Source organism: Bradyrhizobium sp. SPXBL-02 (assembly GCF_051853065.1).
Classification (GTDB): Bacteria; Pseudomonadota; Alphaproteobacteria; order Rhizobiales; family Xanthobacteraceae; genus Bradyrhizobium.
Genome location: NZ_CP182474.1, coordinates 3662358 through 3775326, shown reverse-complemented (window position 1 = coordinate 3775326; position 112969 = coordinate 3662358). Strand labels below are relative to the sequence as shown.

The following is a 112969-nucleotide window of genomic DNA, read 5'->3' as shown; positions in this document are numbered from 1 at the left end:
GAGCCGAGCGCGAGGCCAACCGCAACGCGCTGATCGTGATCGCCGGACGCGCCTATGATTCGCTCCAGGGCTCGCTGCGCGAGCTCGCGGTGCTGCGCGAGACCGCGATCCCCAAGGCCGTCGAAGCGTCCGAGGCGATCTCGCAAGGCTACGGCCAGGGCCGCTTCACCCTGCTCGAAGTGCTGGACGCCCAGGCCAGCGTGACCCAGGCGCGGCTGCACGAGCAGGAGGCGCTGCAGAATTTCCACGCGGGCGTCGCGACCATCGAAGGACTCGTCGGCAATCCCTTCACGCTGGCGCGGGAGAGCGCACGATGAAAACGTCCTCGACCATCCTGATAGCCATCGTTGCCGCCGCGCTCGGCGCTTACGGCTATTCCCTGCTCGCCCCCGGCAAGGTCGCGCCCGCCGAGCACGCTGCGCATTCCGAGCCGAAGAAGCCGAACGACCATGTCGAGCAGGACGAGCACGGCGCCGACCGCATCCGCATCTCCGACGTGAAGCTGGCCGCCGCGGGCGTCACCCTGGCGGAAGCCGCGAGCGCCACACTGACCGACACGCTCGCCTTCAACGGCATCCTGCGCGCCAACCAGGAAACCGTGGTGCAGGTGACGCCGCGCTTTCCGGGCCTCGCCAAATCCATCCAGAAGCGGATCGGCGACAAGGTCGGCAAGGACGATCTGCTCGCCGCGATCGAAAGCAACCAGAGCCTCACCGTCTATGAACTGAAGGCGCCGATTGCCGGCACCATCATCGAGCGGCAGATCTCGCTCGGCGAATACGCCTCCGAGCAGAAGCCGGCCTTCGTCGTCGCCGATCTCTCCACCATCTGGGTCGACCTGTCGATCTACCGCCAGGACTTAAGGCGCGTCCGCATCAATGACGAGGTGCTGATCGATCCCGACGACGGCCGCGGCGAGATCAAGGGCACGATCTCCTACATGGCGCCGATCGGCAGTAGCGAGACCCAGACCGCGCTGGCGCGCGTGGTGCTGCCCAATCCGGACGGGCGCCTGCGGCCCGGCCTGTTCGTCACGGCACGGCTGATCCTCGCGGCGCGCAATGTCGCGGTCGCGGTGCGCCGGAGCGCGATCCAGACGCTGGAGAACAGGACCATCGTGTTCGTGCGCGAGGACGGCGACAAGATCGAAGCCCGCCCGGTCGAGCTTGGCGATTCCGATCCGCGCCACGTCGAGATCAAGGCGGGCCTTTCGCCCGGCGAGCATTACGTGGCCGAGAACAGCTTCGTCGTGAAGGCGGAGATGGGCAAGGGCGAGGCCGAGCATGATTGAGCGCCTCATCGCCGTCTCGCTTGCCCAGCGCTGGCTGGTCCTCCTGCTCGCACTCGGCGCCGTCGCCTTCGGGGTTTGGAATTTCCAGCGCCTGCCGATCGACGCGGTGCCTGACATCACCAACGTCCAGGTCCAGATCAACACCCGCGCGCCCGGCTATTCGCCGCTCGAGACCGAGCAGCGCATCACCTTCCCGGTCGAGACCGCGATGGGCGGCCTGCCCAAGCTCGACTACACCCGCTCGCTGTCGCGTTACGGCCTCAGCCAGGTGACAATCGTGTTCAAGGATGGCACCGACATCTACTTCGCCCGGCAGCTCGTCGGGGAACGCATCCAGCAGGTGAAGGACCAGCTGCCGGCGGGCGTCGAGGTCGCGATGGGTCCGGTCTCGACCGGCCTCGGCGAGATCTTCATGTACACCGTGGAGACCAAGGCAGGCGCAAAGACGCAGGGCGGCCGCGACTATTCGCTGACCGATCTACGCACGGTGCAGGACTGGATCATCCGGCCGCAGCTTCGCAACGTGCCTGGTGTGATCGAGGTCAACACCATCGGCGGCTTCGAGCGGCAATTCCACGTGCTGCCCGACCCCGGCAAGCTGATGGCCTACCGGCTCGGCTTTCGCGACGTGATGACGGCGCTCGCCGCCAACAACGCCAATGTCGGGGCCGGCTATATCGAACGCAACGGCGAGCAATATCTGGTTCGCTCGCCGGGCCAGGTCGGCAATATCGGCGAGATCCAGGACATCGTGATCGGCTCGCGCGGCGGCAATCCCGTCAGGATCAGGGATGTCGCGACCGTTACCGAGGGTCGCGATCTGCGCACTGGAGCCGCGACACGCAACGGCGAGGAGACCGTGCTCGGCACCGCCATGCTGCTGATCGGCGAGAACAGCCGCAGCGTCGCCCGCCGCGTCGGGGCCCGTCTCGAGGAGATCGCAAAATCGCTGCCCGAGGGCGTCGTGACGCGGACCGTCTACGACCGCACCGACCTGGTCGAAGCCACCATCGGCACCGTCAAGAACAACCTGCTTGAAGGCGCGGCGCTGGTGGTGGCCGTGCTGTTCCTGATCCTCGGCAACATCCGCGCCGCGCTGGTCACGGCCTGCGTCATTCCGCTGTCGATGGCGATGACGATCACCGGCATGGTCGAGACCAAGGTCAGCGGCAACCTGATGTCACTGGGTGCGATCGACTTCGGCATCATCGTCGATGGTGCCGTCATCATCGTCGAAAATTGCCTGCGCATGCTGGCGGCGGCCCAGCGCGAGAAAGGCGGCCTGCTCACGACCGCCGAACGGCTGCGCGCGATTCTGCGCGGGTCGAGCGAGGTCATCAAGCCGAGCCTGTTCGGAACGCTGATCATCGCCGTGGTCTACCTGCCCGTGCTGACGCTGACCGGCGTCGAGGGCAAGATGTTCACGCCGATGGCGCTGACGGTGCTGATGGCGCTCGGCGCGGCCGTGCTGTTCTCCATCACCTTCGTGCCGGCAGCCGTTGCCATCTTCGTCACCGGCAAGGTGTCCGAACATGAGAACCTGTTCATGCGGGCGGCAAAGCGCGGCTATCTCCCCCTGCTCCGTTTTGCCATCGACAATCGGGCCGCGGTCGCGATCATGGCCGTGGTCATCGTGGTCGCGAGCGGCATCGCCGCTTCGCGGATGGGTGGCGAGTTCATTCCGAGCCTCGACGAAGGCGACGTCGCGCTGGCTTCGATCCGGATTCCCGGCACCAGCCTCACCCAGTCGCTGGACCTTCAGAAGGCGCTGGAAAAACGCATCAAGCAGGTTCCGGAGGTGAAGGAGTTCTTCACCCGCATCGGCACGGCGGAGATCGCCACCGATCCAATGTCGCCGGCGCAGACCGATGGCTACGTCATGCTGAAGCCGCGTGCCGAATGGCCCGACCCGGGCAAGTCGAAATCGGAGGTGGTCGAGGCCATCGAGCACGCTGCCGACGAGATTCCCGGCAGCGCCTATGAAATCTCCCAGCCGATCCAGTTCCGCGTCAACGAGCTGATCTCCGGCGTGCGCACCGACGTCGGCGTCAAGATCTTCGGCGACGATCTCGACATCTTACAAGGCACCGCCAGGCAGGTGGAGGCCGCGATCCGCGGCATCCGCGGCGCCAGCGACGTCAAGATCGAGCAGGTCGCGGGCCTGCCGATCCTCACCGTCCGCCTCGATCGCCAGGCGCTCGCCCGCTATGGCCTCAGCGTCGCCGAAGTGCAGGGCATCGTCGAGATCGCAGTCGGCGGCAAGTCGGCGGGCAAGCTGTTCGAAGGCGATCGGCGCTTCGACATCGTGGTGCGCCTGCCCGAGCATTTGCGCGGCAATCTCGAGGCGATCCGCGCGATCCCGATTCCGCTGCCGCCCGCCGAGGACGCCGGCTCCGGCACGGCCGTTCGTACCGCGCTGGCCAGCTCTTCCCTCGCCCAGATGCGCTACGTGCCGCTCTCGTCGGTTGCCACCGTCGATGCGACGCCGGGGCCGAACCAGATCAGCCGCGAGAACGGCAAGCGGCGGATCGTCGTCACCGCCAATGTCCGCGCGCGCGACCTCGGCTCCTTCGTGGCCGAGGCCGAGGCGGCAGTGGCGGAGAAGGTCAAGCTGCCGGCGGGTTACTTCATCGGCTGGGGCGGCCAGTTCGAGCAGCTTGTCTCGGCCACCAAGCGGCTGACGATCGTGGTGCCGGTAGCGCTGCTGCTGGTGTTCCTGCTGCTGTTCATGGGCATGGGATCGGCGGCCGATGCGGCGCTGGTGTTTTCGGGCGTGCCGCTGGCGCTGACCGGTGGCGTCGCCGCGCTGCTGCTGCGCGACATTCCCTTGTCGATCAGCGCCGGCGTCGGCTTCATCGCACTGTCGGGCGTCGCCGTTCTCAATGGCCTCGTCATCATCGCCTTCATCGAGCGTCTGCGCAGCGAGGGGCGCTCGGTCGCGGAGGCCGTGCGCGAAGGTGCGCTGACGCGGCTGCGCCCGGTGCTGATGACCGCGCTCGTCGCCTCGCTCGGCTTCGTGCCGATGGCGCTCGCCACCGGCGCCGGCGCCGAGGTGCAGCGGCCGCTCGCGACCGTGGTGATCGGGGGCATCATCTCCTCGACCATCCTGACGCTGCTGGTGCTGCCGGCGCTCTACGTGCTGTTCCGCCGTGACGTGGCAAATGAAAGGCCTACAATGGCGTCTGATTTGGCGGCGTAGGCGGAGCGCTAGAATTGGGCAGCCACGACCACCACGGTCATCACCACCATGATCATGCGGGCCACTCGCATGCGCATGGCCACGATCACGGTCACGGGCACGGCCATGTCCATGCGCCGGCCAATTTCGGCAAGGCGTTCGCGCTCGGCATTACGCTCAACACCGCGCTCGTCGTGGCTGAGGCGATTTACGGCTATGTCGGCAACTCCACCGCCCTGCTCGCCGATGCCGGCCATAACCTGTCCGACGTGCTCGGCCTCGTCATTGCCTGGGGCGCCTCGATCGCAGCCCGCCGCGCGCCCAGCGGCCGCTTCACCTACGGTTTTCGCGCCTCCACCATCCTGGCGGCGCTGGCCAATGCGGTGTTCCTGCTGGTCGCAACCGGCGCCATCGGCTGGGAGGCGATCCTGCGCCTGCGCGAGCCGGAGCCGGTCGCAGGTCTCACCGTGATGGTGGTTGCGGGCATCGGCATCCTCATCAACGGTTTTACCGCCCTGCTGTTCGCGAGCGGCCGCAAGGACGACATCAACATCGAAGGCGCCTATCTGCACATGGTCGCCGACGCCGCGGTCTCGCTCGGCGTCGTCGTCTCGGCGGCGCTGATCATCTGGACCGGCTGGCTCTGGCTCGACCCCATCACCAGCCTCGTCATCTGCGCCACCATCCTCTGGAGCACGACCAGCCTCTTGCGCGGCTCCATCGACATGTCGATGGCGGCCGCGCCCAAGGGAACCGACCTCGCCGCAATCAGGGCGTTCCTGCTGGCGCGGCCGGGCGTCTCAGGGATTCACGATCTCCACGTCTGGCCGATCTCGACCACCGAGACGGCGCTGACCTGCCATCTCGTGATGCCGGCCGGCAGCGACGACGCATTCCTGATGCAGACGACGCAGCTGCTCAAGACATCCTTCCGCATCGGCCACACCACGCTTCAGGTCGAGACGCATCCCGACAATGGCTGCGCGCTCGCGCCGGATGATGTGGTGTAGGAGTCCCCCGCACCATCCGCGTCATTGCGAGCGCAGCGAAGCAATCCAGACTTCCTCCGCAGAGACAGTCTGGATTGCTTCGTCGCCAGCGCAAAATTGCTTCGCAATTTTGTCGCGGGCTCCTCGCAATGAGGGCGGAGGAACGGCGCCTACGCAGCCTTCGCCGTCACGATCCAGATCGCGCCCTGCAACTTCACGCTCTGTCCCTTCAAGAACGGCGCGAGCATTTCGCGGATCGAGGCCTTGGCGGCCTCGTAGGTCTCCGGCGGATGGCCCTGCAGCGCGCGGCTGGCCGGGCCGATCTGCAGCGCGCCGTCCACGGCTGCATCGAGCCCGCCGCCGATCGCGATATCCATCGCAAGATTGTGCGGCTGCATTGCCACATCGACGAAGCCCGCGCCTTTCAGGATGCGCGTCACGCGCTCTTCCGAAGCGAAGGCGAACGGGCCCGGCTCTTCGGGACCAACCGGCGGCATTTTCGGCACGTACTTGTAGACCGCCATCAGCGGCGCCATCATCCACGGGTTTTCCTTCGGCTCGCGCCAGCAGGTGAAGGCGAGCCGGCCGGTCGGCTTCAGCGCGCGCCGCAGATTGGCGAAGGACGCGATCGGGTCGGCGAAGAACATCACGCCGAAGCGCGAGGCCAAGAGATCGAAGCTCGCCTGCTCGAGCGGATAAATGGTCGCATCCGCCAGCACGAAATCGAGCGGCAGCCCCTGCGGCGCGAGCGCGCGCGCCTGCGACAGCATCGGCTCGGAGACGTCGAGGCCGAGCGCAAAGCCATCAGGCGCCACCGCCTTCGCGAAGGCGAACGTCGTCGCGCCGGAGCCGCAGCCGACATCGAGGACGCGCTCGCCCGGTCGGGGCTTGACACGCTCGATCAGCACGTCGGCGATGGGGCCGAGCAGTTTCTCCTGCGCCGCGTGACGATCGGCCCAGCGCTGCCCGCTCGGCCCGTTCCAATAGGCGATCTGGTCGGCGTTTTGCTCGTGCCCAGGCTGTTGCATCACATTTTCCTTCCGACCTCGCCGACTGTCCCCCCCAGCGAAGACGCTTATCCGCATGCAGCTCCCGGACACAAGAGCGATTCAGGCGAGACCATCTGACGGCAGTCGCAGTCGCGCATCAGTCGCAAGCAGAATCGCACAGCATCGACGTGCGCAAGGGGCTCCAGAGTTGACACAATGGGAAGCCACTGTTCTAACTCCAGAAACGCGAGGAAACGTTTTGAAATCCGAACGATCAGTCGGTATCGATTGCCTGCGCGCCATCTCCATCATCTGGGTGCTGCTGTACCACTTCGTCCCGCTTCAGGCTTTCAACCGGGGCACGTTCGGCGTCCTGCTGTTTTTCATCATCAGCGGCTATTGTATCGCATTCAGTGCCGAGACGTCGCAAACCGCCTGGCACTTCTATGCCAAGCGGCTCGGCCGCCTGCTTCCCGCCCTGATCGTCTGCGGCTTCCTGACCACGCTGTTCAAGATTCTCGCGCCCGAATTGGTCGAGCCTGGCCGCGGGCTGAAATGGGTCCACTACGTCTATACGCTGTTCGCGCTTCCGACGCTCAACGTCCTGCAGGTGAACTATAACCTGCCCGACGGTGCCTATTGGTCGTTACAGATCGAGTTTCAATTCTACGTCTTCTGCTTCCTGACGATGGTGCTGGGCCTCAAGCAACGGCTGCTGGCATTGCTGTGCGCCGTGACCATCTTCCGGACGGTGACCACGAGCACGGATTATTACACCTCCAACGATTTCTTTCCGTTCTTCATCGCCGGCATGAGCGTGGCTTCCCTCGTCAGGGGGCGCACCAGGGAGGCGATCGTCGGAATCATCGTCGCGTTCTCCGTCGAGCTCTATCATCTGAAGATGGGCGTCAAGCAGCCCTCGGTCCCGATCGAGATGTACCGGTCGCTGCTGCTGTGGTTTGGCACGGCGGCCGTCTATCTTGCCGCGCGGTATGACCACCTCCTGCCGCGCTGGTCGAGCGCCCTCGCCTTCATCGGCGTCATCAGCTATCCGCTCTATTTGATTCATCAGGACGTCGGCATGATGATCCTGCACTGGGCCCATGTGGGGCGTGACTCGGCGGGCGACATGCTGATCCGCGCATTCGTCCTTCCCGCATTCCTTGGTGCCGTCGCCTGGCTGGTCTACGTCCTGGTCGAAAAACCCACCATCAAGCCGCTGACCGGCTTTTTGGCCAATCCGCTCGCCTGGCTAGGGCAGCGGCAGCCGGCAATGGCGCGACGCGAGTACCCCGCCACCGAGCGCAGTGGCGACGTCGCACGCCAGGACTTGCCGATTGGGTGACCCGACGCGCCAGGTGCAGGCTGGTGGGCGGTCACGGATTCGAACCGCGGACCCTCTCGGTGTAAACGAGATGCTCTAACCAGCTGAGCTAACCGCCCTCGCCGCCTCTTTAGCCCTACGGGCCCCGGACGGGCAAGACCCCAGCCTAACGACTTCGACCGACTTGGACCGACTTGGGCCTCAATCCTGCGGCCGCCCCGGCAGCAGCGGCACGGCGTCGATCCACACCGCCGCCGACTGGCACCAGATCTGTCGCGTGGGCCTCAGCGCATCGCGCTGGCGGATCGAACCCCAGCGGATGCCCCAATCGTCGGCCTGGTCGCCCTCGCCGCTGGTGAACAGCGGGGAACCGCAGTCGGCGCAGAAATGCTGGAAACGCATCCGGCCGTTGTCGCCGCGCTTGCCGTAGATTTTGGGCGTACCGAGGGTCAGGCGGACATCAGCCTTGGTGCAGATGGCTGTCACACGGAACGGCGAGCCTGTCAGCGACTGGCAATCGGTGCAGTGACAGACCGAGATTGCCTCAGGATCGATCTCGGCCTCGAAGGTGATCGCCCCGCAATGGCATTGCCCATCGATGTGCATTGCCTCCTCCCTATCCCCCCAAACAAAAACGGCGCCCGAAGGCGCCGTTTTATCATCATTCCGAGCCGCACACTCAGTGAGCGGTCAGGCCGCCGGCGGCTTCGTCGCCGTCCGGCTTTACCGTCACCTTGGTGTCCTCTTCCCAGACGATCGGCACCGGCTTCTTCACCAACGCCTTGGCGACGACGTCGTCGAGGCGGGAAACCGGGATGATCTCCATGCCGCCCTTGATCGCATCGGAAATCTCCGTGAGATCCTTGGCGTTGTCCTCGGGGATCAGCACCGTCTTGATGCCGCCGCGGGCCGCAGCCAGCAGCTTCTCCTTCAGGCCGCCGATCGGCAGCACGCGGCCGCGTAGCGTGATCTCGCCGGTCATCGCGACATCATGGCGGACCGGAATGCCGGTCATGACCGAGATGATCGCGGTGGCCATGGCAACGCCTGCGGACGGACCATCCTTCGGCGTCGCGCCCTCCGGCACGTGCACGTGGATGTCGCGCTTGTCGAACAGCGGCGGCTCGACGCCGTAGTTGATCGCGCGCGAGCGGACGTAGGACGCCGCCGCGGAGATCGACTCCTTCATGACGTCGCGCAGATTGCCCGTGACCGTCATCTTGCCCTTGCCGGGCATCATGACGCCTTCGATCGTCAGCAGCTCGCCGCCGACATCGGTCCAGGCAAGGCCGGTGACGATGCCGACCTGCGGCTCGCTCTCGATCTCGCCGAAGCGGTACTTCGGCACGCCGAGCAGCTCTTCCAGAGTCTTCTCGGTGACCTTGACCGACTTCTTCTTGGAGATCATCAGCTCCTTCACTGCCTTGCGGGCAAGTGTAGAGAGCTCACGCTCCAAATTGCGCACGCCGGCTTCGCGGGTGTAGCGGCGGATCAGAAGCAGCAGCGCCTCGTCGTCGATCGAGAACTCCTTGGAGTCCAGGCCGTGCTTGGACACCGCGTTCGGGATCAGGTGCTTGCGCGAAATCTCGACCTTCTCGTTCTCGGTGTAGCCTGCGATCCGGATGATCTCCATGCGGTCCATCAACGGCCCCGGAATATTGAGCGTATTCGCGGTGGTGATGAACATCACGTTGGACAGATCGTAGTCGACCTCGAGATAGTGGTCGTTGAAGGTCCCGTTCTGCTCGGGGTCGAGCACCTCGAGCAAGGCCGAGGACGGATCGCCGCGGAAATCGGCGCCCATCTTGTCGATCTCGTCCAGGAGGAACAGCGGATTGGACGACTTGGCCTTGCGCATCGACTGGATGATCTTGCCGGGCATCGAGCCGATATAGGTGCGGCGGTGACCGCGGATCTCGGCCTCGTCGCGCACGCCGCCCAGCGAGACGCGCACGAATTCGCGCCCCGTCGCCTTCGCGATCGACTTGCCGAGCGAGGTCTTGCCGACGCCGGGAGGCCCGACGAGGCACAGGATCGGCCCGGTCAGCTTGTTGGCGCGCGACTGCACCGCGAGGTACTCGACGATGCGTTCCTTGACCTTCTCAAGCCCATAGTGATCGGAGTCCAGGATGGCTTGCGCCTGCTCCAGGTCCTTCTTCACCTTGGACTTCTTGTTCCACGGGATCGACAGCAGCCAATCCAGATAGTTGCGCACGACGGTCGCTTCCGCGGACATCGGCGACATCTGGCGCAGCTTCTTCAATTCATGCTGCGCCTTCTCGCGCGCTTCCTTGGAGAGCTTGGTCTTGGAGATCTTCTCTTCGAGGTCGGCGAGCTCGTCGCGACCATCGTCGTCGCCGAGTTCCTTCTGGATCGCCTTCATCTGCTCGTTGAGGTAATACTCGCGCTGGGTCTTCTCCATCTGGCGCTTGACGCGCGAGCGGATGCGCTTCTCGACCTGCAGCACCGAGATCTCGCTCTCCATCAGGCCCAGCACCTTCTCCAGGCGCGTGGTGACGGACAGCGTCTCCAGGATACCCTGGCGATCGGCGATCTTGACTGCGAGATGCGAAGCAACGGTGTCGGCGAGCTTGGCGAAATCGGTTATCGCCTGCACGACGCCGACGACCTCGGCCGAGATCTTCTTGTTGAGCTTCACATAGCTCTCGAAGTCGGACACGACCGAGCGCGCCAGGGCTTCCGCCTCGACCGATTTCGCATCGGTGTCGGCGAGCGCGACGGCGGTCGCCTCGTAATAGTCGGCGCGATCGGTGTACTTCGCCACGCGCGCACGCTCGAGCCCTTCGACCAGCACCTTCACGGTGCCGTCGGGGAGCTTCAAGAGCTGGAGCACGCTGGCGAGCGTCCCGGTCTCGTAAATGGCATCGGGCGCCGGATCATCGTCGGACGCGTTCTTCTGCGTCGCGAGCATGATCAGCGCGTCGTTCTTCATCACCTCTTCGAGCGCGCGGATCGACTTCTCGCGACCGACGAAGAGCGGAACGATCATGTGCGGGAAGACGACGATGTCGCGCAGCGGCAGCACGGGATAAGCGTGCGCTTCGCCATGGACGATGGTTGGCCGGGGTTTGGGATTGGTCATGGCCTTTTCCTTTTGCTTTGCCCCCTTGCACGCAGCCCGCTGATCATGCGCAACCGCCACAAGGTGCCGAGGTGATCCGCAGAACCGGTCGGTCCTCTACAAGGTGGACCGGCTCGCCGGAACGGAACAGAGGCGAATCTTGAAGAGAATTTTCGCTCGCCGCCGACATTAGGTGGCTATCGACCCGGGGGGTGTCAAGTCATTGAAAGACGCGCGCCATCAGGCGCTTACGCACGCAATAAGCGACGCAACACCGGCTGCGGAAATATCAGTTCCGCAGCCCACTTTGAGAAGACGATTGGAGCGTTCCAGCGCCGTCAGATCAGGCGCTGGCGTTCTCGACGGCGCGATCAGACCGATCAGCGTAGATGTAGAGCGGACGCGCCGTTCCTTCCACGACCTCGCGGGAAATCACGACCTCTTCCACACCTTCCAGACCCGGCAGGTCGAACATGGTCTCGAGCAGGATCGCCTCGAGGATCGAACGCAGGCCCCGCGCGCCGGTCTTGCGCTCGATCGCCTTGCGGGCGACCGCGCCAAGCGCCTCGTCGGCGAAGGTCAGCTCGATGTTCTCCATCTCGAACAGCCGCTGGTACTGTTTCACCAGCGCGTTCTTCGGCTCGGTCAGGATCTTCTTCAGCGAGGTCTCGTCGAGGTCCTCGAGCGTCGCCACGACCGGCAGACGGCCGACGAACTCGGGGATGAGGCCGTACTTCAGGAGGTCCTCAGGCTCGACGTGACGGAAGATCTCGCCGGTCCGGCGATCCTCCGGCGCGAGCACCTGGGCGCCGAAGCCGATCGAGGTCGACCGACCGCGTGCCGAGATGATCTTCTCGAGGCCGGCGAACGCGCCGCCGCAGATGAACAGGATGTTGGTGGTATCCACCTGCAGGAACTCTTGCTGCGGATGCTTGCGGCCGCCCTGCGGCGGGACCGAAGCCACCGTGCCTTCCATGATCTTGAGCAGCGCCTGCTGCACGCCCTCACCCGACACATCACGCGTGATCGAGGGGTTGTCGGACTTGCGGCTGATCTTGTCGATTTCGTCGATGTAGACGATGCCGCGCTGGGCGCGCTCGACGTTGTAATCGGCGGCCTGGAGCAGCTTCAGGATGATGTTCTCGACGTCCTCACCGACATAGCCGGCTTCGGTCAGCGTCGTTGCATCGGCCATCGTGAACGGCACGTCCAGAATGCGGGCGAGCGTCTGCGCGAGCAGCGTCTTGCCCGAGCCGGTCGGACCGATCAGCAGGATGTTCGACTTCGCGAGCTCGACGTCGTTGTGCTTGGTCTGATGGTTGAGGCGCTTGTAGTGATTGTGCACCGCGACCGACAGGACCTTCTTCGCATGGCTCTGGCCGATGACGTAATCGTCCAGCACCTTGCAGATTTCCTTCGGCGTCGGAATACCGTCGCGCGACTTGACCAGCGAGGACTTGTTCTCCTCGCGGATGATGTCCATGCAGAGCTCGACGCACTCGTCGCAGATGAAGACCGTGGGACCCGCGATCAGTTTGCGGACTTCGTGCTGGCTCTTGCCGCAGAACGAGCAATATAGCGTGTTCTTGGAGTCGCTCGTGCCGACCTTACTCATTCATGTCTCCGTCCGCGGTTCGATCCCGTTCCGCTCGATCGCTCCATTCCGACACGGTGGTCGGTATGAAGCTTAAGTAGAGCAAATTCCGTACCAAAAAAGACCCTACGCTTTACTACATCCCGTGCGAATCACGGTCACTCGATTCCCCCGCGATCATAGCCGATCAATCGTAGCCAACCATGCTGTCACCCGACTATCAAGAATTCGCTAATCGGGGGTCGCCGGCTACCCGTGACAATACCGTGATTTCCGGTCTTGGCACGAGCGAAGTGATCGAAAACACCCCGGCGTTGCTGGATTGCCACGAAAAACAAGCACGAAAGCGGAACTTTCTGCTTGCCGCAGGGCGCAAAACCGCGTTTTGCGCCGCGCGCACGCGCACCTAACGTGAACGCCGCCCTGACGGGTCCACGGCAAACTGAGGGTTCGTCTTGACGCCCCAGTAGTGCTACGGGGCCTTCGCCGGCGCCGGCTCCTCGGCGCGCTTGTCGATCACCTTGTCGACCAGGCCGAACTCCTTGGCGTCGTTCGCGGTCAGGAACTTGTCGCGTTCCAACGCATCCTCGATCGACTTGTAGGTCTGGCCGGTGTGCTTGACGTAGATCTCGTTGAGCCGCTTCTTCAGGTTCAGGATTTCCTGGGCGTGCAGCATGATGTCGGTGGCCTGGCCCTGGAAGCCGCCGGAGGGCTGGTGCACCATGATGCGTGCGTTCGGCAGCGAGAAGCGCATGTCCTTCTCGCCGGCGGCGAGCAGCAGCGAGCCCATCGAAGCCGCCTGGCCGGTGCACAGTGTCGACACCGGCGGGCGGATGAACTGCATGGTGTCGTAGATCGCAAGGCCCGACGTCACCACGCCGCCCGGCGAGTTGATGTACATCGAGATTTCCTTCTTCGGATTTTCCGCCTCGAGGAACAACAGCTGCGCGACGATCAGCGTTGACATGCCGTCCTCGACCGGGCCGGTCACGAAGATGATGCGCTCCTTCAAGAGGCGCGAGAAAATGTCGTAGGCGCGCTCGCCACGGTTGGTCTGCTCGACCACCATGGGCACGAGGTTCATGTAGGTTTCAACCGGATCGCGCATGAGTCACCTAGTGTTTCGGAGACGGACATCGCCGGGCAGGCTTGCCAGTTTGGCTGGATTTGCCGGGAGGCGAATGGACGTCCTGTGATGCAGGAACTTGGGTAAGAAGTAGAGGGCGTAGCGACAGATATAGCCCAATTCGCTTCTGACAAGTGCGGAGCGCATTAAGGCTTAACCCGAGGGGCAGTTGAAGCTGATTCGCGCAAAGAGGCCCAGCCGGCCATCTGGCTAGCTGGGCCTCTTCGCTGATCATCATTAATAGATGGCTGCCTCAAACCCTTCAGGCTGCGGTCTTTTCCGCCTCGTCGTCCTTGTAGAGGTCCTCGCGCGAGACCTTCTTCTCGGTCACGTTGGCGAGCTCGAGGATGAAGTCGACCACCTTGTCCTCATAGATCGGCGCACGAAGCTGGGCCAACGCCTGGGCATTGTTGCGGTAAAAGTCCCAGACCTCCTTCTCGCGGCCAGGCATCGAGCGCGCGCGCTCGATCACGGCACGGCCGACCTCGTCGTCGGTCACGGTGATCTTGTTCTTCTCGCCGATCTCGGAGAGCACGAGGCCGAGCCGCACGCGGCGATCGGCGATCTTGCGATACTCCTCCTTCGCCTTGTCCTCGGTGGTGTCCTCGTCGGCAAAGGTCTTGCCGGCGGAGTCCATCTCGGCCTTGACCGAGTTCCACATCAGGCTGAACTCCTCGTCCACCAGCGAGGGCGGCGCCTCGAAGCGATGCGCCTCGTCGAGGCGGTCGAGCAGCGCACGCTTGACGCGCTGGCGCGTGGCGGTGGCGAACTCGGCGGTCAGCCGCTCGCGTGCGGCCTCCTTCAGCTTGTCCAGCGATTCCAGGCCGAGCGACTTGGCGAACTCGTCGTCGATCGCGAGGTCCTGCGGCGCCTCGATCAGCGTCGCAGTGGTCTCGAACTCCGCCGGCTGGCCGGCGAGCTTGTCGTTCATGTAGTTCTTCGGGAACGACACTTTCAGCGTGCGCGTCTCACCCGCGCCGATGCCGATCAGCTGCTCCTCGAAGCCCGGGATGAAGGTGTTGGAGCCGATGACGACCTGGATGCCCTCGCCGGTGCCGCCCTCGAAGACTTCGCCGTTGATGGTGCCCTTGAAGTTGATGGTGACGCGGTCGCCCGACTCCGCCTTGGTGCCCTCGCCCTTGGCGGCATAGGTGCGGTTGGAATCGGCGATGCGCTTGATCGCCTCGTCGACGTCGGCGTCGGTGACCTCGGCAACGGGCTTCTCGACCTGGAAGGTCTTGAAGTCGGCGAGCGCGATCGCCGGCACCACCTCGATCGCGACCGTGTAGGTCAGATCCGTCTTGCCGCTCAGCAGCTCCTCGACGTCCTTCTGCTCCGTCGGCATGGTGATCTTCGGCTCGGTCGCCAGACGGAAGCCGCGCTCGGAGAACAGCTGCGTGTTGGTGTCTCGGATGGTCTGGTCGATGGTTTCGGCCATGACCGAGCGGCCATAGACCTTCTTCAGGTGCGAGACCGGCACCTTGCCCGGACGGAAGCCGTTGATGCGGACCTTGTCCTTGAGGTCGACGAGCTTGGCACCGGCCTTGGCGTCAAGATCAGACGCGGGAACGCTGATCTTGAACTCGTGCTTCAAACCTTCCGAGAGGGTTTCTGTGACCTGCATGGCGTCCAATCTTCTTTTCGTTCGGCCCCGGCACGTCGCGCGTCGGGACGCTGTCGTTAATCGATCCGGCGCGAGGCAAACGCCTCCACGCCGGTGGTTCATCGGACCCGTTCCAGGCGGATGATCATCCGCTTGGAAGCAGGCCTCGTAATCCGTGCAAACGCGATAAGCGCTTGGTGCGGGCGGAGGGACTCGAACCCCCACAACTTTCGTCACTGGAACCTAAATCCAGCGCGTCTACCAGTTCCGCCACGCCCGCGTGAATTTGCATCAAGACCGGCCGCGATGCCGCGGGCGGCCGGGCTTATAGCATGCGCCTGACTGTTCGCAGCAAAAAAATGGCCTGATGGAGGCAGGCTTCAAATAGGCACGACGGCTGGACTTATCCAGCACGGCGTGGTCCGGATCGTGCCATGACAATGCGGATTTCTGACCCTACTCGGCGCGAGGTTTTGGCAGGCCTCGGAGCCTCGGCAGCCGGGCTGATCGTAGGGGGTGCGGGCCCGTCCGTGACGGCCCAGCTCGCGCTGCAGGCGCGGCTGGCAACGCTGGCTCTGAGATCGGGTCAGCCGGCTACACCGATCTGGGAGCTGGCCGCCGTAAGCCACCTCGGGGACGTCCGTCTCAAGCGCTTTGACCGCTGCGAGGTGGTCTTCCGCAACGACCTGCCTGTGCCGCTTGCACCCGTCTGGTACGGCCTCCATGGCCCGGCCACTTCCGACCCGCTCCGAGGGCGCGCGCCGGCAGCGCCAGCTACGACAGAAATATCAAATATTTCAATGCCAAGCGCGGGAATCCTGCTGGCGGACTTCCGCCTCTTCGAGGGCAGCCTGAAGCAGCCCGCGCGCCCGCTTCCGATTATTGCGGCCGAGACCAGCCACGTTGCCGTCGACCGTGACGAGATCCTGTTGATCGAGGAATGGCGCCTGTGGCCGGATGGCACCGCGGTCCCTGCGGGCCAGGACCCGAAGGACACGACGCCGCTCTACACCGTCAACGGCAAGACTTCATTCGAACTCTCAGCCGCAGCTCGTGAGCGGCTGCGGCTGCGCTTCATCAACGGCTCCCAACGTACTGTTCTGGCAATCAAATTGGAGAGCCACGAGGTCCGTGTGATGGCCCTGGACGGCCAACCGGCCGAGCCGTTCCCCGCCCGCAACGGCGCATTGGTGCTGGCGCCCGGCGCACGGGCCGACGCCTTCGTGGATGCGGCCGCCTCGGCCCCATTCCTGCTCCATGACGGCAAGGAGGCGCGCCAGGTCGGAAATCTGACCATCTCCGGGAAGCTGGAGCGCGCCCCGCTGTCGCCTCCCCAACCGCTCCCGTCGAACGATCTCCCCGAGAAGCTCGATCTGAGAGGCGCCCTGCGGTTCGATGTCGCGCTCGGCGCTGCCGATTCCGGCTGGGCACGGCCCGCAACCTTTTCCACCGCCTCCGCGCCCGCCTTCCGCGCCAAGACCGGCCGCACCGTGGTGCTGGCCCTGCAGAACCCCGCCCCGGTCACCACGGTGTTTCACCTGCACGGCCACCCGTTCCGCCTGCTCGACAAGCTCGACGACGGCTGGAAGCCCTATTGGCTCGACACGCTCGCGATCGAGCCCGGCCAGACCCAGCGCATCGCCTTCGCCGCCACCTCGCCCGGACGCTGGCTGATCGAATCCGTCGTGACCGACTGGGCCGCGCCGCGCCTGGTGCGCTGGTATGGGGTGGAGTGAGATTTTGTAGGTTGGGTGGAGCGCAGCGAAACCCATCGCCATCGCGCTCAGGCTTGAGATGATGGGTTTCGCTGCGCTCTACCCATCCTACCCCCGTAGCGAACAGCTCAAAACTCCACGCCGAGCGCATCGTAGATCCGCCGGTGCACGGCCGGCAGCGTCTCGGTCAGGTCTTCCGCGATCAGGCCCGGCCCGGCTTCGCTTGCCGCCTCGCCATGCATCCAGACGCCGATGCTGGCGGCCTCGAACGCCGGCACGCCTTGCGCGAGAAGACCGGCGATGATGCCGGACAGCACGTCGCCGGCACCCGCCGTGGCGAGCCAGGGCGGCGCGTTGGCAGCGATGGTGGCGCGGCCATCGGGCGCGGCGATTGTGGTGTCCGGGCCCTTCAGCAGCACGACGGCGCCGGAGCGCTCGGCGGCGGCACGGACGCGCTCGAGCTTGGAGCGGCCGGGATGCTTGTTGCTGAGGTCGGAGAACAGGCGCGGAAACTCGCCTTCATGCGGGGTCAGCACCACCGCATTGTCCTGCGAGGACTTGATCGACTCGAACAGGCGCTCCGGGGTTGCGGCAAAGCTGGTCAGCGCATCCGCATCGAGCACCAGATGCCGCTGCGCGGCAAGCGCGCTATGGACGAAATCGCAAGTGCGTTCCCCGATGCCGGCACCGGGGCCGATGATGCAGGTGTTATAGCGCTTGTCGCCGAGCAGCTCGCCGAACTCGATCGCGCTGTCGACGGGGCGCACCATGACCGCGGTGAGCGCGCTCGCATTGATCGCGAGCGCATCGCGCGGGCTCGCCAGCGTCACGAGGCCCGCGCCGGCGCGCAGCGCGCCGCGCGCCGCGAGCCGTGCCGCGCCGGTCGCGGCCGCATCGCCCGAGACCGCGAGCACGTGCCCTCGCGCATATTTGTGGCCATCGATGCGCGGCACCGGAAACGCTGCGCCCCAGACATCGGGATCGTTTTCGAAAATCTGCGGCGCGATCTCGTCCAGCACCTGCGCATCGATGCCGATGTCGGCAACGCGGACGCGGCCACAATGCACACGTCCCGGCAGCAGCAGGTGCGCCGGTTTCTTGCGGAAGAAGGTGACGGTCTCGGTGGCGTTCACCGCCACGCCCATCACGGCCGCGCTGGTGCCGTTGATGCCGCTCGGCAGGTCGACCGCGAGCACCGGGGCGCCGTTGGCGTTGATCGCCTCGATCATCTCCCGCGCCTCGCCGTCCACGGTGCGGCTGAGGCCCGCACCGAACAGCGCATCGATGATCAGCGCAGGTCTGCCGATCGCCTGCGGGTTGAACGGCAGCACCGGATGCTTCCAGCCGCGCGCGGCGGAGGCGGCATCGCCCTGGAGCTGGTCGCGCTCGCACATCAGGATCACCGAGACCTCGCGCCCCTGTGCGGCGAGCTCGGCGGCGGCGACGAAACCGTCCCCGCCATTATTGCCGGGGCCGGCCACGATCAGGATCGGCCCCTCCTCTGCCAATCCCTGGGCGGCCTCGGCGACCGCCTGGCCGGCGCTGAGCATCAGCTTGAAACCGGGCGTGCCGGCCGCGATGGCGAGCTGGTCGGCGCGCTGCATTTCGGCGTTGGTCAGAACTTCCATGCCACTTCCTAGTACAATCGCCTCTTGAACAGGCATCTTTGGCGCCGATCCGGCGGCGGGAACGTCGATCTGCACACATATTGAACCGTTTGCCTATTTCGTAGTCTTCGGTATTTTGTGCAGGTCGGCACACCACTCAGAGATGCTCGTTAAAAGGCTGATAACGCTCCGATAATCAGGGCATTTGCAACTTGGCATAGACCCTGCTTTCGAGGAAGCCGCTTCGGTTCGTCGTGCTCACTGGCGTCTTCAAGGGTGTGGCTGGCCGTGGTTGCCGGACCGGTCAGGGATCCCGGCATAGAGAAGACAAGATCGTGCGTTGAGAAATGCGCGCCCTGACGAAGACGTTGCTATTGGATCGAAAGGCCGGGAGTCGCGCAGTGAAGAAAATCGAAGCCATCATCAAGCCATTCAAGCTCGACGAGGTGAAGGAAGCGCTTCAGGAAGTCGGTCTGCAGGGCATCACCGTCACCGAGGCCAAGGGCTTTGGCCGGCAGAAGGGTCACGCCGAGCTTTACCGCGGCGCAGAATACATCGTCGACTTCCTGCCGAAGGTCAAAATCGAGATCGTGATCGGCGACGATCTGGTCGAGCGCGCCATCGACGCGATCCGCCGCGCCGCGCAGACCGGCCGCATCGGCGACGGCAAGATTTTCGTCTCCAACATCGAAGAGGCGATCCGCATCCGAACCGGCGAATCCGGGCTGGACGCTATCTGAGCCGGGTGCTATCCCGCATTTTGCGACACTCTGACAAGAAATAAGGCTGCTTCGGCGGCCTGATTTCGTTTGTGCGGTCGCGCGCGAACTCGCCAAAAGCGAGAACAATCTTGCTCACCTGGAAACCGACCCGCAGAGCCATAAGGGGTATGCATGAAGACCGCCAAAGACGTCCTGAAATCGATCAAGGACAACGACGTGAAGTACGTCGACCTGCGCTTCACCGATCCGCGCGGCAAGTGGCAGCACGTCACGTTCGACGTCAGCATGATCGATGAAGACATCTTCGCCGAAGGGACGATGTTCGACGGCTCCTCGATCGCCGGCTGGAAGGCGATCAACGAGTCCGACATGTGCCTGATGCCCGATCCGGTGACCGCGACGATCGATCCGTTCTTCGCCGAGACCACCATGGTCATCACCTGCGACGTGCTCGAGCCGACCACCGGCGAGCCCTACAATCGCGACCCCCGCGGCATCGCCAAGAAGGCCGAGGCGATGGTGAAGTCGATGGGCGTGGGCGACGCCGTGTTCGTCGGCCCCGAAGCCGAGTTCTTCGTGTTCGACGACGTGCGCTTCTCCTCCTCCCCCTACAACACCGGCTTCCGCCTCGACTCCTCGGAACTGCCGACCAACACCGACACGGAATATGAAGGCGGCAACCTCGGCCACCGCATCCGCACCAAGGCCGGCTACTTCCCCGTCCCGCCGCAGGACTCCGTGCAGGACATGCGCTCCGAGATGTTAGGGGCCATGGCCAAGATGGGCGTCAAGGTCGAGAAGCATCACCACGAGGTCGCTTCCGCCCAGCACGAGCTCGGCATGAAGTTCGACACGCTGACGCTGATGGCCGACCACCTGCAGATCTACAAATACTGCATCCATCAGGTCGCCCACATCTACGGCAAGACCGCCACCTTCATGCCGAAGCCGGTCTACGGCGACAACGGCTCGGGCATGCACGTGCACCAGTCGATCTGGAAGGACGGCAAGCCGGTGTTCGCCGGCAACAAGTATGCCGACCTGTCGGAGACCTGCCTCCACTATATCGGCGGCATCATCAAGCACGCCAAGGCGATCAACGCCTTCACCAACCCGTCGACCAATTCGTACAAGCGTCTGGTCCCGGGCTATGAGGCCCCCGTGCTGCTCGCCTATTCCGCGCGCAACCGCTCGGCCTCCTGCCGCATCCCCTACACCGCTTCGCCCAAGGCCAAGCGCGTCGAGGTGCGCTTCCCCGATCCGCTCGCCAATCCCTATCTCGGCTTCGCCGCGATGCTGATGGCCGGCCTCGACGGCATCAAGAACAAGATCGATCCGGGTCCGGCGATGGACAAGGACCTCTACGATCTGCCGAAGGAAGAGCTGAAGCAGATCCCGACGGTGTGCGGCTCGCTTCGCGAGGCGCTCGAAAACCTCGACAAGGACCGCGCCTTCCTCAAGGCCGGCGGCGTGTTCGACGACGACTTCATCGACGCCTATATCGAGCTGAAGATGACCGAGGTCGAGCGCTTCGAGATGACCCCGCACCCGATCGAGTTCGACATGTACTATTCGGGCTGATCGGCCTGAACCGTCTGCGACAAGCTAAAGGCGCTTCCGGAAGGAGGCGCCTTTTCGTTTGCAACTGTAAGGTCGTCCGCCCGCCTGCGGCTCACTTGCGCATGCGAATATCGGACGGGGACGCACCGTAAGCACGCCGAAAGCTGCGGTTGAAGTACGAGATGTCGTTGAATCCTGACTGGTGTGCGATTTCGCTGATCGAGCGGCCTGCGAGGCTTGGATCCGTCAGCATCTTGTAGGCAGAGGCCAGGCGCTGGTTGAGGACGAACTCCGTAAAGCTCGTGCCTTCGGCTTCGAAGAGCCTGCGGACGTAGGACTTCGAGATGCCCTGCTTGGCTGCGACGGAATCCAGGCTCAAGCCAGGATTACCGAACTGGGCGCGAATGTGGGTCTTGATGCTCCGCATTCGGGCGGCTGCAACGCCGCGCATGTTCGCCAGCTCGACGGCATCCGGAGTCGCGCCCAGGACCAGGGCGCCGAGATCGATCATGTGGTTCACAACCGCCCGCCGCATGGCGGCGTTCGCAAGCGTCTGTCTCTCATTGACGATGCCGAGATAATCCAGAAACAGCGAAAGCGCGGGATTGCCTCTGTCGAGTGGTCTGCCGATCGCGTCGTCGAAATTCCTGACCAAGGGCGCAATCAAGGCGCGGCTGATCCGCCAGGTGACGACACGCCTCGTCGTGGGATTGGTTGCCGTCCCCGGCAATCCATTCGTTGTCAAAACCGCCTCCCCGGGGCCGAGGCACGTCTCGTGACCATTTTGATTGTGGATCGCCGTACCATCGAGGTTGAACACGAGCACGGGATCGTCGTTGTCGATCATCGCTTCGGTGTGCCGACAGAAAATCGGAGAAGCGGTCGCGGCCGCGACGGACATTCCAGGCAACGCACGCAGCTTCATGTCGATCTGAAGCGCCGTATCGGGCAACGGCTCGATTTCCAGCTTGAGAATTTCGCGGCCGTAGATCTGGTGAAATGCTTCGGTCCTCTCGCGATCGGCAAATTCCGAGCTGGACAGCTCCAGTGCAATCAATTCGTCGCCAGTATCCAACACACCTCTCCATAAAAGTGAGATTGCCCGGCGCTCTTTTGTCGCAGGAAACTGGCGGCGTTCAAAGGCCTTTCATTGCAAGGTCCAACTCGGATCACACGCCACTTCAACTGCGGCTCGATACGACGTTGGCGCTGGACCAGCGCGCCGGCTGATGTGGCAATGCGATCACAGGTGATGGCAATCGCCAGATTTGTGGTGATCCGTCCAAGTAGGTGTGGCGCGTGCCCCAAGCCGAAGCAGCGCCGCTCCCAGTATAGCTACCTGACGTCGCTTTCGAATACGCGCGCCGGTTGCAGGGGGCTCAATGGCAATCACGGGAAGATTTCTTTCGACCGCTGCGTTCGGTCTTGCACTGACGCAGGCGGCCTCAGCCGCGGATCTGCCCGTCAAGGCAGTTGCGCTTGCGCCTGCCGCTGTCGACTGGAGCGGCGTCTATGTCGGCGTGCATGCCGGCTATGGTGGCGGCATGAAGGACTGGTGGGTCGGTAACGTGTTTGGACCGAACAATGATTATGCCGCGAGCGGCTTCCTCGCGGGCGGACAGATCGGCATCAACAAGCAGATCGCAAGTCTGGTTTTCGGTCTTGAGCTGGACGGGTCATGGGCCAATATCCGCGGCTCTCAGAACATGCGCGTTGAAGAGCCGTTCTTCATCGATACGACCGCCACGGTCACATCGAGGATCGAGGCATTGGCAACGGCGGCGGGCCGCGTCGGCTTGGCGGCCGACCGCTGGCTGGTGTTCGCAAAGGGTGGCATCGCCGGCGCGTGGGAAAAGCACAGTAGCAATGCAGCGAGCAACGACTTCTTCGCCGGCACCTCGTCATCGAGCTTCAGCGGGAATGAATACCGTTGGGCACCGATGATCGGCCTTGGCGCCGAATATGCATTGGAGGGGAATTGGTCGGTCAAAGCCGAATACGACTACTTGCATTTCGGCACGCGGTCGGTGCGGATGAGCGGTAGCTCCACAGCTCTCCCGACTCCTTTCTCGGTTGATGTACCGATCACGCAGGATTCCATCCACCTGATCAAGGTGGGCGCGAACTACCGAATTGCTGATCCTGCGGTCGATCCCAAATATCCGCCCGTCAGGGCGGTGCCCGGCACGAACTGGACCGGCGGCTTTGTCGGCGTGCAGGGTGGCTATGGCTTTGGTCGCGAGTGGCGGAGCCAAGCTCCCGCACCCCTGCCGGGCAGTGGCAGTTTTGATGTCAGCGGATGGCTTGGAGGCTTTGACGGCGGCGTCAACGTTCAGTCCGGCGTGTTTGTGCTCGGCGTGGAAGGCGAATGGATGTGGACGGGTATCAAGGGCAGCCGATCCTCCACGTTCCCGTTGGGCGGATCGATGGTAACGTCCGGTCTGAACACCTCGACCGACTGGCTTGCGATCGCCAGCGGCCGCGCCGGCTTTGTCGTCGGCGATCGCCTGCTTGTCTATGGCAAGGCTGGTCTTGCGCTCGCCAATGAAAACCACGCAATGAATGGCGTAGAAGTCTTTGGAGCCCTCAGCGAATCTCTCGCAGCCAGCGGCAAGGCCCTACACTCAGGCGCCGTGATCGGAACCGGGCTTGAATATGCATTGGCGGGCAATTGGTCGGTCAAAGGCGAGTACAACTACATCCGCATGTTCAACCAGCAGACGAGTCAGAGCGGCACTTACAGTCAGCCCCTGTGGGCCCCGGCAGCGGCCGCTGTCAACAGCGCGATCACGCAGGATCTGCAGCTGTTCAAGCTAGGCGTGAACTATCACTTCAATCCGCTGCCCGGAGCCATCACCGCACGCTACTGATCCGATGACCGGGCTTCGATGCGCCCGTCAGCTTTCGTTCCGCATCTGACTCCAGTTCGTTCTCGAAGAACAAATCAGAGCCGCAAAAATCGCATCGGAGCAATTCCTACCGATTGGTTTATTCGGATCGAGATTTGGAATGCGCACGTCACTTGTCCGGAAAGTTGACGCCGATCTCGGTCACCATGGGCGCCCATTTCACCAGCGTCGCGTTGTCGGAGGCGATCTTCAGGCCGTCACGCGACCTCGGCGCTCCGGCCTTCTTGCCGAAGCGGATGGTCACGGTGCAGCCGTCCCGCAAAGGCCGGCCTCGACGCGCTCGCGATCAGCACCTCGCGGCCTTCTGTTACGGGTTGTTAGGTCGCGGCATCAAATGGTCGAGCAGGCCGGTGGGGAGCGGAAACACCACCGTCGACGAGCGTTCACCGGCGATGTCGTGCAGAGCCGCGAAGTAACGAAGCTGCATTGCCTGAGGCTCCTGCGCCAGTATCCGGCCGGCTTCGACGAGCTTTTCGGCGGCCTGCTGCTCGCCCATCGCATTGATCACCTTGGCCCGCCGCAGGCGCTCCGCCTCGGCCTGTTTGGCAATCGCGCGAACCATGGTTTCGTTGATATCGACGTCCTTGATCTCTATGCCGGTGACCTTGATGCCCCAGACGTCGGTCTGCTTGTCGAGGATCTCCTGGATATCGGCGTTCAACCTGTCGCGCTCGGCAAGCATCTCGTCGAGCTCGTGCTTGCCGAGCACCGAACGCAACGTGGTCTGGGCGAGCTGGCTGGTCGCCGCCATGTAGTCACCGACCTTGATGATGGCGCGCTCGGGGTCGACGATGCGGAAGTACAGGACGGCGTTGACCTTGACGGAGACGTTGTCGCGCGAAATTACGTCCTGCGGCGGCACCACCTGCACCATCACCCGCAGATCGACCTTGACGAGTTGCTGCACGATCGGGACGAGCAGGATGAGGCCCGGGCCCTTCACACCGGTAAAGCGGCCGAGCGTGAAGACGACGCCGCGCTCGTACTCGCGCAGGATTCGAATAGCCTGGGATAGAAACACGATGACAAGCAGCGCAAGCGCCGCATACGTCAGATATTCCAGCATCATGATGGACCTCCCTCGCCTGTCCGGGCGGGTGTGCGGCGTATCAGCAGCGTCAGGTCGACGACATTGGCGACCTCCACCGTCTCTCCGGGCTTGAAGGTTTCGGCGCCGCGCGCCTGCCAGCGCTCACCATGGGCGAAGACATGGCCTTCGTTCCCGTTCCAGTCGAGAACCTCGGCGGGCAAGCCGCGCATGGCCTGCGCGCCGACCAGCGCAGGAGCTTTGCGGACGCGCCGCAGCGAACCAAGCACGACCAGAGCAAAGCCGCTGAACACGACCGCAGTGACACCGATCACCCACCACGACAATTGGTATCCAGGCGCCTCGCTCCTGAAGAGCATCATTGCTCCGAGCACGAAGGCGATGATCCCGCCGAAGCCGACCACCACGGTCGGGTTGAAGGCTTCGATGGTGAGAAGCACGAGTCCCACCAGCATCAGGGCGAGGCCGGCATAGTTGATCGGCAGCAAATTGAGCGCATAGAGGCCGATCAGCAGGCAGATCGCGCCGACGACTCCCGGGGCGACGGCTCCGGGAGACATGAACTCGAAGATCAGGCCGTAGATGCCGACCATCAGCAGAATGAACGCCACGTTGGGGTCGGTGATGACCGCCAGGAACCGGGATATCCGTCCGGGCTCGACCGCTTCGACGACAGCATCCTTTGTTGCGAGGCGTTGCGTCCTGCCGCCTGCGAGCTCCACCACGCGGCCATCAACCTGCCGCAGCAATTCAGCCTGATCGCGCGCGACGAGATCAATGGCATGTGCCTCCAGCGCGCCGTTGGCAGAGAGTGTTGCAGCCTCGCGGACCGCCTTCTCTGCCCAGTCCACATTGCGGTTGCGCAGCTCGGCGAGGCTTCGGATGAAGGCGACGGCATCGTTCGTGGCCTTCGCCGTCATCGCGTCCTTCGGCTCATGCTTCTTGTCTTTGCCATCCTTGTCGGGTGTGCCGCTCGGCAGGCCCGGAAGCGGCCCGCCAATCTGGACCGGCGTCGCCGCACCGATGTTGGTGCCTGGTGCCATCGCCGCGATGTGGGTCGCATAAAGGATATAGGTCCCCGCACTCGCCGCGTGGGCGCCGGAGGGAGCGACGTAGCCAATGACAGGGACAGGCGAGGCGAGCACATCCGCGATGATCTCGCGCATGCTGGAATTGAGCCCGCCGGGCGTGTTCATCCTCAGAAGCACGACCTCGGCGCGCCGTTCGCTCGCGCTGGCCAAGGCCTCCCGCACGTAGCTGGCTGACGCCGGGCCAATCGCCCCGTCGATCGAGACAACGAGGGCTACGCGCTTGCTCTCCTCCGCTGAGCTGGGAAGGAGGCAGCAGATCAAAGCCACGACGGTGATCGCCGCAACGAGGGCCGCCTTCATGGTCTGCACGGCACGGGCTCCCTTGCAGAGCATATGGTATTCTTCTCATGAAACCTCAATGCTGCGCATGGAGATCAACGTCCCGATTGTGCAACGCAATGGGAATGCCCATGCAGGATTGCCGACGCGCTCGCGGCGCGGCTCTATCCACTTTCTGCCTGGCCTAGCAGCGGCTTCAACCATTCGCGCGTCAGGCCAATGTCGTCTTCCGTGATCGAATGCCCCGTCGGCAGCACGTGATGCGCTACGTCGGCGCCCATGTGCGCCAGCCGTTGTGCCAGGCGAGCCCCGTCGCCGCGCAGCCGCCGCTCGTCATTGTCACCATCGACCAGGAGAGCCGGGACGCGCGAGAGGCGCGTGTCTGGAGCGACCGCGAACGGCGACAGCGGCCTGAAAAGAACGGCACCGGAGAGACAGCGAGGATAGAGCATGAGCAGCGCAGCGGCCATGATGGCGCCGTTCGATAAGCCGATCGCGACCGGCGGCCTCGGGAAGCGATAGTTCTTCCCGATCCGGACCACCTCGCCGGCCAGCACATCGGCTCGGGCAAGTAGATCGCGTTCATCGATCGAGCGATCCTCGAACCGGCGAAAGAAAGCGAAGCCGGCCTCCCAGGGCACGGCGCCTCGAAGCGCGACGGCCATCGAGCCCGGGGCGAGCCGCCCAGCCAGCGGCACCATGTGCAGCTCCGTGCCGCTCGAACCGTGAAGCATCAGCAACGGGGTGTGATCCGGAGCGGCACCCTTGATGAAACAATGGTCATGAGCCGACAATGGCAATTCCTCACCTTCAACCGCGCAACTAAGATGGGATCTACCTCCACTATACCACGTCGCCGTGAAAGCCTTCTGCAGCTCGCAAGGCTTTCCGCAAGCCGATACTGATGTCAGCTTTCGTTCTGCATCTGACTCCAGTTCGTTCTCAAAGAACAAATCAGAGCCGCGATTATCGCGGCGGACCAATTCCTACTGATTGGTTTATCGCGGGCGGAATTTCGAACGAACCATGATTGCATAACGCGGGTCGCGAGCACGCAACGTCAGGCCTCGGGCAAAAGCCGCCGGGAGATCGTCAACGCGTGCTTGCAAGTTGAGCTGAGAACTGGAGAATACCGGCAATGCCGCGTATTCCGTCATTGCGAGCGCAGCGAAGCAATCCAGACTGCCTCCGCTGGAAGATCCTGGATTGCTTCGTCGCAAGGGCTCCTCGCAATGACGAGGACAGAGCGAGACTCGCGCCCGCGTGGCCTACGCCGCCGCCTTCTGCCGTGTCACCAGCGCTTCGCCGAAGGCCTCGAACAGCTTGCGGTTGATCGGATTGTGCTGCGGGTCGTACTCCGCGTGCCATTGCACGCCGAGAGCAAAGCTCGGGGCCTCGGCGATGCGGATCGCCTCGATGGTGCCGTCCTCGGCGATGCCTTCGATCAGCACGCGCTTGCCGGGATCGAGGATGCCCTGCCCGTGCAGCGAATTGACCCGGATCTTCTCGCAGCCGAGAATCGTCGCGAAGGCGCCGCCAGGCGTCAGGTCGACGTCGTGACGGTCGGCGAACACCACGGTCGGATCGGGATGGATCTCGCCGTTCTCGAGCCTGGGCATGCGGTGGTTCATGCGGCCGGGGATCTCGCGGATCTCGGGATGCAGCGAGCCGCCGAAGGCGACGTTCATCTCCTGCAGGCCGCGGCAAATGCCGAACAGCGGAATGCCGCGGGCGACGCAGGCGACCGAAAGGGCCAGCGCGACCTCGTCGCGGTGGATGTCGTAAGGCTCGTGCTTCTCGCAGGGATCGACGTTGAAGCGGGTCGGGTGAACGTTGGCCCGGGCGCCGGTCAGGATGATGCCGTCCACGGTATCGAGCAGCGCCGGGATATCAGTGATGTCGGGCGAGCCCGCGAACATCAGCGGCAAGCCGCCGGAGACTTCGGCCACGGCGCGCAGGTTTCGCTCGCCAACCATCTGGACCTGAAATCGATTTTCGACGCGATAGGAATTCCCGATCACGCCGACGACCGGCTTTCTCATCTGTCGTTCCGCGCCTCCCGATAAGAAGATTCCCCAAACATGCCCCTCAGATGAAACAAATTCAACAGAAGGGATCGCGGGACGGCAATGCAATTTTCGCGCAAATGCCTCCCGGGCTTCCATCCCGCCGGCCACGGGGAGACCTGCCGCCTTCAGCGCAATTGCCGCTGTCTCGCCCGGCGCGTCCAGCCAGGGAAGCTTGGCCTCGATTCCGCGCGTCACGGGCTCTCCGAGCGCGCCCCCGAAGTCGATCGGCCAGAACCCGTTGGGCACCACCTCGGCGGAGAAGCCGCGGATCGCGTAGCCGTCGCCCAGGATTGCCTCTGCATGGCCGCTGTCGACAAGGCGCGCGGTCTTGGGATCCCTAGGATCGCCGAAGCTCACGAGCACGGGAATGAGCTCCCCTTGCACCGGGACAACGCCGGTCTGCCGGCTCATGTCCTTGAACGACACCCGGCTGCCGCGCGCAATGCCATAGGCGCGGAGCGCCACATAGTTGATGTCGTCGAGGTCGAGCTTGGCGCCCTGCTGATGCGCCAGCAAGACCACGATGTTCTTGCCTTGGCCGAGATCGACGAACACAGCCTCCCCACGCATCGTGGTGCGGCCACTGCGGTTATAGTTGCGATCGGGCACGACAGCCAGAATGCCCGAGGCGGTCTTGATCCCAGCTGGCGTCGTCACCTCGACCGTCAGGCGGAATTTATGGTCCGGCCGGTTGATCCGGATCTGGTCGCCACCGACGAGCAAAGCCAAGAGCCCGAGCAGACCGGCCCACTTGCTGATAGTGCCCAAGCGCCCCTCACTTCTGTTTCCTCACCGCTCTGCACCTTTCGCGCGGGGGCGTCAAACGGGCGCGTTGCCGCTCTTGATCGGAGGCGCGTTTGTCGAAAGAGTGCCCCGATTGCAGCTACCAAAGACAGGATACGATGTGACCTTTCCCGCAGATGAACGACCCCGCGCCCGTGCCGACCTCGCGCGGGATCAGGCCTGGGCGATCGCGGTCGGCGGCATCGGCATGGTGCTGTTCACCGCGCTGCTCGCCTTCACCTGGTTTTTTGCGACCACCGTGCTGCTGATCTTCACCGGCATGCTGCTCGGCCTCGGTCTCAACGCGCTGGTCAATGCGCTCGGTCGGCGGGTCCACCTGCCTCACACGATGCGGCTTGCAATCGTCTGCGTCGCGCTCGCTCTGCTGCTTGCGGGCGTCGCCTATCTCGGCGGCGCCACCATTGCCGAACAGGCCTCGCTCCTGAGCAAGACCATCAAGTCGCAGATCACCAATGTCAGGTCCTTGCTCGAGAACCACGGCATCGACACCAGCTTCTTCGATCTCGGCAACGCTGCGCCGGACTCCGCGACCAACGCGTCTTCGGAGACGACGCCCGCGCCGGCAACGCCCTCGCGCGCTCCCCTGCCTAGCGCCGGCGCGCTCGCCTCCAGCGGCGGCGCGATCGTGAGCCAGACCCTCAAGCTGCTGCTCGGCACCATTCACGGCGTGGGCAACATCTTCATCGTTCTGTTCCTGGGCCTTGCCTTCGCCGCCCAGCCCAAAGTCTATCATGACGGCCTGCTGTTCCTGGCACCGGCGCGGCACCGTACCCGTGTCGCCATCGTCATCGACCATATCGCGGAGACGCTGGAGCGCTGGCTGATCGCCCAGATCATCGTCATGATCGCGGTCGGTGCCGTGACCTGGATCGGACTTGCCGTCATCGGCATCCCCGGCGCGTTCATCTTAGGGATTCAGGCGGGCCTGCTCGCCTTCATCCCCACGGTGGGAGCCATCATCGCCGGCGTCATCGTGGTGCTGGCGAGCCTCGCCTCGGGATGGATTCCCGCCTTGTCGGCGTTTCTGCTCTTCATGGGCGTGCACGCCATGGAAAGCTACGTGCTGACGCCGATCCTGCAGCGCCAGGCGCTCGACATCCCGCCGGCCACGCTGTTCGCGTTCCAGATCCTGCTCGGCGTCGTCTTCGGTATCTGGGGCCTCGCGCTGGCGCTCCCGCTGGTCGCCATCGCCAAGGTCATGATCGACCATGTCAAGACGTATGAGGCGCCGCCTCTGGCGGAGGCGGCCTGACACTCATTCCGTGGTCAGCACGGTCTCGGTGTGCTCGACCTCGCGGGGCGCGGCAAAATACTGGCCGACCAGGCCGCGCCATTCCGCGAAATTCTCCGAGCCGCGGAAGTCCACGGTGTGGTTCTCCAGCGTCGCCCATTTCACCATCAGCCGGTAACGCTGCGGCTTCTCGATCGACTTGTGCAGCTCGAAGCCGTGAAAGCCCTTGGAGCGGCCGAAAGCGGCCTTGGCCTTGGCGACGGCCGCCTCGAAATCCTTCTCGCTGCCCGGCTTGACGTCGATTTGCGCGATCTCGGTGATCATCGGCTTTCCACCCTGTTTGTTCGATGGCCGTGTCTAGCGCAGCCGGAGCCAAAGAAAAAGGCGCCGGAACGGCGCCCTGCCCCAGCCCAATTGCGGGTGCGTCAGGCGAACAGCAGAACGGTGCCGGTCACGATCAGCGCACACCCCGCGAACAGCACGAACGGCCAGTAGCTACGATGCTGCGTGTAGCGTCCTTGCGCGCGGCGCTCGGTGATCAGCGCGCTCTCGTATTCGTCCGCGGTCGAGAACAGACAGGCGAAGCCGCCGCGGGCCGAGGCGGCCTCGGCTTCGAGCGACATCAGGGCGGCTTGCGGATTCTGTCGGCGGATCGATTCCATGGCCACGATGGTAGGGATCGAATGGTAAACAGAGATTTACCGCAAGCCCGCCCTGCATTCTCACGCGGTGGCCGGACGCGCCTGCGATGCGCCGATCCGCGCCGCGCTCTGACGCCGCCAGTTCTCCAGCGACAGCGGCAGCTCCTCGGCCGCCTCGACGCGGTTGCGGCCGCCGCGCTTGGCCTGGTAGAGCGCGGTGTCGGCCGAGGCCAGCAGCACCTCGAGCTCGGTGCCGGCCGGACCGCCGGCGACGCCGATGCTGACGGTGGTGTCGACCGGACCTTCGTCGACCACGACGCCGGAGGTCTCGAACGCCTCGCGCACGCGCTCGGCGACCAGCACGCCCTCCTCCAGCGCGCACGGCAACAGCGCGGCGAACTCCTCGCCGCCGATGCGGCCCGAAAGGTCGGAGATGCGCAAATTGCTGACCACGACGGTGGAGAACAGTTTGAGCATCTCGTCGCCGGCGGGATGGCCGAAACGGTCATTGATCGACTTGAAGTGGTCGATGTCGAAGATCATCACGGTCACGGGCCGCCCGGCCTTTGCCTCGCGCTCGATCACGCGCGCACAGGCCTCCGAGAAGCCGCGGCGGTTGAGCATGCCGGTCAAAGGATCGGTCGATGCCGCAGTCCGGTGCGCGGTGACGGTGCGTTCCGACACCAGCATGAAGATCACGAACACCGTACCGACGGCATAGAGGATGAGCTCGACCGCGAACACCGTAACCCAGATGCTCGAGGAGAAGCCGGCATCATGCGGACGCAGGACGCTGCCGATCACGATCGGCAGCATCAACACGCAGCCGTGCATCACCGGCATCACGAGGGCCGGCCACCGCCGTTGCACGCTCTTGCGCCGTTCGGTCCAGAGCTCGCTCGCAGTCAGCGCCGCGTACACCGAGACGATGCCGGCACCGACGAGCATGCGCAGCATCGATGCCGTGGGATCGAGCAGCGTCGCAGCCGCGACCCAGGCGAGCGCGCCGAGCACGAGCCCGGGCCAGTTCGGCTTGCGTCCGTGGAAGACGCGCGCCGCGTTCCATACCATGCCGCAGGCGACGAAACCGACGGCGTTCAGCGCGAGGTACAAGTGCGGCCCCAGCCTGTCGCCCGCCGCGGTCCATAACGCGACGGAGGCGGCACCGAGCAGATAGGCGGTGCCCCACCATTTCAGCGCCGGGCTGTTCTCCTGCTTGCCGAAAAACACCATCATGGCGCCGAGCAGTGCGGCGACCATGGTGGCGACCAAATAGAGCGTGATGCTATCGAGCGACATCATGTCGGCCCCCTTTAGAAAATAGCAGTTACGCGATCGGCCCAGCCGATTTGCGCGCCCTTCCGAAGGCGACGCTAGGTCGCGCGGGTTCCATTCAGGTTTTCGCGGATCCCTAAGTTTTCGGGAAACACGCCATCAATTTGCATACAAACGAACAACAAAAAGGGCGCTGAAATCAGCGCCCTTTTGCATCTCATTGAAGCCGCTTTCGCGGCGAATGCGACCGAAGCGATTAACGCTTCGAGAACTGGAAGGAGCGGCGGGCCTTGGCCTTGCCGTACTTCTTGCGCTCGACCACGCGCGAGTCGCGGGTGAGGAAGCCGCCCTTCTTGAGCACAGAGCGCAGCTCCGGCTCGAAATAGGTGAGCGCCTTGGAGATACCGTGACGGACCGCACCGGCCTGGCCGGACAGACCGCCGCCGGCGACGGTGCAGATCACGTCGTACTGGCCCGAACGCTGGGCCACCGAGAACGGCTGCTCGATCATCATGCGCAGCACGGGACGGGCGAAATAGACCTCGACCTCGCGCGAGTTGACGGTGACCTTGCCGGCGCCCGGCTTGATCCAGACGCGGGCGACCGCATCCTTGCGCTTGCCGGTCGCATAGGCGCGGTTGAACTTGTCGACCTTCTTCTCGTGCTTGGGCGCCTCAGGCGCGGCCGCCGTCTTGAGCTGCGAGAGCTGGTCGAGCGACTGAATGGATTCGGCCATGTTATGCGGCCCTCGTGTTCTTGCGGTTCAACTTGGCGATGTCGATCTTCTCGGGCTGCTGCGCCTCGTGCGGATGATCAGCCCCGCCGTAGACGCGGAGGTTGCCCATCTGGACGCGACCGAGCGGACCACGCGGGATCATGCGCTCGACGGCCTTCTCGAGCACGCGCTCAGGATGACGGCCCTCGAGGATCTGGCGCGCGGTGCGCTCCTTGACGTGGCCGACATAGCCGGTGTGCTTGTAGTAGGTCTTCTGCTCGCGCTTGCGACCGGTGAGTACCGCATGCTGCGCATTGATGATGATGACGTTGTCGCCGCAATCGACGTGCGGGGTGTAGGTCGGGAGGTGCTTGCCGCGCAGGCGCATGGCGACGATGGTGGCGAGACGGCCGACGACCAGACCCTTGGCGTCGATCAGCACCCACTTCTTCGTCACCTCAGCCGGCTTTGCCGAAAAGGTTTTCATGTCGGAGTTTCCGTGGACGGGAGATATCGGCGCGAACACCGCGCCGGACTGCGCGGGTTCTAGAGAAGAGCGGCGCAACGGTCAATGCCCCAGAGCGCAGATTAGCAACATAAAATCAATGACTTAAAAATATGGTGTGATATTACCTGCAAAAAGCTCAAACATTTGGAATGGAATAGGTCGAGGTGACGTGGGCGATCGGATCGGGTGAGGTCCCGGACAGGAGGTTCACCTCCCCCACGGCAAGGCGCTTGCCAAGCTTGAGCAGCCGCGCCTCGGCCAGCACGTCCTGCCCGGGCTGGCCCTTGCGCAGGAAGTTGATGTTGAGATTGGTGGTAACGGCGAGCCCGATCGGCCCGATCGCGGACAGCAGCACCACGTACATCGCGAAATCCGCGAGCGCCATCAGGGTCGGGCCCGACACGGTTCCGCCCGGCCGCAGCATCCGTTCGCTGTAGCGCTGGCGCAAGAGGCTGGTCTGGCCGTCCGCGCTCTCGATCGTGATGTCGTCACCGCTGAAGGCCTGGGGAAACTCGTCACGGAGGAACTGCTCCAGCTCCGCCACGCTCATTTTCGCTAACGCCATGCCGTCCCCACCCTCGCTTCGCCTGCCCTGTTACATTAAGTTATCGGTGTCATCCAATTGCAATCATTTAGGGGAAATCGCGTCAATGTCCTCCCAGGCCGCCCGCGCCCCCGCCCCGCAACCGCCGATCCTGCTGCGCGAGATCGTCGGCAGCGTCGCCGTGCTCACGCTGAACCGACCAGCTGCGCGCAACAGCCTGTCGGAGGCAATGATCGGACAGCTGCATGCGAGCCTCAATGCGATCGCGGAACACAAGCACATCCGTGCGGTCGTGATCGCAGCCAACGGCCCGGCTTTTTCCGCCGGCCACGACCTGAAGGAACTGACCGCGCGCCGCACCGATCCGGATCACGGCCGGGCTTATTTTGCGCAGATCATGACGGCATGCAGTGCCATGATGCAGGCGATCGTGCGCCTGCCCAGGCCCGTGGTCGCTGCCGTCCAAGGCATCGCCACCGCGGCGGGCTGCCAGCTGGTGGCAAGCTGCGATCTGGCGATCGCCTCGGAGGCGGCGAAGTTCGCCACGCCCGGCGTCGACATCGGCCTGTTCTGCTCGACGCCGATGGTGGCGCTGTCGCGCAACGTGACGCGCAAGCAGGCCATGGAGATGCTGCTGACGGGCGAGCCTGTCACGGCCGACCGCGCCCGCGAGATCGGTCTCGTCAACCGCGTGGTGCCTGCCGGCACCGAGCTCGGCGCCGCGATCGAGCTCGCGCAACAGGTCGCGCTGAAATCCGCCTACACGATCAAGCTCGGCAAGGAGGCGTTCTACCGCCAGGCCGAGATGAGCCTTGCGGATGCCTATCGCTATGCCGCAGAGGTGATGACCGAGAACATGATGGCGCGCGACGCCGAGGAAGGCATCGGCGCCTTCATCGAGAAGCGCGCGCCGACATGGCGGGATGAGTGAAATTCGTCATTGCGAGCGAAGCGAAGCAATCCAGGAATCCCTCCGGGGAAACAGCCTGAATTGCTTCGTCGCTTCGCTCCTCGCAATGACAAGAAAGAAGAACGACAAATGAACCACGACGCCTATCCCGACAATTACATCCGCGGCATCCTCAACGGCGTGAAGTCGATCGCGATGGTCGGCGCGTCGCCGGTCAATGTGCGGCCGAGCTATTTCGCGTTCAAATACCTGATGCAGCGCGGCTACGACATGATCCCGATCAATCCCGGCCATGTCGGCAAGGAGCTGCTCGGCAAGCCGTTCGTCGCGTCACTTTCGGACATCGGCCGTCCCGTCGACATGATCGACATCTTTCGCAACTCCAGCCACATCATGCCCGTCGTCGAGGAGGCGCTCACGCTCGACCCGCTGCCGAAGGTGATCTGGATGCAGCTCGGCGCGCGCGACGATGCCGCTGCGGCGAAAGCGGAATCAGTCGGTATCAAGGTGGTCATGAACCGCTGCCCGAAGATCGAATATGGCCGCCTGTCGTCCGAAATCTCCTGGATGGGCGTGAATTCGCGCACGCTCAGCTCCAAGCGCGCGCCGGCGCCGACGCAGGGCATGCGGCTATCCCTCAATCGGATGAGCGTCGGCGGTGGCAACACCGCCGCATCGGATCGTGCTGCGAAGAACAAGAGCGAGCAAAGCTGACGCACTTGCGAAGGCTTCGTTTCGCGAACGCGACAATGCGTAGCACGATCATTCCCAAAATGATCCTGAGGTGAAGCCGCGCCTTGACGTGGAACGCGGCGCCGATCAGCATGCCGCGCGATTTTCAGGCCACAAGAACAGGACGCCCTCAATGAGCGATCGCCTTCCGGGATTTTCAACGCTTGCCGTGCATGCCGGTGCACAGCCCGACCCCACCACCGGCGCGCGCGCAACTCCGATTTATCAAACGACCTCTTTCGTCTTCAACGATGCCGACCACGCCGCCTCGCTGTTCGGCCTGCAGGCATTCGGCAACATCTATACCCGCATCGGCAACCCCACCAACGCCGTGCTGGAAGAACGCGTCGCCGCGCTCGAAGGCGGCACGGCCGCGCTCGCGGTGGCCTCCGGCCATGCCGCGCAGGTGGTGGTGCTGCAGCAGCTGCTTCAACCTGGCGACGAGTTCATCGCCGCGCGAAAACTCTATGGCGGCTCGATCAACCAGTTCACGCACGCCTTCAAGAGCTTTGGCTGGAACGTGGTGTGGGCCGATCCCGACGACATCGCAAGCTTCGAGCGCGCGGTGACGCCGCGCACCAAGGCGATCTTCATCGAGTCCATCGCCAACCCCGGCGGCAGCATCACCGACATCGAGGCGATCTCGACCGTGGCACGCAAGGCGGGCGTTCCGCTGATCGTCGACAACACGCTGGCCTCGCCCTATTTGATCCGTCCGATCGATCACGGCGCCGACATCGTCGTGCACTCGTTGACGAAATTTTTGGGCGGCCACGGCAACTCGCTCGGCGGCATCATCGTCGATGCCGGCACCTTCGACTGGTCGACCGGCGGCAAATATCCGATGCTGTCGGAGCCGCGCCCCGAATATCACGGCATCCGCCTGCAGGAGACCTTCGGCAATTTCGCCTTCGCGATCGCCTGCCGCGTGCTCGGCCTGCGCGATCTCGGCCCGGCGCTGTCGCCGTTCAACGCCTTCATGATCCTGACCGGCATCGAGACGCTGCCGCTGCGCATGCAGAAGCACTGCGACAATGCCAAGGCCATTGCCGAATACCTCGCGGGACATCCTGCGGTGGCCTCGGTGAGCTATGCTGGCCTGCCGAACGATAAGTACAACCAGCTCGCGCGCAAATACGCACCAAGGGGCGCCGGCGCGGTGTTCACCTTCAGCCTGAAGGGCGGCTATGATGCCGGCGTCAGCCTGGTGTCGAAGCTGCAGCTGTTCTCGCACCTCGCCAATGTCGGCGACACCCGCTCGCTGGTGATCCATCCGGCCTCGACCACGCACAGCCAACTCGACGACGCCGCCAAGGTGAAATCCGGCGCCGGCCCCGACGTGGTCCGGCTCTCGATCGGCATCGAGGACAAGGAAGACCTGATCGCGGATCTGGAACAGGCGCTGGGCGCGTAGCGCCTGGGAACGACGGCGGCCCTTTCGGCCGCCGCCGGTTAACCCTCATTAACCATACCTGCCCCATACATCGTCCTTGGATCGCCCCTTTGATTCGGAGCCGACGATGCTGCGCTGGATGGTGCCTGCCCTGGCAGTGATGCTGACGGCGTCGGCTGCAATTGCCGCCGATCTGCCGGCGACGCCGAAGCGGCGCGCCGCCGTGCCGCAGGACCCGCCTCAGGTCTATGTCGAGACCGATCCGGATGCGCTGATCTCGCCGGCCTATGGCATCGGCAGCTATATCCGCAACCTGCCGGGCACGCCGCTGCTGCCGGGCTCGCACACGCTGCCCGGCTATTACGGCCGCCCGTGGAGCTACGATTATCAGGGCTCGTATTACGGCGGGAAGCAGGTCGATTATTTCTGGCGCCTGCCCTACGCGTGCGGCGTCTACGGCTATTGCTGATCAGCCGGGCTGGCTCACGGGAACTACGCGCGGCTGCGCTTGCGCGGACTGTCGTGAGGCGAGCCGCTCGACCTGCATCACTGCCAGCGTCAACACCACGATCGCTACGGCCTGGTGCGAAAGCGCAAGGTCGATCGGCACCTGGTTGAGCAGCGTGAGGATGCCGAGCACCGCCTGCACGCTCACCGCCGCGAACAGCCACAACGCGCCGCTGGCTGCCGCCCCTGCCCGCAAACGCACCGCGTCGATCGCATGCAGCAGCGCGAGCACGAACAGCGCATAGGCGGTCATGCGGTGCTCGAACTGTACCGTCAGCACATTGTCGAACATGTTGCGCCACCACGGCGTCTCGAACCACAACCGCTCCGCCGACGGGATGAACGCGCCATCGATCTCAGGCCAGGTGTTGTAGGCCCGCCCGGCGCGCAGGCCCGCGACCAGTGCGCCGAAATAGATCTGCACGAACGTCACCACGAGCAGCAGCGCGCTCGTGAACCGCAGCCGCGCGGACACGGCGATCTGCGGCCGCTCCTTGAGCCGCCGCACCGTCCAGACGATGCCGGCGAAGATCAGGAGCGCGAGTAGCAGATGCGTCGCCAGCCGATATTGCGACACCTCGACCCGCTCCGTGAGGCCCGAGGCCACCATCCACCAGCCGACCGCCCCCTGCAGCCCGCCGAGCGCGAACAGCAGCCACAGCCTGCGCTTCAGCTCACCGGGCAACCCGCCGCGCCAGAGGAAGAACAGGAACGGCAAGAGATAGGCGACGCCGATGAAGCGGCCGAGCAGCCGGTGGCTCCATTCCCACCAGAAGATCTCCTTGAACTCGGACAGGCTCATGCCTGAATTGAGCTCGCGATATTGCGGGATCTTCTTGTAGGCCTCGAACGCCTCGGCCCACGCCGCCTCCGATAGCGGCGGAACACTGCCCGTGACCGGCTTCCATTCGACGATCGAAAGGCCGGATTCCGTCAGCCGTGTCGCACCACCGACCAGCACCATCAGCGCGATCAGCGCGGCCACGCAGATCAGCCACCAGCGCACGGCGCGATGCGGCTCGGATGGGGCGGAAATCGTCGTCATTTCAGAGACAAAACCAAGCCTGTGGCTAAGAGACTTGAACCGGATTGCGTGCCCCTTATAGTCCCCCGCTCCCGCAGCGCAAGTTACGCGAAAGCCTTAAAGTCCCCGCCATGACGATCCGCACCCGCAAGTTCCTCGGCGCCATCCTGCTCCTGGTGCTGGCCACCGTCTGGGCCCTGCTCGGCATGGCGGCGGCGCAGATGCCGTGGATCGCCGAATCCGGCTGGCGGCAGGCGATCTACTATGTGGTGGTCGGCATGGGCTGGGTGCTGCCGGCGATGCCGATCGTGAGCTGGATGCAGCGGCCCGACCGCGTCAAGTCTGGCTCGTAGCGCTCCCGGTCGGCCTCACCGGCGCAAAGGCGACGCCCGAGACCAGCACGCGCAGCATCCGCAGCGAGCGCACGCGCCCGTCCCAGGGGATCCGCGGCAGCGCGCGCAAGTTTGTGCGTCCCTCCGCCTCAACGATGCCCGGGATCGTCGAGGCGGCGCTGGCGAAGCCCGCCTCCTCCGCCATCACGACGTGGCCGCGCCGGAACGAAGCGCGGTCGCCGAACGGAAAGGCGAAATGCCTGATCTCGCGCTGGAAGGCCGATTCCGCCACGGCCTTGCCCATCGTCATCTCGCGCAGCGCGGCTGCGTCCTTCAGGTTGGCCAGGACCGGATAGTTCACCGTTGCGCTGCCGATCGTCACGAGCGGGTCGGCGGCGAGCCTGGCAAGGTCTTCCCAATCCATCGACGCCTCGCGGGAGAGCGCGGCGAGGTCGATCCGGTAGCGCGTGCAGAGATCGGCGATCGCGACCGACAGATCCGCCGGCGGCAGCGAGCGCAACCAGCTCTCCAGATACGAAAACAGCGCCTGTTTCCCCGCCTTGTCGGCGACGGTGAAGCGCTGCTCCTTCTCGCCCATCATCAGGCTGATGCGGCTCTCGCGTGCGATCACCTGCTCCAGCCCGAGCCACCAGGCCTCGCCGACGCCGTCGGGAAAAGCGGTCGGCACATAGACCGTGAATGGCACGGCGTGACGCGCCAGCACAGGATAGGCGAAGGTGATGAGATCCTTGGGCGCGCCATCGAAGGTCAGCGCCACGAAGCGCCGCTTCTCCGGCAGCGTCACCGCGCGCCGGCAGACCTCGTCCATGCCGAGGAAATCGTACTTCCACCGCTTCAGCGCGCGGATGGCGCGATCGAGGAATTGCGGCGTGATCTCGTGCTCGCGCAGCGGCTGAAATCCGCGCCGCCGCGGCCGCACGTGCTGGAAGCGCAGGATGGCGCCGGCACCGCGACTGCGCAGCATGGCCTGGCTGGTGAACCAGGCCAGCTCGAGGCGCAGCCGTTCCAGCCATCTGTCGTCGGAAGCCAAAATCCCACCCTTCGCGCGCGCCGGCGGTCCGTTCCCTCTGCCATTGTCATTACCCTTTGTTGACCTTTGTTTGCAAAGGTCGGCCACAGGCCGAAATACGTATTTTCGATTTCTCGACAGGTTTCGCGAATGACCATGGCTGCGGCGATGCAAAGCCGGACGGCAGAAGCGCCAGCGCGGTCGAAAGCGAGCCGTATTGCGCAGGTCGATATCGTCACCGATCTCGCCGAGGCCGAGCCGGTCTGGCGTGCCTTCGAGGAACACGGCCATCTCTTCACGCCCTACCAGCGCTTCGACCTGCTCAGTCCGTGGCAGCGACTGGTCGGCGCCCACGAAGGTGCGCGGCCGTTCATCGTGATCGCCCGCGACGCCGAGCGCCGGCCGCTGCTGCTGCTGCCGCTCTCGCTGCGCGAGCGCCACGGCATTCGCACCGCCTGCTTCATTGGCGGCAAGCACACGACCTTCAATATGGGCCTGTGGAACGCCGAGTTCGCGGCAGAGGCCGCCGGCGCCGATCTCGATGCACTGCTTGCGCCGCTGGGTGAGCACGTCGACGTGCTCGCGCTGACGCAGCAGCCCGAGCGCTGGCACGACCAGCAGAACCCGTTTGCAGCCCTGCCGCGGCAGCGCGCGATCAACGCCTGTCCGCGGCTGGTGATGGAGCCGGGCGGTCCGCCGGCATCGCGGATCAGCAATTCCCTCCGCCGCCGCCTCAAGAGCAAGGAAAAGAAGCTTCAGTCCCTCGCCGGCTATCGCTATCACCTGGCCACGTCAGACGCAGACATCACCCGCCTGCTCGACTGGTTCTTCCGCGTCAAGCCGGCGCGGATGGCGGAGCAGAAGCTCCCGAACGTCTTTGCCGAACCCGGCGTCGAGCAGTTCGTCCGCAGCGCCTGCCTTGCACCGCGCGGTGAAGGTCATGTCATCGACATCCATGCGCTGGAATGCGACGAGGAAGTGATCGCGATCTTCGCCGGCGTCGCCGACGGGACGCGCTTCTCGATGATGTTCAACACCTACACGATGACCGAGCACGCCCGCTACAGCCCCGGCCTGATCCTGATGCGCTACATCATCGACCGCTACGGCGAGCGCGGCTACCGCTCGCTCGACCTCGGCATCGGTTCGGACGATTACAAGCGGATGTTCTGCAAGGACGACGATGCGATTTTCGACAGCTTCGTCCCCCTGACCTCGCGCGGCAAGCTCGCGGCGATGGCGATGTCCTCGCTCAGCCACGGCAAGCGGCTGGTGAAGCAGAACCAGATGCTGTTCGACATGGCCCGCCGGCTGCGGCAGGCGTTCGGGTAAGATCTCTCCACAAACGTCAATATCGTAGGGTGGGCAAAGCGACTTGTCCGCCGTAGCTCGAAGAGCGAAGGCGGAAGCGTGCCCACGTCTTCCGTTACCGCATTGGACAGGCGGTGGGCACGGCGCAAGGGCGCCCTTGTCCACCCTACGAGTTCTGTCTTCCCTTCTCCCCTTGTGGGAGAAGGTGGCGCGAAGCGCCGGATGAGGGGTTCTCTGGACTCGCCGGATTGTTCGTGAGGATAGAGACCCCTCACCCGGCTTCGCTACGCGAAGCCACCCTCTCCCACAAGGGGAGAGGGTAAGAAGGCCTACGCCGCCACGACGCGCGGCGTCTCGGCGGCATCGGACGGCTGCACCGGCTTGCTCAGCATCGTCACCGCGCTGAAGCCGACGGCTCTCAGCTGCTCGCACATCTGCGTGCGCGCATCCGGGGCCATCGCGGCGTCAGGCACCACGACGGCGCGGGCATGCGCCGTCAACAGCTCGGCCGGAAGGTCGGAGGCGCTGCCGGCGTCGATCAGCACGTGATCGTAGGCCCGCAGCAGCGCGTCGATCGCGAGCGCCACGCGCGGCGATTGCAGCAGGCTGCGGTCGAAGCCGGGACGGCCGGCCATGACCAGATGCAGCCGCGACAGCTTGTCCCGGGTGATGACTTGCGCGAACGAGGCCTCGCCCTGCATCAGCTCGGCAAGGCCCGGCGACTGCGCATCGGCGCAGACTGCGGCAATCGTCGGCGAGGATGCGGCGAGATCGACCACGACGACGCGGGCATCGCGCGCCAGGTTCCGCGCCAGCGTCAGCGTCGACAGCGTGATGGCTTCGCCCGGCGCGGTGCCGAGCACCGTCACCTTCTTGGCCGCGGCGCCCGCGGCACGCAGATCGTCGGCCAGACGTTCGATCTCGGTGAATTCGCCGGTGTCCAAATCGGCCGTCATCTCCGGCTGCAGCGGCGCGGGCTCCGCCAACACCGGATCCAATATTGGTTCGCCGGCCCTGTCGACCGCGGGCTCGATGGCCCGCTGAACGACCAGCCGCTCCTCACGCACCGGCGCCCGCACCGAGCCCAAAGCCGCGCGCGGCGCGGTCTGGCGCAGCAGCTCGCCGGTGACGACGACGCCGGACGAGAGCAGCAGCGTGGCGATCGTCGCGATCAGCACGATCGGCAGCTTCTTCGGATAGGCCGGCGTGTTCGAGACGATGGCGCGCGAGATGATGCGGCCATCGGTCGGCGCGGTGTCGATGGTCTCGCGGGTGTTGGCCTCGCGATACTTGGCAAGATAAGTCTCGAGCAGATCGCGCTGCGCCTTGGCTTCGCGCTCGAGCGCGCGGAGCTGGACGTCCTGGCCGTTGGTGGAGGCCGCCTGCTTCTTGAGCTGCTCGAGGCTCACGGTCAGGCCATCGACCCGGCCGCTGGCGATCCGGGCATCGTTCTCGAGCGAACGCGAGATCTTGGCGGCTTCGTCGCGAATCTGATTGTCGAGGTCGCCGAGCTGCGCCTTCAGCTCCTTGATCCGGGGATGATTGCCGAGCAGCGTCGAGGATTGTTCGGCGAGTTGCGCCCGCAGCGTCACCCTCTGCTCCGACAGCCGGCGCATCAATTCGGAGTTCACGACCTCGGATGCCTCGATCGGCTTGCCGCTCTGGAGCATCTCCTTGATCAGCCGTGCCTTGGATTCCGCATCCGCCTTCATCGAGCGCGCGTTGTTGAGCTGGGTGTTGACCTCGCCCATCTGCTGGTTCGACAGCGTGGTGTTGTTGGTGCCGACGAACAGGCTGGACTTGGAACGGAAGTCCTCGACCCTGGCTTCGGCCTCCGAGACCTTCTTGCGCAAACTCTCGATCTCGCCGGCCAGCCATTGGCTGGCGTTCTTGGCCTGCTCCTGGCGTGCCGCCTGCTGCAGCACGAGATAGCCGTCGGCGATCGAGTTGGCGACGCGCGCGGCAAGCTCGGGATCGGCGGACTGGAATTCGACCACGATCACGCGCGACTTGTCGACGGCGTAGGCCTGAAGGCGTTCATAATAGGAATCGAGCACGCGCTCTTCCGGCGTCATTGCGAAAGGATCGCGGCCGATGCCGATGAGCGCGGCAAGCGACTTCAGCGGCGAGATGCCCTGCAGGACGGGATCGAATTCGGGGCGCTCGGCGAGCTTGTTCTTCTTGATGATCTCGCGCGCGAGATCGCGCGACAGCACCAGCTGCACCTGGCTGGTGACGGCCTCGGCATCGAGCGCCTGCCGCTCCTCGGTGCGGTCGCTGTTCGGACGCAGGAACACGTTCTCGCGGCCGTCGATCAGGATGCGGGTTTCGGACTTGTAGCGCGGCGTGACGAGATTGACGATGGCGAGGGACGCAACGAGCGCCAGCACTGTCGGCACGATGACCCAGCCGCGCTTGCGCGCCAGGGCGGCACCGAGCGCATGCAGGTCGATATCGCCGGATTCGACTTGCCCCGGCTTCGCGCTGACGGACGCAGGCTTCGCTTCGATCTTGGCGTCGATCTTTTCGATGGTGGCTTCGATCTTGGGCGCAGCCTCGCCCTTGGACTTCGCGACGGCCCGCTCGATTACAGCCTTGTCCTTGCCGGCACGCCAGAACGCTAAACGCATCGAACACTCCCGCAGGGCAACGCTGCGACTCTACCTCAACCGGGGCGATTACACTCCATTAAGGTTGCCGCTGGGTTAATCGCGACAGTACGCGCCTGACGCGCGCGCGCCCGTCACCGTTTGTTAACCACGAGGCCCCTTAATCCATCGCGATTATTTCGTGACAATTGTTCGGCAGTCGCCGTCGAGCTGGTTTTGATCATGCCCCCCTCTCCCGACCGGCCGCTTCGCATCCTTCACGCCGTGCGCGCTCCGGTCGGCGGCATCTTCCGTCACATCCTGGACGTCGCCAACGGCCAGGTCGACCGCGGCCATCATGTCGGCATCCTCGCCGACAGCCTCACCGGCGGCGAGCGCGCCGACAAGGCGCTGACCGAGCTCGCGCCGCGCTTGAAGCTCGGCGTGCACCGTATGGCGATCCGCCGCGAACCGTCGCCGGACGACGTCCTGGTATGGCTCCGCATGCGGCGGCTCATCGCCGCACTCAAGCCCGACGTGATGCACGGCCACGGTGCCAAGGCAGGCGCCTTCATCCGCATGCGGCGACGCTCGGACAAGACGATCCGCATCTACACCCCGCACGGCGGCTCGCTGCACTACCCGCTCAACACCTTCAAGGGCGAGTTCTACGCGCGGCTCGAGCGTGCGCTGATGGATTCGACGGACCTGTTCCTGTTCGAGAGTGCCTTTGCGCGCGACACCTATCAGCGCATCGTCGGCACGCCCAAGGGCGTAGTGCATTGCGTCTTCAACGGCGTGACGCCGGAGGAATTCGAGCCGGTCATTACCGGCGAGGATACGACCGACCTCTGCTATGTCGGCGAGTTCAGGCACATCAAAGGCGCCGACCTGCTGGTCGACGCCGTGGCGCGTCTGCACGAGGGCGGCAAGAAGGTCACGCTCACGCTCGGCGGTGACGGCGAGGAGACGGCCGCGCTGAAGGCACAGGTCGAGCGGCTCGGCCTCGGGAGCGCCATCCGCTTCATTGGTCACGTCAAGGCGCGCTACGGCTTCTCCAAGGGGCGGCTGCTCGTCGTCCCCTCGCGCGGCGATTCCATGCCTTACGTGGTGATCGAGGCCGGCGCCGCGGGCATTCCGATGATCGCATCCAAGATCGGCGGCATCCCCGAGATCCTGGGCGCCGACAGTCCGGCGCTGTTCGCGCCCAGCGATCCCGAAGCCATGGCAGAGGCGATCGCCGCAGCACTCGATGATCCGCACACCACCGCGCAACGCGCGGTCTCCTTGCGCGAGCGCATCTCGGCGCATTTCTCGCAGGCCGCGATGGTCGAGGGCGTGCTCGCCGGCTATCGCGACGCATTTGCCAATCATTAACCACCCTTAAGTCCGGCTTTAGAGAATCTTCCGATTTGTCCGATAATCGAAGCGCCAGGGGATGCTTGCCCGGGCGCGCAAGGCCGTGCCGCGGGTTTTGGAATGGACGTGGACGCCCGTGGAACCGCTCAACGCACGCTCGATGTTCGATGCCGCGGCCAGCGCTGCGGCAAAGCCTGCTGACCAGCCCTTCGTGGAGCGCCGTCGCCGGCTCTCGCCTGCGGCGCTCGACGTCGTCAACCAGAAGGTCGCGCGTGCCTATTCGCCGATCGTGATCGCCGGTTTCGTGCGCCTTGCCGATTTCGCGCTGCTGAGCCTCGTCGGTATCGCGGTCTATCTCGGCTATGTCATGCCGCTCGCGGGGGCGTTCAGCTGGGTCTATCCAGCCGAGGTCATCGCCGTCGCCATCGCCGCCGTGGTCTGCTTCCAGGCCGCCGACATCTACCAGGTGCAGCTGTTCCGTGGTCAGCTCCGGCAGATGACGCGGATGATCTCGTCCTGGTCGTTCGTCTTCCTGCTCTTCATCGGCATTTCCTTCTTCGCCAAGTTCGGCAGCGAGGTCTCGCGGCTGTGGTTGGCGGCCTTCTACTTCCTCGGGCTCGCGGCCCTGATGGCCGAGCGTCTGGTGCTGCGCTCGCTGGTCCGCGCCTGGGCGCGAGAGGGCCGGCTCGACCGCCGCACCATCATCGTCGGCTCCGACAGCAACGGCGAGCAGCTGGTCGAGGCGCTGAAGGCGCAGGAAGATTCCGACATCCACGTGCTCGGCGTGTTCGACGACCGCAACGACAGCCGCGCGCTCGACACCTGCGCCGGCGCGCGCAAGCTCGGCAAGGTCGACGACATCGTCGAGTTCGCCCGCCGCACCCGCGTCGATCTCGTGCTGTTCGCGCTGCCGATCTCGGCGGAGACGCGCATCCTGGAGATGCTGAAGAAGCTCTGGGTGCTGCCGGTCGACATCCGCCTCTCCGCGCACACCAACAAGCTGCGCTTCCGGCCCCGCTCTTATTCCTACCTAGGCGAGGTGCCGACGCTCGACGTGTTCGAGGCGCCGATCACCGATTGGGACCTGGTGATGAAATGGCTGTTCGACCGCATCGTCGGCAGCCTCGCGCTGCTCGCCGCCCTGCCGGTGATGGGATTGGTTGCGCTGGCCGTCAAGCTCGACAGCCCCGGCCCGGTGCTGTTCCGCCAGAAGCGCTTCGGCTTCAACAACGAGCGCATCGACGTCTACAAGTTCCGCTCGATGTACCACCATCAGGCCGATCCGACCGCCTCCAAGGTCGTGACCAAGAACGATCCGCGCGTCACCCGCGTCGGTCGCTTCATCCGCAAGACCAGCCTGGACGAGCTGCCGCAGCTCTTCAACGTGGTGTTTTCAGGCAATCTCTCGCTGGTCGGCCCGCGCCCGCATGCGGTGCAGGGCAAGCTCCAGAGCCGCCTATTCGACGAAGCCGTGGACGGCTATTTCGCCCGCCACCGCGTCAAGCCGGGCATCACCGGCTGGGCCCAGATCAACGGCTGGCGCGGCGAGATCGACAACGAAGAGAAGATCCAGAAGCGCGTCGAGTTCGACCTCTATTACATCGAGAACTGGTCGGTGCTGTTCGACCTCGTCATTCTCCTGAAGACGCCGATCTCGCTGCTGACCAAGAACGAGAACGCGTATTGAGTTGAGTTTCTCTGTCATGCCCCGGCTTGACCGGGGCATCCAGTACGCCGCAGCGGCAGCTGTTTTGGGCAATGACCGCCGCGGAGTACTGGATCGCCCGGTCGAGCCGGGCGATGACAGGTGTGTTTGTGGCGTATGAGTTGCGTAAGCGTATGAGCGTGTGATGGCGTATGCGGCGACAGCCGGTGAAATGAACGTAGCTGCGCCCGGCGTGCTGGCGCTGCAGCGCGCGATGGTGTGGCTGGTCGGCGCCTGTGGCGCCATCGTCTTCATCGAGCCGAGCCCCTACGAGATCGCGACGCTGCTCGCCACCGTCACCTTTTTCGCCACCGGGCTGCGGCTGAAGCTCGTGCTGATGCCGCTGGTGCTGCTGCTGGTCCTGCTCAATGTCGGTTACACCATCAGCGCGATTCCGCTGTTCGACAAGTCAGAGGTGGTGAGCTGGATCGCGACCTCCTGGTACATGGCGGTGACGGTGGTGTTCTTCGCGATGGTCGTCTCGGAGGACACGACGGCGCGGCTCGACATGCTGCGCCGAGGCCTCGTGGTCGGCGCGATGATCGCCTCGCTTTTGGCAGTCGCCGGCTACTTCCACCTGATCCCCGGGGGAAACGACCTGCTCACGCTCTACGGCCGCGCGCGCGGCACGTTCAAGGACCCGAACGTGCTCGGCGCCTTCCTGATCCTGCCGGCGCTGTTCGCGCTCCAGAGCGTGGTCTCCGACAAATTGGCCAAGGCCTTCCGCAACGTCATCGCCTTCGGCATCATGTCGCTGGCGATCCTGCTCGCCTTCTCGCGCGCCGCCTGGGGCGGCCTGGTGCTGACCTCCGCCTTCATGCTGGCGCTGATGGTGCTGACCAGCCGCACCAACGCGCAGCGCTCGCGCATCGTCATCATGGCGATCGTCGCCGCGGTGCTCGGCCTCGCGCTGATCGCCGTGCTGCTGTCGCTTGATGCCACCGCGGAGATGTTCAAGCAGCGCGCGAGCTTCGACCAGAGTTATGACGAAGGCCGCTTCGGCCGCTTCGGCCGCCACATCCTCGGCGCGGAGATGGCGCTCGACCTGCCGTTCGGCATCGGCCCGTTGCAATTCCACCGCTACTTCCCCGAAGACACTCACAACTCCTACCTCAACGCCTTCATGTCCGGCGGCTGGCTGTCCGGCGTGTGCTATCCCGCGCTGGTCTTCACCACCGTCATCATGGGCTTCCGCCACGTCTTCATCCCTGTGCCGTGGCAGCGCGCATACCTCGCGGTGTTTTCCGCCTTCCTCGGCACCGTCGGCGAAAGCTTCGTGATCGACACCGACCACTGGCGGCACTTCTGGATGATGCTGGGCGCGGTGTGGGGCATGATCGCCGCCGCGCAGGCCTACAAGACTAGGACTGGCGAGGACGCTTCTTCAGCTTGAGCTCGGGCCGCTTCTCCGGCGGCGTGTCGAGCAGCCCCTTCAGCGCCTCGGTTGCCGTCAGCACACCCTTGTGAGCCTCATTGGCAAAGCGCAGCAGCAAGCGCAGCTCCTCGTCGGAATAGGCGCCAAAGACCTTCTCCATCGCCTGCTGCATCGGCACGTAGAATTGGCTGAGCCTTGCGATCGCCTCGGGCACGACCGCGATGAAAACCTTGCGGCGGTCCTTCTCGTCGCGCTCGCGGCGCACGAGGCCCGCCTTCTCGAGCCGGTCGACCACGCCGGTGATCGCGCCGGTGGTCAGGCCGGTGACCTCCGCGAGCCGGCCCGCGGTGACGCGGCCCTCGAGATACAGGATGTCCATGCATTCGAGGTCGGAATTGGCAATTCCGGCAACGTTGGCGACGGTCTGGCCATAGAGCACGCCTTGCGCCGACGACCTGCGCATCGCCTCTTCGAGCTCCAGCAACAGCGCCGCGCGCGCCTTCGTCCTTGACAAGACCGGCCTCTTATCTTAGCTGATATATATCTTAGTCGCTAAGATATTTAGCGACCGTATTTTCTCCTAGCACCACGCAAACGTCGGGAGCAAGCCATGGCCCACCGTCCCCGCAAGGCGCTGATCATCGGCGCCGGCATCGCCGGACCCGTCGCCGCAATCCTGCTGCGCCGCGCCGGCATCGAATCCGCGATCTACGAGGCGTGGCCCTATTCGAAAGGTATCGGCGGCGGCCTGCAGATCGCGCCGAACGGCATGCATGTCCTGGACGAGATCGGGCTTGCGAAGGAGCTGATCAGTCGCGGCTCGGTCGCGGAAGCCTTCGACTTCTATTCGCAGCGCGGCGAGAAGCTCGGCTCGATCAATCGCGACATGGCGCGGCGCTTCGGCCAGCCGGCCGTCAACATCGCCCGCGCCGCGTTGAACGAGATCCTGATCGACAAGGCTTGGTGCGCCTGCGTCTCGCTCAATTTCGAGAAGCGCCTGATCAAGATCGAGGACCGCGGCGACCAGCCGATCGTCGCCTACTTCGCCGACGGCACCACCGCCGAAGGCGACTTCCTGATCGGCGCCGACGGCGTCCACTCGGTCGTGCGCCGCCAGGTCGTACCGGATGGCCCGCAGCCGTTCGACACCGGCCTGATCGGCTTCGGCGGCTTCGTGCCGCACGCCGTGCTCGACGGCAGATCCATCGGCCAGCACGTCGAAACGACATTCGGCCAAAGCGGCTTCTTCGGCTACGGCTATTGCGGCCCCGATCCGATGGACGGCGTGATGTGGTGGAGCACGCAGCCGGCACACGGCATGGACGCGGCGATGTTCCGCGCGCTTGACCCTGCGACGCTGAAGCAGCATCTGCGCGGCTTCCATCGCGGCTGGCATGATCCGATTCCCGCCATCATCGAAGCGGCCGAGAGCATCGTCGTCACCGACACGCTCGATGTCGCGACCCTGCCGACCTGGTCGCGCAAGCGTTCGCTCTTGATCGGCGATGCCGCGCACGCAACCAGCCCCCATGCCGGCCAGGGGGCCTCGCTCGCGCTGGAGGACGCGATGCGGCTCGCTCGTCTGATGCAGGAGGGCCAGGAGCTCGGCGCCACCTTCCAGGCTTTCGAGGCCGAGCGCCGCCCGCGCACCGAGAAGATCGTTGCCATGGCCCGTCGCAACGGCAACAGCAAGCGCGAGTTCAGCGCCACCGGCGCCTGGGTCCGCAATCAGATGCTGAAATGGCTGCTGCCGCTCGGCGCCAAAGGCATGGACTTCATGTACGCGTATGACGCGCGGGCGGCGTAGGACTCCGCTGCTGTAGGGTGGGCAAAGGCGCACTTGCGCCGTGCCCACCATCTCTCCGCAATCGCAATAGAAGCGGTGGGCACGCTCCGCTTTGCCCACCCTACGATACCGAACTAGCTCTCCACCTTGAACGTCAGCCCCGCGTTGTCCTGCAGCCGCTTGATCAGCTTGTGCTGCATCGCCGCGCCCGGCGTCCAGAAGCCGGCGGGAACGTCCCTCGCATCACGCAGCAGGCAGATCGCGCATTCGGAGATCATCTTGGAGGTCGAGCCGTAGCCGGGATCGCGATCACCGGTGACGCCGGCGCGGACCATGCGGCCGTCGGGGGCGATCGCGACATAGAGCAGGTTGAACAGGCCGTTCTCCCGCTCCTCCTTCGACGGTCCCTCGCCCGGCTTCGGCGCGTTCGGCCCGGTCTTCTCGGCATTGGCCGCCATGACGCGCTTGGCGTTGGCCTCGCCCTTCTCGCCGGCGCCGGTCAGGACCATCTCGTCGTAGACAAAGTCCCGGCCGTAGGGAAAGCCCATCAGCATGTTGGAGCGGTGGACGTTGCGCGTGTTGATCAGCGCCATCATGAACGGCGCGGCCCAGGACTGCAGGTCCTCCTCAAAGACGGCCCTGTTGCCCTTCGGCTGCTTCGGGCCGGTGAAGCCGGGCGTCAGCGCGAAATGGTCGTTGAGGATGGCGACGAGGCTGAGGTCCTTGGCGACGGCATCGAAGGTCGCCTTCGCGCTCGCCGCGGTGCCGCCTGACAGCGTGCCGCGCATGTCGCGCACGCGGCCCTTCACGCGCGGTGCCGGCGCGCCGAACACGCGCTTTGCCTCCTCCTGCACGAAGAAGGTACCGAGCTCGAACGGCACAGAATCATAGCCGCAGGAGAACACGATGCGCGCGCCGCTCGCCTTGGCCGCCGCGTCGTACTTGTCGATCATCTGCCGCATCCACACCGGCTCGCCACAGAGATCGAAATAATCCGCCCCCGCAGCGACGCAGGCAGCTAACAGATCCTCGCCGTAGAACTGGTACGGACCGACCGTCGTGATCACCGACTTGGTCTGCGCCACCATCGCCTTCAGCGACGCCGCGTCCGACGCGTCCGCGACGATCAGCGGCGTGTCGGCCGGCGCGCCGATCGTATCGCGCACCGATTTCAGCTTGTCGAGGCTGCGGCCCGCCATCGCCCATTTGAGCGCCTTGTCGTCCTTGTAATGCGCCGCCAGATATTCGGCGACGAGTTGGCCGGTGAAACCGGTCGCGCCGTAGACGACGATGTCGAATTTCGCAGAGCTCATGATCGGCCTTTACTTCTTCGCATAACTCACGCCCATGCCGGCACGGACGTCGCTTTGAATGCCATAGGGCGGGATCGGATAGCGCAGGCCGTTCTTCGCCAGCGCCTTCATGCCTTCAATTGCCTTGGCGAGATGCGAGGGCTTCAGCGCCATCAGCATCTCCTCGTCCGGCACGCCGCCATAGCGCCGTTCGGCATAGCATGGCAAGGACAGGCTGGGCTCCCCGGTCTTGAGCGCCCGCCCCCAGGAATCCGCACAGGCGGTCTCGCCGACCACACCCCATTCGAACTTCTTGTAGCCGGTATATTGCAGCCCGTTGATCAGGATGATCATCTGCCCGGGCGTTGCATAGACGAGGCAGATGTCGGGCGGATCGAGCCGGCCGCTCGCCAGCGGACTGACGACGAGCGCCTGATAGTGTCCGAACGGAACCACGTCCAGCGCCTCCTGGCGCTTGCGCGCGTCTTCCGCGGTGCCGTGCCAGACCCCGACATAGTTTTCGCCGGCGAGCCATTTCTCGTCCTGGGGGCTGAGACCGATCACCGCGCGGCATTGCGCGCCTACGAGATCGTCGGCGGTGATACCGACGGTCCAGCCCAGGCGCGCGGCCATGCTGACGATCTGGTCGGTGGTGTGAATTGCGTTCGGGCGGCGGATCTTCGGAATCGCCTCCATCTCCGCGACGCTCGCGAACAGCTTCATGCCGATCACATTCGTCTTCAGCCGCAAGAGGCTGTTGAGATCGGCGACGAGGCCGGCGAGATCGATCCTGTCCGCACTCTGCTGTTGCATGGCTTCCTCCGCGCCGGCGATCGCGCGCCGTGGCCTCGTTCTAGTCCTTGCCCGGTCCCGGAAGCAACTCGCCGGTCCTGCCCATCAGGCGGTAGGCCACGAGACCAATCCACTCGCGGATGGCGACTTCCGTTCGGCCGAGCCCGTCCGCGCCCATATTGGTGAAGGAGAACAGATCGTCGCGTCCTCCCATCCGCCAGTCCACCGGATAGGCCTCGACGTCAAATCCGGCCTTGCGGAAGATTCCCATCGAGCGCGGCATGTGGAAGGCCGACGTCACCAGGAGCCAGCGCTCGCCGGGCTTTGGCGCGACCAATTGCTTGGTGAAGATCGCATTCTCCCAGGTGTTGCGGGAGTGACGTTCGAGGATCAGGCGGTCCTTCGCAATGCCGAGATTCTCCAGGATCGGCGCGGAATAGTCGGCCTCCCTGGCCTCGGTCGACATCAGGTTCGCGGTGCCTCCGGTGAAGACGATGCGCGCATGGGGATAGCGGCGCGCAAGCTCGGCCGGCGCAAACAGGCGATCGGCCCCGCGCGCGACGACCGGCGTGCGATGCGCCGCCGATAGATCGGTGTCGACCGAGCCGCCGAGCACGATAATGCCGTCGGGCGCGCCGCGCGCGGCGTCCCAGGGCGGGAAGCGCGACTCCAGCGGATAGAGCAGGAGATTGCCGAGCGGCGAGAACGCCGCGAGCGCCAGCAGTACCAGCGTCGTTATCGCAAGCCTGCGGCCAAATGCGGCAAAGCGTGTCCCCATCAACACCACAGCCACAATTCCGAGCTCGACCAGGAGATTGATCGGCAGCAGCGCGGTGCCCAAGGTCTTGGAAAGAACGAAAAACAGGGGAGCCTCGCTGAAAATCACCTGGTCTGAATGACCGGCCTGAATTGACCTGGCCGGTCTGTGCGGGGCTTGACCGGCCCCGCCATCTTCAGAAATCTTCTTGAAAGAGGATCGATCGCCGGGTCAAGCCCGCGCTGATGAAACCGAGCGGACGCGGCACATGACCCATCATCACCTGCATTCCAACCCCCAAACCTGCCATTGGGGCTTCTTCGAAGCCGCACTCAAGCCGGTCCTCACCGTGGCCAGCGGCGACGAGGTGACGGTCGACACCATCAGCGGCGGGCCTGATGTGCTGCCTGATCGGGACAAGTTTCACATTCCGCCCGAAATGCACGAGGTTCATGCCACAAGCGAGCGCATGCTGCCGGGCCACATCCTCACCGGTCCGATCGCGGTCGAAGGGGCCGAGCCCGGCGACGTGCTTGCGGTCGAGATCCTCGACGTGCAGCTCCGGCAGGATTGGGGCTGGAACTTGATCAAGCCGCTGTCCGGCACCCTGCCCGACGATTTTCACGAGACGCGGATCCTGAACATCCCGCTCGACCGGACGCGGATGGTCGGCCGCATGCCGTGGGGCCTCGACCTGCCGCTGAAGCCGTTCTTCGGCGTGATGGGCGTGTCGCCGCCGCCGGCCTGGGGCCGCATCTCATCACTGATCCCGCGCGCCATGGGCGGCAATCTCGACAACAAGGAGCTGGGCGCCGGTGCGACGCTGTACCTGCCGGTATTCGTGCCGGGGGCGATGTTCTCCTGCGGCGACGGCCATGGCGTGCAGGGCGACGGCGAGGTCTGCGTCACCGCGATCGAGACCGCGCTTAAGGGCCGCTTCCGCCTGACGCTGCGCAAGGACCTGAAGCTCGAGTACCCGCGCGCCGAGACACCGACGCACTACATGACCATGGCGATGGACCCCGATCTCGACCAATGCGTGGTGCGCGCGCTGCGCGACATGATCGCGCTGCTCGGCGAGACGCGAAATCTGTCACGCGAGGACGCCTACACGCTGTGCAGCCTGGCCGCCGATCTCCGGGTGACCCAGACCGTCAACGGCGCCAAAGGCATCCATTGCATGATCGAAAAGGCGATCGTGCACGGCTGAGCCGGGCCGCCCTTCCCCGACCGCTTGACGCCCCCGCCGCCCGGTCTGCCGCGCGGCGCGCTAAGTCGTGGGTAATTTCCCGTGCGATTCCAACATGCTGAGCGTCACGCACAGGCCGCATTTGACTTCCACCCCTGAACCTAAATAGAGTCTTAATCGTTACTTTTATGTACCTGAGTATGAGGTTAGCGTTCGGGCCATGGCCACCGAAAAAGCCGAGACTGACCGCATTCCCGTAACCCTGGCGCTCTCGACCATCGCGTATCTGGAGAAGCTGGTGAGACAGGGCACCCACGGCACCAGCGTTCCCGGCGTCGCACGGACATTGATCGAGGAAGGCATCCGTCTCGCCATCAAGGACGGTCTTCTGTCGATCCGCGACAATGGCAGGACGTGAGCGCGCTTGGGGCGTGAGGCGGACGGATCTCGAGAAGCGGATGGCCGACATCTGCAACCTGGGATCGTCTACAAATGCCTGTTCTCTCACCCACCTGGACCGACGAACGAATTGAACTCCTGAAGCAGCACTTCGAGGCCGGCCTCTCCTGCCGCGAGATCGCCGCCGACATCGGCGTCAGCCGCAACGCGGTGATCGGCAAATTGTCGCGGCTGAATCTGACGCGCGGCCGGACGGTCGACGACCGCAAGGTTCAGGACAGAGGCCAGGCGCCGGCGCGGCTGCGCAAGGCCGTGCCGCGGCTCCAATACGAGATGCTCGCCACGATCTATGGCGAGACCGATGCGCCGGTACTCGCAGGCCCGATCGACGAGGCCAACCGCTGCTCGCTGCTGGAGCTGTCCGAGAATCGCTGCCGCTGGCCTATCTCGACGCCGGGCGCAGACGATTTCTGCTTCTGCGGCAACGCGGCGCCGGACGGCCAGCCCTATTGCGCCGGCCACAGCCGCCTCGCCTACCGGCCGCCTGTGCGCGGGCGCGCGATACGCGGCTGACGTTGCGCGCATCTCGACAACAAAAAACCTCCGGCGGGGCATCGCCGGAGGTTTCTGGAGGCTTAGCATGAAGCTAAGAGCCGCAACTTTCGTATCTGGCTGAGAGCTATATAGCTTAGTAGCTCAAGTAAGTAAATAAATTTGAGGCGATCGAATCGCATGGCTCGCCTTCGTGTTCCGCAACGCCATTCGATTTTTCAGAAGACCAAATGCCCATAAAAAACCCCGGCGGTTTCCCGCCGGGGTTCTCCGATCGATTTGCGCGATCGATGATCAGAAGTTGCGCTGAGCGCGCAGCATCATGCTGACCGAGTTCTGGTCCTTCAGCTCGTACACGGCCGCCGGCTTCGCAGCCGAGGCAATGCCCGGGCTCGCGATGGACCCAGAGTACTTCTGGTCCAGACGCGACCAGCTCAAGTCGGCCGTGAACGCCAGGTTCTTGACGGGGGTCCACACGGTGTTGACACCGATCACCGCGAAGTTGAAGTCCGGATTACAGGTCGCCCCGGCCACGGCGATGGCAGCGAAGTTGGTGCAGATCAGGCCTTTGCCCGTCGTGCCGTACCTCAGCTGGGCGTAACCACCGTACACTGCGCTCGCCCAGTTCGGGCTCCAGTTGTGGGTGTAGCCACCACGGACGCCCCAGGTCTTGACGGTATCGATGCCGGTAGCCGTTCCGAACACGCCGTCAGCCAGACCGGCGAACCCGGTGCTCTGATACGCGCCATTGCTGCTGCCGCTGAACATGAAGAAGCTCTGCGGGAACAGGCTCTGGAAGTTGTAGCGCGTCGCACCGTCCGTGTAGACCGCCTGCAGGTTGATGACGTCACCCGCGCCGGTCGGGATGTTCTTGATCGACAAAGCGCCCTGCACGGCCCAGCCCCACTTGTCGGAGGGATGACCGGAGACTTCAGTCGCGCCGTAATAGGCTGCATGCAGCTCATGCGCGGCAACCGACAGCTGAGCCATGCCCCAGGCCTGATCGACACGAACCTGACCGATGATTTCGGGCGAACGCGTGCCGCCCCAGGCGCTGGCGCCGTAGACGCCGGTCACGAACTGAGCAGCCGTGCCCGAGGACACGTTCCAGAGGTTCGACTGACCATTGTTCGCCGAGGTCTCGTCCTGCAGCGCAAACGAAGCAGTGATGCCCTGGCCGAAGTCAGCCGTGTAGGCAACCTGGTTCACGCCGTTGACGTGGTTGGAGCCGCCCGGAATGGTATCGGGGCCGCCAGCCGGATAGCTCTGCCAAGGAGCGTCGAAGATCGAGACCGTGCGGCCGAAGGTGAAGCCCGCGAACTGAATGAACGCATGGTAGAGGCCGAGCGAAGCCGAACTGGCCGAGAACGCCGAGGGATTGCTGCCGGTGACGTTCGTAGAGTCGTAGCTGAAGACCGCGTCGGCGTAGGTGCGAACGACGCCGTATTCGGTCGCCGTGCGCGTGTCGACGTTGAAGTCGAAACGAGCGCGGCTGAAATAGTAGTTGGTCAGACGGTTGTTGGACCCGCCGTTGACAGTGCTCGAGCTGTTCCTGAAGCCATAGTCGCCGCCGCCGCCGAGAAGCATGTCAGCGCGGACGTAACCACCCAGCTTGATGCAGGTGTCGGTGCCCGGGATGTAGTAGAAACCTGCGCCGTACAGCGAGCAGATCTTCACGTATTCGACCGCCTTGGCCTTGACCGGAAGATCAGCCGCCTGAGCTCCACCGACGGCGATCAGGGTCGCCGCAGTGCCGAGCAAAAGGCTCTTCACCATTTTCATTTAAAACCTCCAAGTTGCTCATTTGACGGAGACCGGACCATGCGGCCCCCCAGATCCCCGTCTCTTCATCAAATCCGCTCGGCCGCTTCGCGTTTTCGGACGTACCCGCATTCGCGAGGGACGTGAGCGAACCACCTGCAACGGGACGATCGAGAACCCCCCACCGTCACGGATCAATATGCCCGCACAGTTCCGTTAATCAAAATAGTTTATTAGATCAGCTTTGTGGTTTCACTAACCCTGTGTCTGCGGCGCAACACCGGTGCTGAGCGAAAAAGACTGACTGGGTCATATTTGTAGTTTTCGTGACACGATTACCCTGCTCTGCACTTGCATCAGAGCAGAGTTGCGTGGACTATGCCCACCCCATATGAGCCGTGGGAAAGAGAATCAGCTTGCGGGAGTGACGCTGTGTCCGCGACGAGGAAGGAAGGCGCGCGCCTGCGCACCATCGGCAACCTGGATATCATCAGGCGCTTCACCTGGGAGATATCGTCGATCAACATGTATCTTGAGGAGCTGCGTCAGTTCTGGGCGAGGACGCTCGGCATCAGCGGGCCGCAATGGCTGATCCTGATGGCGATTTCCGACCTCGACAAGGACGACGGCATTCCGGTCAACGTCGTGTCCAAGCTCCTTCACGTCGATCCCTCCTTCGTCACCACCCAGTCCAAGCTGCTGGAAAAGAAGGGCCTGCTGCGCCGCCGCCCCTCGCCGACCGACGCGCGCGTGGTCCGGCTCTCCCTGACCGAGAAGACGCAGAAGCACCTGGCGAGCCTCAACGAGCAGTACAAGACCATCAAGGAATTCGTCTTCCAGGAGTTCGACGAGGCCGAGCTCACCGAATTCACCACCAAGCTCGCGACGTTGAAGACCCGCCTGGAAAAGGCCTGCGTCCGCCTCACCCTGGACTTCTGACGGTCGCGCCGCCGCTAGATTCGCAGGCCGCCGCCGAGCCGCGATTCCAGCCAGTCGAAGATGAATTCGTTGGCAAGACTCGGATTGTCGGCATGGGCCTGCGCCGCGCCGGTCTCCGCCGCGGTGAACACTTTCAGCATCACATCCGAGCTGCCGAGCCGGGAGTCCCGGACGAGCTGACGCGCCCGGTCCGCCTTGAGCCAGCCGTCCTCGCCGAGCGTGATCAGCACCGGACAGTCGGCGCTGGAGGCCATCAGCGGCGCATGCGGCACCGGGACGATGCTGACGTCGCTCATCGCGAATCGGCTGGCGAAGAAGGCCCGCTCGTGCAGGTCCCACAGGCCGCCGTCGCAGACGGCGGCGGCAAGCCGCGGCTCCTGCAGCACCGCACGTGCGACGAAGGACGAGCCCCAGCCATCGGCGATGATCCCGACGCGGGCGAAGTCGACGTCCTGCCGAGTTTCCAGATAGTCCATGACGCCGGGAATCGCGCTCTCGAGATCCTGGCGCCGCAGCAGCGCATCGAGAAAATCGTCGCGCTGGTCGCCGAACAGGTCGAGCGCCAGCATCGAGAAGCCGCGCTCGCGCGCATGCGGCACGAGCTTGAACAGAAATTCTTCCTTGCGGTGGCCGGGCTCACCGATGCAGATCACGGTCGGAGCCGGCTCCTTCCCCGATGACGCAGGAAGGAAATAGCCCTGCAGCGAATGCCCGTCGAGCCAGGGTATCGTCACCACCTCGCCGGCGGGGCTGCGCGCGGCGAGATAGCGGCGCGCGCATTCCTGCATCGCCAGCACCGCGACCCAGCGGCGCTCATCGGAGGGGTCGAGCGGCATCGCCGCGGCACCATAATAGTTCATCGCGCGCAGCCAATTGCGCTGCGCGCTGGCCAGGTGTCCTTCCGCGAACGCGGTCTCCGCGCGCTGCCGATTGGTCTGCGCCAGCTTCTTCCACTCGCGATACCATGAATGGTCGTCGGCGCCTTTCAGCCGCCGCGCGATCATCAGGCATTCCGCGATCGTGGCGCCGCCTTCTTGGGCTGCGGTGAGGAGCCGCGTGAACTCAGCCGAGATGTCCTCTCGTTCCGGGCAAAGGGTCCAGTCTTCGGAGAGGCATGCGGGGATCATCGGGAGCTACGTTCTATGTCGCCTTACACAGAACTGACTAAACCATTTCAGATCGCCGACCAAGCCGCCGCGCGCGCCATTACAGGCATTTGAGATCAACATCGCTTGAACATCGTCATGATGCATGCGTGACCTCCCCCACAGCTCATCGAGTGGGGCGAACGTTGGCAGGAGCTGGCACACAAAATTGTTCGAGCCTCTCTTGCCATGACGATCATCATACCCATATTGGCGCGCCCCCAAGGGCGGCCTCAACCAAGCCGCCAGCCGACCTCCTGCGTCAAACTTTCGTAGAAGGCGCGGTTGTAAGCCTGCTCCGGCGTGGCGCGCACGCGCTCGTCGAGGCGCTTGGCATCCTCGCCGACGAGGATGCGCCACCGCTCCGCCTTGACGCCGTCGAGAATGATCGTCGCCGCCTGCGCGGCCGTGGTCGGCGCGTCCTCCAGGAAGCTGCGGGCGCGCTCGGCGAACGCCGCCTGGATGTTCTCGTCCGACATCTTGTCGGTATCCGGCACGCCGGCCGCAGCCATGCGCTTGCGGGTCAGCGCCACCTCGTCGGCATTGAGCTTCTCCGAACCGTCGCCGCTCTGCACCTTGCGCGAATTGGAGACGATCGACGTGCCGATGTGGCCAGGCATCACTACCGAGCATTTGACGTGCGGGGCATGCAGGCGAAGATCGTTGATCAGCGCTTCGGTAAATCCCTTCACCGCGAACTTGGCTGCGCTGTAGGCGGTGTGCGCCTGGTTCATGCCGATCGAGGCCCAGAAGCCGTTGACGCTCGCGGTGTTGACGATGTGGGCCTCGTCCGCGGCGACCAGCATCGGCAGGAACGTGCGCACCCCGAGATAGACGCCGCCCCAGCAGATGTTGAAGGTGCGCTCCCATTGCTCGCGGGTGTTGGTGAACAGGCTGCCGCCGCCGCCGATGCCGGCATTGTTGAACAACAGATGGATCCTGTCCGTCTTCTGCTGCTCGGCGAGCTCGTCGCGAAAGCGCTTCAGGTGATCCTCGATCGCGACGTCGGCGACGTGCGTCGTGACGCGCAGGCCCTGCGGCAGCTTCTCGACTTCGCAGAGCCGCTTGGTCTCGGCCATGGCCGCTTCCGAGACGTCGCACATCGCGACGTTGCAGCCTTCGGCGACGAGCTGCCGCGCGAGCTCGCGCCCCATTCCCGTGCCGCCGCCGGTGATGACTGCGATCTTTCCAGCAAAATCCTTCATGGGACTTCGGTCCCTCCCCTTGTCGGTGTGTTTCTTGGTCACGGCGCCGCTGACCGCGGCGCGCGCAAAACTGTAGCAGCGCGACATCCACGGGTAAAAGCGTGCGCTGCCATCCTCGCCTTCGGTTATTTCGGCAGGCGGACTACGGGCGACGCTGTGCGGGCCTTGTGAAGTGGCTCATAGGCAACGCGGCCCGGACAATCGATCATTCCCGGGTATTTTCCTGCAGGTTCCCCGTATTTGTCCGGCTTCGGGTTAATAGCATTTTTTTTACAATCCGAATCGTCAAATGGGGGTGGACGCTGGGTTGAGTCGACTGGGCCAGCGTGTTGTTTGCGTGTCACAGGCTCTGGCACTCCGCTTGCATCCTCTTCGTGGTCAGAAACAACCGACGAGGTGATAGGAATGTTCGTGACCGTCGTTGCCGTGCTTTGCCGGCTTGGCGCAGCCAGCTCAGGCAGTTGCGTCGAGGAAATCGTGACCGACAGCAACATGACGCCCGAGATTTCGCTGATGCAGTGCGCGATCGGCGCACAAGCGCCTCTTGCGAAGTGGATGGGCGAGCATCCGATCTATCACTCGAACTGGCGCCTCGAGCGCTACAAATGCGTGCCGGGTCACTATGAGATCAAGGGCCACGCCTAAGGCCCCGCAAAACTACTGGTGCCAAAGACCACGGATACCAGGACGACTGAGCCAAGAGGAAACGCCCCGGGGGCCGCTTATCCCTCCGTGCGGACAGTGCCAGCGCCAGACCGATCGCGGCAGGCGCTCTGTGACAATGATCACGCCCTCCTTCTAAGCCACCTCACGCACGATGATCGCACGCGCCCGCCGCCCTTCCGGGGTCGGCATCAGCGCGAAGTTGTGCGGTTGCTCGCGCAGGAGATGCAGCTCGACCGGCACGCCCACCGCCCTCGCCCTCGCGGCAAGATCGACGCTGTCGGGATACAGAAGATCGCGCGTGCCCGAAAAGATCGTCATCGGCGCCAGCGCGCGGAAGGAGCCGTTGAGCGGGCTGACGAAGGGATGGCCGACATCGAGCTCGCCGGCATAAAGACGTGCCGCCTCGACGATGCCCGGAATGTCCTGGATCGGATCGAGCGCCGCGATCGCAACCTGCTCCGGACGGCTGATAGAGGCATCGGCCGCAGGCGAGATCAGCAGCATCCGGCTCGGCTGCCGATGACCGCGATCGCGCAGCCATTGGCAGGCGGCGAGGGCAAGGCCAGCGCCCGCCGAATTGCCGACGACCGTCACCTTCGCCTCGCCCGCGTCTTCCAGCAGCATGCGCAGCAGCTCGGCCGTCGCCGGCACGACGTCCTTGGCGGTCGCCCGCGGCGCCAGCGGATAGATCGGCACGACGCAGCAGACGCGCGCCTTGCGCGTCATCTCGCCGACGAAGCGCCAATGCGCCGGCACGATCTCGTTGATGTAGCCGCCGCCATGCAGGAACATGACGTGGTTGCAGCCCTCGTGGCCTGACGCCGGCGCGGTGTAATAGACCGGCCAGCCGCCCATCTTGGTCAGGGTCACCTCGACGCCGCCGCCAAGTCCCGTCGGCTCGAACGAGGCCGGATCCAATGCGAGCTTCTGCACGTGTGCCTGCACGACCTCGGCTGATGCCAGCTGCTTCTTGAACGGCAGCAGCCGCAGCAGCAGGTTGAAGGCCCGGCTTTGCAGGCTTGGTGCTGGATCGCGCGGCGCCCGCGCGCCGAATACGCAGCCGCCCGGACAGAATTGAAGGGCCGATACAAGTCTCGCAACGCTCATCGCCACATCCCCATCCGGCTGTTTCGACCCGGCGACAAAGAGGCTTGCCGACCCGCCGCCACTTGCCGATATAATGCGAGCATTCGCTCGCTTTTCCTACTCGCATTCAGATCACAAGACCGTGGCCCGCAAACCGCCCACAAAACCCCGGAAAAACGCCTCGCAGGAGCGATCCCGCGCCACCGTCGACGCGCTGGTCGAGGCAACTGCTCGCATTCTGGTCAAGGAAGGCTTCGAGAAGGCCAGCACCAACCGCATCGCCGAGATCGCCGGGGTCAGCGTCGGCTCGCTCTATCAATATTTTCCAAGCAAGGAAGCCCTCGTCGCCGCCGTGATCGACCGCCACAACGATGCGATCATGACGGTCGTGCGCGCCGCCTTCGCGGAGGTCGCCGACCTGCCGATCGAGAAGGCCGTGCGCCGCCTCGTCACGGTCGCGATCGAGGCCCATCACATCGATCCGAACCTGCACCGCGTCCTCGCCGAGCAGATCCCCCGCTCCGGCCACCTCGCGGAGGTCGAAGCCTACAGCCACGAGATCCACGCCCTCGTGCGCACCTATCTCGAACGCCACCGCAAGGAGATGCGCAAGATCGATCCCGCGCTCGCAGCGTTCATGTGCGTGAGCACGATCGAAGCCATCGCGCACAACACGGTGCTGAACGGCGCCGAGATGCTGTCGGAGAAGATGGTGAAGGTGCTGGTGGACGAGACGACCCGGATGGTGGTGGGGTATTTGAGGTAGGTGGGCGCCGAGCCAGGGCACTTGCAATCTAGCTACGCACGACGCTTCTAGCTTCGCACCTGGCCTGATGAAGATCGCTCTCCCTGCCTCCGAAGCTGATCGTATCGCGCGCCCCACCTCCGCCCGGACGCGACCACCTCGTTGATTTAAATATTTAAATATATTTAATTCCGGAAAATAAATGCCTTATTATTTGAGGTTGGAGAGCGGGACCGCGGTCAATCTCAGTCAGGTGCTCCGCGGTGTCGGTATGCCATCACCGTTCTGCGCTTGTTAGGAACGCGACCTCGGGAGCTTGCATTGTCGGCTTGATCTTCAATCGTTCATGAGGTCGACAATGCATCTTCTCATCAGAATGGCGGCGATTGCGACATTCCCTGCTTGGATCGGATTGAACGCGAACGGCGCTGCGGCACAGGATTTCAAGGACCGATGGTCCATCATTCCGAGCGCGCAGGCAGAGCCGGCGCCTGCTGGAGTCGAACAGACGAAGAAGGATCAGATTGAGGCGCCACCTCCAACCGCACAAGAGCCATCGGCTGATCGCTCGGGCATGCGATCGTTCAATCGAGTCTTTTCGGGAAAGGCCTCCTATTATTCGTATTCCAAAGGCAAGACAGCGAGCGGTTCGTCATTCAATCGGAATCACCTCACGGCAGCGCATCGCAGCCTGCCATTCGGCACCAAGGTCCGCGTGACCCATGGAGAAAGCAGCGTCATCGTCACCATCAATGACAGAGGCCCGTTCATTCGTGGCCGCGTCCTCGATCTCTCGCTCGCTGCCGCGCGCAGCTTGGGGATTACGAATCGCGGCGTAGCTCAGATTCGTGCCGAGGTGTTGTAGCGGATGACATTTGAAGGGCGGTGACATTAAATAACCCGACGCGCTCGTGGATATAACCCTTCCAGTACTCGCCGCCTTCATCGGCGTCAGCGCGATAAAGGCGGTCGCGCACAATACCGTGCTGGCGTGATGGCCACGGAGATTGATGCGGACGCTGGTGGACGAGACGACGCGGGTATTTGAGGTAGGTGGCCCTTACAGATAGAACGATGTGGTGACTGGAAAACATTCCGGCGAGGCTTGCGCGACCGATTGCCGGAGGTCCCCATCATTCCGAGGGCACGATCTGCTCCAAAGGTCAAAAATGATAGTTCACGCCGACTCGGGCGACGTGGAAATCCGCCCGGCCGAAATTTGCGGTGTATCTGGACAGGTTCGGACCGATGCCCGTTGCGAGTGCGTTGACTGCCACCGACGATTTGCCGAGGTCAACGTAGAGATATTCGGCCTTGAAGCTCCAACGAGGCGCAAAGCGCCATTCGCCGCCTCCACCGACCGTCCAGCCAGTCTGAATGCGGGAATCGGTCCCCGTGAAGCAAGTCGATCCGATCGTACAGTTGAATGAAGTGCCGGCGACGGAGATATCGAAAGCGCCACCCGGTCCGTTCGCGATGTAGTCGTCAAATGTCGCTACTCGACCAAAAGCAAAGCCGCCGGTGCCATACAAAAGAACGCTGGGCGTGACCAGCGCCCCCAGACGCCCACGAATGCTCCCCCACCAGTCAATCTTTTGCTCAGCCGAGATGGTCTGTGCGAAAGCTGGGGGTAGAAGCGGCGTTGTTTCACGACCGCCGCCGCGCAAGCTGGATGCGCTCAAGTCACCTTCTACGCCGACCAGCCATTTGCCATCGAGTTGCCAATTGTAGCCCGCTTGCAGCCCTCCCGTTACACCACTCATCGAAAAATCGTGAGGGCTGGGAGCAACCTGCCCCGCAAACGGAGGCAAAAGCGGGACTCCAGGATTGAAGATGAAAGCGGAGGCCGCGTCACTCGTGAAATTCACCGACCGGTCTGCCCATGCGCCGCCAACGTTGCCGCCAGCGTAAAATCCCGTCCAGCTTGGGTTGGAGTCAGCCGGGCGCGCCTTCGTCAAAAGTGCAGGGCTTTGGTCAGCAGCTTCCGCCCCCGACGCGACGCTCGCCAAGACTGCTATAGCAGCCAGTCCTCTTCTCACGGGACGCCCCCTCCGCGATTCCAAAGTGCCCGAAATTCATAAATCATGTTGACGCTGGACGCTGTGACGCGAGGGCAACACCTGCGGGACGTTGCAAAATCAACCGCAAACGGCCGGCCCGCGGTAAACCGACGGCCGGAAAGGAATTCGATTCTTGAAGAATTTGGTCGGAGCGAGAGGATTTGAACCTCCGACCCCTAGTCTCCCAGACTAGTGCGCTAACCGGGCTGCGCCACGCTCCGAATGTCGTTCCATTAGCTAGGATCGCCGCTTTGCGCAAGGCGAGGCCGCAGCATTTTGGTGTATCCGCCCAAGCGGGCCGGAACTGCCCCGGAAAGCCGGCCGGCCCGCCCCTAGCCGTCCTTGAGGGCCTGGTCCAGCATGTCCCTGCAGGCGACGAGGTCGCCGAGCACCCGCTCCAGCCGCTCCCGGTCGAGCGCGCTGGGGCCGGCGGGCGCGGCGGCGGCACCGCCCTTGCGGAAGGTGGTGAGAATCTCCTCGTCGTCGATCTCGGTGAAGCGGAAGTCGATGCCTTCCTCCTCATCGCCCTGATAGTCGTCATCGTCGGTGTCGGTGACGCCCTTGATGGGCGCCTCCTCGTCCTCGGGCTCCATCAGGCTCGCGCCGATGGCGTCCTCGATGGCGCCGAACGAGACCGCGGCCGCGCTGTCGGCGAGGCCCTGCACCGATTTGACGCCGTGCTCTTTGAGGATCCGCTGCACCCCGCGGATGGTGTAGCCCTCGCCGTAGAGCAGCCGGCGGATGCCCTTGAGCAGGTCGACGTCGTCGGGGCGGTAATAGCGGCGGCCGCCGCTGCGCTTCATCGGCTTGATCTGGGAGAAGCGGGTCTCCCAGAACCGCAGCACGTGCTGCGGAATGTCGAGTTCCTGCGCTACTTCGCTGATGGTTCGGAACGCATCCGGCGCCTTATCCAAATGCCAGTCCTTTCCGAAAGGCGGTTACGCCTCTTCCTGAGCCTGGGTGGCGTCGCCGTTGGTGCGGTGCTGGGCGTTGATCCGCTGCTTCAGGATCGCCGAGGGCTTGAACACCATGACGCGGCGCGGCGAGATCGGCACCTCGGTGCCGGTCTTCGGGTTGCGGCCGATGCGCTGGCCCTTCTTGCGCACCATAAAGGAGCCGAACGAGGACAATTTCACCGTCTCGCCCTTCTCCAGGCAGTCGGTGATCTCCTTCAGCACGAGTTCCACGAAGGCGGACGATTCCGTGCGCGACAGGCCCACCTTCTGGTAGACGGCTTCGCACAGATCGACACGCGTTACGGTTTTGCTGGTCTCGCTCATCGCCCTGCCCCACCTCACGGCGAACAATTCTCGTCTGAAATTATGAGCTTACGATACGGCGGTCAACACCGCACATCAATGCAGACCTAGCGATAATCGGCGTGGATTCCGGCAAAATTTTATCGGTGTGGCTTACCAGCGCACCAGCGCGGAGCCCCAGGTGAAGCCGCCGCCCATGGCCTCCAGAAGGACCATGTCGCCCTTCTTGATGCGGCCGTCCCTGCGCGCCACGGAGAGCGCCAGCGGGATCGAGGCCGCGGAGGTGTTGCCGTGGCGGTCCACCGTCAGCACCACCTTCTCGGGCGCGATGTGCAGCTTGTGCGCGGAAGCGTCGATGATTCGCTTGTTGGCCTGGTGCGGCACGAACCAGTCGATGCCGTCGGCATTGAGCCCGGTCGCCTTGAAGGCATCGACGATCACGTCGGTGATCATGCCGACCGCATGCTTGAAGACCTCGCGGCCCTCCATGCGCAGATGACCGACGGTCTGGGTCGAGGACGGCCCGCCGTCCACGAACAGCTTGGCCTTGTGGCGGCCATCGGAGCGCAGATGCGTGGTCACGATGCCGCGGTCGGTCGCGGCATTGCCGGGCTGCTCCTGCGCCTCCAGCACCACGGCGCCGGCGCCGTCACCGAACAGCACGCAGGTGCCGCGATCATTCCAATCGAGGATGCGCGAGAAGGTCTCCGCGCCGATCACCAGCGCGCGCTTGTAGGCGCCGGTGCGCAGGAAATTGTCGGCGGTGGCCAGCGCAAACACGAAGCCCGAGCACACCGCCTGGAGATCGAAGGCCGCGCCATGATTGATGCCGAGCCCGTGCTGCACGGCGACGGCCGTCGCAGGGAAGGTGTTGTCGGGCGTCGAGGTCGCCAGCACGATCAGCTCGATCGACTGCGCGTCCACGCCGGCGTCGCGGAGCGCCGCCTGTGCCGCCTTGATGGCGAGGTGCGAGGTGAACTCGCCCTCGGCCGCGATGTGCCGCTCGCGAATGCCGGTGCGCTGCACGATCCACTCGTCGGAGGTGTCGATGCGCGCCGCCAATTGGGCGTTGGTCACCACCTGCTCCGGCAGATAAGAGCCGCAGCCGAGCACGACCGAACGAATCTGAGTCACGAAACATCCTCCGGCGCGGGCTGCACGGATTTGAGTGCACCACCCTCGCGGTTGAGCATCTGATTGATCTTGTTCAGGAGATCGTAGTGAGCCATCTCATAGCCAACATCGATCGCATAGGCAAAGCCTTCGGCGTTGGTTCCGCCGTGGCTCTTGACCACTACCCCGTTCAGTCCCAGCAGCACGCCACCATTGGACTTGTTGGGGTCCATCTTGTTACGCAGGGCCTGAAAGGCGCTGCGGGCGAAGAGATAGCCGAGCTTGGACGTCCAGCTCCGCTGCATCTCGTTACGGAGCAATTCCGCCATCTGCCGTGCGGTTCCCTCGGCCGCCTTCAGCGCGATGTTGCCGCTGAAGCCTTCGGTGACGATCACGTCGGCCAGGCCCTTGCCGATGCCGTCGCCCTCGACGAAGCCGACATAGTCGAGCTCCGGCAGGTTCCGCGCCCGCAGGATCTCGCTGGCCTCGCGGATCTCCTCGTGCCCCTTGATCTCCTCGGCGCCGATATTGAGCAGCCCGACCGTGGGCCGGGTCTTGTTGAACAGCACGCTCGCCTTGGCCGCGCCCATCACCGCCATCGAGACCAGGTGGTGGGCATCGCCGCCGAGGGTGGCGCCGAGGTCGAGCACGACGGACTCCCCGCGCAGGGTCGGCCAGATCGCCGAGATCGCGGGGCGGTCGATGCCCGGCAGGGTGCGCAGGTGGAAGCGGGCCATCGCCATCAGCGCGCCGGTATTGCCGGCGGAGATCGCGACATCCGCCTCGCCTTTCTTGACCGCATCGATCGCGAGCCACATCGAGGAGGTCTTGCGGCCGCGCCGCAGCGCCTGGCTCGGCTTGTCCTCCATGCTGACGGCGACGTCGGTATGGACGATTCTGGAGGCGGCTTTCAGCTTCGGGTGCTTGTCGAGCTCGGGCTCGATCCGGGCGCGGTCGCCGACCAGCAGGAACTCGGTGTCGCGATGCCGGCCAAGCGAGATGGCGGCGCCCGGAATGACCACGGCGGGGCCGACATCGCCCCCCATGGCGTCCAGCGCGATGCGAACCTTGCTTGGCATGAAAGTCCTGGAAACCTGGTCTGGTGCAGTCTGAGCTAGCGGGGCCGCAAAATGGGTTTGCCACCGAGATGGCGACCGGCCAAGCGCCACGCCGCACCCGAACCGGGGCGCGACAATAGCGTTTTGTGCCCCCGAAACAACCTCTTGCCCCCAGCCTTTTGCATCTGAGGCGATCCGGCCGCCGGCCGCGGATTTCGCAGGAAATACATTGAAATCAGACGGATAAACGGCTGTCTCAAACCATCGAGGCAAATGGCTCGCGTGCCCTGGCAAGGCGGCCGCGAGCGGAAAATGCCCCTCACTGTTCCTTCTTCTTGTCCTGCAATGCCTTCAGCACGGCGAAGGGATGGTCCTCGGGGTCGGGAGCGGTGACCTCCGCCTCGAACACGGCCCCCTCCTTGCGCGGATAGGGATCGATCGCCAGGAACAGAACGTCGGTGGCGAGCCGGCCGAGATCGATGATGCCGCCCGTGATCGGCTCGGGCGGGTCGACGACCTCGGGCGGCGCCTCATCGTCCTGCCCCTCCTCGATCAGATCGGCCAGGCGGCGCGCCTCGGCCTCCGGGGCGAACATCAGGTCCACCTCCTCCTCAATCTCGGTCTCGATCGGGTCGAGCGTGACGACGCAGGTCTGGCCGACGCGGCCGCGGACGAGGCCTGTGACCTGGACCCGTCCGCCGCTTTTCGGCACGACATCGAAGCTGGCATGAGCGGACAGGATCTCGCGCAGGCCCGCGACCTCCGCCATCGCCTGCCGCTCGGCCACTGATGCTTCGAGCTCGCGATGCAGCCCGGCGTCCGGGATCTGGGCAACGATAACGGGCGCCCGCCACGGATCGGGTGCGGTATCTGGTCGGCTCATGGCGTGACACCCTCTGGCAACGCCGGGGGAAACGTGAAGGACGCGCGCAGCAGCGCGGCCTCTTCGGCCCGGCCGAGATCGGCCTCGCTGGCCCGCGCATAGGCCGCGAGCCGCTTGGCCTGGTCGAAACCGGTCCCATTCAAGATATTCTTGCAGATCGCCGATGCCAGAGCCTCGCCGCCGGCTTCCATCGCCTGGTCATAGGCCTGGACGCGGCCGTAGAAGGCCTCGCCGAAGGCCCGCATCCGCTTCGGCACGGTCTGGTCGCCCACCCCCATCTCGCGCAGATTGTCGTCCATGTCCTCGCAGAAGCGATCGAACAGCGCCTGGGACAGCTCCGTGGCGCCCTGAACCGCGCGCAGGCGGCGCAGCAGCAGCCACAGATGCAGCAGCAACAGGTCGAAACGCCCGTTAACCGTATCGGGCACGCCCAAGTCCCGGTAAAATATGGGTTCTCGCGCCTGCGTCACGATCATGCCATAGATGGCTTCAATGGTGCCTGGCGGGGTTCGCCGGGGTTTCCTGAAGTGATTGAACGGCCAAAGCATTGTGGTTTCCGCAAGCGGGCGCGCGCGAGTTGCATTCAGACGCCCAGCCCGGTACTTCAGCGCCTCGCGCGACGCAAGGGGACGGAATCAGTTCCGCTATGACGACAACGAACCAGATCAGCCCGCGCGCGGACGTGCGGCGCGGCCTTCATGCCTGCTGGCGCGGCTTGCGCATGCTCGCGGCGACCGCAATGGTCGGCGTGGCCCTTGCGGCCTGCACCGGCGAGCAGTTCCAGAAGGGCTACATCCTGCCGCCCGGCGCGCTCGAGCAGATTCCGATCGGTGCGAGCCAGGACCAGGTGCTGATCGTGATGGGTACGCCCTCGACGGTCGCGACCCTCGACGGTGAAGTGTTCTACTACATCTCGCAGCGCTCGGAGCGCCCGGTCGCCTTCATGAACCAGAAGGTGGTCGATCAGCGCGTCATCGCGGTCTATTTCGACAAGAACCGGCGCGTGCGCAGGCTTGCGAATTACGGTCTCCAGGATGGCAAGATCTTCGACTTCATCAGCCGCACCACGCCGACGTCGGGTCAGGAGATGAGCTACCTCACACCGCTGTTCAAGCTGCTGAGCTTCAACTGAAGCCGCCGAAGGTTTCGATCGAAGCGCTTGTCGCTTCGCATCGAACCAGCCTTCGGAGCCGGCTAATTCCATCGGAAGGTAAATGGCTTCGCGCCTGCGTCGTCGTGCCGCCCTCTGCGCGGCACTTGTCGTCGCGCGCGACTTGCGGTCGCACGTAGCGTTCCCTACGCTTCCTGCAAAGCAAGAAGCAGGAGTGGATTCGTGCCCAAGAAATTTCAAAACACTTTATTGTCGCGCCGTCGCGTGCTCGCCGGTGCTGCCGGCCTTTCGGCCGCAGCTTTTCTGCCGCGATCGAGCCTTGCCGACTGGAAGCCCACAGAGAACGTTCGGCTCATCGTGCCGGCCGCGGCCGGCGGTTCGACCGACGTGATGGGCCGGCTCCTGGCTGCGCATCTGCAAGCCGCCTGGGGCCAGTCGGCCGTGGTGGAAAACCGCTCCGGCGGCGGCGGCACCATCGGCACGGCCGAGGCCGTGCGCGCCAAGCCGGATGGTCACACCATCCTGGTCGGCAATCCGGGCCCGAACGCGATCGCCTACAGCATCTTCAAGAACCTCAGCTACAAGCCGGAGCAGCTTCAGCCGGTCTCGAACATGATCCGGATTCCGAACATCGTCTCGGCGCATCCGAAGACCGGCATCAAGTCGATTCCCGAGCTGATCGCGTTCCTGAAGGCCAATCCGGACAAGCTCAGCTACGCCTCTTCAGGCGTCGGCCAGAGCCCTCACCTCACCGGCGCCTGGTTCCTCCAGCTCACCGGCCTGAAGATGACGCACATCCCGTTCCGTGGGGCCGGACCCGCGTTGCAGGCGGCGCTCGCCGGCGACATTCAGATCCTGTTCGACAACCTCTATCCGAGCCTGCCGCAGGTGCAGAACGGCACGCTCAACGGCCTGTGCGTCACCACGCCCGAGCGCAGCGAGCTCGCGAAAGACCTGCCGACGATGCGCGAGAGCGCACCGGAGCTCGCGAACTTCGACATCTCCTCCTGGTTCTCCGTGTTCCTGCCGAAGGGCGTCTCGCCCGAGGTGCTCAATGCGCTCAATCTCCAGGTCAAGGCGATGCTGGAGCGCGACGACGTCAAGAAGCAGATCGCCGCCATGGGCGCCCGTGCCGACTACGGCACGCCGGAGCAGTTCGCCGCCTTCGTGGACGCCGAGACGAAGAAGTTCGCCGGCATCATCCAGAAGGAAGGCCTGCAGATGGACGTGCAGTAGGTCTCTCCCTCGTCATTGCGAGCGAAGCGAAGCAATCCAGAATCTCTCCGTGGAAAGACCCTGGATTGCTTCGTCGCAAGAGCTCCTCGCAATGACGTGGTGAGTGCGGCGGATCAATAAAACAAAAACCCCGCGGTTTGCACCGCGGGGTTTTGTCTTTCACCACCGCCGCTCAGTGCGCCAGGATCGCCAGCAGCAGCAGGGCCACGATGTTGGTGATCTTGATCATCGGGTTCACCGCAGGTCCCGCCGTGTCCTTGTAGGGATCGCCGACGGTGTCGCCGGTCACCGCGGACTTGTGGGCATCAGAGCCCTTGCCGCCGAAATGACCGTCCTCGATGTACTTCTTGGCGTTGTCCCAGGCGCCGCCGCCCGAGGTCATGGAGATCGCGACGAACAGACCCGTCACGATCACACCGAGCAGCATCGCGCCGACGGCCGAGAACGCCGCCGACTTGCCGGCCGCGCCGCCGCCCGCGATCGCATAAATCAGGAAGTAGACGACGATCGGCGAGAGCACCGGCAGCAGCGAGGGGATGATCATCTCCTTGATCGCCGCGCGGGTCAGCAGGTCGACCGCCTTGCCATAGTCAGGCTTGTCGGTGCCCTGCATGATGCCCGGCTTCTCGCGGAACTGGCGACGAACCTCCTCGACGATCGCGCCGGCCGCACGGCCGACCGCGGTCATGCCCATCGCGCCGAACAGGTACGGCAGGAGGCCACCGAACAGCAGGCCCACCACCACGTAGGGATTGTTCAGCGAGAAGTCCGGATTGACGCCGGCGAAGTAGGGATGCTGCGCGGAGCGGGCCACGAAGAACTTGAGGTCCTCGTTGTAGGCCGCGAATAGCACCAGTGCACCCAGACCGGCCGAGCCGATCGCGTAGCCTTTGGTGACCGCCTTGGTGGTGTTGCCGACCGCATCGAGCGCGTCGGTCGACTTGCGCACCTCCTTCGGCAGCCCCGCCATTTCGGCAATGCCGCCGGCATTGTCGGTGACGGGGCCGAAGGCGTCGAGGGCGACGATCATGCCGGCCAGCGCCAGCATGGTGGCGGTCGCGATCGCGATGCCGAACAGCCCGGCGAGGCTGTAGGTGACCAGGATGCCGGCGATGATCACGATCGCAGGCAACGCGGTCGCTTCCATCGAGATGGCGAGGCCCTGGATCACGTTGGTGCCGTGGCCGGTGACCGAGGACTGGGCGATCGACTTCACCGGACGATAGTCGGTCCCGGTATAGTATTCGGTGATCCAGATGATCAGCGCGGTGACGACGAGACCGACCACGCCGCACTCGAACAGCGCCATGCCGGTGTAGTTGACGCCGTCGAGCTTGCCGAAGCCGATCAGGTAGTAGATCACCAGGGCGATGCCGATCAGCGACAGGATGCCGGTCGCGATCAGGCCCTTGTAGAGCGCGCCCATGATCGACTGGCTCGGCCCGAGCTTGACGAAGAAGGTGCCGATGATCGAGGTGATGATGCAGATGCCGCCGATCGCGAGCGGCAGCGTCATCATGTTGGCGAGGATCGGCGTCTTGGCGAAGAAGATCGCCGCCAGGACCATGGTGGCGACCGCGGTCACCGCATAGGTCTCGAACAGGTCGGCGGCCATGCCGGCGCAGTCGCCCACGTTGTCACCGACGTTGTCTGCGATGGTCGCGGGGTTGCGCGGATCGTCCTCGGGAATGCCGGCCTCGACCTTGCCGACGAGGTCGCCGCCGACGTCCGCACCCTTGGTGAAGATGCCGCCGCCGAGACGGGCGAAGATCGAGATCAGCGAGGCGCCAAAGCCGAGCGCCACCAGGGCGTCGACGACGACACGGCTATCGGGCGCGAGCTTCAGCGAGTGGACCAGGAAGCCGAAATAGAGGGTCACACCCAGCAGCGCGAGACCGGCCACCAGAAGTCCGGTGATGGCGCCCGCCTTGAAGGCGAGCTCCAGGCCGCCGGCGAGCGACGTCGTCGCAGCCTGGGCGGTGCGCACATTGGCGCGCACCGAGACGTTCATGCCGATGAAGCCCGCAGCGCCGGACAGGATCGCGCCGATGGCGAAACCAATCGCGACATAGAGCCCGAGGAAATAGGCAAGCAGCACGAAGATGACGATGCCGACGATACCAATCGTGGTGTACTGGCGCCGGAGATACGCCTGTGCGCCTTCGCGCACGGCACCTGCGATCTCCTGCATGCGCGGCGACCCCGCATCCGCGCCCAACACCGAAGACGTCGCCCAAATCGCGTAGGCGACGGAAAGCGCTCCGCAGAGCACTATCAACCATAATGCTGTCATGTGATTTTTGCCTCAGATTCCTTGATGTACCCCCGGCGCCTTTTGTGTTCCGTCGTGCGGTGCGGCGCCTTGATTTTGAACAAAGCCGCCCCCTTGCCCTTAAGGGGCGGCTCCAGTCGGCCGCGAGCTTGCCAAAATCAAATTGAGGGTGCAACGCCGGATAAGGCCGAAAAGGCCGATCTCGGCAGGTATTTAGGACCAAGTGCTGAGAACTAAGATGCCGGGTTGGAGCAATTGCTAGAAGTGGCTGTAGGACAGCCGCGTCAAAAGCAGGTCCTGGCCCTGACCATCCAGGAAGCGCGGCGGCTTCTGCCCTTCCGTGATCGTACCGATCGCGGTCACGGCAACGCCCAGGGCCCGCCCCGCGGCAATCAGCGCGTCACACTGTGCCGGCGGAGCGGTGCACAGCACCTCGTAGTCATCGCCTCCGGCAAGCAGCGTCTCGACAGACACGACGCTGCGGGCGCGCAGGCCGGCCGCCGCGGCCGAGAGGGGCACGCTCGTCACGTCGACCGAGGCCGAGACCCCGGACGCGGCGCAGAGCTTGGTCAGATCGCCGGCGAGGCCATCGGAGACGTCCATCGCTGCGGTGGCATGGTCGCGCACCGCCCGCGCCAGCACGTTGCGCGGCTGCGGCACCCGATAGCGCGAGACCAAAAAATCCCGTGCCGCGGGATCGGATGCCAGCGCGGCGGCCACAGCGCCGTCTTTGAGCACGTCGAGGCCGAGCGCGGCATCGCCGATCGTCCCCGTCACCAGGATGCGGTCGCCCGGCGTTGCGCCGGTCCGGCCGACCATCCGTCCCCGAGGCACACGGCCAAAGGCAGTGATCGAGATCATCTGCGGGCCCGGCGTCGACACCGTGTCGCCGCCGAGCAGAGGACAAGCGAAGGTCTTGGCGTCCTCGCCCAGCGCGTCCGCAAAGGGGCGCAGCCAGGCGTCATCCTTGCTGCGCAGCGCCAGCGTCAGCACGAAGCCTGCTGGCGTTGCTCCCTTCGCCGCGAGATCGGACAGGTTCACCCGCAGCGCCTTGCGCGCGATGGTGTCAGGCGGATCACCGGCAAGATAATGCACGCCCTCGACGATAGCGTCGGTGGTGACGACGACGTCCTCGCCGGACGAGGACAGGACCGCAGCGTCGTCGACCAGCCCGAACGCGCCGGGATCGGTCGCCAGCGGCTTGAAATAGCGCGCGATGAGGGAGTCTTCGCCGGAGGGATCCTGTGCGTTCGTCATCGGCGCCAACTCCACCCTCCGCTGTCATCGCCCGGCTTGACCGGGCGATCCAGTACGCCGAGAAGCCGATCTCAATAACCGCTGCCGCGGCGTACTGGATCACCCGCTTACGCGGGTGATGACAGCGGAATGTGTGACTACCCCCGCCCGAACTCGTCGCCACGAAACTGCCGGCCGATCTGGTCGAGCACGGCGTTGACCATGCCGGTCTCCTCGCGATCGACGAAGGCGTTGGCGACGTCGACATATTCGGAGACCACCACCCTGCCGGGCACGTCCTTGCGGTGCTGGAGCTCATAGGCCCCGGCCCGCAGCACCGCCCGCAGGATCGCCTCGATCCGCTTGAGCGGCCAGCCCTTCGACAGCGCCTCGTCGATCAGGGGATCGAGCTTCTTCTGGTCGCGTACGACGCCCGAGACGACGTCGCGGAAAAAGGCAGCTTCCGCCGGCAGATAGGTGTCGCCCTCGACCTCGTTGCCGAGCCAATGGCTTTCGAACTCGGCAAAGATATCGTTGATGCCCGCACCGGCGATGTCCATCTGGTAGAGCGCCTGGACGGCCGCGAGCCGCGCCGCACCGCGCCGGTTCGCCTTCTTCTCCGGAACGCCCGCCGGTTTCTTGATCTCAGCCATGGCTTCAGGCCTGCGCCAGGCGGCGTTTGATGCGCAGCATCGCAAGCGCGGCGCGCGCGGCATCGCCGCCCTTGTTGAGCTCGCTGGCGCGCGCCCGCGCCCAGGCCTGCGCCTCGGTGTTGACGGTGAGGATGCCGTTGCCGAGCGGCAGCTTTCGCGCCACCGCGAGGTCCATCAGCGCGCGCGAGGATTCCTGCGAGACGATCTCGAAATGGATGGTGTCGCCGCGGATCACGCAGCCGAGCGCGATCACCGCGTCATACGGCTTGCCGTTCGCCGCGGCGGCATCGACCGCGATGGCCACTGCCGCTGGGATCTCCAGCGCACCGGGAACCGTGATGACGTCATGCGTCAGGCCGGCTGCCTTCAGCTCGGCGACTGCGCCGTCCAGCAGCGCATCCTGGAGATCGTCATAGAACCTTGCCTCGACTACAAGCGCGCGCGCGCCGGAAATGTCGGTCTGGTCCTTCAGGGGTGCGCGCCGCGCGTCTGCCATCGTTCAATCCGTTTCGAATGGGGTCGGCGCTATGTAGTCGCCGGCAGCATGTAAGCCAAGTTCTAAGAGACCGTCATTTCCGTCAGCCGCGCCGCATAACGGGCCATCAGATCGACCTCGATATTGACCTCGGAGCCCGCCTTCCAGCTGCCGATCGTCGTGACATCAAGCGTGTGCGGAATGATGAGCACCGAAAAGGTCACGTCTGCAACCGTATTGATCGTCAGCGAGACGCCGTCGAGCGTGATCGAGCCCTTGGTGGCGATGAATCGTGCCAGCTCCCGCGTCGTCGAGAGCACGAACCGCGCCATATCCGGCAAGTCCTCCCGGCTGACGATGGTTGCAATGCCGTCGGCGTGGCCGGCGACGATATGGCCGCCGAGCTCATCGCCGATCTTCAGCGCGCGCTCGAGGTTGAGCTTCGTCCCGACCTTCCAGTGCTTGGCCGTCGTCAGCGCCAGCGTCTCGGCCGCGGTATCGACCTCGAACCAGGTCCTTTGCTTAGAGTCCCTGCCGTCCGCAACGCCCGAGGCGACCACGGTCAGGCAGACGCCGTTGCAGGCGATCGAGGCGCCGTCCGCAATCGTGCTCTGATCGTAGCGGCAGGCGATGCGGAGCCGGTGCAGCTGGCCCTGCGCCGTTGGCGTGAAGCTGACGATCTCGCCGATATCGGTGACAATGCCGGTGAACATTACGCGCGCTCGTAGATGGTGAGAGTATCCTTGCCGTAGGTCTCGCTAGCATGAACCTTGTAGGCCGGCGACTGCGTGATTTTCGACAGGGGCAATGCATCGAGCGCATCGACGCCGCCGTCGCCGACCGCTTCCGCGCCGCGGAACAGCCATATCTCGTCGACGAGATCGGCCGCGACGAAGGACGCCGCAACGCGGCTGCCGCCCTCGACCATCAGCCGCGTGATGCCCTTCTCTCCCAGCGCCTGCAGCACGATCGCCAGATCGAGCCCGGATGCACTCCCCGGAGGCATGCGCATGATTTGCGCACCGGCCGCGCCAAGGCGTGTCGCGGCGGCCGCTTCCGCAAGCTCGGACGCGATCACCCAAAGCGGCGTCTCGCGCGCGGATCGAACCAGCTGGCTCGATGCGGGTATGCGCAGGCTGCGGTCGAGCACCACACGCACCGGCGAGCGCTCCGCCATGCCCGGCAGGCGGCAGTTGAGCTGCGGATCATCCGCCAGCACCGTGCCGATGCCGACCAGGATGGCGTCGCTTTGCGCGCGGAGCAGATGCACGCGATTGCGTGCCGCCTCGCCCGTGATCGCAAGCGGCTTGCCGCCGGCCGCACCGATCTTGCCGTCGGGCGAGACCGCGAGCTTCAGGATCACATGCGGACGCTTGTCCCGGATGCGGCGGAAATGGCCGGCATGGTCGAACGCGGCCTCCGCCGCGCAAAGACCGACATCCACCGTGATGCCGGCAGCGCGCAAGCGCGCATGGCCCTGCCCCGCCACTTCCGGATTGGGGTCCTCGATCGCCGCCACCACCCGCTTGATGCCGGCGGCGATCACCGCATCGGCGCAAGGCGGCGACTTGCCGAAATGCGAGCACGGCTCCAGCGTGACATAGAGCGTGGCGCCCCGCGCAGCCTCGCCGGCGCGCCGCAACGCTTCGGGCTCGCCATGTGGCCGTCCGCCCGGCTGCGTCCAGCCGCGGCCGACGATGACGCCATCCTTGACGATGACGGCGCCCACGGCCGGATTGGGCCAGGTCCGCCCCTGCCCGCGCCTGCCCAGCGCGAGCGCCAGCTCCATGAAACGGCGATCAGCATCCTTGGCCTCGCGGGCCTTCTGCGCGAACTGGTCTTCCAGGATGCGGAAGATCATTTGCGGATCGCGGCGAGCCGCGCTTCCTCCTCACCGGAGAGCTCGCCGAGCACGTCGGCGAAATCCTTGGCCTCGCGGAAATTGCGGTAGACCGAGGCAAAGCGAACATAGGCGACGTCATCGAGCGTGCGCAGATGCTCCATCACGGTCTCGCCGATCACCTCCGAGGAGATCTCGGCCTCGCCTCCGGTCTCTAGCTCGCGCACGATGGTGGAGACCATCTTCTCGACCCGCTCCGGCTCGACCTGCCGCTTGCGAAGTGAGATCTGGACCGAGCGCATCAGCTTGTCGCGGTCGAACGGCACGCGGCGGCCGTTGCGCTTGATCACCGTGAGCTCACGCAGCTGCACGCGCTCGAAGGTGGTGAAGCGGAAATTGCAGGCGACGCACACGCGCCGCCTGCGGATCACGGACGAGTCCTCGGTCGGACGCGAGTCCTTTACCTGCGTATCGAGACTGTTGCAGTTCGGGCAGCGCATCCGTGTACCTTGAAAGGTTTTCTTGGACCTTACTGATAGATCGGGAACCGGTCGGTGAGCGCCTTGACCCGTTCCTTGATCGCAGCCTCCACCAGCGGCGCCTTGCCGTCGGAGGATTGCGCGATCGCGTTGAGGACCTCGGCGATCATGCCGCCGACCTGCTGGAATTCGGCGACGCCGAACCCGCGGCTGGTCGCAGCCGGCGTGCCGAGCCGAATGCCCGAGGTGACGAAGGGCGATTCCGGATCGAACGGAATGCCGTTCTTGTTGCAGGTGATGGCCGCGCGGACCAGCGCCTTCTCCGAGACGTTGCCCTTCAGGCCCTTCGGCCTGAGATCGACCAGCATCAGATGATTGTCGGTGCCGCCGGAGACGATGTCGAGACCATGACCCTTCAGGGTCTCGGCCAAGGCCTTGGCGTTCTCGACGATGTTCTTGGCGTAGACCTTGAAGTCCGGACGCAGCGCCTCGCCGAAGGCGACCGCCTTCGCCGCGATCACGTGCATCAGGGGACCGCCCTGCAGGCCCGGGAAGATCGCCGAGTTGAGCTTCTTGGTCAGCGTCTCGTCATTCCACAGCATGAGGCCGCCGCGCGGACCGCGCAGCGACTTGTGCGTCGTGGTGGTGGTGACGTGCGCATACGGCACGGGCGAAGCATGCACGCCGCCGGCGACGAGCCCGGCGAAATGCGCCATGTCGACCAGGAGGTAGGCGCCGACGCTGTCGGCGATCTCGCGGAAGCGCTTGAAATCCCAGGCGCGCGAATAGGCGGAGCCGCCGGCGATGATCAGCTTCGGCTTGACCTGCTCGGCCTGCTTGGCCACTGCGTCCATGTCGATGATCTGGTCCTCGCGGCGCACCGTGTAGTGCGCGGCCTTGAACCATTTGCCGCTCATGTTGACGGGCGAGCCATGGGTGAGATGGCCGCCGGCGGCGAGATCGAGACCCATGAAGGTGTCGCCGGGCTGCAGCAGCGCCAGGAACACCGCCTGGTTCATCTGGCTGCCGGAGTTCGGCTGCACGTTGGCGAAATTGGCGCCGAACAGCTTCTTGGCGCGATCGATCGCAAGGTTCTCGGCGACGTCGACCCACTCACAACCGCCGTAGTAGCGCGCCCCCGGATAACCTTCCGCGTATTTGTTGGTCATGACCGAACCCTGCGCTTCCAGCACGGCCCGACTGACGATGTTCTCGGAGGCGATCAACTCGACCTCGTGGCGCTGCCGGCCGAGCTCGCCCTTGATGGCGGCGGCGATTTCCGGATCGGCCTGCTCGAGCGAGGCGGTGAAAAACGAATCGGGCGCGGAGGCGGTTTTTGCGAGGGTCATCTTGCGAATATCTCCACCGCCGCAGCCTTTTGGCGGGCTACGGGCGGGTCTGGTGTGGCGGTCGGAAGCACGCGCGATCTACCACATCGCCCGCAACAGGCCAAGCATTTGCGGGTCGGGCCTGATATTTATGCAAGATATGGTGGGATTGGGGGGTCAGCCCGGGAGCGGTTTTGCAAGACCCCTGCCCATCAATATCCGGGTGGGGCCGCTTTGGGCCTCATCTTTGCCAGCTGCCATCGGGCGCAGCCGGCGCCCCTCCTCACAGCCCCGTATACCCCGCTTTCACCGGGTCGACGCTGCCGTCGAGCTGGCGCAGATAGGTCAGGCCGCAGACGGTCAACCTGTGGGTGTCGGTCTCGCCGGCCTCCATCAGGATATTGAGGTAGTTCGTGACCTTTTCACGCGCCTCGGCGCTGGCCGCCGCGGTGCGGTTGGCGAGCAGGTCATAGGTCTGCATGATGCGGTCGATGGCGGCTTCCATGGCATCCTCTGGTTCGGCGGGATCTTGGGGGTTTTGATCAGGCAACCGCTCTGGCCTCGGTCTGCGCCTGGAACCGGGCGATGGCCTTGTTGGCCAGCCTGATCTTGTTGAATTCGCCCTGTTGAAGCAGCTTGACGATCAGGCCGAGCAGGCGTTCATCGGTGACGAAAGTGTCCGGGATCGCCCCGGAGCGGCGAAGGTAGTTCGCGGCGATAGCATAGGCCTCGCTGACGAGTTCCACGTTCATCACCTGAAGCCCGCGCTCGACCAGCATCGACGTTTCTCCGATCCGAAGGAGATAAGCGCCGAGCCGGGAACTGGTTCCTGGCAGCCAGGGATTTTTTCGCAGGTGCAAAAACATCAACGCACCGGCCCGGGGGCAACTCCGGACCGGCGCGCTTGGGGAAGTCAGGCACGTTCGGGAGGGCTGCCGGTCTTGTTGCGGGCCGGCTTCGCCCTGATCCCATTAAAACTCAGAGGCGATAGAGGATCTGGTCGGTCCAGAACCGCTCGAGACGGTGCAGCGACTTGTTGAGGGTCGCGAACTCGTCGCCGGAGATGCCGCCGACCTGCTCCACCGTCTTGACGTGCTTCTGGTAGAGCGCATCGACGATGCGGCGGACTTCCTGGCCCTGCGGGGTCAGGCGGATGCGCACCGAGCGGCGGTCGACGCGCGAGCGCTGATGATCGAGGAAGCCGAGCTCGACGAGCTTCTTCAGATTGTAGGAGACGTTGGAGCCGAGATAGTAACCGCGCGTGCGCAATTCGCCCGCGGTCAGCTCCTTGTCGCCGATGTTGTAGAGCAAGAGCGCCTGGACCGAGTTGATGTCCGCACGGCCGCGGCGATCGAATTCGTCCTTGATCACGTCGAGGAGCCGGCGATGCAGCCGCTCCACCAGAGTCAAAGCTTCCAGATAGAGCGACTGCACCGAACCCTGCTGGCCGGAGACGCGCTCTGCGGTATCTGCCGCAGTTGCGACGGCTTTCATCATGACACTTCCCCTGTTGTCGTTTTTATCGACACTTATTCGACGAAACTTGTGTCCCGTCTGATAGCTGCAACTTAAGGGGCGCGTTTGAAGATCGGCTTAAATAAGAGAATAAAGAGATCATGAATTTAAGACAGTGAATTGCGCATTAAGCCTGTGCCACAAGCACTTTTCGAAAGCCTCTGTTGACCTTCGCAAGGTCCTGTTCACCCTCCGTCCGCCCCTGTTGTCGCATTCCAGAACAACCCCGCCCTGTTTCGAAACGCATGCGTAAGAGCTGTGGCGGAACCGGCTGGTCAATGAAAACTTACCGCGAATTTTAGGCAACCAGCGGTCAACCAAACGCGCACAACTCCGCTCGTGTCCCGGACGAGCGAAGCGAAGATCCGGGACCCAGAAGCCACAAACGAGATGTCGGAGAGATGGGCCCCGGCTCTGCAACGCATCACGCCGCAAGCGCAGCGCGCTGCGCTGCTTCCGGGGCACGAGAGCATCTATCCAAGCCGTTGCCGCGCTACGGCGGCCGCTCGCGCGCGGCCATCCAGGCGAGCGCGAGATATGCGGCGAGCATGAAGACCTCGACGCCGACCACGACGAGGCTGCCGCCGTAGATCCCCGGGAACATCAGCTCGATCACGGCCATTGACACCACGGTCGTCAGCCACACCACCGCGCCCCATGGCGTTGCCAGCCAGAGGCCGACGGCGGCGACGAGCTCGATCACGGCGAAGTAGACGGTCGCGGCCTGCCAGGCCATCGACTGGTTCTCGAACGCCTCATCCTCGCCGCCGACGAAGCCCGTGACCTGCGCCCAGTGATAGAGGCCTTTGAGGATCGAGAGCAGCGCCATCACCCGCAGGAAAAGCACCAGCCGGCGGGTCCAGACATTGTCGTCGGACTCCGAGCGCTCCGAGGAGATCGCCGCCACCGAGAGCGCGCTCTCTCGGGCAGTGTCTCGGGCAGCGTCCCTGGCATTGACGCCGCCCTGGGCCGTATCGCGGGTGGAGATCTCGGACATGGCCCCTTCTGGCTGCTTCGGCCCGCAAAATCAATCGCCTGCCATCCCTTGCGGCAGGTCAAGCCGCGGTGACGGGAACCGTGCGAGCTGGTATAAGAATAGTTCCAGCCGGAGGAAGAGTAATGGCGATCAAATACGGACGTCCGATCGAATTGCGCGACGTTTCGCGCCGGGACAGCACGGCAGTGCCGCATGCCCTCGATCTGACCGTTCGTCCGCGCCGCAACCGCAAGGCCGAGTGGGCCCGGCGAATGGTGCGCGAGAACGTCCTCACCACCGACGATCTGATCTGGCCGCTGTTCCTGATCGACGGCACCAACAAGCGCGAGCAGGTCGCCTCGATGCCCGGCGTCGACCGTCTCAGCGTCGACCAGGCCGTGCGCGAGGCCGAGCGCGCCATGAAGCTGACCATTCCCTGCATCGCGCTGTTTCCCTACACCGATCCCTCCCTGCGCGACGAGGAAGGCTCCGAAGCCACCAACCCGAACAACCTGGTCTGCCAGGCCGTGCGCGCGATCAAGAAGGAGTTTCCGGAGATCGGAATCCTCTGCGACGTCGCGCTCGATCCCTTCACCAGCCACGGCCATGACGGCCTGATCTCCGACGGCAAGATTTTGAACGACGAGACGGTTGCCGTGCTGGTGCGCCAGGCCCTGGTGCAGGCCGAAGCCGGCTGCGACATCATCGCGCCCTCCGACATGATGGACGGCCGCGTCGCCGCGATCCGCGAGGGGCTGGATCGCGCCGGCCTGCTCGACGTGCAGATCATGGCCTATGCGGCCAAATACGCCTCCGCCTTTTATGGCCCGTTCCGTGACGCCATCGGCTCGGCCAAGACGCTCACCGGCGACAAGCGCACCTATCAGATGGACAGCGCCAACACCGATGAAGCGCTGCGCGAGGTCGAGCTCGACATCGCCGAGGGCGCCGACATGGTGATGGTGAAGCCCGGCATGCCTTATCTCGACGTGGTCCGCCGCGTGAAGGACACGTTCGCGATGCCGACCTTCGCCTATCAGGTCTCCGGCGAATACGCGATGATCGCCGCGGCCGCGAACAACGGCTGGCTCGACGGCGACCGCGCCATGATGGAAAGCCTGCTCGCCTTCAAGCGCGCCGGCGCCGACGGCGTGCTGAGCTATTTTGCGCCGAAGGCCGCGGAGAAGCTGCGGGCCCAGGCTTGATCCCACTTGCGGGCGTCCGGGTCCCGGCTCTGCGCGGCGCTTGTCGGGACGCGAGGGCAGAGTTACCCGCACCTTACCGCTGCAACACTCAACCCGCCGCTTGCGCGTTCGGCTGAGGCCCGCACAACGGACGCAGTGCCTCGCGCTGCTCGCGCGACAGCACGGTGATTGGATAGATCGGCTCGCGCGTCGCCCGCTTGAAGAACGGATGCGGCGATGCCTTCCCCCGCAGCTTCCATGCCAGCACCTTGCCGATGGCGCGCAGGATGAGAGAAAGATTAAGTCCCGTCGCGCCCGCTGGTGGCTCGCCGACCGCGTACTTGCCGAGAATGGCGCCGATCGGCGCTCCCGCGACTTCGTCGACCGCCGGCGTGCCACCCTCGAACGCCTGCGCGATGATGCCGACGAAGGGAATGCTCGGCGAAAGGGTGTTGCCGACCGGTGTGTTGCAGCAGCTTGCATACCATCGATAAAGGCCTTTCGGGGTCAGCCGCACCCCCGCGATCCGGTCCTGCCCCTGCACGAATGTAAGCGTCGATGGCGCGACCTGGACAATGTCGCTGCCGCCTTTCGCATTCAACAGATCGGCGCGACCGAGCTGGTGTGCAAAGGCCTGGCAGTCGTCGCAGTAGCAGACCACGCGATTGACGGTCTGCCGCGACACGCCCGTGACGACGGCGCAGACCCCGCCACAGCGGCAACGCAATTCGATCTGACGATCCATTGAAAATCGTTCCTGTGAGGGATCACCCCGCCCCAGCATGGTGCAAATCACGGACCGCGCAAGCGGCCACGGCCGCCGAATCGCCGGAATATTTTGCGGTGGTACTGGGCCGACAGCCTTGGCGTGCGGCCTGGCTGTTCCCATGTGCTGCGGTGAGATATCCAAAAGCGGAAGGGGAAGCTCGTGTCATATTCTGGTTCGCCAAATGACGGCGGCGCCTGGCGCAATGACGGCGCCATGCAACCGCACGCCTACGACCCCGACCTGCATCCGGACCTGTTCCGGGGCGTCGCGACGCGGCGGGTGTTCGCCTTCCTGATCGACATGGTCGTGATCTCGGTCCCGGTGATCCTCGGCTACATCTTCATCGCCTTGTTCGGCGTGGTCACCCTCGGCATCGGCTGGGCGCTGTTCTGGATCGCCTGGCCGGCCTCCGTGATCTGGGCCATCGTCTATTACGGCGCCAGCATCGGCGGTCCGTCCTCCGCCACGGTCGGCATGCGCCTGATGGACCTGGAGCTGCGTACCTGGTACGGCGCGCCTGGCTATTTCGTGCTCGGCGCCACCCATGCCGTGCTGTTCTGGGTGACGGTCTCGTTCCTGTCGCCATTCGTGGTGCTGGTCGGCCTGTTCAACGGCCGCCGTCGCCTGCTGCACGACTTCGTGCTGGGAACGGTCGTAATCAACAATTCGGTTCGCATACCCGCACCCCAGGCGGCGCGGACGTGGTGAGCTAATCGATTGACCGGGGGCTTCTGGAGCGCGATGCTGATGCCTGTTTTGGAGGCCCACGACGTCCCTTGACCCAGCACTCGCGCGACACCCCACAATTTTACCTCACGGCGCCCTCCCCCTGCCCGTATTTGCCGGGCCGGCATGAGCGCAAGGTGTTCACGCACCTCGTGGGGGACCGCGCCGGTGATCTCAACGACCTGCTGACCCATGGCGGCTTCCGCCGCAGCCAGTCGATCGCCTACCGGCCGGCCTGCGACCAGTGCCGGGCCTGCGTCTCGGTCCGGGTCATCGCCAACGAGTTCCGCCCCTCGCGCAACTTCCGCAAGGTGATGGCCCGCAACGCCGACATCATCGGCGAGCAGCGCAGCGCAGTGCCGACCTCCGAGCAATATTCGGTGTTCCGCGCCTATCTCGACGCCCGCCACCGCCACGGCGGCATGGCCGACATGACCGTGCTCGACTACGCCATGATGGTCGAGGACAGCCATGTCGAGACCCGCATCATCGAATACCGCAAGCGCGGTCCCGACAGCGGCATCACCGGCCGCGGCGAGGAGCTGATCGCGGTAGCCCTCACGGACGTCCTCAGCGACGGCCTGTCGATGGTCTATTCGTTCTTCGATCCTGGCCAGGTCAGCCGCTCGATGGGCACCTTCATGATCCTCGACCACATCGCGCGCGCGCGACGTCAGGGCCTGCCTTACGTCTATCTCGGCTACTGGATCGAGGGCTCCAAGAAGATGGACTACAAGGCCCGCTTCCTGCCGCAGCAGCGCCTTGCCCCGTCAGGCTGGCTTCGGGTCGATGCTCAGGGCGATACGGCATCCGAGCCGCAGGACTAAGCTCAGCTAACGCGCACTCGCTCTCCGTCATGCCCCGCGAAGGCGGGGCATCCAGCACGCCGCAGCTTCTCGGTTCTATCGCAGGCCTCACGGAGTACTGGATCGCCCGCCTTCGCGGGCGATGACAGCAACGTGGCGGCGCCACTCAGCCGAACAGCGTATCGGCCAGCAGCTTCACGTTCAAAATCACGATAACGCCGGCGACGATCCAGGCGACCGCGGCGACCGATGTCGGTATCGCAAACTGGCCCATCTTGCGGCGGTCGGAGACGAAGCGGACCAGCGGGATCACCGCAAAAGGCAGCTGCATTGACAGCACGACCTGGCTGAACACCAGCAAATCCGCCGTGCCGCGCTCGCCATAGATCGCCGTGACGATGATCACGGGGACAATGGCAATGCCGCGCGTGAGCAGGCGGCGCGCCCAGCTGGGCAGGCGCAGGTTGAGAAAGCCCTCCATCACGATCTGGCCGGCGAGCGTCGCGGTGACCGTCGAATTGAGGCCCGAGGCGAGCAGCGCCACCGCGAACAGCGTCGAGGCGATGCCGAGCCCCAGCAACGGCGACAACAGCTCGAAGGCCTGTCCAATCTCGGCGACGTCGGAATGACCGCTTTTGTGGAAGGTCGCGGCGGCCACGACGAGGATCGCTGCGTTGATGAACAGCGCCAGCATCAGTGCGATGGTCGAGTCCGTCGTCGCCCATTTGATCGCTTCGCGCCGGCCGGTGTCGTTGCGTTCATAGGCGCGCGTCTGCACGATCGAGGAGTGCAGGTAGAGGTTATGCGGCATCACGGTGGCGCCGATGATGCCGATCGCGATGTAGAGCATGTCGGAATTGGTGAAGATCTCGCTCTTCGGCACGAAGCCGCGCAAGACCTCCGCCACCGGCGGAGCCGCCGCCGCGATCTGAACCACGAAGCAGACCGCGATCACCGCCAGCAGCGCGATGACGAAAGCCTCCAGGAAGCGGAAACCACGGTTCATCAGGATCAGAAGCAGGAACGCATCGAGCGCGGCGAGCAATGCGCCGCCGATCAGCGGAATGCCGAACAGCAGCTTCAGCGCGATCGCCGTGCCGATCACCTCGGCGAGATCGCAGGCGATGATCGCCGCCTCGCAGGCGAGCCAGAGCAGGAAGTTCACCGCCGGCGAATAGGTGGCGCGGCAGGCCTGGGCGAGATCGCGGTCGGTGACAATGCCGAGCCGCGCCGCCAGCGACTGGAGCAGGATCGCCATCAAATTCGAGAGCAGGATGACGGAGAGCAGCGTGTAGCCGAACTTCGACCCGCCGGCGAGGTCGGTCGCCCAATTTCCGGGGTCCATGTAGCCGACCGAGACGAGGTATCCCGGCCCGACGAAGGCCAGCAGCCGCCGCCACCAGCGGCCCGCGGCGGGAATGGCGACTGTGGAATTAACCTCAGCGAGGCTCTTGGTGGTGGGCGCATCAGCGCGCCAGCCGGCGAGGTCAGGCGTCATGTGGGGTGATCGGGCATCCATATCGGCAGAATACCCAACTTCGTTCTTATTGCAACTCATTTGCAACTGCATCTAGCGGCAAGTGTTCCCGCCGCGGAGCATGGGGAAATCGCCTCTTGTCGGGAAGCGGGTGGGTTTGGTGGTCGTCGGGGGCCAACATTGGCGCAAATTCGCCTTCGCAGGATATGCGCCATGTCAACGCCGCCTCGCCTCCCTGACACCTTCAACCGCCTTGCCTGGTCCAATCTCGCGGCGCAGTCGGCCGAGCAGATTGCGCTCGCGGCGGCGCCCATCGTGGCCGTGCTGACGCTGGGAGTAGCCGAAGGGCAGACCGGTCTGCTCCAGACCGCGCTCACCCTGCCCTTCGTCCTGTTCGCCATCCCCGCCGGCGTGCTCGCCGACCGCATCTCCCGCCGCAGGCTGATGGCGAGCGCCGAGGCGCTGCGGGCCGTGGCGCTCGCGGCCGTCGTGGTCCTGCTCGCGCTGGGGGCGCTCAATCTGCCGCTGCTGGCCCTGCTCGGCTTCGCCGCGGTGTGCGGCACCGTCGTCTACAGCGTGGCGGCGCCGGCGCTGGTGCCGGCGCTGGTGAGCTCCGACCTGCTGCCGGCAGCGAATGCGCGCATCGAGCTGGCGCGCACCATCGCCTTCGCCAGCGGCCCCGCACTCGGCGGTGCGCTGGTGGGATGGTGGGGCGCGAGCCCGGCGTTCGGCTTCGCCGCGGCGCTGTCGGCCATTGCCGTTGTGCTGCTGTCCGGCATCTACGAGCCCGCGCGCGCGCCGGCGCCGCGGCGGCATCCGCTCCAGGACATCCGCGAAGGCGCGGCCTTCGTGTTCCACCATCCGCTGCTGCGACCGGTGTTCATCACCCAGTTCATCTTCAACACCGGCTGGTTCCTGCAGATCGCGGTGTTCGTGCCCTACGCCGTGCGCCATCTCGGCCTGAGCGCTGCCGGTGTCGGCACGGTGCTGACGATGTACGGCGTCGGCATGGTGATCGGCGCGCTCCTTGCCACGCGCGTGATGCAGCGCATCGCCTTTGGCACCGTGGTGGGGCTCGGGCCCGTCACCGGCTTCGTCGCCTCCCTGGTGATGGCATCGACGGTGCTGTTCCCCTCGCCCTGGCTTGCCGGCTTGAGCTTCTTCCTGCTCGGCGTCGGCCCGATCCTGTGGGTGATCTCGACCACGACGCTGCGCCAGTCCGTGACGCCGCCGCGCCTGCTCGGCCGCGTCTCCGCCATCAACATCATGAGCTACGGCGCCCGCCCGCTCGGCTCGGCGCTGGGCGCGATCGTCGGCGGCCTCTGGAGCGCGGAAGCGTGCCTCTATCTCGCTGCGGCCATGTTCGGCGTGCAGGCGTTGGTGATCCTGCTGTCACCGGCGGTGGGACTGGACCGGCAGCCGGACATGGTGGGAGATGCAGCGGCGGCGCGGTGCTAGCCACAGCCGTCATTGCGAGGAGCGTAGCGACGAAGCAATCCAGGGTCGTCCGTCGGACGAATCTGGATTGCTTCGCTGCGCTCGGAATGACGGCGTATGTTGAGACCGCGGAGACTAACCCGCCAGATAGCGCTCGTAGCTTCCCTTTACCGGCTCGCTCGCATCGACTTCCGGATCAAGCGTATAGAGATCCTGCGCACGGCCGATGCCGCGCAGCGCGTAGCGGCCGGTGGAGACGAGGTAGCGGCGACCGGCGGCGTCGAGGCCCTTGTAGAACTCCGACGAAGCCAGCAGCTCGCGATCGACAGAGCGGCTCATCGAAGCGATGCGGCTGACCTCGTTGACGGTCGGGCCGACCACGGTGAAATCAAGCCGGTCCTCGCTGCCGATATTGCCGTAGAAGACCTCGCCGACATGCAGGCCGATATAGGCCGACGTGGTCGGACGGCCCTCCGCCGCCCGCCGCTCGTTCAGCGCGGCGACGTTCTTGCGGAACAGGTGCTCGGCGCGGAGCGCCGCACGCCGCGCATCCGCCATGTCCTCGCCCCAGAACATCGCGAGCACGCCGTCGCCGATCAGCTTCAGCACGTCGCCGCCGGCTTCGTGGATCGGATCGATCACGGCCTGCGCATAGTCGTTGAGGAATGGAATGATCTCGTCGGGACCGATGCTCTCGCTGATCCCCGTCGAGCCGCGCAAATCCGAATACCACAGCACGGCGTTGATGCGCTCGGTGACGCCGCGCGAGATGCGCCCGCGCAGCACCTGCTCGGAGGCGTCACGGCCGAGATAGACCCGGCCGAGCGTGCGCGCGATGTCGACCTGCTGCGCCGACTTGATCGCAAGCCCCAGCACCGGAACCAGATCGCGCAGCGCTTCCAGCTCCAGTCCGGAGAAACCGCTCTCGCGGCGGGTGGTCCAGCAGGAATAGAGGCAATCCATCAGGCCGAGCGCGCCGTTCTCGCCGAAGCGGTGGACGAAGGCGAGATAGTGCTTGTGGCCCTTCTCGGCGAGCTCGCCGATCTGCGAGAAATCCATCGACGGCGCATCGGCGAGATCGATCACCATCTCGTCGTCGCCATTCTCGAGCATGTGGAAGAACACCGAGCGGCGCCAGCTCTTGGCGGCGTCGCCGTCTGCGGTCGAGCCGTATTCGAAGGCATCGCTCTCGTTGCTGGGACGATCGCTCCAGCGGAAGCCGCGGCCCTCATAGATCGGATGCAGCGTGTCGATGACGACGAGGCCACGCGACAGTTCCAGCCCCTCGGCGCAGCAGCGCTCGCAGAAGCCGCGGAGCAGTTCATTTTCAGGCAGGCCCGTGAGCCCCTGGCCGGTCAGCCAGTTCATCAGCGAAAGGCGCGAGGTCAATTGCATGCGCCATTATGGCGTGCATTCGTGACGGGCGAAAGGCGCAAGCCACGCGTAAGCCGAGCGCGAGGTTCCCCCTCCCGCGCAGGTCGAATATGCCGCAGCCCCGGTTGACGCACTCGCCGCGCGGGCGGCAAATGCTCATGATGATGACGTTGCCGGCCAGAATCGGAAGCATGCGCAGATGAGCCAGCGCCAGCTTCCGATCATCCTGGCGCTCGGCACCACGCAGACCCTGGCCTGGGCCTCCAGCTATTATCTGCCGGCGCTGCTCGCCGACCCCATGGGGCGCGATCTCGGTGTCTCCTCCAACTGGATCTTCGGCGCGTTCTCGGCCGCGCTGGTGATCTCGGCAATGCTCGGCCCGCGCATCGGACGGCAGATCGATCTCGTCGGCGGCCGTCAGGTGCTGTCGGCCTCCAACCTGACCATTGCCGCCGGCCTCGTGCTGCTCGGCCTCTCGCAGTCCGTGACGGTGATGGCGATCGCCTGGCTCGTGCTCGGCATCGGCATGGCGATGGGACTCTACGATGCCGCCTTCGCCGCTCTGGGGCGCATCTACGGCACCGAGGCGCGCCGGCCGATTACCGGCATCACGCTGATGGCGGGGTTCGCCTCCACCGTCGGCTGGCCGCTCACCGCCTGGGGCCTCGCCCATATCGGCTGGCGCGAGACCTGTTTTGCCTGGGCCGCTGCCAACATTCTTATCGGCCTGCCGCTCAACTTCTTCATGCTGCCGGCCATCAAGGGCGCCAAGCAGGCGGCGGCCACGGCCGAGAAGCCGCATGTGCCGCTCGACCGCACCATGATCTTGCTTGCCTTCATCTTCGCGGCGGTCTGGACCGTCACCGGCGCGATGGCCGCGCATTTCCCGCGCATCCTGGAGACGACGGGGGCCACGCCGGCCGAGGCGATCGCGGCCGGCGCATTGATCGGCCCGGCGCAAGTCGGTGCCCGCATGCTGGAAGCCGGCTTTCTCAGCCGCTTCCATCCGCTGTGGTCGACGCGGCTCGCCTGCCTCACCCACCCGGTCGGTGCCGTGATCGTCGCTATCTTCGGCGGCGCTGCGGCGAGCGCGTTCGCGTTGTTCCATGGCTCCGGCAACGGCGTTCTGACCATCGCGCGCGGCACGCTGCCGCTGTCGATCTTCGGCCCGAAGGATTTCGGCTACCGCCTCGGCATCATCGGCGCGCCGGCACGGATGGCGCAGGCGGTGGCGCCGCTCGCCTTCGGCCTGCTCATCGACCTCATGGGCGCCAAGGTGCTGATCGTCTCATCCGCGCTCAGCCTCTCGGCACTGGCCGCGCTGTTCCTGATCCGCGCCGGGCGGCGGCCGGATTGACCAGACCTGAGCTTTCGCGCACAAGCGGTCCATGAGCGACGACAACAGCCCGCCACGCACGTTCAAAGGCCTCTTGCGCTGGGCGACCACGCCGCCACAGGCCTGGGGCGTCTATCTTCTCGCCGTCCTGCTGGTCTGGCTGCTCTCGTTCTACGCCGGCACGCTGAAGCCGAAGAAGACGCCGGAGACGAGCCCGCCGATGGCGACCGCGCCGAAGAGCTAGGCCGGCTTCGCTTCGCTGGTCGCAATCCAGATCCCCGCGAACACCGCAACCAGCCCGATCAAAAGGTTTGCCGTGATCGGCTCGCCGATCAGCAGCGCGGCCAGCACTGTGGCGGCGATCGGATTGACCGTCATGGTGTTGGCGACCCGGGTCGGCGTCGCCCGCGCCAGCGCCATGACCCAGAGGATGAAGGCGAGCGCGCCGCCGCCGGCGCCGAGATAGATGCCGGCGATCCACTGCCCCGTGGTGAAATGATCGAGCGCCGCAAAGCTGCCCGTCACGAAACCCGCTAGCACCAGCACCGCAGCGCCCGAGCCCATGCCGACCGTGAGGAAGCCGAGCGCGCTGGAACGCTGCATCAAAGGGCGCGACAGTACATTGTAGAACGCCATGCAGAACACGGCCGCGGTCATGATCAGCTCGCCGCGCCACGCGCCCGGCGGACTTTGCGCGAGGCCCGCGGCGAGCGCCGCCGCGACGCCGAGCACGGCGATGCCCACGCCCGTCATCTTCCGCACCGTCAATTGCTCCACGCCGAGGATTGCGCCAACCACCATGGTGTGGAGCGGCAGCGTCGCCAGCGCGAGACTTGCGCGCGCCGCCGTCGTGTAGGACACCGCGATATTGTAGAGGATGAAGAACAGGCCGAAGAAGCAGATGCCGAGCAGCACGACTGCCGGCCAGTCGGATCGCTGCGGCCAGCGCACGCGAAGCAGCAGCGCGCATGGTAGCAGGCAGAGGAAGCCGATCCCCCAGCGCAGGATCGCCAGCAGAACCGGATCGGCCCCGCCGACGAGATAGCGGGTGATCGCCGCCGCGGTGCCCCCTAAGCTGCTCGAGACAAGCGCGATCGCAACCCCGAGCCACTCCCCCACGCATCGTCTCCCATTCCGGAGCTTTTGCGGGCAGTTAACACACACCCCTGCTGCCGCCGGTGTGGCAACAGCGAGCTAGGGTGCACTAGTCGTAAAACTCCGGCGCCATCTTCTGGCTGTCGCGCTGGGCCTTGTCGTGGTTGATCCAGAGCTGCGCCTTCTCCTTGGCCAGCGTGTCGGCGATCTTCTGCATCGAGGCCGCGCTCTGGTCCTTGTCGACGTTCATGCTGGGCACGCGGCGGTTGTCCCAATTATCCCTGAAATGCACCGCATCGCCCGACAGCACCACCGCGCCGGTCTTCGGCAATTTCACCAATAGCGACTGGTGTCCGGGGGTGTGGCCGGGCGTCGACAGGATGGTCACGCTGCCGTCGCCAAAGACATCCTTGTCGCCCGTGAGCAGCTCGGCCGGGTGCGAGGGCTTGAAGCGCGGCGTGTTGTTGGCGCCGGGCCAATCATATTCCGCCTTCTGTACGTAGAGCACAGCCTGCGGGAACAGCTCGACATTGCCGGTATGGTCCGGATGCGTGTGCGAGACCGCCATGGCCTTGACGTCGTCGGGCTTGATGCCGAGCTGCTCGAGCTGGGCTGCAAGGGTCTTCGGCCGGCGCCAGGTGACGGCCTTGGGATCGGCCGGTACCAAGCCGTTCGGCATGGCCGCGACGGCATCGGCGATGCCGGTGTCCCACAGGAACCAGCCCTTGGCGTGCTTGATCAGATAGCAGGTGTCGACGAAGTCCATCGCCTTGCCTTCGTTCAGGCCGGGCGTCCAGCGCGAGATGTCACCCGCGGTGCCCTCCCCGCAATTGAGCACGTAGAGTTTCTCGACGCCGGTCTTGTCCGATTGCGCCAGCGCCGCAGGGTTTGATAGCGCCAGTGCAGCCATGGCAAGAGCGAGCCTGGTCATGCGCATCATCGGTCCTCCCATACTGCCATGCTGGCTGCGATCGAGTATCAACCCCGGCTGCGCAGCAGAATTCCGGCCCCTGTCAATGCGGACAGGTCTCGACCTCGACCGTGACGTGGCTGAGGCCCTTCAACCCCGCCAGCCGCCGCTTGTAGATGGCCGGCTGCTTCGGCTTGTCCGACACGACCGAGAGCAGCACGGCGCAGTGGCCGGGTCCGACCTGCCAGAGATGCAGGTCGGTGACGCGATCCTCGCCGACCTCCATGCGGGCGCGGATCACCCGCTCCAGCTTCTCGTCGGCGCGCACGTCGAGCAGCACCGCACCGGATGACTTGATCAGGCCGAATGCCCAGCTTCCAATCACAATGCTGCCGATCAGGCCCACCGCCGGATCGGCCCAGACCCAGCCCGAATACATGGCGACGGCAAGCGCCGCGATCGCCAGCACGGACGTTGCGGCATCCGTCATGACATGGACGTAAGCCGCGCGGAGATTGTTGTCGTGGTGATGATGATGGTGGTGATCATGGTCGTGGCCATGATCGTCGTGGTCATCATGCGCATGGCCATGACCGTGATGGTGATGATCGTGGCTGTCGCGCAGCAGCCAAACACTGGCGAGGTTGACGCACAGCCCGAGAGCGGCCACCGCGATCGCCTCACCATAGACGATCGGCACCGGGTTGATCAGCCGCAGCACGCTCTCGTAGGCGATCTCGACTGCGATCAGGCCCAGGATGATCGCACTGGCGAAGGCGGCAAGATCGCCGAACTTGCCGGTGCCGAAGGTGAAATGCGCATTGCCCAGATGCCGCCGCGCGAAGCGATAGGCGAAGGCGGCAATGCCGAGCGCCGCCGCATGCGTGCCCATGTGCCAGCCGTCGGCGAGCAGCGCCATCGAACCGAACAGCGAGCCGGCGACGATCTCGCCGACCATCATGACCAACGTCAGCACCACCACGAACCAGGTGCGCCGCTCGTTCTCGTCGTGCTTCTCGCCCAGGAAGGCGTGGTCATGGGTCCATTGTTCGATGGAATGGGAATGCATCGAATTCTCCAGAAAATTCAGGTCCGTTGGCCTGCAATATAGACGGCAGGCAGCAATTTTCTAAGGTCCAATCGTCCCGCGGATTGACAGTGCTTCTTAGTTTCGCTGTAATCTGTGCCATGGGGATTTGAGCGATCTCCCCACGAGGCGACAGGCCCAAGCATCGCGTCCCGTTTAGTTCTTGCGAGGACGCATCATGTCTACATTCACGACCATATCATCCGACAAAATGGCACGCCTGATCGGCACGGCGAACGCGCCTGTTCTGATCGATGTGCGCACCGAGCAGGATTTCGCCGCCGACCGGCGGCTGATTCCCGGCTCCCTCAAGCTCAGCCACGACAACGTGACGGACTGGGGCGGCGCCTTCGCCGGCCGCCGCGCCGTGGTCTCCTGCCTCCGCGGCGAGAAGCTCGCGCAAGGCACCGCGGCCTGGTTGCGCCAGCTCGGCGCGCAGGCCGAGACGCTGGAGGGCGGCTTCGAGGGCTGGAAGGCCGCCAAGCTGCCGCTGGTCGACGCCCGCAAGCTGCCGCCGCGCGATGCCAAGGGACGCACCGTCTGGGTGACGCGGGCGCGGCCGAAGGTCGACCGCATCGCCTGCCCGTGGCTGATCCGCCGCTTCGTCGATCCGGGCGCAGTGTTCCTCTATGTCGCGCCGTCCGAGGTGGTCGCCGTCGGCGAGCGCTTTGGCGCAGCGCCCTTCGACATCGAGAACGTGTTCTGGAGCCACCGCGGCGAGCTCTGCACCTTCGACGTGATGATCGAGGAGTTCGGCATCGCGACGGCGCCCCTGCTGCGCCTCGCGACGCTGGTGCGCGGCGCCGACACCGCGCGACCGGACCTGGCGCCAGAGGCGCCCGGCCTGCTCGCAGCCTCGCTCGGGCTGTCGCGCATGTATGACGACGACCTCGAGCAGCTCGAGGCCGGCATGCTGCTCTATGATGCCTTCTACCGCTGGTGCCGCGACGCCACCACCGAGACGCACAACTGGCCGACCAACAAGGTGAAGGCGTAATGGACGTTCGCGCCGATCAAACGGGAGCTGATGCCGGTCACGGCATCAGCTTCAACGAAGCGTTCCGCGTCTGGCTCCGTGTCGCCTGCCTGAGCTTTGGCGGGCCCGCGGGCCAGATCGCGGTGATGCACCGCATCCTGGTCGAGGAGAAGAAATGGATTTCCGAGGGCAGGTTCCTGCACGCGCTGAACTACTGCATGCTGCTGCCGGGACCTGAGGCACAGCAGCTCGCGACCTATGTCGGCTGGCTGATGCATCGCACCGCCGGCGGGCTGATGGCGGGCGGACTGTTCATCCTGCCCGGCATCATCGCCATCATGGGCCTCAGCTACATCTATGCCGCCTTCGGCAATGTCAGCTTCGTCGAGGCGCTGTTCTTCGGTCTCAAGGCCGCCGTGCTCGCCGTCGTGGTCGAGGCCGTGGTCCGCGTCGGCAAGCGCGCGCTGAAGAACCGCATCATGGTCGCGCTCGCGGCCGCGGCCTTCGTCGCGATCTTCTTCTTCGCGGTGCCCTTCCCGATCATCATCATCGCCGCAGGCCTCATCGGCTATGCCGGCGCCCGAAGCGGCCGGCCGGAATTCGCGCCGGCCGGTCACGGTCATGGCGGCAGCGGCGCCGCGATCGACAGCATGCTCGGCGAGGCCGCGCCCGATCACATCCGCCCCAACACCGCGCGCACGATCCGCGTCGGTGCAGTATGGCTGGCGCTTTGGCTGGTGCCGGTTATCGCGCTGCTCGTCGCCTTCGGCCAGGCCAACGTGTTCAGCCAGATCGCGCTGTTCTTCTCGAAAATGGCGCTGGTGACGTTCGGCGGCGCCTACGCGGTGCTGGCCTATGTCGCCCAGCAGGCGGTCGAGCATTATCATTGGCTGAAGCCGCACGAGATGCTCGACGGTCTCGGCATGGCCGAGACCACCCCCGGCCCGCTGATCATGGTGCTGCAATTCGTGGGCTTCATGGCGGCCTATCGCGACCCGGGCGGACTGTCGCCGATGCTGGCGGCAACCTACGGCGGCCTGCTCGCGACCTGGGTCACCTTCACGCCCTGCTTCCTCTGGATCTTCGTCGGCGCGCCCTATATCGAGCGCCTGCGTGGCAACACCGGCCTCGCCGGCGCGCTCAGCGCGATTACAGCTGCCGTGGTCGGCGTGATCCTCAACCTCTCGATCTGGTTCGCGCTGCACACCCTGTTCCGCGAGACCGTGCCGGTACATGCGTTTCCGCTGAACTTCGACATGCCGGTGCTGAGAAGCGTCGATGTGCCGGCGCTAGTGCTGGCGATTGCGGCGGCCACCGCGATCTTCCGCTTCAAGCTCGGCATGCTGACGGTGCTCGCGGGCAGCTGCGCGGCGGGCGTGGCGCTGCGGCTAGCGGGAGTCATCTGATGCCAGGGATGTGACCAATCGTGAGGCCAGAATGGGTTGGAACGCCGCGGCCGAACGCCAGCTAAGCAGGCGGGGCGTTTGGAGACACAGCGATGCGTTTCATTCTGGCTTTAAGTCTTCTGATCACCTTGGGTGGCGTTGCCGACGCGGCACAGGTGCATCACACACACCGGCGGCACGTGACTGTCCATTCCGGTCAGGGCATGATCCCGCCAGGTGCCGCTTCAGGTTTTGCCTACGCGCCGCCTCCATCGGCGCCCCACGGCGCCACTGAGCCGTATTTTGGCGCCTCTCAAGGTTACGCGCCCGGCGAAAAGGAGCGGTTTCTCCACAGCGTGTTCAGTCCATAAAGAGGCCGTACCACCTTGGGCGGGCCCGTTGTGCGACGGACGCCGTGGGAAAGCTGCTGAGTTGAACCCGCAGCTTCCCGTTCTTGAAGTCACACGGCGAGGATGTTGTTACTTTCGGGTTGGATCGTTGGAGCCGCCGGGACGGATGGTCTGAGGGCCGCCCTGGCCGGTACCCGCGCCATTGCCACTGCTGGTACCTGCGCTGGATCCCGTCCCAGTGCCGGCGCCAACACTGCCCGCCCCTGTTCCACCCGCCGCGCCGCTCGTTCCGCTCCCCGAGCCGCCGCTGGTTCCTCCAGCTCCGGCGCTGGCGCCCGCACCTGCGCCGCCCGCTCCACCTGCGCCTCCCGCGCCTCCTCCTGCCTGCGCATGAGCGAACCCGATCGACGCGCCGGCAAGCAACGCACACATGGCCACTGAGAAGATTGTCTTTCGCATTGTTCAAAACTCCGATTGACGATGACATGCCAATCAAAGCGGCGCGCAAACGTTCCTGAGGACCTTCGTCCCAAGCTTTCGACATTCGTAGGAACGATGTTGCGCAACGTTGAATTAATTCCAGTCCCGCGGCCACTCCACGCACCCTTCCGCGAAGCGCGCGTGACTCATCCCAATGCGGCTTGAATTCTGACCGCCGACTACCGCATCATCATCCGCGCGATTGCTTCCCCGATCACCACCGTGGTGAAGTGCGTGTTGGCGCGGCAATCGGACGGCATGATCGAGGCATCGGCGACGCGCAGGCCGCTGATTCCCTTCACGTTGCCGTCGGGGTTGACCACGCCATCCGCGTCGCCCACGCCGCTCATGCGGCAGCTGCCGGCAGCATGCTGGATGTCGCCGGTCTCACGGCGCAGCACGGCGTCGAGCTCGTGATCGGGCAGGCCGGCGGCCTGCAGCAGCGTCAAATCCGTGTCGGCGAGCCTGATCCAGTCGGCAATCCCTGACAGGGCCGGCTGCGAGGTGATGACGGCGAGGCGTTTCACCGCATCCATCATGCGCAGCATGTCGCGGGGATCGGCCAGCATGTTCTCCTCGACGACGGGATCGATTGCAGGATCGGTCGAGGCCAGCTTGAGCGTTCCACGCGAATAGGCGTTGAACAGCCCGGCGCCGATCGCGCCGGGCACGCCGATGCCGCGATGATTGAACGCAATCAGAATCATGTCGCGCTTGCCGCCATTGGCGAGGCCCGAGGAATAGGTCACGCAGCAATTGGTGTGGCGCGTATCTGCATCGGTGGGACGAATCTCCTCCCGCAGCTGGATCGTGGCACGAAACAGCGGATGGTCGAAGAAATGGCGGCCGACCGGCAGCTCGCGTTCGACCTTAATCCCCATCGCCTTCAATTCCTCGGCCGGGCCGATGCCCGAGCGCAGCAGGATCGCCGGACTGTGGATGGCGCCGGCGCACAGCACGATCTGGCGTGCGCTGATCTCGTGGGTGCCCTGCCCCTCGATATGAACGCGGACGCCGGTCGCCCGTCCGTCGCTGATCAGCACGCGATCGACCAGCGCATGCCCGCGGATCTCCAGATTGGCGCGCCCGCGCGCCGGCTCGAGATAGCCCTCGTTGGTGGTGATGCGGCGCAAGTTGCGGCTGTTGATGGGATAGCACGCAACGCCCTCGCCATCCGGACCATTGACGTCGGCGCACCAGGGATAGCCGCTCGCCAGCGCCGCATCGCGCAAGCCCCGGTCGATCGGGCCCCATGTCTCCGGCGGCGCGCGATAGACCGGCAACGGCCCGCCGCGTCCGTGTCCCTCGGCGTCACCGAACTGCAGATCGTCCTCGATCACCGAGAACAGCGGCATCACCTCTTTCGCCGACCAGCCGGTGCAGCCATTGGCCGCCCATTCGTCGAAGGCATCGGCAACACCGCGGATCGCGATCTGGCCGTTCATCATCGACGAACCGCCGAGCCCCTTGCCGCGCCAGTAGAAGCGCGGCTCCTGCCCCGCGACGCGGCGCGTCAGCAGATCGGGCCACTGCCATTTCTCCTGGTACTCGCGCTTGTGGATGATCGGGATCGGATTCGGCGTCCTCACCTCCCAGGGCGCCTCGTCAGCGCGCCAGTCGCGCCCCGCCTCTAGCAGCAGCACGTGCCGTGCCGGATCCTCGGAGAGCCGCGCGGCAACGGCGGCGCCAGCGGAGCCACCGCCGACAACAATGACATCGTACATCGCCTTACTTCTCAACGTTCCAGAACACCGGGATGGCGGACGGTATCAGACCGCGCAAAGTCGCGCGATAGGCGGCCGGCTGGGCGAACTGCCCCCACGGGATTCCGGGCGCCTGGTCGTACATGACGGCCTGGATCTCGCCCGCGATCTTCTTCCGGTCCTCCTCGGCCGGCGCCTTGGCGAAGGCTTCCATCAGCGGCGTGATGCGCGCGTCGCATTGCCAGCCGGTGAAGTCGGCACAGTTGAAGGCGACCATGACATTGGTCAGCGGCGAGCCCAGATCGAAGCCGCCGGCGTGGACGCCATAGACGCTCCAGCCCTCCTTCTTGGCGCGGCGCGCCAGCACGCTCGCCCAGTCCATCACCTGCAGATCGACGTTGAAGCCGGCAGCCTTCAGCCGCTCGGCGAGCACCTGCGCCGAAACGCGCGGGGCTTCGAGGTCGTTGGCCTGCATCACGACGACGGGCTCGCCGGCATATTTGGTCGCCTTCAGCGCAGCCTTCGCTGCTTCGATCGAGGGCTTGGCCGCCGCTTCCGTGCCGGCCTTGCTCTCGTAGGTGGTGCCGCAGGTGAAGTAAGTCGCGCAAGGCGTGGCGTACTTGGCGTCGAGCCCGAGCGCATCCAGCACTTCGCGCTGGTCGACCAGCTTCCACAGCACGCGGCGGATTTCCGGATCATCGAACGGCTTCGAGGCGGCGTTGAGACGATAGGCACCGGCGAACATGTTGCCGCCGGTGAAGTTGACGAGCTTGACGCGCGTGTTCTTCTCAAGCTGCGGCAACAGATCGAACGGCGCGTACTGCATGAAATCGACTTCGCCGGCCTGCAGCGCAGAGGCGGCGGTCGCACCATCGGGAATGACGCGGATCTCCAGCGTGTCGACATTGACGCGCTTGCCGCCGGCCAGGAAGTCCGCGGGCTCGGAGCGCGGCACATAGTCGCCGAACTTCTTCAGGATCATGCGGTCGCCGGTGCGGTGTTCGGCCTTGCTGTAGACGAACGGTCCGGAGCCGATGATCTCGGCGATACGCTGGTCGCCCGGCGTCTTCGCGATGCGCTCGGGCATCATGAACGCGACCGGGCTGACGGGATTACCGAGTGCGTCGATGACGAGGCCGGACGGCTCCTTCAGCGTCAGCACGAAGGTTGTCGCATCGGTCGGCTCGAGGGAGGTCGTGATCGCAAAGATGCGGCGGCCGAGCGCGCTGCGCGTGCCCCAGCGACGCAGCGAGGCCACGCAATCGGCTGATGTGACCGGCTGGCCGTCATGCCATTTCAGGCCGTCGCGCAGCGTGAACGTATAGGTCAACCCGTCGGGCGAGACCTTCCAGTCCTGCACCATTTGCGGCTTGATGTCGCCCTTGGAATCCTTCGCAAACAGCGTGTCGAACACCATGTAGCCGAACGTGCGCGAAATATAGGCCGTGGAGAAATGCGGATCGAGCGTGACGATCTCCGCCTCGAGCACCGCGACGAGATTGCCCGCCGCATGCGCAGGCGCCGCCACCAGCGCGAGGCCGAACAGCGCCGGAATGAAAGCCTTCAGTTTGAGCATTGGGATGTTTTTGCCTTTCGACCAGCCGTTTGCAGTCGCCAGGAAAAAGCAATGTTCGTGCCCGCACGTATGCGCTCGCGGCTAGCTGCCACGCGTTTGCGGGGTACTCAATGTCAGTTGGAGAACAGCGCTATCGCCTCTCGTCATTGCGAGCGCAGCGAAGCAATCCAGAGTCTTTCCGCGGTGGGATTCTGGATTGCTTCGCTGCGCTCGCAATGACGATGTGGGGACAGATGCGCGCCACACCCTCGTGCCCGGGACCAGCGCAGCGTCACTTCGACGGTGCGCTGCTGAGCCGGGGCCCATGTCTCCCAGAAATCCGTGCAGCGTGGGTCCCGGCTCTGCGCAGCAACGCAAGATGCGTTGCAGCGCGTCCGGGACACCAGATCGCCCTACCCGATCACCCGGCCGAACTTGTTCGACTTCGGAAAACCCTTGGGCGGCAGGCGGCCGGCGTCGGCGCGGGTGCCTTGCCACTCCGCGAGCTCCTTCATGGTCGCGGAGAATTCGCGTCCTGCGGAGTCCTTCCAGGTCAGGCCCGCCTTGGAGTCGAATACCGCAACGTCGGACAGACCGCCGTCCTTGTACTTCTGCAGCCGCACGCCGCGGCCGCGCGCCATTTCCGGCACCTGGTCGAGCGGGAAGACCAGCATCTTGCGGTTCTCGCCGATGACGGCGACGGTGTCGCCCGTCACCTCGGTGATCGCGCGCGCCTCGTTCGGCATGTCGACGTTGAGGACCTGCTTGCCCTTCTTGGTGGTGCCGACGCAATCGTCCTCATTGACCACAAAGCCCTGGCCCTCGTGGCTCGCGACCAGGAATTTGCGGCCACCCTTGTTGACGAACAGCGCGACGGGCGCGGCCTCCTGCTCCAGATCGATGAACAGTCGGATCGGCTCGCCATGGCCGCGGCCGCCCGGCAGCTTCGCAACGTCGAGCGAGTAGAACTTGCCGTTGGTGGCGAACAGCAGCAGCTTCGAGGTCGTCTCGGCAAAGAACGCGAAGCCGAGCTTGTCATCCTGCTTGAAGGCGAGGCCCGAGAGATCCTCGACATGGCCCTTCATGGTGCGGATCCAGCCCTTGTCGGAGACGACGACGGTGACCGGCTCGCGCTCGACGAAGGCCTCCTCGATCGCGGCGAGGTCGTGCTCCGGCGCATCCGCAAAGGTGGTGCGGCGCTTGCCGAGCGGCGTCTTCGGCCCGAACATGTCGCGGACCTTGCCGACCTGCTCGCCGACCTTCTTCCACTGCTCGGTCTCGGAGGCCAGCAGGGCCTGGATGCCCTTCAGCTCCTTGCGCAGATCCTTGTCCTCGGTGCGGATGTCCATTTCCTCGAGCTTGCGCAGATTGCGCAGCCGCATGTTGAGAATGGAGTCGGCCTGCAGGTCGGTGAGCTTGAACGCCTTCATCAAGGCCGGCTTCGGCTCGTCCTCGTTGCGGATGATCCGGATCACCTCGTCGATGTTGAGATAGGCGATCAGCAGACCGCCGAGGATTTCGAGCCGGTGCTCGATCTCGCCCTTGCGGTAATTGGTGCGGCGGATCAGGACGTCGCGCAGATGATCGAGCCATTCGCGCAAGCACTCCGCGAGCCCCACGACCTTGGGAATGCGGCCCTTGATCAGCACGTTGAGGTTCAGCGGAATCTTGTTTTCGAGCTCGGTGAGCCGGAACAGCGATTCCATCATCAGCGCCGGATCGACGTTCTTCGACTTCGGCTCGATCACGATGCGGACGTCTTCGGCCGATTCGTCCCTGATGTCGCCGACCAGCGGCAGCTTCTTCTGGTCCAGCAGCTCGGCGACCTTCTCGATCAGGCGCGACTTCTGCACCAGGAACGGAATCTCGGTGACGACGACGACCCAGGTGCCGCGCGCACCCTCCTCCTGCGTCCACCGCGCACGGACGCGAAACGAGCCGCGGCCGGTGGTGTAGGCCTCCGCAATCGCCTGCTTGGAATCGACGATGATGCCGCCGGTCGGAAAATCCGGGCCCTTCACCCACTTCAAGAGCGCCTTCGACTTCGCGTCGGGCTTCTCGATCAGATGCAGCGCGGCATCGCACAGCTCGGCGGCATTGTGCGGCGGGATCGAGGTCGCCATGCCGACGGCGATGCCCTGTGCGCCGTTGGCGAGCAGGTTCGGGAAACCGCCCGGCAGCACGACGGGTTCTTTCGACTGGCCGTCGTAATTGGCGCGGAACTCGACGCCGTCCTCGTCGATGCCCTCGAGCAGAAGCCGCGCGACGTCGGTCATGCGCGCTTCGGTGTAGCGGTAGGCGGCGGGGTTATCGCCGTCGATATTGCCGAAATTGCCTTGGCCGTCGACCAGCGGATAGCGCGAGGAGAAATCCTGCGCGAGACGGACCATGGCGTCGTAGATCGCCTGGTCGCCATGCGGATGGAACGAGCCCATCACGTCGCCGACGATCTTGGCCGACTTCTTGAAGGGCGTGCCGGGGTCGAGCCTGAGCAGGCGCATGCCGTAGAGGATGCGCCGGTGCACCGGCTTCAGGCCGTCGCGCGCGTCCGGCAGCGCACGGTGCATGATGGTGGAGAGGGCATAAGCGAGATAGCGCTCTTCCAGCGCCTCACGCAGCGGCACCTCGTGGATTTCAGCCGGTTCTTCCGGCGGAACGATTCGTTTTCCCATGCCGCCCGGTTAAACCGTGGAAGCGAATCGGGCAAGGATCGAATGGTTCCCTGTGGGCGGCCTACTGGCCCGCCCAGCCGGCGGTGACGGTCTGGGTTTTGGCCGCACCCGGCGCTTGAGCGGGCGCCGGCACATTGACCAGGCAACGGCGGGCGGCCTCGATCTCGGCCTCGGTGGCGCCGTGGGACCGCGCCCATGTCTCTGCCGCGGCAGCGGAATATTTCGCGACGTAGTATCGCACCACCGTGCACGAGGCCCGGCGAAATACCCCGGGCTGCGGCTCGCCGGCCATGGCGTCGGGCGCGAAGGCAAGCAGCGTCGCGGACAAGGCGAATCCCTTGATCAACATTTGGGCTGTCCCCCGATGTGGAACCTCGGGCCCAATTCAGCTCGGGCCGATTTCGTTCCATGGAACCGCATGCCAATGCGCAAAGCTGGGCAGCCGTTGCGTCATGGCGCGGGGATGGCCGCCCTCGCCTGCTGCCGCATCAAGGCGTTGATAAAGCCGGCCCGCGCATCTGAATGGCCCTGGCCGCGCGGCTCCAGCACGTGGCGGAGCAGAAACAGGCCCGTGAGTCGGAAGCCGTCCTGGAGATCCTGCTCGGTAAGATCGCTCGCGGTTTCACCCTGGCGCAGGAACGGCGGCAGGCGCAACAGCCGGTCGCGCCACGGCTCGCCCGCGCCGCGCGATACCGCGCCGCCGGATTTCGGCGAGACATAGATCAGGTCCGTGGTCTCGCCGGTCACCGTACAATTGTCCAGCGCCAGACCGAAACCCAGCTCGGCGAGCATCGCCAGCTCGAAATGGATCAGGTGCACGGCCGCGCTGCCGATGTCGTCGAAGTCGTCGAGCGAATGTTCGAGCAGCGCAAAGATGTCTTCATGCGGATCGCGCTCCGGCAAGAGCCGCGCGATCGAGGCGAGATGGGTGACGCCATAGACGCCATAGGATGACCCCAGCAGCGTCGCCGCGCGCAGCTTCAATCCCTCGATCGTATAAGTGCCCAGATGCTCGTCGAGCCGCGCCCGCCACACCGCACTGACGCTATTCCCCGGCTGCAGCAGCGGCCGCATCCGCGCGCCGGCGCCGCCGCGGACCAGCCCGAGATGCCGGCCATGCGCGCGCGTCAAGAGTTCGACGATGGCGCTAGACTCGCCATGCCGCCGCACCCCCAGCACGATGCCTTCATCGGACCATTCCATGGGGGAGATCTTATCGCATTTCGAGCTGTCGTAGAGCCTGTGAGCCAATTCGTTTTGTTTCGGCTTCGGCATCAAGGGGTGGTATCGCCCCTTGATGGGGGAAGCCGGCGGCGTCAGGCTGTTGGTTATCTATGCTTTTGCGAGACGATGCCCTTGCAGGATGTTGTTGGTGAGGGCGTACCAGAGCACGACGGCACGGACCTTCTCGATGCCGCGCACGGTCAGTTGCCTGAGGTCCCAGTTGCGCCAGCGGGCATGGATGCATTCGCAGATGGTACGGGCCTGGTACTGTGCCTTGCCGGCTTCGCTGGCCATGCGAGCACGCCAGGCCGCTATGCCAGGACCGTCGCTGCTCCGGGGTAAGAAGGGATCGACACCGCTCCTGGATTGGGGCGGTGGACAGTAAACCTCGATGCCCTCGCCATGCGCCCATTCGATGTCGTCGCCAGTGCAGAACCCGCCATCGGCGAGGTAGCGGCGTGGCAAGCGCTTCAGCCGAGCGCGCGTTCGCTCCAGCATCGGGCGCATCAAGCCACGATCTGAGCCGCTGTTGTCGACATCGATCGCGACCACGATCAGTTCGCCAGCCGCGCTAGCCACCTGCACATTATAGGCCGGACGGAAGCCGGCATCGGCCATCTTCATCACCCTGGCCTGCGGGTCGGTGGTGGAGGCCCGAGGCTCCTTCGGCTTCTTGCCATTGCCGCCCTTGTCGTCGAGCTGTTTTCGCTTGCGCTTGATCTCGGCCAGCGCGGCCTGCGCGGCTTGCACCCGCTCGCTGCGTTCGCGCGCCGCCCGCTCTTTGGCGGCCCGGATCCGCCGATTGCTGGCTTCCGGGTCCGCATCGACCTCGCGCTTGAGCTCTTCCACAATGGCCTCGGCCTGCGCCATCTGCCGATCCAGCGTCGCCTCCCGCCGGAACGATCCGGTCCCGGCATTCGCTCGTATCCGCACCCCGTCCTGGGTCAGCTTCTCCAGATCGACCAGCCCTGCCTCGTTCAGGGCCACCAGATGTTCAACCAGCAAACGGTCGAGCAAGTCGGCACAGCCGACCCGGAAGTCCGACAGCCCGTGATGGTTCAACGACACGCCACCGCAGAGCCAGCGGTAGACGTCGTGGCTGTCGCAGAGCCGGTCCAGCGCCCGCGCGCTGCCAACGGCATCGCTCGCGGCGTACAGCCAAAGCGCCAGCAACAACCGTGGCGATGGCGCCGGATGGCCCGGCCTGTTTTCCCGTGCCTTGACGCGATCTTCCAGCTCGCTCAGGTCCAGCCCTTCGACATAAGCCCAGATCACCCGCGCTGGATGATCCTGCCCGATCAGGCTGTCGATATCGACCGCTCGCAATTCGACCTGATTGCGCACAGGCTCGCGCAGCCGAGGTGCGCCTTGCGGCACCGCTTCGGTTCGTGCCGACTGCTCCGGCAATTCACCAAAAAGTCCGTCGTCAGCCATCATCCTCTCCAGCAGATCAGTCTGCCCAGAGAATCACATTCGTCTGACGCGCGGTACAAAAGATTCACAGTCTCGTAGGGTGGGCAAAGCGAAGCGTGCCCACGCAATTTTTGCGACCAGGATGAGATGGTGGGCACGGCGCGCAAGGCGCGCCTTTGCCCACCCTACAGCACCGCACAAAATCTCACGCGTTGAACCAGCCCTGCGCGTCGCCGCTGAAGGAGAAATAGAGGCCGATCGTCGTCAGCGCGCAGGAGACGATCTCGATGGCGCTGTCGAGCTCCAGTCCCTTCGCGCCGATGATCTGGCCGAGCGAGATCACCGACAGCACGAGGGCCGCCGCCAGCACCCAGCGCGGCCAGTTCTTGCGATGATGCGCAGCCAGCCGGACGAAATAGAGCAGCAGGAGGATCATGCCCCCGGCGAGCAACGTCCCGGTCATGATCATCTGCTCGGTCACCTCGGCACTAGGCGTGCGGTCCTGCACGGCCACCGAGACGGCATCCAGCATCAACGATGCATAGAGCAGCGCTTCGAAGCGCTGGACGTTGACGGGTAGGCTCATCGAATGCCGATCTTTTCTTGGTTATTCTTTCGGGAAGTCCAGACCCATCTCGCGGTAGCGATCGGGATCGTCGCCCCAGTTCTCGCGCACCTTGACGAACAGGAACAGGTGCACCGGCACGTCCAGGATCTGCATCAGCTCCTTGCGCGAGTCGGCGCCGATCGACTTGATGGTGGCGCCGCCCTTGCCGAGCACGATCTTGCGCTGGCTTTCGCGCTCGACATAGATCGTCTGCTCGATCCGCACCGACTTGTCCTTGCGCTCCTCCCACTTGTCGGTCTCTACCGTGGACTGGTACGGCAATTCCTGGTGCAGCTTCTGATAGATCTTCTCGCGCGTGATCTCCGCTGCCAGCTGCCGCATCGGCGCGTCCGACATCTGGTCCTCAGGATAGAGGAACGGGCCCGGCGGCACCATGTCCGCGAGCGTCTTGCGGATGTCGTCCACGCCGTCGCCCGAGATCGCCGAGATCATGAACGTCCGCACGAAGCTCATGCGCTCGTTCGCGGCCTGCGCCAGGGCCAACAGCTTCTCGCGCTGGACCAGATCGACCTTGTTGATGACGAGGATCTTGTCGTGATTGACGCTGGCCGCCTTGGCGAGGATCGCCTCCGCCTCCTCGTCGATCCCGGTCTTGGCATCGAGCAGCACGCAGACGAGATCGGCATCGTGGGCCCCGCTCCAGGCGGTCGAGACCATGGCGCGGTCGAGCCGGCGCTTGGGCGAGAAGATGCCGGGCGTGTCGACCAGGATGATTTGCGCGTTGTTCTCGATGACGATGCCGCGGATCAGCGCGCGCGTGGTCTGCACCTTGCGCGAGACGATCGTGACCTTGGCGCCGACCAGCGCGTTGACGAGCGTGGACTTGCCGACATTCGGCGCGCCGATCAGCGCGACGAAACCGCAGCGCGTCGCGCTGGGTGCCTCGCCGCTTGCTTCAACCATCATTGCCGCCGCCGACGCCTTCGCGTTCGATCATCACTGAGGCTGCCACCTTCTCTGCCGCGCGCTTGCTGCCGCCGATGCCCTCGGCCGGCGCGAGGCCCGGCAGATCGACGGCGACGCGGAACTGCGGATCGTGATGCGGGCCGGTACGCTCGACCTCGCGATAAACCGGCGTCGGCAGTCCCTTGCCTTGCGCCCATTCCTGCAGCACGGTCTTGGGATCGCGCAACGGACGGCGCGGCTTGTGCATACGCTCGGTCCAGTTACGCTTGACGAATTCGGCTGCCGCCGCATGGCCGCCGTCGAGATAGACGGCGCCGATCACGGCCTCGCAGATGTCGCCGAGAATGGATTTGCGCAGGCGGGCATCGGCACTGGAGCCGACCGAGCCCAGCTTGATGTCGTCGACGAGACCGAGCGACTTGGCGACGTCCGCGCAGCTCTCCTTGCGCACGAGCTCGGCAAGACGCTTCGACAGCTCGCCTTCGTCGGCGTTCGGGAAGGCGTGATAGAGCATGTCCGAGACGACGAGGCCGAGCACGTGGTCGCCGAGGAATTCCAGCCGCTGATAACTGTCGCCGCGCTTGCGCCCGGACTTCAGGGCCGAGACATGCGTGATCGCCTGCATCAAGAGGTTCGGGTCAGTGAAGCTGTGGCCGATGCGCGCTTCGACCGCCGCATTCGCGTCCGTGCCTTTGGCCTTGCTGCTCCGCGCCCGCTTCTTCTTCGCAGGCGCCTTGTCTGCAGATGCCTTGTCGGCCGGTGTTTTGTTTGCGGGCGACTTGGTCGCGGCTTCCCCTTCGGGGCCCGCCTGCGCCTCGATTGGTTGGGTCGCGATGTCCTTTGCTTCGTCTTTCATCGGACGATTTTGAAGAAGCGATTCCAGCGCACCGCCCACGGCCAGCGCCAGAACATCCAGGCATGCTCGCCTTCAGCGATCGAGAAGAAGATCATCTGGGCGCGGCCGATCAAGTTCTCCTGCGGGACGTAGCCGACCTGGCCGAGAAAGCGGCTATCGGTGGAATTGTCGCGATTGTCACCCATCATGAAGAAGCGGCCGGCCGGCACGGTGTAGACGTTGGTGTTGTCCATGTAGCCGTTGTCGGCGCAGTCCAGCGTCTCATAGGACACGCCGTTCGGCAGCGTCTCCTTCCAGCGCTTCACCCGGGAGATGCCGCCGCCCTCCGAGCCGCAAGGGTCCTCGCCGACATATTCGCTCATGCGCTGCCGCTCGACAGGCACATCGTTGATGTAGAGCAGCCCGTCCCGCATCTGGATGCGGTCGCCGGGAAGCCCGATCACGCGCTTGATGTAGTCGGTGGAATCGTCCTTCGGCAGGCGGAACACGACGATGTCGCCGCGGGCCGGGTCCGAGCCCCAGATCCGTCCCGAGAACAGCGGCGGCGAGAACGGAATCGAAAAATGGCTGTAGCCGTAGGAATATTTCGAGACGAACAGATAGTCGCCGACCAGCAACGTCGCCTTCATCGAGCCGGACGGGATGTTGAAGGGCTGAAACAGGAAGGTGCGGATCACGAGCGCGATCAGGAGAGCATGAATGACGACCCGGATCGTTTCGCCGACGCCGCTCTCAGTTTTCGTTCCTGAAGTCACGCTCATTGCTCTCTCAATTCCGGCCGGCGGTCACAGAGCGCCCTCCTGGCGCGAACAGCCCATCGCTTCGCGGCCCATGGAGATTGTCCTGATTCTGATAGTGGGGGCCAATTCCGGCGTAAAGCCGAATTCGCCCAAGCTGGTTTGGGTCGGCGGACTTTTAGACGGTTGTCGGAGGCCACGCAATCAAGGATCGCATCAAAACTGAATAAGGCATTGATTCCAAATACGAATTATAAAATCGACCGGATCGCGTCAGGGCTTCACCAAGGGCACGGCCGAAATGATGACGAAAGCCTGAGCCAGCGGCCAGTCGTCTGTGATCGAAAGGTCGATCCGCGCCTCGAATCCCTCCGGCGTCAGGGCCTGGAGCCGGGCCAGGGCGCCGCCGGTCAGCTGCATGGTCGGCCGCCCGCTGGGCAGGTTGACCACCCCCATGTCGCGCCACCAGACGCCGCGCCTGATGCCGGTGCCGAGCGCCTTGGAGCAGGCCTCCTTGGCGGCGAAACGCTTGGCGTAGGTCGCCACCACCATCTTCTCGTTCTTGGCCCGCCGCTCCGCCTTGGCCCGCTCGGCAGCGGTGAAAATGCGGTCGAGGAACCGCTCACCATGGCGCTCGATCACCCTGGCCACGCGGGTGATGTCGATCAAGTCGGAGCCGATGCCGATGATCATGCCCGGCTCCGGCCACGGTCCATCGCCGCGCGCATGCTGCGCACGGTCTCGGCCAGCCCCACGAACAGCGCCTCGCCGATCATGTAATAGCCGATGTTCAGCTCCATGATTTCCCGCAAGCCGGCGATCTTCTCCGCCGTCGCATAGTCCAGCCCGTGACCGGCGTGAACCTCAAGCCCCGCGTCCTTGGCCAGCTTCGCTCCCGCCACGATCCGCCGCCATTCGGCCTCGGCCTTGTCGCTGTGGCCGTCGGTGACGGCATCGCACCAGGCGCCGGTGTGGATCTCGATCACGGGCGCGCGTAGCCGCGCCGCCATCTCGATCTGGGCGGGGTCGGCCGCAATGAACAGCGACACGCGGATGCCGGCCTCGTTCAGCCGCGCGATATAGGGCGCGAGCGCGTCGCGCTGGCCGACCACATCCAACCCGCCTTCGGTCGTCACCTCCTGGCGCCGCTCCGGCACGAGGCACACCGCGTGCGGCTTGGTGGCGAGCGAGATCCGCATCATGTCGTCCGTTGCGGCCATCTCGAAATTGAGCGGCTTGGAGATCTCCGCCTTCAGGCGCGCCATGTCCTCGTCGCGGATGTGCCGGCGGTCCTCGCGCAAATGTGCGGTGATGCCGTCGGCGCCGGCCTCGATCGCGAGCAGCGCCGCGCGCACCGGATCGGGATGGCGGCCGCCGCGCGCGTTGCGCACGGTTGCAACGTGATCGATGTTGACGCCGAGGCGGAGCTTCGAAGCGGGCATTTCAGGACTCGCGAAATCAGAGGGAACGGCGCATGCGAGATGCGCCTATCCATTAACACGTTCGACTTTGGCGACCACCGCCTTCGCGCGCAGCTGGGCCAGGATCGCGCTCAGGTGCTTCAAATCGTAGACTTCGAGATCGATCGTCGTCTCCGTGAAATCGGGCGAGCGGCGCTGCATGCTGATGTTGTCGATGTTGCCGTCGTGCTCGGCGATCACGGTCGCGATCTGCGCCAGCGCGCCGGGCTCGTTGACGTTCTCGACCTTGATGCGGGCGGGGAAGCGCTGCGGCGCGGAGTCCTCGATGTCCCAGCGGACGTCGAGCCAGCGCTCCGGCTCCTCCTCGAAATCCTTCAGGGCCGGTGCCTGGATCGGATAGATCGTGATGCCCTCGCCCGGGGTGACGATGCCGACGATGCGATCGCCGGGGACCGCGCCGCCGTTCGGCGCGAACTTCACCGGAAGGTCGGAATTGATGCCGCGGATGGGGATCGCAACCGGGCTGCGCGCCGGTTCGGAGACCCCCTTCTCCTTGAGCTTGGCGGCAAGCCCCTTCTTGACGCCGTAGCGCGCGATGCGCTCCTCCTTGTAATCGGGGTACATCGCACGTGCGACATGGGAGGCCTTGATCTCCCCTCGCCCCACCGCCGCCATGACGTCCTCGATCGAAGTGCGCGCGAGCCGCGGCAGCGCGCCTTTGAGCTTGTCGTCGGCGTATTCGATCTTGGCGCGCTCGAACAGGCGCTCGACGATGCGCCGGCCGAGCCCGACATATTGATAGCGCACCGCGGTACGGGTGGCGCGGCGGATCGCGGCGCGCGCCTTGCCGGTGACGGCCAGCGTCTCCCAGGCCGAGGGCGGCGCCGACTGCGCCTCCGAGGTCAGCACCTCGACCTCGTCGCCGTTCTGAAGCTCCGAGGACAGCGGCGCGAACTTGCCGTTGATCTTGCAGCCGACCGCGCTGTTGCCGACGTCGGTATGCACGGCATAGGCAAAGTCGATCACGTTGGCATGGCGCGGCAGCGCGATCAGCTTGCCCTTGGGGGTGAAGCAGAACACCTGGTCGTGGAACAGCTCGAGCTTGGTGTGCTCGAGGAATTCCTCCGGGTTCGCGCTTTCCGAGAGGATGCCGATGGTGTGGCGCAGCCAGGCGAAGGCGTTGGACTCGCGCTTGAGGAATTCGGTCGGCGAACCCACACCCTCCTTGTAGAAGACGTGCGCGGCGATGCCGCGCTCGGCGATCTGGTCCATCGCCTCGGTGCGGATCTGGAGCTCGACGCGCTGATTGCCGGGGCCGATCACGGTGGTGTGGATCGAGCGATAGTCGTTCTGCTTCGGCGTCGAGATGTAGTCCTTGAAGCGCCCCGGCACGACCGGCCAGGTGGTGTGGACGATCCCGAGCGCGCGATAGCAGGCCTCGATGTCGCTGACGACGAGGCGGAAGCCGAAGATGTCGGACAATTGCTCGAAGCCGACCGACTTGCGCTCCATCTTGGTCCAGATCGAGAACGGCTTCTTGCGCCGGCCATAGACCCGCGCCCCCAGACCCCGATGGCGCAGATTGTTGGAGAGCTGGTCCTCGATCTCGCCGATCAGGTTGCGGTTGCGCTCGGCGAGCGCATCGAGCCGCTGCATCACCACCGAATAGGCTTCGGGATCGAGGGTGCGGAAGGACAGGTCCTCCAGCTCCTCGCGCATCTCCTGCATGCCCATGCGGCCCGCCAGCGGCGCGTAGATGTCGAGCGTCTCCTCGGCGATGCGCCGGCGCGATTCCGTGGGCACGAAATCCAGCGTGCGCATGTTGTGCAGGCGGTCGGCGAGCTTGACCAGAAGCACGCGGACATCGTCGGCAATGGCCAGCAACAATTTGCGCAGGTTCTCGGCCTGCTTGGCTTCGCGCGAGACCAGCTCGAGCCGCTTCAGCTTGGTCAGGCCCTCGACCAGCGCCCCGATTTCGGATCCGAAGATCTGGTCGATCTCGGCCCGCGTCGCCTCGGTGTCCTCGATCGTGTCGTGCAGCAGCGCGGCCACGATGGTGGCGTCGTCGAGCTTGAGGTCGGTGAGAATCGCCGCCACTTCGAGCGGGTGCGAGAAATACGGATCGCCCGAGGCGCGGGTCTGCGAGCCGTGCGCCTTCATGGCGTAGACGTAGGCCCGGTTCAGCAGGTCTTCGTTGGTGTTGGGATTGTAGGACCTGACGCGCTCGACGAGGTCATATTGACGCATCATGCGGGCGCGGGGCCTGGCCGGGCGCGCGACCGGCGCAGTCGGGGCCACGGCAACCGATTCGGTTGCGGCCTGCATCTGCGTGGATCTGCGGCGCCGATATACCATGCCGTCCTGCCTTCAAACGGGCTCGAACCGGCCCGCTGCATACATCCTAACTCCGATCGCGCTCGTGTCCGATCAATTCAGTGACAGGGCAAAGCGCCAACCGCAGCGCTATGGTAACCACGAAAAGGTCAACAAAAGC

The 112969-nt window shown here is 64.8% G+C and carries 107 protein-coding genes and 3 tRNA genes (1 of these 110 running past the window's edge); 39 read left to right on the top strand and 71 right to left on the bottom strand.

Translation table 11 applies throughout. The features are described 5' to 3' along the window. The 4 genes in view from ihpA to ACNJYD_RS17520 are tightly spaced (at most 14 nt apart) and all read left to right on the top strand, a layout consistent with a single transcriptional unit that may run on beyond the window. Positions 1–317 carry the end of a divalent metal ion exporter subunit IhpA gene (gene ihpA / locus ACNJYD_RS17535; RefSeq protein WP_439367162.1) on the top strand. 958 nt of this gene lie to the left of the window's left edge, so the window shows 317 of its 1275 coding nt (coding positions 959–1275); its start codon lies off the left edge, out of view; its stop codon occupies positions 315–317. Next, positions 314–1291 (top strand): divalent metal ion exporter adaptor subunit IhpB, encoded by a 978-nt coding sequence (gene ihpB / locus ACNJYD_RS17530; protein WP_439367160.1) that lies wholly within the window; start codon positions 314–316, stop codon positions 1289–1291. Before ihpA ends, ihpB begins: the two co-directional genes overlap by 4 nt. Next, positions 1284–4490: an efflux RND transporter permease subunit gene (locus ACNJYD_RS17525; protein WP_439367158.1), complete on the top strand. Its 3207-nt coding sequence runs from the start codon at positions 1284–1286 to the stop codon at positions 4488–4490. Before ihpB ends, ACNJYD_RS17525 begins: the two co-directional genes overlap by 8 nt. Before the next feature lie 14 nt (positions 4491–4504). Continuing rightward, the gene (locus ACNJYD_RS17520) at positions 4505–5479 is read left to right on the top strand and encodes a cation diffusion facilitator family transporter (RefSeq protein ID WP_439367156.1); all 975 of its coding nucleotides are present in this window, start codon (positions 4505–4507) and stop codon (positions 5477–5479) included. A gap of 149 nt (positions 5480–5628) precedes the next feature. On the opposite strand, the gene ACNJYD_RS17515 is transcribed toward ACNJYD_RS17520, so the two are convergent. After that, on the bottom strand, positions 5629–6486 hold the full coding sequence (locus ACNJYD_RS17515; RefSeq protein ID WP_260379357.1) for a class I SAM-dependent methyltransferase: 858 nt from the start codon (positions 6484–6486) through the stop codon (positions 5629–5631). 220 nt (positions 6487–6706) lie between these two features. Between ACNJYD_RS17515 and ACNJYD_RS17510 the strand changes: the two genes are divergently transcribed. Next, positions 6707–7792, top strand: a complete 1086-nt coding sequence (locus ACNJYD_RS17510) for an acyltransferase family protein (protein ID WP_439367154.1) — start codon at positions 6707–6709, stop codon at positions 7790–7792. Positions 7793–7813: 21 nt separating this feature from the next. Here ACNJYD_RS17510 and ACNJYD_RS17505 read toward each other — a convergent pair. The 4 genes from ACNJYD_RS17505 to clpX all read right to left on the bottom strand — a co-directional run bounded on the left by ACNJYD_RS17505 (position 7814) and on the right by clpX (position 12468). Next, positions 7814–7890 (bottom strand) — tRNA-Val (locus ACNJYD_RS17505). Positions 7891–7972: 82 nt separating this feature from the next. After that, complete coding sequence (locus ACNJYD_RS17500; protein ID WP_260379359.1) at positions 7973–8377, bottom strand: GFA family protein; 405 nt, start codon at positions 8375–8377, stop codon at positions 7973–7975. A 73-nt stretch (positions 8378–8450) separates the two neighbouring features. After that, entirely contained in the window at positions 8451–10874 is a 2424-nt protein-coding gene (lon, locus tag ACNJYD_RS17495; RefSeq protein ID WP_172783507.1) for an endopeptidase La, read from the bottom strand. A gap of 322 nt (positions 10875–11196) precedes the next feature. Next, complete coding sequence (gene clpX, locus ACNJYD_RS17490; protein WP_008547851.1) at positions 11197–12468, bottom strand: ATP-dependent Clp protease ATP-binding subunit ClpX; 1272 nt, start codon at positions 12466–12468, stop codon at positions 11197–11199. Positions 12469–12650: 182 nt separating this feature from the next. Between clpX and ACNJYD_RS17485 the strand changes: the two genes are divergently transcribed. After that, positions 12651–12857, top strand: a complete 207-nt coding sequence (locus ACNJYD_RS17485; RefSeq protein ID WP_172783506.1) for a hypothetical protein — start codon at positions 12651–12653, stop codon at positions 12855–12857. Between the two features lie 62 nt (positions 12858–12919). On the opposite strand, the gene ACNJYD_RS17480 is transcribed toward ACNJYD_RS17485, so the two are convergent. From ACNJYD_RS17480 to ACNJYD_RS17470, 3 genes are all read right to left on the bottom strand, one after another. Beyond that, positions 12920–13555, bottom strand: a complete 636-nt coding sequence (locus tag ACNJYD_RS17480; protein WP_027559514.1) for an ATP-dependent Clp protease proteolytic subunit — start codon at positions 13553–13555, stop codon at positions 12920–12922. A 280-nt stretch (positions 13556–13835) separates the two neighbouring features. Next, positions 13836–15197 (bottom strand): trigger factor, encoded by a 1362-nt coding sequence (gene tig, locus ACNJYD_RS17475; protein WP_212255170.1) that lies wholly within the window; start codon positions 15195–15197, stop codon positions 13836–13838. 174 nt (positions 15198–15371) lie between these two features. Continuing rightward, positions 15372–15456, bottom strand: a tRNA-Leu gene (locus ACNJYD_RS17470). Between the two features lie 154 nt (positions 15457–15610). Here ACNJYD_RS17470 and ACNJYD_RS17465 point away from each other — a divergent pair. Further along, positions 15611–16912 (top strand): multicopper oxidase domain-containing protein, encoded by a 1302-nt coding sequence (locus tag ACNJYD_RS17465; protein ID WP_439367151.1) that lies wholly within the window; start codon positions 15611–15613, stop codon positions 16910–16912. Between the two features lie 107 nt (positions 16913–17019). On the opposite strand, the gene ACNJYD_RS17460 is transcribed toward ACNJYD_RS17465, so the two are convergent. After that, positions 17020–18519: an NAD(P)H-hydrate dehydratase gene (locus ACNJYD_RS17460; protein ID WP_439367149.1), complete on the bottom strand. Its 1500-nt coding sequence runs from the start codon at positions 18517–18519 to the stop codon at positions 17020–17022. A 380-nt stretch (positions 18520–18899) separates the two neighbouring features. On the opposite strand from ACNJYD_RS17460, the gene ACNJYD_RS17455 reads away from it, so the two are divergent. Together ACNJYD_RS17455 and glnA are read left to right on the top strand one after the other, a co-directional pair. Then, positions 18900–19238: a P-II family nitrogen regulator gene (locus tag ACNJYD_RS17455; protein ID WP_007603495.1), complete on the top strand. Its 339-nt coding sequence runs from the start codon at positions 18900–18902 to the stop codon at positions 19236–19238. 153 nt (positions 19239–19391) lie between these two features. After that, positions 19392–20801: a type I glutamate--ammonia ligase gene (gene glnA, locus ACNJYD_RS17450; RefSeq protein WP_172783502.1), complete on the top strand. Its 1410-nt coding sequence runs from the start codon at positions 19392–19394 to the stop codon at positions 20799–20801. Positions 20802–20892: 91 nt separating this feature from the next. Here glnA and ACNJYD_RS17445 read toward each other — a convergent pair whose 3' ends face one another. Next, on the bottom strand, positions 20893–21855 hold the full coding sequence (locus ACNJYD_RS17445) for an AraC family transcriptional regulator (protein ID WP_439367146.1): 963 nt from the start codon (positions 21853–21855) through the stop codon (positions 20893–20895). Between the two features lie 307 nt (positions 21856–22162). Between ACNJYD_RS17445 and ACNJYD_RS17440 the strand changes: the two genes are divergently transcribed. Beyond that, positions 22163–23650, top strand: coding sequence for an outer membrane protein (locus ACNJYD_RS17440; RefSeq protein WP_439367144.1), 1488 nt, complete (start codon positions 22163–22165; stop codon positions 23648–23650). A gap of 148 nt (positions 23651–23798) precedes the next feature. Here ACNJYD_RS17440 and ACNJYD_RS17435 read toward each other — a convergent pair whose 3' ends face one another. From ACNJYD_RS17435 to ACNJYD_RS17415, 5 genes are all read right to left on the bottom strand, one after another. Next, a complete protein-coding gene (locus tag ACNJYD_RS17435) occupies positions 23799–23933 on the bottom strand; it encodes a hypothetical protein (RefSeq protein ID WP_439367142.1) in 135 nt (44 codons plus the stop codon). A 63-nt stretch (positions 23934–23996) separates the two neighbouring features. Next, entirely contained in the window at positions 23997–24758 is a 762-nt protein-coding gene (locus ACNJYD_RS17430; RefSeq protein ID WP_172783499.1) for a slipin family protein, read from the bottom strand. Next, the gene (locus ACNJYD_RS17425) at positions 24755–26137 is read right to left on the bottom strand and encodes an NfeD family protein (protein ID WP_212255163.1); all 1383 of its coding nucleotides are present in this window, start codon (positions 26135–26137) and stop codon (positions 24755–24757) included. Before ACNJYD_RS17425 ends, ACNJYD_RS17430 begins: the two co-directional genes overlap by 4 nt. Before the next feature lie 134 nt (positions 26138–26271). Further along, on the bottom strand, positions 26272–26808 hold the full coding sequence (locus ACNJYD_RS17420) for an alpha/beta hydrolase (RefSeq protein WP_439367140.1): 537 nt from the start codon (positions 26806–26808) through the stop codon (positions 26272–26274). 567 nt (positions 26809–27375) lie between these two features. Next, positions 27376–28149 carry a gamma-glutamyl-gamma-aminobutyrate hydrolase family protein gene (locus ACNJYD_RS17415; protein WP_439367486.1) on the bottom strand — a complete coding sequence of 258 codons (774 nt, stop codon included), beginning with the start codon at positions 28147–28149 and terminating at the stop codon, positions 27376–27378. A gap of 931 nt (positions 28150–29080) precedes the next feature. Between ACNJYD_RS17415 and ACNJYD_RS17410 the strand changes: the two genes are divergently transcribed. Then, on the top strand, positions 29081–30232 hold the full coding sequence (locus tag ACNJYD_RS17410) for an AI-2E family transporter (RefSeq protein ID WP_439367138.1): 1152 nt from the start codon (positions 29081–29083) through the stop codon (positions 30230–30232). 3 nt (positions 30233–30235) lie between these two features. Here ACNJYD_RS17410 and ACNJYD_RS17405 read toward each other — a convergent pair whose 3' ends face one another. The 6 genes from ACNJYD_RS17405 to ACNJYD_RS17380 form a co-directional block, all read right to left on the bottom strand. Beyond that, positions 30236–30535, bottom strand: coding sequence for an antibiotic biosynthesis monooxygenase family protein (locus ACNJYD_RS17405; protein WP_439367136.1), 300 nt, complete (start codon positions 30533–30535; stop codon positions 30236–30238). Positions 30536–30636: 101 nt separating this feature from the next. After that, positions 30637–30873: a hypothetical protein gene (locus ACNJYD_RS17400; protein ID WP_212255157.1), complete on the bottom strand. Its 237-nt coding sequence runs from the start codon at positions 30871–30873 to the stop codon at positions 30637–30639. Between the two features lie 60 nt (positions 30874–30933). Beyond that, entirely contained in the window at positions 30934–32154 is a 1221-nt protein-coding gene (locus tag ACNJYD_RS17395) for a GGDEF domain-containing protein (protein ID WP_212255156.1), read from the bottom strand. A gap of 229 nt (positions 32155–32383) precedes the next feature. Further along, entirely contained in the window at positions 32384–32863 is a 480-nt protein-coding gene (rpsI, locus tag ACNJYD_RS17390; RefSeq protein WP_018642439.1) for a 30S ribosomal protein S9, read from the bottom strand. A gap of 1 nt (position 32864) precedes the next feature. Then, entirely contained in the window at positions 32865–33329 is a 465-nt protein-coding gene (gene rplM / locus ACNJYD_RS17385; protein ID WP_018642440.1) for a 50S ribosomal protein L13, read from the bottom strand. A 157-nt stretch (positions 33330–33486) separates the two neighbouring features. Continuing rightward, positions 33487–33915: a PaaI family thioesterase gene (locus ACNJYD_RS17380; protein WP_025036650.1), complete on the bottom strand. Its 429-nt coding sequence runs from the start codon at positions 33913–33915 to the stop codon at positions 33487–33489. Positions 33916–34000: 85 nt separating this feature from the next. Here ACNJYD_RS17380 and ACNJYD_RS17375 point away from each other — a divergent pair, with 85 nt between their 5' ends. The 4 genes from ACNJYD_RS17375 (at position 34001) to ACNJYD_RS17360 (ending at position 37398) form a co-directional block, all read left to right on the top strand. Then, positions 34001–34825, top strand: a complete 825-nt coding sequence (locus ACNJYD_RS17375) for an enoyl-CoA hydratase (protein WP_439367133.1) — start codon at positions 34001–34003, stop codon at positions 34823–34825. 108 nt (positions 34826–34933) lie between these two features. Next, complete coding sequence (locus ACNJYD_RS17370) at positions 34934–35518, top strand: CoA-binding protein (protein WP_260379369.1); 585 nt, start codon at positions 34934–34936, stop codon at positions 35516–35518. Between the two features lie 151 nt (positions 35519–35669). After that, positions 35670–36950, top strand: coding sequence for an O-acetylhomoserine aminocarboxypropyltransferase (locus tag ACNJYD_RS17365; protein ID WP_172783488.1), 1281 nt, complete (start codon positions 35670–35672; stop codon positions 36948–36950). A gap of 106 nt (positions 36951–37056) precedes the next feature. Beyond that, a complete protein-coding gene (locus tag ACNJYD_RS17360) occupies positions 37057–37398 on the top strand; it encodes a hypothetical protein (RefSeq protein WP_212255153.1) in 342 nt (113 codons plus the stop codon). Here ACNJYD_RS17360 and ACNJYD_RS17355 read toward each other — a convergent pair whose 3' ends face one another. Continuing rightward, on the bottom strand, positions 37399–38481 hold the full coding sequence (locus ACNJYD_RS17355; RefSeq protein ID WP_439367131.1) for a COX15/CtaA family protein: 1083 nt from the start codon (positions 38479–38481) through the stop codon (positions 37399–37401). It abuts the gene before it with no gap. A gap of 110 nt (positions 38482–38591) precedes the next feature. Between ACNJYD_RS17355 and ACNJYD_RS17350 the strand changes: the two genes are divergently transcribed. Further along, positions 38592–38813, top strand: coding sequence for a DUF2842 domain-containing protein (locus ACNJYD_RS17350; RefSeq protein WP_018320088.1), 222 nt, complete (start codon positions 38592–38594; stop codon positions 38811–38813). On the opposite strand, the gene ACNJYD_RS17345 is transcribed toward ACNJYD_RS17350, so the two are convergent. Continuing rightward, positions 38797–39843, bottom strand: coding sequence for a polysaccharide deacetylase family protein (locus ACNJYD_RS17345; RefSeq protein ID WP_212255151.1), 1047 nt, complete (start codon positions 39841–39843; stop codon positions 38797–38799). The genes ACNJYD_RS17350 and ACNJYD_RS17345 overlap by 17 nt on opposite strands. 129 nt (positions 39844–39972) lie before the next feature. On the opposite strand from ACNJYD_RS17345, the gene ACNJYD_RS17340 reads away from it, so the two are divergent. Continuing rightward, positions 39973–41154 (top strand): GNAT family N-acetyltransferase, encoded by a 1182-nt coding sequence (locus ACNJYD_RS17340; protein ID WP_212255150.1) that lies wholly within the window; start codon positions 39973–39975, stop codon positions 41152–41154. A gap of 308 nt (positions 41155–41462) precedes the next feature. Here the strand turns inward: ACNJYD_RS17340 and ACNJYD_RS17335 are convergent, their stop codons facing one another. After that, positions 41463–43763: a GumC family protein gene (locus ACNJYD_RS17335; protein ID WP_439367128.1), complete on the bottom strand. Its 2301-nt coding sequence runs from the start codon at positions 43761–43763 to the stop codon at positions 41463–41465. Between the two features lie 201 nt (positions 43764–43964). Here ACNJYD_RS17335 and ACNJYD_RS17330 point away from each other — a divergent pair, with 201 nt between their 5' ends. The 3 genes from ACNJYD_RS17330 (at position 43965) to ACNJYD_RS17320 (ending at position 48178) form a co-directional block, all read left to right on the top strand. After that, a complete protein-coding gene (locus ACNJYD_RS17330; protein ID WP_439367126.1) occupies positions 43965–45098 on the top strand; it encodes a glycosyltransferase family 4 protein in 1134 nt (377 codons plus the stop codon). Between the two features lie 118 nt (positions 45099–45216). Continuing rightward, the gene (locus ACNJYD_RS17325; RefSeq protein ID WP_439367124.1) at positions 45217–46767 is read left to right on the top strand and encodes an undecaprenyl-phosphate glucose phosphotransferase; all 1551 of its coding nucleotides are present in this window, start codon (positions 45217–45219) and stop codon (positions 46765–46767) included. A 163-nt stretch (positions 46768–46930) separates the two neighbouring features. Continuing rightward, positions 46931–48178 (top strand): O-antigen ligase family protein, encoded by a 1248-nt coding sequence (locus ACNJYD_RS17320; protein ID WP_439367122.1) that lies wholly within the window; start codon positions 46931–46933, stop codon positions 48176–48178. Here the strand turns inward: ACNJYD_RS17320 and ACNJYD_RS17315 are convergent. Next, on the bottom strand, positions 48147–48623 hold the full coding sequence (locus ACNJYD_RS17315; protein ID WP_439367485.1) for a MarR family winged helix-turn-helix transcriptional regulator: 477 nt from the start codon (positions 48621–48623) through the stop codon (positions 48147–48149). The two genes, ACNJYD_RS17320 and ACNJYD_RS17315, sit on opposite strands and share 32 nt — an antisense overlap. A 147-nt stretch (positions 48624–48770) precedes the next feature. Here ACNJYD_RS17315 and ACNJYD_RS17310 point away from each other — a divergent pair, with 147 nt between their 5' ends. After that, the gene (locus ACNJYD_RS17310; RefSeq protein ID WP_439367120.1) at positions 48771–49967 is read left to right on the top strand and encodes an FAD-dependent monooxygenase; all 1197 of its coding nucleotides are present in this window, start codon (positions 48771–48773) and stop codon (positions 49965–49967) included. Positions 49968–50080: 113 nt separating this feature from the next. On the opposite strand, the gene ACNJYD_RS17305 is transcribed toward ACNJYD_RS17310, so the two are convergent. Genes ACNJYD_RS17305 through ACNJYD_RS17295 form a run of 3 tightly spaced genes read right to left on the bottom strand, consistent with a single transcriptional unit; the run spans position 50081 to position 52859 of the window. Continuing rightward, a complete protein-coding gene (locus ACNJYD_RS17305) occupies positions 50081–51259 on the bottom strand; it encodes a saccharopine dehydrogenase family protein (protein ID WP_439367118.1) in 1179 nt (392 codons plus the stop codon). Between the two features lie 9 nt (positions 51260–51268). Continuing rightward, positions 51269–52051, bottom strand: a complete 783-nt coding sequence (locus ACNJYD_RS17300; RefSeq protein WP_172783477.1) for a DUF169 domain-containing protein — start codon at positions 52049–52051, stop codon at positions 51269–51271. A 40-nt stretch (positions 52052–52091) separates the two neighbouring features. Continuing rightward, complete coding sequence (locus ACNJYD_RS17295) at positions 52092–52859, bottom strand: YdcF family protein (RefSeq protein ID WP_439367484.1); 768 nt, start codon at positions 52857–52859, stop codon at positions 52092–52094. Positions 52860–53055: 196 nt separating this feature from the next. Between ACNJYD_RS17295 and ACNJYD_RS17290 the strand changes: the two genes are divergently transcribed. The 3 genes from ACNJYD_RS17290 to ACNJYD_RS17280 all read left to right on the top strand — a co-directional run bounded on the left by ACNJYD_RS17290 (position 53056) and on the right by ACNJYD_RS17280 (position 54948). Further along, on the top strand, positions 53056–53997 hold the full coding sequence (locus tag ACNJYD_RS17290) for an acetamidase/formamidase family protein (RefSeq protein WP_439367116.1): 942 nt from the start codon (positions 53056–53058) through the stop codon (positions 53995–53997). A 199-nt stretch (positions 53998–54196) separates the two neighbouring features. Continuing rightward, complete coding sequence (locus ACNJYD_RS17285) at positions 54197–54394, top strand: hypothetical protein (RefSeq protein ID WP_024341172.1); 198 nt, start codon at positions 54197–54199, stop codon at positions 54392–54394. Positions 54395–54468: 74 nt separating this feature from the next. Beyond that, entirely contained in the window at positions 54469–54948 is a 480-nt protein-coding gene (locus ACNJYD_RS17280) for a GcrA family cell cycle regulator (protein ID WP_271498798.1), read from the top strand. A gap of 273 nt (positions 54949–55221) precedes the next feature. On the opposite strand, the gene ACNJYD_RS17275 is transcribed toward ACNJYD_RS17280, so the two are convergent. Then, on the bottom strand, positions 55222–56709 hold the full coding sequence (locus ACNJYD_RS17275) for a porin (protein ID WP_439367114.1): 1488 nt from the start codon (positions 56707–56709) through the stop codon (positions 55222–55224). Between the two features lie 411 nt (positions 56710–57120). Here ACNJYD_RS17275 and ACNJYD_RS17270 point away from each other — a divergent pair, with 411 nt between their 5' ends. After that, on the top strand, positions 57121–57627 hold the full coding sequence (locus ACNJYD_RS17270; protein ID WP_035712871.1) for a MarR family winged helix-turn-helix transcriptional regulator: 507 nt from the start codon (positions 57121–57123) through the stop codon (positions 57625–57627). Positions 57628–57641: 14 nt separating this feature from the next. Here ACNJYD_RS17270 and ACNJYD_RS17265 read toward each other — a convergent pair whose 3' ends face one another. Together ACNJYD_RS17265 and ACNJYD_RS17260 are read right to left on the bottom strand one after the other, a co-directional pair. Next, on the bottom strand, positions 57642–58754 hold the full coding sequence (locus tag ACNJYD_RS17265; protein ID WP_439367111.1) for an alpha/beta hydrolase family protein: 1113 nt from the start codon (positions 58752–58754) through the stop codon (positions 57642–57644). 251 nt (positions 58755–59005) lie between these two features. Then, on the bottom strand, positions 59006–59977 hold the full coding sequence (locus ACNJYD_RS17260; RefSeq protein WP_439367109.1) for an SDR family oxidoreductase: 972 nt from the start codon (positions 59975–59977) through the stop codon (positions 59006–59008). Between the two features lie 405 nt (positions 59978–60382). On the opposite strand from ACNJYD_RS17260, the gene ACNJYD_RS17255 reads away from it, so the two are divergent. After that, on the top strand, positions 60383–60622 hold the full coding sequence (locus ACNJYD_RS17255; RefSeq protein ID WP_439367107.1) for a hypothetical protein: 240 nt from the start codon (positions 60383–60385) through the stop codon (positions 60620–60622). A 153-nt stretch (positions 60623–60775) separates the two neighbouring features. Here ACNJYD_RS17255 and ACNJYD_RS17250 read toward each other — a convergent pair whose 3' ends face one another. Beyond that, on the bottom strand, positions 60776–61750 hold the full coding sequence (locus tag ACNJYD_RS17250) for an alpha/beta fold hydrolase (protein ID WP_439367105.1): 975 nt from the start codon (positions 61748–61750) through the stop codon (positions 60776–60778). A gap of 121 nt (positions 61751–61871) precedes the next feature. On the opposite strand from ACNJYD_RS17250, the gene ACNJYD_RS17245 reads away from it, so the two are divergent. Together ACNJYD_RS17245 and ACNJYD_RS17240 are read left to right on the top strand one after the other, a co-directional pair. Further along, positions 61872–62495 carry a TetR/AcrR family transcriptional regulator gene (locus ACNJYD_RS17245; RefSeq protein ID WP_349628387.1) on the top strand — a complete coding sequence of 208 codons (624 nt, stop codon included), beginning with the start codon at positions 61872–61874 and terminating at the stop codon, positions 62493–62495. A 337-nt stretch (positions 62496–62832) separates the two neighbouring features. Continuing rightward, positions 62833–63339, top strand: a complete 507-nt coding sequence (locus ACNJYD_RS17240) for a septal ring lytic transglycosylase RlpA family protein (RefSeq protein WP_439367103.1) — start codon at positions 62833–62835, stop codon at positions 63337–63339. Positions 63340–63637: 298 nt separating this feature from the next. Here the strand turns inward: ACNJYD_RS17240 and ACNJYD_RS17235 are convergent, their stop codons facing one another. The 8 genes from ACNJYD_RS17235 to ACNJYD_RS17200 all read right to left on the bottom strand — a co-directional run bounded on the left by ACNJYD_RS17235 (position 63638) and on the right by ACNJYD_RS17200 (position 69395). Continuing rightward, complete coding sequence (locus ACNJYD_RS17235) at positions 63638–64513, bottom strand: outer membrane protein (protein ID WP_257187438.1); 876 nt, start codon at positions 64511–64513, stop codon at positions 63638–63640. A 164-nt stretch (positions 64514–64677) separates the two neighbouring features. Beyond that, a tRNA-Pro gene (locus ACNJYD_RS17230) sits at positions 64678–64755 on the bottom strand. Positions 64756–64866: 111 nt separating this feature from the next. Next, positions 64867–65448 (bottom strand): MerR family transcriptional regulator, encoded by a 582-nt coding sequence (locus tag ACNJYD_RS17225; RefSeq protein ID WP_172783467.1) that lies wholly within the window; start codon positions 65446–65448, stop codon positions 64867–64869. A 24-nt stretch (positions 65449–65472) separates the two neighbouring features. Beyond that, a complete protein-coding gene (locus ACNJYD_RS17220; protein ID WP_036010431.1) occupies positions 65473–65814 on the bottom strand; it encodes an integration host factor subunit alpha in 342 nt (113 codons plus the stop codon). 132 nt (positions 65815–65946) lie between these two features. Further along, the gene (locus tag ACNJYD_RS17215; RefSeq protein ID WP_172783466.1) at positions 65947–66927 is read right to left on the bottom strand and encodes a beta-ketoacyl-ACP synthase III; all 981 of its coding nucleotides are present in this window, start codon (positions 66925–66927) and stop codon (positions 65947–65949) included. After that, positions 66924–67985 (bottom strand): phosphate acyltransferase PlsX, encoded by a 1062-nt coding sequence (plsX, locus tag ACNJYD_RS17210; RefSeq protein ID WP_439367100.1) that lies wholly within the window; start codon positions 67983–67985, stop codon positions 66924–66926. Before plsX ends, ACNJYD_RS17215 begins: the two co-directional genes overlap by 4 nt. A gap of 298 nt (positions 67986–68283) precedes the next feature. After that, entirely contained in the window at positions 68284–68847 is a 564-nt protein-coding gene (locus ACNJYD_RS17205; RefSeq protein WP_439367098.1) for a YceD family protein, read from the bottom strand. Beyond that, positions 68844–69395 (bottom strand): ubiquinol-cytochrome C chaperone family protein, encoded by a 552-nt coding sequence (locus tag ACNJYD_RS17200; RefSeq protein WP_439367096.1) that lies wholly within the window; start codon positions 69393–69395, stop codon positions 68844–68846. The genes ACNJYD_RS17205 and ACNJYD_RS17200 overlap by 4 nt, the downstream gene beginning before the upstream one ends. Before the next feature lie 98 nt (positions 69396–69493). Between ACNJYD_RS17200 and ACNJYD_RS17195 the strand changes: the two genes are divergently transcribed. Both ACNJYD_RS17195 and ACNJYD_RS17190 read left to right on the top strand, forming a co-directional pair. Beyond that, positions 69494–69979, top strand: a complete 486-nt coding sequence (locus ACNJYD_RS17195) for an outer membrane protein assembly factor BamE (protein ID WP_172783462.1) — start codon at positions 69494–69496, stop codon at positions 69977–69979. Between the two features lie 201 nt (positions 69980–70180). After that, the gene (locus ACNJYD_RS17190; protein WP_172783461.1) at positions 70181–71194 is read left to right on the top strand and encodes a Bug family tripartite tricarboxylate transporter substrate binding protein; all 1014 of its coding nucleotides are present in this window, start codon (positions 70181–70183) and stop codon (positions 71192–71194) included. A gap of 172 nt (positions 71195–71366) precedes the next feature. On the opposite strand, the gene ACNJYD_RS17185 is transcribed toward ACNJYD_RS17190, so the two are convergent. The 12 genes from ACNJYD_RS17185 to ACNJYD_RS17130 form a co-directional block, all read right to left on the bottom strand. After that, the gene (locus tag ACNJYD_RS17185) at positions 71367–73487 is read right to left on the bottom strand and encodes a sodium-translocating pyrophosphatase (RefSeq protein ID WP_172783460.1); all 2121 of its coding nucleotides are present in this window, start codon (positions 73485–73487) and stop codon (positions 71367–71369) included. Between the two features lie 237 nt (positions 73488–73724). After that, complete coding sequence (gene thiL / locus ACNJYD_RS17180) at positions 73725–74723, bottom strand: thiamine-phosphate kinase (RefSeq protein WP_439367093.1); 999 nt, start codon at positions 74721–74723, stop codon at positions 73725–73727. Between the two features lie 137 nt (positions 74724–74860). Further along, positions 74861–75355 (bottom strand): transcription antitermination factor NusB, encoded by a 495-nt coding sequence (gene nusB, locus ACNJYD_RS17175; protein WP_172783458.1) that lies wholly within the window; start codon positions 75353–75355, stop codon positions 74861–74863. A 4-nt stretch (positions 75356–75359) separates the two neighbouring features. Continuing rightward, positions 75360–75851, bottom strand: a complete 492-nt coding sequence (gene ribH / locus ACNJYD_RS17170; protein ID WP_172783457.1) for a 6,7-dimethyl-8-ribityllumazine synthase — start codon at positions 75849–75851, stop codon at positions 75360–75362. Positions 75852–75913: 62 nt separating this feature from the next. Then, the gene (locus ACNJYD_RS17165; protein ID WP_172783456.1) at positions 75914–76543 is read right to left on the bottom strand and encodes a riboflavin synthase; all 630 of its coding nucleotides are present in this window, start codon (positions 76541–76543) and stop codon (positions 75914–75916) included. Beyond that, positions 76543–77691: a bifunctional diaminohydroxyphosphoribosylaminopyrimidine deaminase/5-amino-6-(5-phosphoribosylamino)uracil reductase RibD gene (gene ribD, locus ACNJYD_RS17160; protein ID WP_439367090.1), complete on the bottom strand. Its 1149-nt coding sequence runs from the start codon at positions 77689–77691 to the stop codon at positions 76543–76545. Before ribD ends, ACNJYD_RS17165 begins: the two co-directional genes overlap by 1 nt. Beyond that, positions 77688–78170 (bottom strand): transcriptional regulator NrdR, encoded by a 483-nt coding sequence (gene nrdR / locus ACNJYD_RS17155; RefSeq protein ID WP_011087793.1) that lies wholly within the window; start codon positions 78168–78170, stop codon positions 77688–77690. Before nrdR ends, ribD begins: the two co-directional genes overlap by 4 nt. A 29-nt stretch (positions 78171–78199) precedes the next feature. Next, on the bottom strand, positions 78200–79498 hold the full coding sequence (gene glyA, locus ACNJYD_RS17150) for a serine hydroxymethyltransferase (RefSeq protein WP_212255127.1): 1299 nt from the start codon (positions 79496–79498) through the stop codon (positions 78200–78202). A 262-nt stretch (positions 79499–79760) separates the two neighbouring features. Beyond that, entirely contained in the window at positions 79761–79982 is a 222-nt protein-coding gene (locus tag ACNJYD_RS17145; RefSeq protein ID WP_025036694.1) for a hypothetical protein, read from the bottom strand. A gap of 37 nt (positions 79983–80019) precedes the next feature. Next, positions 80020–80256: a hypothetical protein gene (locus tag ACNJYD_RS17140; protein WP_439367087.1), complete on the bottom strand. Its 237-nt coding sequence runs from the start codon at positions 80254–80256 to the stop codon at positions 80020–80022. 199 nt (positions 80257–80455) lie between these two features. Continuing rightward, positions 80456–80974: a transcriptional regulator LdtR gene (gene ldtR, locus ACNJYD_RS17135; RefSeq protein WP_025036696.1), complete on the bottom strand. Its 519-nt coding sequence runs from the start codon at positions 80972–80974 to the stop codon at positions 80456–80458. 511 nt (positions 80975–81485) lie between these two features. Further along, on the bottom strand, positions 81486–81989 hold the full coding sequence (locus tag ACNJYD_RS17130; protein ID WP_439367085.1) for a DUF6163 family protein: 504 nt from the start codon (positions 81987–81989) through the stop codon (positions 81486–81488). Positions 81990–82111: 122 nt separating this feature from the next. Between ACNJYD_RS17130 and hemB the strand changes: the two genes are divergently transcribed. Beyond that, positions 82112–83173: a porphobilinogen synthase gene (gene hemB / locus ACNJYD_RS17125; protein WP_172783450.1), complete on the top strand. Its 1062-nt coding sequence runs from the start codon at positions 82112–82114 to the stop codon at positions 83171–83173. Positions 83174–83261: 88 nt separating this feature from the next. On the opposite strand, the gene ACNJYD_RS17120 is transcribed toward hemB, so the two are convergent. Continuing rightward, positions 83262–83897, bottom strand: coding sequence for a DUF6151 family protein (locus tag ACNJYD_RS17120; protein WP_172783449.1), 636 nt, complete (start codon positions 83895–83897; stop codon positions 83262–83264). 183 nt (positions 83898–84080) lie between these two features. Between ACNJYD_RS17120 and ACNJYD_RS17115 the strand changes: the two genes are divergently transcribed. Further along, positions 84081–84629, top strand: coding sequence for an RDD family protein (locus ACNJYD_RS17115; protein WP_172783448.1), 549 nt, complete (start codon positions 84081–84083; stop codon positions 84627–84629). A 68-nt stretch (positions 84630–84697) separates the two neighbouring features. Further along, positions 84698–85474: an arginyltransferase gene (locus tag ACNJYD_RS17110; RefSeq protein WP_172783447.1), complete on the top strand. Its 777-nt coding sequence runs from the start codon at positions 84698–84700 to the stop codon at positions 85472–85474. A gap of 145 nt (positions 85475–85619) precedes the next feature. On the opposite strand, the gene ACNJYD_RS17105 is transcribed toward ACNJYD_RS17110, so the two are convergent. Continuing rightward, positions 85620–86972: an Nramp family divalent metal transporter gene (locus ACNJYD_RS17105; RefSeq protein WP_439367082.1), complete on the bottom strand. Its 1353-nt coding sequence runs from the start codon at positions 86970–86972 to the stop codon at positions 85620–85622. Positions 86973–87143: 171 nt separating this feature from the next. Here ACNJYD_RS17105 and ACNJYD_RS17100 point away from each other — a divergent pair, with 171 nt between their 5' ends. After that, positions 87144–88388 (top strand): MFS transporter, encoded by a 1245-nt coding sequence (locus ACNJYD_RS17100; protein WP_439367080.1) that lies wholly within the window; start codon positions 87144–87146, stop codon positions 88386–88388. A 114-nt stretch (positions 88389–88502) separates the two neighbouring features. Here ACNJYD_RS17100 and ACNJYD_RS17095 read toward each other — a convergent pair whose 3' ends face one another. Next, complete coding sequence (locus ACNJYD_RS17095; RefSeq protein ID WP_439367078.1) at positions 88503–89762, bottom strand: adenylate/guanylate cyclase domain-containing protein; 1260 nt, start codon at positions 89760–89762, stop codon at positions 88503–88505. Positions 89763–89940: 178 nt separating this feature from the next. Here ACNJYD_RS17095 and ACNJYD_RS17090 point away from each other — a divergent pair, with 178 nt between their 5' ends. Both ACNJYD_RS17090 and ACNJYD_RS17085 read left to right on the top strand, forming a co-directional pair. Further along, positions 89941–91098 (top strand): MFS transporter, encoded by a 1158-nt coding sequence (locus tag ACNJYD_RS17090; protein ID WP_439367076.1) that lies wholly within the window; start codon positions 89941–89943, stop codon positions 91096–91098. A gap of 31 nt (positions 91099–91129) precedes the next feature. Continuing rightward, entirely contained in the window at positions 91130–91321 is a 192-nt protein-coding gene (locus ACNJYD_RS17085) for a hypothetical protein (RefSeq protein WP_260379397.1), read from the top strand. Here the strand turns inward: ACNJYD_RS17085 and ACNJYD_RS17080 are convergent. The 3 genes from ACNJYD_RS17080 to dmeF all read right to left on the bottom strand — a co-directional run bounded on the left by ACNJYD_RS17080 (position 91318) and on the right by dmeF (position 94151). Then, complete coding sequence (locus tag ACNJYD_RS17080; protein ID WP_439367074.1) at positions 91318–92196, bottom strand: DMT family transporter; 879 nt, start codon at positions 92194–92196, stop codon at positions 91318–91320. The genes ACNJYD_RS17085 and ACNJYD_RS17080 overlap by 4 nt on opposite strands. A gap of 85 nt (positions 92197–92281) precedes the next feature. Beyond that, positions 92282–93109: an N-acyl homoserine lactonase family protein gene (locus tag ACNJYD_RS17075; protein WP_439367072.1), complete on the bottom strand. Its 828-nt coding sequence runs from the start codon at positions 93107–93109 to the stop codon at positions 92282–92284. Between the two features lie 76 nt (positions 93110–93185). Further along, positions 93186–94151, bottom strand: coding sequence for a CDF family Co(II)/Ni(II) efflux transporter DmeF (gene dmeF / locus ACNJYD_RS17070; RefSeq protein ID WP_439367070.1), 966 nt, complete (start codon positions 94149–94151; stop codon positions 93186–93188). Positions 94152–94347: 196 nt separating this feature from the next. Here dmeF and ACNJYD_RS17065 point away from each other — a divergent pair, with 196 nt between their 5' ends. From ACNJYD_RS17065 to ACNJYD_RS17055, 3 genes are all read left to right on the top strand, one after another. After that, positions 94348–95166 carry a chromate resistance protein ChrB domain-containing protein gene (locus tag ACNJYD_RS17065; protein ID WP_212255118.1) on the top strand — a complete coding sequence of 273 codons (819 nt, stop codon included), beginning with the start codon at positions 94348–94350 and terminating at the stop codon, positions 95164–95166. Then, entirely contained in the window at positions 95166–96551 is a 1386-nt protein-coding gene (gene chrA, locus ACNJYD_RS17060; protein ID WP_439367068.1) for a chromate efflux transporter, read from the top strand. The genes ACNJYD_RS17065 and chrA overlap by 1 nt, the downstream gene beginning before the upstream one ends. A 92-nt stretch (positions 96552–96643) precedes the next feature. Next, a complete protein-coding gene (locus ACNJYD_RS17055) occupies positions 96644–96901 on the top strand; it encodes a hypothetical protein (RefSeq protein ID WP_172783436.1) in 258 nt (85 codons plus the stop codon). A 638-nt stretch (positions 96902–97539) separates the two neighbouring features. Here ACNJYD_RS17055 and ACNJYD_RS17050 read toward each other — a convergent pair. The 13 genes from ACNJYD_RS17050 to ACNJYD_RS16990 all read right to left on the bottom strand — a co-directional run bounded on the left by ACNJYD_RS17050 (position 97540) and on the right by ACNJYD_RS16990 (position 112830). Then, positions 97540–99084, bottom strand: a complete 1545-nt coding sequence (locus tag ACNJYD_RS17050; protein WP_439367066.1) for a GMC family oxidoreductase — start codon at positions 99082–99084, stop codon at positions 97540–97542. A gap of 4 nt (positions 99085–99088) precedes the next feature. Next, positions 99089–100639 (bottom strand): ABC transporter substrate-binding protein, encoded by a 1551-nt coding sequence (locus ACNJYD_RS17045; protein ID WP_439367064.1) that lies wholly within the window; start codon positions 100637–100639, stop codon positions 99089–99091. A 392-nt stretch (positions 100640–101031) separates the two neighbouring features. Beyond that, positions 101032–103290 (bottom strand): DNA topoisomerase IV subunit A, encoded by a 2259-nt coding sequence (parC, locus tag ACNJYD_RS17040; RefSeq protein WP_439367062.1) that lies wholly within the window; start codon positions 103288–103290, stop codon positions 101032–101034. Between the two features lie 61 nt (positions 103291–103351). Beyond that, positions 103352–103639 (bottom strand): hypothetical protein, encoded by a 288-nt coding sequence (locus ACNJYD_RS17035; protein ID WP_172783432.1) that lies wholly within the window; start codon positions 103637–103639, stop codon positions 103352–103354. 101 nt (positions 103640–103740) lie between these two features. Continuing rightward, positions 103741–104493: a DNA repair protein RecO gene (gene recO / locus ACNJYD_RS17030; RefSeq protein ID WP_439367060.1), complete on the bottom strand. Its 753-nt coding sequence runs from the start codon at positions 104491–104493 to the stop codon at positions 103741–103743. Positions 104494–104622: 129 nt separating this feature from the next. Further along, on the bottom strand, positions 104623–105951 hold the full coding sequence (locus ACNJYD_RS17025; protein ID WP_212257604.1) for an IS1182 family transposase: 1329 nt from the start codon (positions 105949–105951) through the stop codon (positions 104623–104625). Positions 105952–106132: 181 nt separating this feature from the next. Further along, complete coding sequence (locus tag ACNJYD_RS17020; RefSeq protein ID WP_439367058.1) at positions 106133–106513, bottom strand: hypothetical protein; 381 nt, start codon at positions 106511–106513, stop codon at positions 106133–106135. Positions 106514–106534: 21 nt separating this feature from the next. Continuing rightward, positions 106535–107461, bottom strand: coding sequence for a GTPase Era (gene era / locus ACNJYD_RS17015; protein WP_172783429.1), 927 nt, complete (start codon positions 107459–107461; stop codon positions 106535–106537). Further along, positions 107451–108317: a ribonuclease III gene (rnc, locus tag ACNJYD_RS17010; protein ID WP_172783428.1), complete on the bottom strand. Its 867-nt coding sequence runs from the start codon at positions 108315–108317 to the stop codon at positions 107451–107453. The genes era and rnc overlap by 11 nt, the downstream gene beginning before the upstream one ends. Further along, entirely contained in the window at positions 108314–109078 is a 765-nt protein-coding gene (lepB, locus tag ACNJYD_RS17005; protein ID WP_172783427.1) for a signal peptidase I, read from the bottom strand. Before lepB ends, rnc begins: the two co-directional genes overlap by 4 nt. A 249-nt stretch (positions 109079–109327) precedes the next feature. Beyond that, entirely contained in the window at positions 109328–109747 is a 420-nt protein-coding gene (gene acpS / locus ACNJYD_RS17000) for a holo-ACP synthase (protein ID WP_439367055.1), read from the bottom strand. Then, entirely contained in the window at positions 109744–110496 is a 753-nt protein-coding gene (locus ACNJYD_RS16995; RefSeq protein ID WP_439367053.1) for a pyridoxine 5'-phosphate synthase, read from the bottom strand. Before ACNJYD_RS16995 ends, acpS begins: the two co-directional genes overlap by 4 nt. Positions 110497–110541: 45 nt before the next feature. Further along, on the bottom strand, positions 110542–112830 hold the full coding sequence (locus tag ACNJYD_RS16990) for a RelA/SpoT family protein (RefSeq protein WP_439367051.1): 2289 nt from the start codon (positions 112828–112830) through the stop codon (positions 110542–110544). Positions 112831–112969 lie beyond the last annotated feature (139 nt).

Coding starts and splice junctions, on each gene's coding strand:
- era (WP_172783429.1), bottom strand. CDS start 107,461: ATGATGGTTGAAGCAAGCGGCGAGGCACCCAGCGCGACGCGCTGCGGT.
- ACNJYD_RS17375 (WP_439367133.1), top strand. CDS start 34,001: ATGTCCTCCCAGGCCGCCCGCGCCCCCGCCCCGCAACCGCCGATCCTG.
- rpsI (WP_018642439.1), bottom strand. CDS start 32,863: ATGGCCGAATCCATTCAGTCGCTCGACCAGCTCTCGCAGCTCAAGACG.
- ACNJYD_RS17285 (WP_024341172.1), top strand. CDS start 54,197: ATGGCCACCGAAAAAGCCGAGACTGACCGCATTCCCGTAACCCTGGCG.
- ACNJYD_RS17145 (WP_025036694.1), bottom strand. CDS start 79,982: ATGGAAGCCGCCATCGACCGCATCATGCAGACCTATGACCTGCTCGCC.
- hemB (WP_172783450.1), top strand. CDS start 82,112: ATGGCGATCAAATACGGACGTCCGATCGAATTGCGCGACGTTTCGCGC.
- ACNJYD_RS17250 (WP_439367105.1), bottom strand. CDS start 61,750: ATGAGCGTTGCGAGACTTGTATCGGCCCTTCAATTCTGTCCGGGCGGC.
- ACNJYD_RS17300 (WP_172783477.1), bottom strand. CDS start 52,051: ATGCAACAGCAGAGTGCGGACAGGATCGATCTCGCCGGCCTCGTCGCC.
- ACNJYD_RS17130 (WP_439367085.1), bottom strand. CDS start 81,989: ATGTCCGAGATCTCCACCCGCGATACGGCCCAGGGCGGCGTCAATGCC.
- ACNJYD_RS17055 (WP_172783436.1), top strand. CDS start 96,644: ATGCGTTTCATTCTGGCTTTAAGTCTTCTGATCACCTTGGGTGGCGTT.
- ACNJYD_RS17415 (WP_439367486.1), bottom strand. CDS start 28,149: ATGAGAAAGCCGGTCGTCGGCGTGATCGGGAATTCCTATCGCGTCGAA.
- ACNJYD_RS17075 (WP_439367072.1), bottom strand. CDS start 93,109: ATGCGCATGACCAGGCTCGCTCTTGCCATGGCTGCACTGGCGCTATCA.
- tig (WP_212255170.1), bottom strand. CDS start 15,197: ATGCAGGTCACAGAAACCCTCTCGGAAGGTTTGAAGCACGAGTTCAAG.
- ACNJYD_RS17140 (WP_439367087.1), bottom strand. CDS start 80,256: ATGCTGGTCGAGCGCGGGCTTCAGGTGATGAACGTGGAACTCGTCAGC.
- ACNJYD_RS17260 (WP_439367109.1), bottom strand. CDS start 59,977: ATGAAGGATTTTGCTGGAAAGATCGCAGTCATCACCGGCGGCGGCACG.
- glyA (WP_212255127.1), bottom strand. CDS start 79,498: ATGACCCTCGCAAAAACCGCCTCCGCGCCCGATTCGTTTTTCACCGCC.
- ACNJYD_RS17440 (WP_439367144.1), top strand. CDS start 22,163: ATGGCAATCACGGGAAGATTTCTTTCGACCGCTGCGTTCGGTCTTGCA.
- acpS (WP_439367055.1), bottom strand. CDS start 109,747: ATGATCATCGGCATCGGCTCCGACTTGATCGACATCACCCGCGTGGCC.
- ACNJYD_RS17120 (WP_172783449.1), bottom strand. CDS start 83,897: ATGGATCGTCAGATCGAATTGCGTTGCCGCTGTGGCGGGGTCTGCGCC.
- ACNJYD_RS17310 (WP_439367120.1), top strand. CDS start 48,771: ATGGCCCACCGTCCCCGCAAGGCGCTGATCATCGGCGCCGGCATCGCC.
- ACNJYD_RS17405 (WP_439367136.1), bottom strand. CDS start 30,535: ATGATCACCGAGATCGCGCAAATCGACGTCAAGCCGGGCAGCGAGAAG.
- ACNJYD_RS17380 (WP_025036650.1), bottom strand. CDS start 33,915: ATGGCGTTAGCGAAAATGAGCGTGGCGGAGCTGGAGCAGTTCCTCCGT.
- lon (WP_172783507.1), bottom strand. CDS start 10,874: ATGACCAATCCCAAACCCCGGCCAACCATCGTCCATGGCGAAGCGCAC.
- ACNJYD_RS17340 (WP_212255150.1), top strand. CDS start 39,973: ATGACCATGGCTGCGGCGATGCAAAGCCGGACGGCAGAAGCGCCAGCG.
- plsX (WP_439367100.1), bottom strand. CDS start 67,985: ATGCCAAGCAAGGTTCGCATCGCGCTGGACGCCATGGGGGGCGATGTC.
- ACNJYD_RS17320 (WP_439367122.1), top strand. CDS start 46,931: ATGGCGTATGCGGCGACAGCCGGTGAAATGAACGTAGCTGCGCCCGGC.
- ACNJYD_RS17360 (WP_212255153.1), top strand. CDS start 37,057: ATGCTGCGCTGGATGGTGCCTGCCCTGGCAGTGATGCTGACGGCGTCG.
- ACNJYD_RS17025 (WP_212257604.1), bottom strand. CDS start 105,951: ATGATGGCTGACGACGGACTTTTTGGTGAATTGCCGGAGCAGTCGGCA.
- ACNJYD_RS17200 (WP_439367096.1), bottom strand. CDS start 69,395: ATGCTTTGGCCGTTCAATCACTTCAGGAAACCCCGGCGAACCCCGCCA.
- ACNJYD_RS17355 (WP_439367131.1), bottom strand. CDS start 38,481: ATGACGACGATTTCCGCCCCATCCGAGCCGCATCGCGCCGTGCGCTGG.
- ACNJYD_RS17035 (WP_172783432.1), bottom strand. CDS start 103,639: ATGTTGATCAAGGGATTCGCCTTGTCCGCGACGCTGCTTGCCTTCGCG.
- chrA (WP_439367068.1), top strand. CDS start 95,166: ATGGACGTTCGCGCCGATCAAACGGGAGCTGATGCCGGTCACGGCATC.
- ACNJYD_RS17515 (WP_260379357.1), bottom strand. CDS start 6,486: ATGCAACAGCCTGGGCACGAGCAAAACGCCGACCAGATCGCCTATTGG.
- ACNJYD_RS17350 (WP_018320088.1), top strand. CDS start 38,592: ATGACGATCCGCACCCGCAAGTTCCTCGGCGCCATCCTGCTCCTGGTG.
- ACNJYD_RS17275 (WP_439367114.1), bottom strand. CDS start 56,709: ATGAAAATGGTGAAGAGCCTTTTGCTCGGCACTGCGGCGACCCTGATC.
- rplM (WP_018642440.1), bottom strand. CDS start 33,329: ATGAAAACCTTTTCGGCAAAGCCGGCTGAGGTGACGAAGAAGTGGGTG.
- ribD (WP_439367090.1), bottom strand. CDS start 77,691: ATGATCTTCCGCATCCTGGAAGACCAGTTCGCGCAGAAGGCCCGCGAG.
- rnc (WP_172783428.1), bottom strand. CDS start 108,317: ATGAAAGACGAAGCAAAGGACATCGCGACCCAACCAATCGAGGCGCAG.
- ACNJYD_RS17480 (WP_027559514.1), bottom strand. CDS start 13,555: ATGCGCGATCCGGTTGAAACCTACATGAACCTCGTGCCCATGGTGGTC.
- ACNJYD_RS17195 (WP_172783462.1), top strand. CDS start 69,494: ATGACGACAACGAACCAGATCAGCCCGCGCGCGGACGTGCGGCGCGGC.
- ACNJYD_RS17205 (WP_439367098.1), bottom strand. CDS start 68,847: ATGAGCCGACCAGATACCGCACCCGATCCGTGGCGGGCGCCCGTTATC.
- ACNJYD_RS17255 (WP_439367107.1), top strand. CDS start 60,383: ATGTTCGTGACCGTCGTTGCCGTGCTTTGCCGGCTTGGCGCAGCCAGC.
- nusB (WP_172783458.1), bottom strand. CDS start 75,355: ATGGCTGAGATCAAGAAACCGGCGGGCGTTCCGGAGAAGAAGGCGAAC.
- ACNJYD_RS17485 (WP_172783506.1), top strand. CDS start 12,651: ATGCTGTCACCCGACTATCAAGAATTCGCTAATCGGGGGTCGCCGGCT.
- glnA (WP_172783502.1), top strand. CDS start 19,392: ATGAAGACCGCCAAAGACGTCCTGAAATCGATCAAGGACAACGACGTG.
- lepB (WP_172783427.1), bottom strand. CDS start 109,078: ATGAGCGTGACTTCAGGAACGAAAACTGAGAGCGGCGTCGGCGAAACG.
- ihpB (WP_439367160.1), top strand. CDS start 314: ATGAAAACGTCCTCGACCATCCTGATAGCCATCGTTGCCGCCGCGCTC.
- ACNJYD_RS17095 (WP_439367078.1), bottom strand. CDS start 89,762: ATGCAATTGACCTCGCGCCTTTCGCTGATGAACTGGCTGACCGGCCAG.
- ACNJYD_RS17370 (WP_260379369.1), top strand. CDS start 34,934: ATGAACCACGACGCCTATCCCGACAATTACATCCGCGGCATCCTCAAC.
- ACNJYD_RS17065 (WP_212255118.1), top strand. CDS start 94,348: ATGTCTACATTCACGACCATATCATCCGACAAAATGGCACGCCTGATC.
- ACNJYD_RS17165 (WP_172783456.1), bottom strand. CDS start 76,543: ATGTTCACCGGCATTGTCACCGATATCGGCGAGATCGTCAGCTTCACG.
- ACNJYD_RS17365 (WP_172783488.1), top strand. CDS start 35,670: ATGAGCGATCGCCTTCCGGGATTTTCAACGCTTGCCGTGCATGCCGGT.
- ACNJYD_RS17305 (WP_439367118.1), bottom strand. CDS start 51,259: ATGAGCTCTGCGAAATTCGACATCGTCGTCTACGGCGCGACCGGTTTC.
- ACNJYD_RS17525 (WP_439367158.1), top strand. CDS start 1,284: ATGATTGAGCGCCTCATCGCCGTCTCGCTTGCCCAGCGCTGGCTGGTC.
- ACNJYD_RS17395 (WP_212255156.1), bottom strand. CDS start 32,154: ATGATGTCGCTCGATAGCATCACGCTCTATTTGGTCGCCACCATGGTC.
- ldtR (WP_025036696.1), bottom strand. CDS start 80,974: ATGATGAAAGCCGTCGCAACTGCGGCAGATACCGCAGAGCGCGTCTCC.
- ACNJYD_RS17400 (WP_212255157.1), bottom strand. CDS start 30,873: ATGGAATCGATCCGCCGACAGAATCCGCAAGCCGCCCTGATGTCGCTC.
- clpX (WP_008547851.1), bottom strand. CDS start 12,468: ATGAGTAAGGTCGGCACGAGCGACTCCAAGAACACGCTATATTGCTCG.
- ACNJYD_RS17045 (WP_439367064.1), bottom strand. CDS start 100,639: ATGCTCAAACTGAAGGCTTTCATTCCGGCGCTGTTCGGCCTCGCGCTG.
- ACNJYD_RS17280 (WP_271498798.1), top strand. CDS start 54,469: ATGCCTGTTCTCTCACCCACCTGGACCGACGAACGAATTGAACTCCTG.
- ACNJYD_RS17330 (WP_439367126.1), top strand. CDS start 43,965: ATGCCCCCCTCTCCCGACCGGCCGCTTCGCATCCTTCACGCCGTGCGC.
- ACNJYD_RS17220 (WP_036010431.1), bottom strand. CDS start 65,814: ATGAGCGAGACCAGCAAAACCGTAACGCGTGTCGATCTGTGCGAAGCC.
- nrdR (WP_011087793.1), bottom strand. CDS start 78,170: ATGCGCTGCCCGAACTGCAACAGTCTCGATACGCAGGTAAAGGACTCG.
- ACNJYD_RS17315 (WP_439367485.1), bottom strand. CDS start 48,623: ATGCGCAGGTCGTCGGCGCAAGGCGTGCTCTATGGCCAGACCGTCGCC.
- ACNJYD_RS17240 (WP_439367103.1), top strand. CDS start 62,833: ATGCATCTTCTCATCAGAATGGCGGCGATTGCGACATTCCCTGCTTGG.
- ACNJYD_RS17460 (WP_439367149.1), bottom strand. CDS start 18,519: ATGGAAGTTCTGACCAACGCCGAAATGCAGCGCGCCGACCAGCTCGCC.
- ACNJYD_RS17465 (WP_439367151.1), top strand. CDS start 15,611: ATGACAATGCGGATTTCTGACCCTACTCGGCGCGAGGTTTTGGCAGGC.
- ACNJYD_RS16995 (WP_439367053.1), bottom strand. CDS start 110,496: ATGCCCGCTTCGAAGCTCCGCCTCGGCGTCAACATCGATCACGTTGCA.
- parC (WP_439367062.1), bottom strand. CDS start 103,290: ATGGGAAAACGAATCGTTCCGCCGGAAGAACCGGCTGAAATCCACGAG.
- ACNJYD_RS17100 (WP_439367080.1), top strand. CDS start 87,144: ATGTCAACGCCGCCTCGCCTCCCTGACACCTTCAACCGCCTTGCCTGG.
- ACNJYD_RS17050 (WP_439367066.1), bottom strand. CDS start 99,084: ATGTACGATGTCATTGTTGTCGGCGGTGGCTCCGCTGGCGCCGCCGTT.
- ACNJYD_RS17090 (WP_439367076.1), top strand. CDS start 89,941: ATGAGCCAGCGCCAGCTTCCGATCATCCTGGCGCTCGGCACCACGCAG.
- ACNJYD_RS17500 (WP_260379359.1), bottom strand. CDS start 8,377: ATGCACATCGATGGGCAATGCCATTGCGGGGCGATCACCTTCGAGGCC.
- dmeF (WP_439367070.1), bottom strand. CDS start 94,151: ATGCATTCCCATTCCATCGAACAATGGACCCATGACCACGCCTTCCTG.
- ACNJYD_RS17290 (WP_439367116.1), top strand. CDS start 53,056: ATGACCCATCATCACCTGCATTCCAACCCCCAAACCTGCCATTGGGGC.
- ACNJYD_RS17020 (WP_439367058.1), bottom strand. CDS start 106,513: ATGAGCCTACCCGTCAACGTCCAGCGCTTCGAAGCGCTGCTCTATGCA.
- ACNJYD_RS16990 (WP_439367051.1), bottom strand. CDS start 112,830: ATGGTATATCGGCGCCGCAGATCCACGCAGATGCAGGCCGCAACCGAA.
- ACNJYD_RS17185 (WP_172783460.1), bottom strand. CDS start 73,487: ATGACAGCATTATGGTTGATAGTGCTCTGCGGAGCGCTTTCCGTCGCC.
- ribH (WP_172783457.1), bottom strand. CDS start 75,851: ATGGCAGACGCGCGGCGCGCACCCCTGAAGGACCAGACCGACATTTCC.
- recO (WP_439367060.1), bottom strand. CDS start 104,493: ATGGAATGGTCCGATGAAGGCATCGTGCTGGGGGTGCGGCGGCATGGC.
- thiL (WP_439367093.1), bottom strand. CDS start 74,723: ATGACGAACGCACAGGATCCCTCCGGCGAAGACTCCCTCATCGCGCGC.
- ACNJYD_RS17105 (WP_439367082.1), bottom strand. CDS start 86,972: ATGGATGCCCGATCACCCCACATGACGCCTGACCTCGCCGGCTGGCGC.
- ACNJYD_RS17085 (WP_260379397.1), top strand. CDS start 91,130: ATGAGCGACGACAACAGCCCGCCACGCACGTTCAAAGGCCTCTTGCGC.
- ACNJYD_RS17420 (WP_439367140.1), bottom strand. CDS start 26,808: ATGGTGCCGCTGGCTGGGCGGCTCGCCCCGGGCTCGATGGCCGTCGCG.
- ACNJYD_RS17430 (WP_172783499.1), bottom strand. CDS start 24,758: ATGATGCTGGAATATCTGACGTATGCGGCGCTTGCGCTGCTTGTCATC.
- ACNJYD_RS17335 (WP_439367128.1), bottom strand. CDS start 43,763: ATGCGTTTAGCGTTCTGGCGTGCCGGCAAGGACAAGGCTGTAATCGAG.
- ACNJYD_RS17265 (WP_439367111.1), bottom strand. CDS start 58,754: ATGATCCCCGCATGCCTCTCCGAAGACTGGACCCTTTGCCCGGAACGA.